The organism is Proteiniclasticum ruminis (genome assembly GCF_900115135.1).
Taxonomy (GTDB): Bacteria; Bacillota; Clostridia; order Clostridiales; family Clostridiaceae; genus Proteiniclasticum; species Proteiniclasticum ruminis_A.
The window spans coordinates 576716-692058 of record NZ_FOVK01000001.1; the positions used below are offsets into that span (position 1 = coordinate 576716).

The following is a 115343-nucleotide window of genomic DNA, read 5'->3' on the forward strand; positions in this document are numbered from 1 at the left end:
TTTTTCTTTAATCATCTCCGCAAGGATTTCCCGGTTCTTTTTTGATATTTTTTTTGAGTCGTCTATCCCTAAAATCATTTCTGTAAACCTATCATCCATAGGCAGAATTACAGCTGCAGCCACAATCGGCCCTGCCAGAGGTCCTCTTCCCACTTCATCCACGCCGCAGACAATTTTCCCGTATGAAAGATCATGCTGGTACAACGCTTTTACACGAAGGATCTCTTTCTCCTCAGCTTCCTTGGACTTTTTCAGACTTTGTCCTATCCCTTGAACCGCTTTCCTATGATCTTCTAGAAGAGCTGAGATCCATTCTTCTCTACTTTCTAATACCAAATCCGCATGATCTTTGATGTATTTTTTGATGGCCGCTGCGCTCTCTTTCAATATCTCCGGCTTACTCATGTTCTGGCCACTCCAAAGAGATCTTTCCAAGCTTGCCACTTCTGAACTCATCCAGAAGCATCACCGCAACGCGGGTATAATCAATTTCTCCGCCTTTGATGATGCAGCCTCTTTTTCTCGCAATCATCTCCAGATTCTCTAGGGACTCTTCACTAAGAGACTCCAGTCCATACCGGTCCATGAGCCTCTTCCCATAGTGATTGGAAAGTCTTTCCACCAGTCGCAAAGCAAGGGTTTCAATATCCATGATTTCATCCTTGATAGCTCCTGTGAAAGCCAGATTCAGTGATGTTTCTTCCTCAAACTTAGGCCATAGAATTCCAGGGGTATCCAAAAGCTCGATCCCATCCTTGGTCTTGATCCACTGCTTGTTCTTCGTCACACCTGGTCGGTCTCCGACCTTGGCAATGGAGTTCTTCGCCATGCGGTTGATGAAAGAGCTCTTTCCCACATTCGGAATCCCGACCACCATAACTCTGATGTGGTAATTCACAATCCCTCGTTCCCTGCTTCTCTCCAGCTTTTCTTTCAGAAGCTCATTCAGTGCAGGTTTGATATTGTTCAGCCCTTTTCCTGTGAGAGAATTGACTTCCAGTACCATGGTGGAGTTGCTTTCAAGCTCCTTTTTCCATTTCCTTGTCACTTGGTCTTCCGCCATATCCGATTTATTGAGCAGTATAATTCTAGGCTTTCCTTCCACGAGTTTTTCTATTTCCGGATTGGAGGATGAAGAAACAATTCGCGCATCACGAATCTCTATCACCGCATCCACCAGCTTCAGATTAGCAGAAATCTCCCGACGGGTTTTCACCATATGGCCGGGGAACCAGTTGATTTTTTTCATATCCATAAAGATCACTTCCTTTACTGGAGATGAAACCAGTATCTTTCAACCTGGTTCTCTCCGTCTTCCATTATATTTTCAAGGATTCCACCGCACTTTTCTATGGTTTTTTCAGAAGCGGTATTTCCTACAGCACACGTGACTAGAATCTTTCTAAGTCCTCTTTTCTTAGCACAGTACAGTATTTCTTTCAGCATATATGTGGCATAGCCCTTTTTTCTTTCCTCTGGATGAACACCATAGCCGATCTGCCCAGCAACGGCGAGCAGATAGGCATTCAAAGAATGTCTCAAAGTGCATGCACCAACAATGGTGTCGTCTCTAAAAAGAAACCATACTTCCTGAGTGACGAAAGGCTCTTCCGCAACTGTTTCAAGTTCTCTTGTATCTTTCAGCCAGTCCTCGAAAGACAAAGTCCCAAGCCTTGCTGCTTGAGGGACAAGTTTAAGGTTTCTCTTTCCCCAGGCATCGTTATATCTCAGAATCTCTTCCTTCATGGTCTCATCGGGTTTTACTAACCGCAGCATGGTCTACTCCTCCACATACATTTACTTCTATTATATGCGATTTTCTTGCAATAAAACAAAAAAGAGACTAAAAGCCTCTTTTTTATCATCTTATCTAGCGTTTTTAACCTTTGCAGCCTTACCAACTCTGTCTCTTAGGTAGAACAGCTTAGCTCTTCTTACTCTACCCTTTCTGACAACTTCAAGCTTGTCTACAGATGGTGAATTTACAGGGAAAGTTCTTTCTACACCAACACCATAAGCAAGTCTTCTCACTGTGAAAGTCTCACGTACTCCACCGTTCTGAACCTTGATTACTGCGCCTTCGAATACCTGGATTCTTTCCTTGTCGCCTTCCTTGATTTTAACGTGGACCTTAACGGTGTCTCCTACGTTAAACTTAGGTAGTGCAGTCTCTCTCAACTGCTCTGCTTCAATCGCTCTGATTAATTCGTTCATGTGCATTCCCTCCTAATGATAAATTGACGTTCATACAGAAGCATTTCTTCCCAGTGGAACGCCCGTACTAGCACAAACTATATATTACCACAAACAACAATACTGTTACAAGTAGAAATCATCACTTTTCCTGATCTTTGAAGAACTTTTTCAAGATTTTCAGGTCATCTTTAGATAGCTGATGTTTTGCATAAAGATCAGGTCTTTTTTCTTTTGTAGTCATCAGCATCTGGTATCTTCTCCACTGCCTGATATTCTCATGATGTCCCGAAAGTAGAATCTCCGGAACCTTTTCACCTTCATACACCTCGGGTCTTGTATACTGCGGATACTCCAGTAGGTTCTCAGAAAAACTTTCTTCCACAGAACTTTCGTCTCTGCCAAGAACACCTTCCCGAAGTCTCAGAATGCTGTCAATGATGGGAATGGCTGCCATCTCTCCTCCAGTGAGAATGAAATCCCCCAGGGAGATCTCCTCATCTATGTCCTCATACAGCCGCTCATCAATCCCTTCATAATGGCCACAGAGAAAAATCAGCTGATCCTCCTTGGCTAGCCGTCTTGCTGTATTCTGATCAAAAGTCTTGCCCTTGGGTCCAAGAAAAATCACCGGTCCGCCATTGGCCTTTTTGATTTCCTTCAGTGCATCCCGTATGGGCTGAACACTCATCACAAGACCACTTCCCCCTCCATAAGGGTAATCGTCCACTTTCCTGTGCTTGTCTTTTGAAAAATCTCTGATGTTCACAGGATTAATGTCAAAAAGACCCTTCTCTTTGGCACGTCCTATGATACTTTCATTGAAGAGAGAAAACATTTCAGGAAACAACGTCAGAATATCAATCTTCATCGGACCATACCCGGATCGGCTTGATGATGATCTTCTCAGCTTCCACATCCACAGACAGAACCACATCCCTTATGGCAGGAATGAGCAGCTCCTTAGGCTTCTTGATCCAATACACATCATTGGCTCCGGTCTGAATCACATCCGCTACTTTGCCAAGTTCCAGCCCCTCTTCGTCATATACTGTGCAGTCTTTAAGATCCTCAATGAAATACGAATCCTCTTCAAGTTTTACCGCTTCCTCACGGGGAACAACAAGAAGCTTCTTCCTCAGCTTCTCTGCCTCTTCCACGCTGTCTACACCTTCCAGCCTCAGAATTGCACGATCATGACCTACGGTCACATACGAAACTTTGACTTCCTGTCCGTCAATAAACACTCTCTTTAGTTTTTTAAAACGCTGAATGTCATCTGTTAGAGGAAATACTTTGACTTCACCCTTGATGCCATGCGGCTTTGTGATTTCTCCTATGGTTAGAAACTTCTTCATAGACACCTCATTATGATTACATGAATGATGCAGAAATAGTGCAAAAGCCCACTTATTTCTAAGCAGGCTAAAAAGCAATAGCTGTTATACTATTTCTACATGAACTTTTTTGTTTTCCTTCATAGAAGCCGCTTTCACGACAGTTCGGATGGCTTTGGCAATTTTACCCTGCTTGCCGATGACCTTCCCCATGTCCTCTGGATGGACACGGAGCTCCATGGTAAGCGTACCATCTTTCTCCACTTCAGTGACGGAAACTTCTTCGGGGTGATTCACTAATTCCTTAGCGATGAACAGAACTAATTCTTTCACGTCATTCCCTCCGATTACTTCTTGATTCCAGCCTTGTCAAATAGTTTAGCTACAACATCTGTAGGTTGTGCACCCTTGTTTAACCATTCTGTTGCCTTTTCAGCATCAATCTTGATTTCCTTTGGTTCACTTACTGGATTGTAGAAACCGATCTCCTCGATGAACTTACCATCTCTTGGGCTCTTGGAATCTGCAACTACCAGTCTGTAGAAAGGAGCTTTCTTGCTTCCCATTCTTCTTAATCTAATCTTTACTGCCATTATATATTCACCTCCAAATTTTATGGTTGTTAAAAGGGTAATTTGCCAAAAAGACCTTTTTTGCCGCCTTTTTGCATACCGCCCATTTGTTTCATCATTTTCTTCATATTATCGAAGCCTTTGATGACTTTGTTGACATCTTGTATGGTTACACCAGCACCTTTGGCAATTCGCTTCTTCCTGGATGCATGCTCCAGAAGCTTCGGGTTACGTCTTTCTTTCTGAGTCATGGAGTGAATGATGCTTTTAGTTTTCAGCATTTCTTTCTCTCCGTCCTCCAGATTGACCCCCTTCATTTCCTTGCTGTTCATTCCTGGAAGCATTTCCATGATCTTATTCAAAGGTCCAAGTTTTTGCATTTGCTCAAAGGCTTTGAGATAGTCTTCATAGTTGAATTCCTTGCTCATCATCTTCGAGCCTAGTTCCCTAGCCTCTTTTTCATCAATGGAGGACTGAGCCTGCTCAATAAGAGTCAGAACATCACCCATACCAAGGATACGGCTGGCCATACGTTCCGGATGGAACACTTCCAAATCGCTCATTTTTTCGCCGACACCGGAGAACTTAATCGGTTTTCCAGTCACTTCCCGGATGGAAAGTGCTGCACCGCCTCGCGTATCACCATCAAGCTTAGTCAGAATCACACCTGTGAGATTCAGCGCATCATCAAAACTCTGCGCTACATTCACAGCATCCTGTCCAGTCATGGCATCCACTACAAGGAGCGTCTCCATAGGTCTCACAGCGGTTTTTATGCCTTTCAGCTCATCCATGAGGGTCTCATCAATATGCAGTCGGCCTGCTGTATCTATGAGCACCACATCACAGCCTTCTTTACGGGCATATTCCATGGACGCTTTGGCAATGTCCACAGGGCTTACTTTATCGCCCATGGCAAATACCGGGATATCAATTTGTTTTCCTACAATCTGCAGCTGTTTGATGGCCGCAGGCCTGTAGATATCTGCTGCTACAAGAAGTGGCTTTCTGTTCCTCTTTCGAAGATGAAGTGCAAGTTTTCCTGCCATCGTGGTTTTACCTGCACCCTGGAGTCCAACCAGCATGAATGCTGTGATGGATGAGTCAAAACTAAGTTTTGCCTCACTGCCCCCCATGAGCGCGGTCAGTTCCTCGTTGACAATTTTGACAACCTGCTGTCCTGGTGTAAGGCTCTCAAGAACCTCTGAACCAGTAGCCTTTTCACTGACATTCTTCACAAAGGTTTTTACAACCTTGAAGTTAACGTCCGCTTCCAGAAGGGCTAGCCTTACTTCTCTCATGGCTTCTTTGATGTCATTTTCTGTCAGCTTGCCTTTTCCACGGAGCTTTTTGAACGCTTCCTGGAGCCTATCCGCTAAACTGTCGAAGGCCATGTAATTCCCTCCTTATAACTCCACAAGGAGTTTCTCAATTTCACTGCAATAACAATTCTTCTCTGTTAAAAGTGTCCTCAGCTGATCTTTGACTTCCTCATCTTTTATAGAATTGGCTAGAAGATTAAGCTTCTCTTCATAGTCTGTCAAAGTTCTGTAACACCTTTTGATCAGGTCATGTATCGCTTGTCTGCTGGTATTCTGATTTTCCGCAATCTCTGATAATGACAAATCCATATTATAGTACTGTTCTAAAATAAGTCTTTGTTTTTCTGTCAGAAGCTTCCCATAAAAATCCATCAACAAGGATATTTCAATACGATCGTCCATAACCTCACCTACCACATTGATTAGTTTACCGAAAAAGATTTTAGCTGTCAAGTACTTTTACTTAACAGCCGAAAATTTATTTATGGTTCGGTTCCCGATTCCCAGAACTGGTATGGTGACTAAATCAGTGCGTCTGCAAATGCTTTCGCGTCAAAGTCCTGCAGATCCTCAATAGCCTCGCCAACACCAATATAGACTACTGGTATTTTTAGACTTTCTTTGATGGACAGAACGACACCGCCCTTTGCTGTACCATCGAGCTTAGTCAGGATAATTCCGTCAAGTTGAGCCACCTTCTGAAACTCCTTCGCCTGAATCACCGCGTTCTGGCCGCTGGTTCCATCCAGTACCAGAAGGGAGTATATATTCGCATCTCCAAATTCTCTATCGATGACTCTTCTGATTTTTTCCAGTTCATTCATGAGATTTTTCTTGTTATGCAGACGGCCTGCAGTGTCACATAGAAGCACATCCGCATTTCTCGCTTTAAATGCTTCCAGCGCATCATAGACAACTGCCGCTGGATCTGAGCCTTCCTGATGTCTCACAATGTCAACCTCTGCCCGCTTCGCCCAAACTTCAAGCTGGTCGATGGCTGCTGCTCTGAATGTATCCGCTGCAGCCAGAATCACTTTTTTCCCCTCATTCTTGTACTTGAAAGCAAGCTTTCCAATGGATGTGGTCTTTCCTACCCCATTGACTCCAATGATCAGAAGAATTGTAGGTTTTTTCACCTCAAAGTTCTTCTCTTCATCCTCCATGAACTCTGAAATCACTTCTTTCAGCACATCTCTGACCTTATCTACTTCTGTGACTTTCTGAAGCCTTATTTTCTTCCGAAGCCTCTCAATGAGCTCCATGGAAGTTTCATATCCCACATCTGATGTGATCAGAACTTCCTCCAGCTCCTCAAAAAGATCCTCATCTATGGTCATGGCAAGACCTAGAACCTCATTCATTTTTCCTGTGATATTCTCACGTGTCTTCGTGAGTCCATTTTTTAGTTTTTCAAAAAAATTAGCCATTTTCCCTCCTTGCAGCTGACAGGTCCATCGAAACGATCTTCGATATCCCCTTCTCCTCCATGGTGACTCCGTACAGTGCATCGGCAGACTCCATGGTTCCTTTTCTATGTGTGATCAGTATGAACTGAGTTTCCCTGGCAAACTCACTTAAAAATTCAGCAAACCGGTATACATTCGCATCATCCAGCGCAGCTTCAATCTCATCCAGAATACAGAAAGGTGTGGGCTTCATTCTCAAAATTGCAAATGTCAGCGCAATGGCAGAGAGCACTTTTTCTCCACCGCTCATGAGTGTGATGTTCTGAAGCTTTTTCCCCGGTGGCTGCACACTGATCTCAATGGGTGCCTCCAGTATATCTCCATCCCCTAGAATAAGTTTCGCATTTCCTCCCTGGAAGAGTCTTCTGAAGGTATCATTGAAATTCTCATTCATCACTTTGAAGTTCTCAGTGAACAGAGTTCTCATCCTAAGTGTCATATCCATGATGATTTCTTTCAGCTCCAGTTTGGCTTTTTCCAGGTCTTCCTTCTGACTGGATAAGAAGGTGCTATGTTCACTGACTTCTCTGAACTCCTCAATGGCTGCCACATTCACATGCCCCAGCGAAGAAATTTCTTTGCGGAGCGTATTCATCCGCTTTCTGAACAGATCTTTGTCTTCCATGGGAATTCTCTCTTCCTTGGCTTCTGCCAGGGTAAGATTCAGCTCATCATTGATTTTATTAAGGAGATTCTGATTTTCTTTCTCCAGTTTCTCCAAAGCATCTTTCACTTTGAAAAGCTCCTTGTCAATGACATGATACTCTTCGTCCAAAGTCCTGACGGTGGCGCTGAGATCCTTCATTTCAGCTTTGTCCCGAATTTCCTCCATGGCCATTTCATCCAGGATTTTCTCCATACACTGAAGCTCACCCTTTAATGCCTCCACAGTTTTCTCCAGAAGGGTTACAGTGTTCAGTCCTTCTTCAATCTCTATGAGAAGTCCACCATTTTCTTTTTCCAGTTCAGATTTGGATGACTCCAACGTCTCAAGGCTGACTCTCAGCTTATCTATTGCCTCACGCTTTCCCTTATATGCTTCTATAAGTGTCGCTTCCTGAACAGAAGCTTCCATTACCTCCTGCTTGAGGAGATCATATTCGCTGTATTCTTTTGTACGCTTGTCTTTCAGCTCTTTCAGGTAATCTTTGCTTTTTAGTCTTTGGGTCAGATGTTCCTGGATTTTTCCTTCAATTCTTTCAAGCTCTCCATCCAGAAGCACAAGCTCGTCTTTTTGAGAAAGCAAGCTTCGCTCTGCTTCTTTCAGGATACCAGCAAGGCGGTTCAGATCCTTCACAAACCCTTCTCGTCTTTCCTGGAGCTTTGTCTTTTCCATCTGATGATCCTGAATCACATAAGAAGCTTCTCGTTCCGCCTTGAGCTTTTCCTGATATATTTTTTCAAGCCCCTGTTTTTCGGCAAGTTCTTCCAGACGCTTCTCCTTCAGCTCCGAGTTTGACGCCAGGAGATCCTCAAGATCTTTCTTTCTGGAGAAGATCCCTGAAGATTTTTTATAAATACTGCCTCCGGTCATGGAACCGCCGGCATTGATGATATCTCCTTCTAGGGTGACAATTCTGTGGGTATACCCCATCTCCTTGGCAGAGGCCAACGCTTCTTCCATATTGCGTGCAACAAAAATCCTTCCAAGAAGATTCGCTGCAATCCCCATGAATCCAGCATCAAATTCGACGAGATCCAAAAGATTGCCCAAGAGTTTTCCTTTTTTCAAGGCAGGCTCCTTGGCCTTCGTCCCTTTAATTACATTCAGCGGAAAAAACGTAGCCCGGCCAAAGGATTTTGCTCGAAGCAGATCAATAAGTACCTTGGCATCCTGGTCCGTTGGCGTGATGATGTTATTGACCTGAGATCCCAATGCCACTTCCAGGGCTTGTGCATATCCGTCCTTCGGTTTTATGACTTCACCGACAAGATGCACTTTTGAGACCAGTCTATGGGACGACCCTTTTAAAAAGGTCATAAGAGACTTCACAGATTTTGTATAGCCTTCATAATGCTCCTCTAAGTTCTTGAGAAGATTCATCTGAGACTCCTGTCCCTTCAGTTCGTACTCCATATTCTTGATGACAGATTCCAGCTTTGTCATCTCTTCTGCCACTTTCATCGTATCATCTTTTCGTGCAATCAGATCTTTCTCATAAAGTTCAATCTTCTGTTTCAGCTCAAATATCTCAGCTTCTGTCTCTGTCTTCGCCATTTCATTCATAACTTTTGAAGCCTCATAGCTCTCCATGACAGACTCTGTATGTTCAATTCTTCCCTGCAGCATATCTCTCTGCCGGTACTGTTCTTTGGATTCCTCCTGAAGAGTTCGGATTTTTTCCTCAGCATCCTCCTCCTCTTCTCGAAGTCCTCGCTGTGCATCCTCGCTAAGCTTCAGGCTCTCTTCCAATACCCGGATTTTTCTTTGCTGCTCATCCAGTCTTAAGCGCACTTCTTCTTTGAGGTTTTTACTGCCGTCTAGTGCTTGGAGCAGCTCTTCCATCTGGGCAGTTTCTAGGGCGATTCTCTCCTTAGCCAGTTCAATCGCTCTCTCATTTTTCATCAGAAGAGATTTCTTATCCTGAATACGCTGTGACAGCAGGGAGATTTCATTCTCTGCGGAATCCATTTCTTCTCTTTTTTGATAAAACACTTCTTTCTTTTCTGTTTCAAGAGCTTTTTTCTCATCCATGGATGATTCCAGCACATTTTGTTTCTCTACGGCTTCTTCACGCTTTCTGCTGATCTCAGTAAAATTCTTCTCAGCGAGGAGAGACCTCTCCTCAAGAACTTTCTTTTCGCTCTCAAATTCTTCCAGATCTGAAAGAATCAGAGAAATCTGTATGCTCCTCTGTTCTTTACTAAGGACCAGGAACTTTTCCGCTTTTACTTTTTCTCGTTCCAGGGGACCGATTCTCTCTTCATAGGTATTTAAAATATCCTGAACTCGAAGAAGGTTCTGCTCTGTATTCTCGAGCTTCTTCTCTGACTCTTCTTTTCTGCTCTTGTACTTCACTATACCTGCTGCTTCTTCAAGAAGAGCTCTTCGGTCATCCATTTTCCCACTTAGAATGGCTTCGATCTTTCCTTGCCCAATAAGAGAGTATCCCTCTTTACCAATTCCCGTATCCATGAAGAGTTCATGGATGTCTTTGAGCCTGCAGGTGGTATTATTGATCAAATACTCACTTTCACCGGATCGGAAGAGTTTTCTTGTGACACTGACTTCAGAGAAAGGAATGGGCAGCTTTCGCTCACTATTGTCAAGAAGCAGTGTGACTTCTGCAAATCCAAGTGGTTTTCTGAAGTCTGTGCCCGCAAAAATTACATCCTCCATTTTACCGCCGCGAAGCGACTTCACTTTCTGCTCACCAAGCACCCATCTGACAGCGTCAGAAATATTTGATTTTCCTGAACCATTCGGTCCCACTACGGCAGTAATCCCGTTATTGAAGTTGAGGAGTGTTCGGTCTGCAAAAGACTTGAATCCCCGGATTTCTATAGACTTTAAATACACGTGCTACACTCCTTTCCAAGCTGTCTGATTTGTATGATGTCTTCGACTTTATCAGGAACTATGGTCACTTTCACATTTTTCTTTTCCTGAACCACTCTGAAATACTTCTTTTTTCCAGCATATAACTTTGACAGATCCCGCTCGCCTATGGTGACTTCCAAGGACTCCTCCGGCACCTCTAGGATTCTTTTCATGAGAAGATACGATTCACAGAGTTCTCTAAAGGCAGGGTGGAAAGGTCCTGCAAGGATTTCGCCTCCCTCATTGATCTCCTCTGTAGTCTGAAGCCCTGCACGAATCACAAGGACATTCTCTTCTTTGCACCTCTTCATCATCAGTGCTGCAGTTTCCACTGCCTCTTCCAGCGTATAGGGTACATAGAGGCCTTGGTTGTAGAGTTCTGCCATCTCTGTATCCTTCAGAACCAGCGCAGGATAAATGCGCATCAGATCAGGCTTCAGCAAAAGAACCTCCTCCAATGATCTAATATCCTTTTCTTTTGAGTCAGAAGGCAAACCCAACATGAGCTGATGCCCCAGGATCATCCCAAACTTTTTCACAAGTTCTGATGCTAGTTTCACACTTTTTTTGGGGTAGGATCTATTAGAGGCAAGAAGCACCTCTTCATCCATGGACTGGATTCCAAGTTCCACAACATCCACCGTATAACTGGCGAGATGCTTCATTGTCGCAAGATCAATATAGTCCGGTCTGGTGGACAATCTGATTTTATCCACCTTGCCACACATCTTAGCATTTTTTGCCGCTTCAAGAAGCTCCTGCTGTTTTCGGAGATCAATGGCAGTAAATGTACCACCGAAAAAAGAAACCTCAACAGTCGTTTGATCCCTGTCTATGGTTTCCAGATAAGCATCTATCGTCTCTTCAACATATTTACCAGTAATTTTATTGTAGTCTTCTCTCAGCTGACCTGTAATTTTTGCCTGATTACAGAAAATGCAATCATGAGGACATCCCACATGAGGAATAAAAATCGGAATGATTCGATGTCTATTCATGGCTTTCCTCAGCACGTACATATTTCTTCAGTGCATCTTTAGCTGCCAACTGTTCGGATTCCTTCTTGGAATACCCTTCACCTTTTCCCATGGTGATGCTGTCAATGACAACTTTTGAATAGAACTTTCTGCGGTGTGGAGGTCCCTCATAGCGAATCAGCTCATATTTGATCTCAATTTCTCCATTCTCCTGCAATATTTCCTGAAGACTCGTTTTGTAATCCAGAACAATCTCATTCTTGTTGGCTAAATCAACAATCTCCATGAAGTGTCTAAGCACAAAACTTTTCGCCTCATCCATCCCCTGATCCAGATAGACCGCAGCTATCACTGCTTCTACTGCATCCGCAAGGAGCGCTGCCCGTTCTCTGCCTCCGGTGATCTCCTCACCTTTACTCATCCTGATATGCTCGCCTAAATGCCATTTTACAGCAACTAAATGAAGTGAGGCTTCACAAACGATCAGAGCCCGGAGCTTGGTCAGCTCTCCTTCGGTTTTGTCCGTAAAGTTTTTATAGATATACTCTGTGATGGCGAGCTGTAGCACTGCATCTCCTAGAAATTCCAATTTTTCATTATACTGCATATTTTTATGTTGATTGGCATAGGATGAATGCGTCAAAGCTGTTTCCAACAGATCCTTCTTGTGGAAAAACACACCAATTCTCTTCTCAAATTCCATCTCAAACTCCTTTTATAGAAGTTCATTCGTCAAGCTTCATAAAGCCTCACGAATAAACTTGTAATCCATATTATTATACAAAAAAATTAAAGTCCCGTATATAGGCGAAGCCTCTATACAGGACTCGGTAAACAGGATGATTAGTCTTCACCGACTACTGTAGTGAGATAGTTTACAACGTCTCCAACAGTCTTTGCCTGTTCCGCCTCATCATCAGAAATTTCAATGTCAAACTCTTCTTCAAGAGCCATCACGATCTCAACGATATCCAGGGAGTCTGCGCCAAGATCCTCAAATGTTGCTTCCATAGTTACTTCATTTTCATCAACACTTAGTTTATCCACAACGATTGCTTTAAGCTTTTCAAAAATCATATCAATTCACCTCCATCAATTTGTATAATAGTAGAAATGCACGCTCGATGCAACATAAAAAATGGATTATTTCAGATTTCCCTTGAACTTTTCCAAGTAATCTCTATCATAGAAGTTCTTCGCCTGCCTGATGGCATTCTTGAAAGCCCTTGCATCTGAAGTGCCATGAGCCTTGATCACAATCCCGTCAACACCTAAAAGACTTGCTCCGCCTTCTTCTTTGTAATCATTCTTCCGCATGAATTCTTTCAAGCTGGGTTTCACGAGAGCTCCTCCAATTTTTCCTCTGGTTGTGCTCATCATGGCGCCTTTAATCATGGACATGAGGTTTTTCACAACACCCTCATACATTTTCAGAACAACATTTCCTGTGAATCCGTCGCAGACAAGAATCTCAACATCACCATCTGTAATCTCTCTTGGTTCTACGTTGCCAACGAAATGAATCCCTTCTTCCGCCTTCAGGAGCTGATAAGCAGCTTTTGTCAGTTCATTTCCCTTCTCTTCCTCTCCACCGATGTTGATCAGACCCACCTTTGGATTCTTGATCCCTTTCAGAGATTCAAAGTACGCCGTTCCCATCTTTGCAAATTCCACCAGATTTGAAGGCTTCACTTCAGCATTGGCTCCCAGATCAATAACCATGAACGGACCATTTTTACCAGGCATCAGAGCAGCAAGTGCAGCACGATCCACTCCTTTGATTCTTCCAATGACCAGGAGGCCACCAGCCAGAATAGCCCCTGTAGAACCAGCTGAAACTACCGCATCTGCTTTTCCCTCTTTTACAAGATCCATGGCTCTTCGGAGAGAGGAATCTTTTTTTCGTCGGATACCAAGTACAGGCGATTCATTCAGTGTGATTACTTCTCTGGCATCCAGAATTTCAATCTTCTCTGGGTCATACTCGTATTTCTTAAGTTCTTCTTCAAGCACTTCCTTAGGACCTGTCAGAATTATGCTGACACCATACTCCTTTACTGCTTCCACCGCTCCCTTAACAGGCTCCTGTGGTGCAAAATCTCCACCCATTCCATCTAAAGCAATAATCAAACAAACCACTCCTTCGATTACTGGTATCACCCAGTATTACAGTATTATACTTTTATCTTACTATTCTAGTCAGTATACTGAATCATAACAGCATTCTCTTAAGAAAAATTTAAACTCTTTGAGAATCAAAATGCTAAAAAAGCAAGAATACCCGTCTTCTTCAAAAAGAAAACGGGTATAAAAAAAGGAAAGTCAAAGACTTTCCTATTCAACTTCAGTTGCCACAACTTCCTTACCGTTGTAGTATCCGCAATGCTTGCAGACTCTGTGTCCAAGTTTCATTTCATGACACTGTGGACATTCAACAATACCAGGTGCACCTACTTTGAATGTTGACGCTCTTCTACGGTCTCTTCTACCTTTAGAAAATTTTCTAGCTGGATTTGCCATTATTACACCTCCTTAAACATGTCCTTGAGGGCTGATAATCGAGGATCCACCTCTTCATGGGTACAGTTGCACTGACCCTCATTCAGGTTTTTTCCGCAATCCTGGCAGAGTCCTTTACAGTCTTCCTTACATAGAACTTTTAAAGGCAATGCCAAATAGATGTTATTCATGACAACATCTCTTATATCGAGAGCATCTCCTTCCTCTAAGGTGATGACGCTCTCGTCTTCTTGTTCATCTTTAGAAACTTTTTCATCCACCATAAGGTCCAAGTCCACCTCAAAAGGTTCGAGGCATCTGGAACAGACATGCCTAAGACGTGTTGATACAGACAGCTTAAGTTCTGCAACACCCTGTAGTACATTTACTTTCCCTTTGATCTGGATGGGTTTCAGAATTTCAATGGTCTCGTTGTTATAAACAAGATTCTCTTTGTGGTAGGCAAAATCGATATCCTTGCTTATGGATTTTACGCTTGAATCCTGCAGTATTATTTCCATTTTGAATTCTCCTGTCATCCGCGCTTTACAGATGTTCATTTGTTCGAGTTATACTTCTCAAGCAAACACATATTATTATATAAATTCAAATTTCAAAAGTCAAGGTTTTTCTCAACTCACCCCGACAGATGACCTTTGATTTCTCAAGTATACGATAATTATTTCAAGAAGTAAACAGCTCCATCTCGGGTTCTGTCCAAAAAACCATATTCTATGAGATATCTTCGTAGGAGAACATGGTCCTCATAGACTCTCGAAAGAATCCTGTTCACCTCTTTTTCAGAGTATGTCGCCCCTTCTTTGAAATACGTACTGATTCTTCGAAGGACAATAATCTTCTTTTTCTCTCTGGCTGGAAATGATAAGAGAGCACCTTCATCGGTAAAATAAGTTTTTAGTATTTTTTCCTGTTCCTTCACATTTGTCTGGTAGCGGTCATCTAGCATTGTGGCGCCTTTATGAGGCATAACTTCATCTCCGTGCTTCAGCTGGAGCTTTTCCATGACTGTAAGGAACATTCTTGCCTGCTTCTCTTTTTCTCTCAGACGGAACCGATGGTTTCTCACCGTGCTTTGAGAAATACTCATCCTGGATGCAATCTCTTCATCTTTCAGCCCTGCATAAAGCATCGGAATCAGAGCTTCCTGAACTTCTGTAAGACCTGTTGCAGTCCTTGGAAGTTTCAGAATCTCTTCTACGATATCATGCTCATCTTTGTGTAGTTTAAAAGCCCATTCTGCAGTATAGAATTTCTCTCCGATGGGAAAGACCTGACCTTTGTGATATGTCTTATTGCAAAAACCACAGACCCATTCCGTTTCAGTTTCGATATCTTCAAACATACTGATCATCTCCATAACTTAATTCAAACAAATTTTACTTTTGTTTGCTTTGAATTAGATATTACATATTTTGTTTGTAAATGTCAACAAAAATTAAAAGACGCAGGTAAATCCTGCGCCTTCTCATTCAGATCTTATTTCAACAGAGTCAGTGTATCTCTTGCAATCATCAGTTCCTCGTTGGTAGGAATTATAATAATCTTCACTTTAGAATCATCTGTAGAGACAATTCTCTCCTGGCCTCTTACTTTGTTCTTTTCTTTGTCCATCTTGATCCCGAACCATTCCATGTCCGCTATGATTTCTTCTCTGGTTTCTGCCGCATTTTCACCAAGTCCTGCAGTGAAAATAATTGCATCAACACCATTCATTGCTGCCATGAAATACCCGATATATTTCTTTACTCTGTAATGGAACACATCCAGAGCAAGCTTCGCTCTTTCATTGCCTTCAGCTGCTGCATCCTCAATATCTCTGAAATCGGAGGAAACGCCTGACAGACCTAAAACACCAGATTTTTTGTTCATGATGTTATTCACTTCTTCATAGCTGTATCCCTTCACATCCATCAGATATGGAATGATGGCAGGGTCAATGTCTCCACATCTTGTTCCCATTAGAAGTCCTTCCAGTGGGGTGAATCCCATGGAGGTATCCACAGAAATTCCGCCATTTACAGCAGCGACAGAAGATCCGTTTCCAAGATGGCATGTAACAAGTTTCAGACCCTTGATATCCTCACCTAGGATTTCAGCGGCTCTCTGTGACACATACTTATGGCTGGTGCCATGGAAACCATACTTTCTGATGTGGTTCTCTTTGTACAGTTCATAAGGAAGACCGTATAAGAATGCTTTTTCTGGCATGGTCTGATGGAATGCTGTATCAAATACTGCTACCATTGGTGTATTAGGCATCAGTTCCTTACAAGCATTGATACCAATGATGTTTGGTGGATTGTGAAGTGGTGCGAGCTGTGAGAACTCTTCCAGATCCTTCATCACTTCATCAGTGATGATTACAGATGCGGAATACTTTTCTCCACCATGAACTACTCTATGTCCAACTGCACTGATTTCATCAGAAGATTTGATTACCCCCTGAACATCATCCAGCAAAGTATTGATCACATGAGAAATCGCTTCCTTATGGTTCTTCATTGGAACAGTCAGCACATACTTTTCCCGTCCATCCACTTTCTGGGTCAGCTTTGATCCTTCAATGGCAATTCTCTCCACAAGGCCAGTAGCCAGAGAAGCTTCGTTCTCCATATTGATTAACTGGTACTTCAGTGATGAACTACCGCAATTGATTACTAATACTTTCATCTAATTAACTCCATCCTTATCATCTTTTATTTTTATTATTGATTTTGAGCCTGAACTGCAGTTATTGCAACGACATTCACAATGTCCTCTACACTGCACCCTCTGGAAAGGTCATTGATTGGCTTAGCAAATCCTTGGCAAATCGGTCCGATGGCATCGGCTCCCGCAATTCTCTCCACCAATTTGTATCCGATATTTCCTGCCTGAAGATCCGGGAAAACCAGTACGTTAGCTTTACCAGCCACCGGTGATGCAGCCGCTTTCTTTTTCCCAACAGACTCAACAATTGCCGCATCCAACTGAAGTTCTCCGTCAATGGAAAGGTCAGGTCTCAGTTCCTGGGCTTTCTTTGTTGCTTCCTGTACTTTGCTTACCAGTTCATGCTTTGCACTTCCGTAAGATGAAAAAGAAAGCATGGCAACTTTAGGCTCAAATTTCATAAGCTTTTTGGCTGATTCAGCAGTAGCTATTGCAATGGCTGCCAGTTCATCCGCGTTTGGATTAGGATTCACAGCACAGTCTGCAAAAAGCATCTGTCCATTTTCTCCATAGGTCTTATCTTTCAGAATCATGATAAAGAAAGAGGATACAACGCTGATTCCAGGTGCTGTCTTGATGATCTGAAGGCCTGGTCTCAAAAGGTCTCCTGTGGTGTGGACCGCTCCAGATACCATACCATGTGCATCATCATTTTTCACCATCATGGTTGCATAGTACATAGGATCAAGAATGATGTTCTCAGCCATGGTCTGTGTAACACCCTTCTTCTTTCTCAGTTCATAAAGCTCATTGGCATAGGCCTTAGTTCTCTCGGATGTCTGAGGATCTTCAATGGTGATGCCCTCAATATTCACGCCAAACTTCTTCGCATTTTCCTCAATTTCATTTCTGCTGCCCACAAGAATCACATCTGCAATCTTCTCATTGTGAAGGATTTCTGCAGCTTTCAGATTTCTCTCTTCATTCCCTTCTGGAAGTACAATCTTCTTCAAGTCACTTTTTGCAAGTTCCTTCATTTGGGATACAAAATCCATAATAATCTCCTTTCAATTTATACATTACTTTTTAAACAACATACCTTATAATATAATACATCTTTTAAGGTATCCTTTTCAAGGCAAACGACCTAAAATGAAGTAAAAATACAGTGAGGAGACAATCTATGAAAATTGCCGCCATCATCTCAGAGTATAATCCATTCCACAAAGGCCACGCCTATCAGATTGAAAAAACACGTGAAGCAGCTGGTGCTACCCATATCATCGCACTGATGTCAGGAAATTTTGTCCAAAGAGGACTCCCTGCCATCGTCGATAAGTACAGAAGAGCAGAAATGGCACTACTCGGAGGAGCAGATCTCGTTCTAGAACTCCCGGTGGTCTACGCCTTATCCTCTGCGGAATTTTTCGCAGAAGGTTCCGTTAGGATTCTCAACAGCCTTCATGGCGTAGATCTTCTGTCCTTTGGTTCAGAAGAAGGTGAACTTTCAAAACTGGAGAGAATCGCAAAAATCTTAGCAATGGAGCCCTATGAATACCAAAGCATTCTAAAAAAACATCTTTCTGAAGGCTATTCATTTCCGAAAGCCCGTAATGAAGCACTGATGGAGCTTCTGCCAGATATCTCCATTGACTTTATCCAGAGCCCCAATAATATTTTGGGTATAGAATATATCAAAGCGATTTACCGGACAGACTCTGCCCTCAAGCCCTTTACTATAAAGCGTATGGGAAAAGGGTACCATGATGAGGAACTGGAGGATCAGGTGTTTGCTTCCGCTACTGCGCTTCGGAAAACCATCTACCAGAATATCCCTCTACACGGTCATGTGCCTGAATCAGTGGACCAGTATATGACACAGCTTTCCCAAGAGAGATATCCTTTTGTCGCATTAGATGATTTTATAGATCTGGTTAAGTACAGACTGGTCACCAATGGCCATACCCTTTCCAATATCCCTGAAGCCAATGAAGGTCTGGATCAGAGAATACAAGAAGTCTTCAGAAGATGCACCTTTGATTCTATGGATCAGTATATAAATGAAATCAAAACAAAAAGATACACACGAACAAGAATTTCAAGAATTCTCCTTCAGTTTCTCCTAGGCATGGACTCATATGCACTACAGTCTCTGCGCAAAGAGACGCCACCATCTGTAAAAATACTTGCCAGCAATGATCTAGGTAAGGAAATCCTTGCAAGTCTTCGGAAGAAAAAAGAAATCGAGCTCCTGCACAATTTCGGACGCACACTGAATCCATACCAGGAACTTGACCTTAAAGCATCTGAAGTATATGGACTACGAAACACAAGCTATGCCCCTTCATGGGATTTTAAAGGTTATCCCTTTTAAAAGTTTATTTATATCATTAAATGTGGTATAATTTACCTTATATAGCAGTAAACCAAGGAGGGTACCAATGTCATACCAAAATACATACAGCCGATGGCTCCAGCTTACTGAGGAAAAGAAAGTACTGGAACAGAAATTGAAAGACACCACAGAAGAACAGCACGCAAAAAACAGTCAGTTGCATACATTTCTCTCCAAGATGAAAAAAGAAGAAAAGGATGTGGAGAATCTAGAAAAATCTTCCTTATCTTCTCTCTTATCGAAGGTCACAGGAAAGTTCGAGGAAAAACTGATGAAAGAACAGGAGGAGTATCTACAGTCAAAACTGACCTATGAAGACAAAAAAAACGAACTGGATCTATTGATTGAGAAGGAGTCACGTCTTCAGGACGAACTTCCAAAGCTTGATCAGGAGATATCAGCATTAAAAAACAGTCTCCTGAAAGATTATCCAGAAGGAGTTCATTTTTCAAAAGAACTTGAGAACAAAAAAGAGTATCTGTTTCATCTTCAAAGGGAACTCGAAGAAGCTCTGGATGCAGTTCATCATGTGATGGGCTATGCAGAACAGGCACTCAAAGAGTTTTCCAGCGCAAAAGGTTGGTCCACCTACGACACCTTTTTTGGTGGTGGTATCATCGCTGATCTTGCCAAATACAACAAACTTGATGATGCAAACAAAGTACTTTCAAAAATCTCCGCTGCATCCAAAGAGATGAAAAAAGAACTTCGGGATGTGGAGATGACACTGGAACATGAACTAGAAACCATCAGTGGAAGCGAACAATTCTTCGATATCGCTTTTGACAACATCTTCAGTGACTGGAGCATCCGAGGCAAAATCGAAAGTAATCTGGAAGCAATGAACAAGTATTACGCAGAACTGAAGAAGATTGAACTGCAGCTCAAATCCGCATTGAAGGAAATCCAAAAGAAACTAGAGATGCTCTAGTTGGAGTTCTCCAGTAGAGTAAAGCAAAAGGAACCACGATCGTGGTTCCTTTTGCTTTGTATTTTATTCTTTGAACCTACTTATCTTTCCAAGTAGGATTGCTCTGCTAACATTTTGATGACCTCATCCTCATCCATACCCAAGGAGACAGCCAGTTCCTCACACAGCAAATTCCAGGCATTCTTGAAGATCTGTTCATCTGACATTGAAACTTTTTTACCCTGTGTTTTCTTCTTTTCTTTCTCCTGCCAAATAACACTGCTCAGAAGCAGCCACTGATAAAATGAACCTGATTTCAATCTCTCCTGGAATATCTTTCCGCGTTCCTTCATATCAGACTCCCAGATATCGTCACTATCCCTCATATCTTCCATGAACTTCATCACTTCAGTTTTGCTGACAAGTGCTCTCATTCTGGCTTTCCCTCTTGAGACCGGTATCATTATTTTGGAATGCTCATCCTTCACTGGATGCAAAATAAAATACTCTTCTCCTCTTTGATTCCCCGCAGATTCTTTCCTAATATCCGCGACTTTGCAGACTCCAGTCAGTCCATACATGACATAATCATTTTTTAAAAACATATCCATCCTCCTCACATCAATTAACAAACTTCCACTCTCCACAGATCGCTCTGAACACTAAAACTGAGTAAACATATACTATGTATCAACGCAACACTAACTATCAATTCGTATATTAATACTTGTTATTTATTCAATATATTATTATATCATAAAATCGTAAAATTGTCCAACTCCAAGAACTGTACCATTTAAGTTCTGAGAATAAATGCGTGCTTCTTGGGCAAGAAGGAGCCATATTTCGGAGAATTTACCAAGTTTTAAGGCCAGCCTCTATCACATACCACCTTCTAGATCCCATAGCCTCATGTTTCCCCATACCCCATACTCCTAGACCCCCTACCCCTACCCAAAAACGCTCTTATCACCATTCATTCCAATTCAAAGTTTGTTATAATTACCATACTATTAAGTGAGTAAAGGACCCTTCCAAACATGAGGTGGAAGGGTCTCTTTCTATTTCTCCTTAAGGACTCTAAAGGACAATATATTTGTCTATTTACGGATAAACAACTTCGTCATAATCAAGTCATTTCACGAGTTCAAAACACCTCACTTAAGATATGGGTATGTAAAGATCTTGTGGATTGCCTAATTTACGCTTAAACATAAAAACCCCGGAACCACTGATTCCGGAGTTTTTATAGAACTATTTCATTTCTCTCAGTTCTTTGATGTTGTCCTTGATCGTTGTAGATGTGGTATGAAAACTCTTGTTGTACTCTTGGACAAATCCTTCAAAAAGATTCTTGAAGTTCACCATCATCTGCTGGTTTCTCTCTTTGATTTCCGCATCCAAGTCTGATAGCAGGGAATCAGCATAATCCCGCGCAGATAGTTTTACAAGTTTAGCTTCTGTCTGAGCCTTGTTCAGAATCTCTTGAGCCTTTATTGTGGCTTCCTTGACGATGTCATGGTTGTTCACTTTTTCCTGCATCATCCGGTCCACTTCAGCTTTTGTCCTCTCATATTCCGTCTTGGCTTCGGTCAGAATACGGTCTTTTTCAGCAAGAACCCATTGGGCTGTTCGCAGATCTTCAGGAATGACCTGTACAATCTCATCCAGAATATTGACAACTTCATCTCGATCCACAAGAACTTTCTTGGAAAATGGGACTTTAGAACCATCTTCAATGATTTCCTGGAGCACTTCCACAAGACCCGTGATCTCAATTCTTCTTGATGTCACCTCATAATTTTCTTTCATTACACATTCCCTCCAAAACAATTCCGACTTTTTGATATATATCCTCTATAATCTCTTCAGGCACAAACCCTCTGATATCACCTTTAAAATGAAGAATCTCTCTTACCGATGATGAACTGATGTAGGAGTATTCAGTGCTTGCCATCATCAAGACAGTTTCCACTCTTTCTTGAGAAAGTCTCCGGTTCATATGGGCCATCTGAAGCTCATAATCGAAATCAAGTCCAACTCTCAGCCCTTTTACGATTACATGGGCATCGATGGCCTTCATAAAGTCAACCAACAGACCTTGGAAACTCACTACTTCAATATTATCATACTTCTGAACGAGTTTCCGAATCATCGCAACTCTTTCTTCAATAGAAAATAATCCTTTCTTGTCAACATTTTTAAGCACAGCCACTACAACCTTATCAAAAACAGCGGCAGACCTCAGGATTACATCCATATGTCCTAAGGTAATAGGGTCAAAGCTCCCAGGGTATACAGCTACTTTCATTTATAACTCCTTACACTCTACACTGATAGAAGGCAATGATTGTATTGCCATACTTGCGTTCATCTACCAGCTCATATTTTTCTTCCGGTCGATAGATTGGCTCTTCTCTGTCATACTTGGTGACAATGACTCCATCTGTATTCAATAATTCAAACTCTGCAATCATCTTCACTGCCCTATCCACCATATGATTCAGATAAGGCGGGTCTACAAATATTATATCGAACTTTTCTCCTTGAGAAGCTAAACTTTTTATGAATTCATATGAATCTTTCATATAAACTTTAGAAACACTGTCAAATCCTAAAATGCGCACATTTTCTAAAAGTATATCATATGTTTCTTTAAATCTCTCAAGAAAAACCACTTTTTTTGCGCCTCTGCTTGCACATTCCAGTCCAAGACTCCCTGTTCCCGCAAACATATCAAGCACCACCGCACTATACACTCTATGTCCTAAAATATTGAACATGGATTCCTTCACCCTATCCAGTGTCGGTCTAGTGGCCTTAACCTCACCTTTTTCCGTGATTCTTCCTTCATTTTTAGGGGACAGTATTTTTCTGCCTTTGGCAGTTCCTGAAATAATTCTCATATCTTGCTCCTTAATTCAAACAAATATAATTTAGATTCTGAGACAGTTTATGAAGAAACTGATCTTTCATCCGCTGATCTTCTTCTGTATTGCCAAGATATACGGTCCTGGCATAGGCATTTGCTTTGAGAAAGAGTTCATAGTCACTCGCCAGATCAGAAAGCATCAAACCGGAATGACCACTTTGATGAACACCAAAAAGCTGACCTGTCCCTCTTTGTTTCAAATCCTCTTCAGCGATATAGAAACCATCATTGCTCTTTACCATGATTTCCAGCCTTTCTCTTGTGGACTGACTTTTCATCTGCGCAATCATTATACAGTAGGACTGATACTCTCCCCTTCCCACGCGACCACGGAGCTGATGAAGCTGTGCGAGGCCAAAACGCTCTGCATTTTCTATGACCATCATGCTGGCATTAGGCACATTGATTCCCACCTCTATTACCGTAGTGGAAATGAGCACCTTTATCTCTCCAGCCTTAAAAGACTCCATCACTTGCTCTTTTTCTTTTGATGTCATTTTACCATGGAGATAAGCCATTGGGATACCTTTTAGTGTCCCCTTCGATAATTCATCTAAGAGACCCATTACTGAATTTAGATCACTCTCCTCATCCAAATCAATCAAAGGTGTCACAATATAGGCTTGCCTTCCTTTCTGAACTTCGTCTAGAACTTTCTTATAACAGGCAGTTCTTTTGGCGTGATCCATAAGAACTGTTTTAATCTCTTTTCTTCCCCGGGGCAGCTCATCAATGACAGAAAGATCCAGATCAGAATAGATGGTCAGCGCCATGGTTCTTGGTATAGGTGTAGCACTCATCACAAGGACCTCTGACATCTGATTCTTATTGATTAGTTTTGCCCTCTGATTGACACCGAAGCGATGCTGCTCATCTGTAATGATCATGCCAAGTTTCTCAAACTGGACCTTCTCCTCAATAAGCGCATGGGTGCCAACCATGAGCAGAGGCTTCCCTTCTTTAAGCTGAACCATTATCTCATCCCGGGCTTTCTTTTTGGTGGATCCGGTCAAAAGGCGGACTGCTACACCAAAGGGAGCCAGCAGTTTTTCCGCTTCCAGAAAATGCTGTTTTGCAAGAATCTCTGTAGGAGCCATAAAGGCAGCCTGGTATCCATTCTCCAAGACATTGAATAGGGCAACAAGAGCAACGATGGTTTTACCCGAACCAACATCTCCTTGGAGCAGACGGTTCATCGGAGCTGATTTCTTCTGGTCTAGCAGAATCTCCCGAATTACTCTATTCTGTGCATTGGTCATATCAAATGGTATCGATTCTTTCAGAAGCTTCAGTCTTGGACTCATTGAAAAACGAATCCCACGCTCCTCTTCCTGTCTCCGGCTTCTGGATATCATGATTTTCAGAGAGTAGGCAAACATCTCCTGAAATTTCATGCGTTTCAGTGATTTTGACAAAAGCTCCTCATCTTGGGGAAAATGAAGATTTCGCACTGCTGAATCAAGATCGATCAGATCTTCATGCTTCAGAATGTCCTCTGGAAAGTTCTCATTGATATGCACTTTTTCAAGAATTTGACGGACAAGTTTCTTAATCAGAGTTCCTGTCACTTTTCCCTCTAATGAATAGACCGGAACAATCTCTTCTGTGTCTCGGTTCTGAATCGGATTTATGGACTCAATAAACTTGTTCTTTTTCTCAAACTTTCCCTTCAGCTGATACGTTTCACCAATCTTATACTGGCTTGTGATATAAGGCATGTTAAAATATGTCGCCTTCAATGCACCAAATTCAGTATTGAACCAAATGGTTGCCATGGTCTTTCCTGTTCTTGTGCGGAAAGGTTTGGAGATTTTTGTCACTTCAGCTTCTATTCTGATCTTATCCATTCCGTTCAGATACATCTCATCTGCATTTCTGTATGTATCATATCCTCTTGGAAAATAGAGGAGCAAATCAAGCAGTGTATGAATCCCCATATTTTCCAACTGTTCTCTGGTTTTTTCTCCAACCCCTTTCAAGGTAGATACAGAATCGTAGATCAAAATATTTCCTCCTTGTAAAAAAAGAAGGCCTTCGCCTTCTTTTCATTTCTATTCTACTGCAATGATGAAGTAGTAAAGAGGCTGTTTTCCAGCTACACTCATCACATCAAGATCTTCATACTTTTCTTCCAGTTCAGAAAGGAACTGAGTGAACTCTTCTTCATTTACATCCTCACCATAGAAAAGTGTGATAGAGGAACTGTCCTCATCCACCATGGTATCAATGAGCTCATCCACCAAAGGATAGAGGTCTCTTTTTACTACTTTTATTTTACTTTCGAGAAGTCCAAGGTAATCTCCCTGCTTTACAGCCATGCCTTCAATTTCAGTATCACGCACTGCATAGGTCACAGAGCCTGATTTAACCGTACTGATGCTGGCAAGAAGTGCATCGTAGTTTGTCTCTACCGCTGCTTCCGGATTAAATGCTGTCAATGCTGCAACTCCCTGAGGAATTGTCTTTGTCGGAATCACATAGACATCTTTACCGGAGATATCCTTGGCCTGATTTGCTGCCATGATGATGTTTTTGTTATTCGGCAGAATGAAAATATGCTCCGCATTTGCACTTTCCACTGCCTTCACGATATCCTGTGTGGAAGGGTTCATGGTCTGTCCTCCAGAAATGACATAACTCACTCCCAGATCTTCAAACACTTCGCGAATGCCTTCTCCCATGGACACAGAAATAAATGCATACTTTTCTTTCACTGCTTCCACAACGGGTTCTGATTTTGGCGCTTCCATATGCACATCAGGTGTATCCTGAAGATTTCTATGCTGTTCTCTCATATTCTCGATCTTGATCTTTGTAAGCTCACCCATTTTAGCAGCTTCCGCCAGAACAAGGCCAGGATTGTCTGTATGTACATGTATTTTAAGAATATCATCAAAGGCTACATAAACGATGGAGTCTCCCATGGATTCGAGATAGTCCCTAAAAGAATCATTTTCCGGTTTTGCAAGAACAATAAACTCTGTGCAGTATCCGAAGGTGATCTCCGTGTGGGTATCTCGTGCAGCAACATATTCCTCAAAGGATTTCTGCTCCACTTTCTCTGCCATCTTAAACCCGCTCTCCAGCGCCTCATACATCCCTTTCAGGATCACAAGAAGTCCCATACCGCCAGAATCTACTACATTGGCCGCTTTCAGCTGTGGCAGAAGTTCTGGTGTCTTCTCCAGGGTTTCATCTGCGAAGGTTACAACTTTTTCCATAAGATCTGTTACATCATCTGTATGGTATTCTGTGGTTTTTTCTCCTACTTCACGAATCACTGTTAGAATCGTTCCTTCTGTAGGTCTCATAACAGCACGGTACGCTGACTTTGACCCTTCAAGAAGGCTGAGGGCAAACTCATAAGCGTTAACCTCTTCTTTTCCTTCCAGCCCTTTTGCAATTCCTCTGAAAATCTGGGAAAGAATTACACCAGAGTTTCCTCTAGCCCCCATAAGAGCTCCCTTAGCAAGCACCTTCGAGACTTCACCTATGTTGGTGGATTTGGAATTTCTTACCTCATCTACTGCAGCGGTAAAGGTCATGGACATGTTTGTACCTGTATCTCCATCTGGAACAGGGAAAACATTTAATGAATCCACATATGCTTTTTCATTTTCCAAACGGATGGATGCATTTGTCACCATGCTCAGAAAATGCTGTCCATTAATCTTGTTATATTTCATATAATATTCCTCCTGCAAAATATGGACAATACACTTTATGTCCATGCCACTTCTCATTATCCTACTAAAATTATAAGAAAACCCTACTGCTAGGGTTTTATAATAAAATATACCATCTGCTATTATACTAAAGGTTGACTGTTGAAATCAAACTTTAAAGGTAATTTCTTAAAAAATCTTAAGATTTAATCTTAGAAACGCACACCTTCTATATTTACAACAATACTGTTCACCTTGAGTCCTAGATAGTTTTCCACATTGTATCGAACTTTTTGGATAATATTATTGGCAATGACAGATATCTTAGTTCCATATTCCACAACCACAAAAAGGTCAATGGACAGCTCATTGTTCTTCGCATTGATCTTAACGCCCTTATTCAGATGCTCTACGCGAATCAGTTCCCACAGTCCATCCTTGGTATTCTTTGCAGCCATACCGACAACTCCATAGCACTCCATGGTAGATAGTCCAACCACATTGGCGATGACATCCTCAGAGTATGAAATATGTCCGAGTTCATTTGTTAATCCAATCATGAAACTTCCTCCTCAATCCAGGCAGTACGTTCCGCACTCCCGGTAAACCTTCAGTGCGTGCGCTTATGGCAAAAGCCTTGATAAGCACACGTGTTATCCCTATAATGATATTATATTTTCATCAAGACTTCAATATAAAGAAATTTTGGTCTAAAATTATGTTGCATTCTCTTCGTATATTATGATAGAATGGTATCTGTTCAAAACAAATAATAATATAAGCTTTTGAGAAGAGTAGTATCTCTCAGGAGGAGGTGTATTTTAATGGCAAGAAAATGCGATATCTGTAATAAAGGTGTAGTTGCTGGTGTACAGTATTCTCATTCACACAGACAATCTAAGAGAACATGGGCACCAAACCTAAAAAGAGTACGTGCTGTTGTTAACGGAACTCCCCAGAGAGTTAACGTTTGTACTAGATGCCTACGTTCCGGTAAGGTTGAAAGAGCGGTATAACAGAGTAAGAAATTGTAGCTGATCCTTTACGGGATCGGCTATTTTACTTTTTATGCAGAATAAATCAAGGAAGTATGGAAAAGTGATGTTTCACATTCTATACTTCCTTTTTTATTAATCTTCCGTCATGAAAACCAAGAGTGCTCCTTCTGTAAATGTGACAGAGATCTTCTCTTGGATAAACTCATTGGATATGGTTCTAGGATCGCCGAATTTGAGCTCATAGTTCCATAATGGATACTTTACCCCTTTCACACCAAAGCCCCTCACAGGGCCTCTAAACCCCTGAAAAGAGATGTATCTGCCGAAATCCCTCTCGATGACTCCAGGAGATTTCATGAGAAAGATTTTATTATGATCATCATACATGTACGCTCTGATACCTTTTTCCAGGCTCTGGTCCAGCAGGGCTAAATTTCCGGCGAAATGATCCAATCGGTTGCCGGTGCATCCCAAGAAATCAATCTCATCCACCCCCAGGATAATTGCCTCATGAAGCGCCGCTTCCGTGTCTGTGAAGTCTTTCTCTTCATCATAGGATTTAACGATGGTCTTATCCAGAAAAAATGAAAGAGTTTCCTTCGAAATAGAGTCAAAGTCCCCCACGAGAAGATTCGGGACAATGTTCTCGTCACGGAAAAACTCAGCTCCTTTATCCACCGCAATCAGATATGTGTCTTCTCTGCACAGCTTATCAAAAAGTGACCGGCTTGGTTTTTTCCCGCCCGATACAATAATCGCCTTACTCATAACTGGCCCTTCGGAGTGCGCTGATATTGCTCTCAATCTCTCCATTCCTATACACTGCAGATCCTGCAACCACTACATCGCATCCGGCTTCCACCGCCATCTTGATTGTATGGACATCAATTCCACCATCGATTTCAATAAGAAGCTCCGGATTCATGATTTCCGCCATTTTCTTCAGTTCCCTTACTTTATCCAGTGTATACGGAATAAAGCTCTGACCACCAAACCCAGGATTCACAGACATGATGAGAACCAGATCCAGCTTATGAAGAATGGGTTTCAGCACATCCACGGGTGTGGCCGGGTTCAGCGTTATTCCCGCCTTCAGACCTTTCGATTTGATTTTCTCAATGGCACGGTCCACATGAACTTCGGCTTCATAATGAAAATTGATGAGGTCAGCTCCTGCATCTGCAAAAGCATCAATATAGCTGCTTGGATTGACAATCATCAGATGGACATCAAAGAGCTTATCTGTATAAGGTCTGATGGCTTTAATGACCGGGAGTCCAAAGCTGATGTTTGGAACATAAGATCCATCCATCACATCAATGTGGATCCAGTCTGCACCAGCCTCGTCGGTTCTTTTTATATCTCTGCCCAGATTCGCAAAATCAGCAGATAGGATTGATGGGGCAATTTTTACCATTTTCTTTTATTCTCCTCTAACAGTTCATTGTAATATTTGACATAATAATTATATCTCTCCACAGCGATTGTTTTGCCGACCTCATCCTTCACTCTGCAGCCCGGCTCTTTATCATGGTTGCAGCCTTGAAAGCGGCAATGACCTTCATGGGCATGAAACTCCGGAAAATAATCCTTCAGCTCCTTCGCTTCCATGGTCATCTCCATGGTGGAAAAACCCGGCGTATCCACGAGCAGAGCATCGTCAACAGCAATCAGCTCACTGTGCCTCGTCGTATGCTTTCCTCTTTTCACTTTCTCAGAAATAATACCCGTCTCCATTTTTTCAGATCCTGCCAGTTTATTGAGCAGTGTGGACTTCCCCGCACCCGATGGACCGCATAATACGGTAATCTGATTCTTCAGCCCCTTGAGGAGCTCCTCCAGACCAGTCCCATCCTTTGCAGTGATAAAATGAATTTGGTATCCTGTTCCTTTGAACAGCTCTTTCAACTGTATCTTCTCATTCTCCGTGGCAAGATCACTCTTATTAAAAACAAGCACCGGTTCAATACCATTCTTTTCCAAGGAAATGATGAACTTGTTCAGAAGCTCAAAATTGATGTCAGGATTTCTCAAAGCAAAAACTACATACGCCTGGCTGACATTCGCCACAAAGGGCCGAACAAGCTCCGAAGTTCTTTCATGGATCTCATCCACCACATTTCCTTCTGGCGTTGAGACCACAGAAACCCGGTCTCCAACCATCGGTGTAATATTGTTTTTTCTGAATACACCTCGGGCTTTGCATTCTAAAACTCCCTGTGCAGTTTTTACATAATAGAATCCTGCAATCCCTTTGACAATAATCCCTTCCATTGCATCAGTCCTTTCCACTCTTTTCTTTATATTCTATTATAATCTATTTCTTCCTGTTTGTTACTAAAGAATCAGCAAAAACAAACAGCCAGCTCACTAAATTGAGCTGGCTGTTCACTTTCAGTTCTACTTAACCCGCTGGTGTTTCTGCAGGTTCTTCTTCTACCGGTTCAGGTTCACCCAGAACTTCCACCGTGCTTCCATAGGCCACGGGTCCTCTTCCTGGACTCAGCTCTACCACAAGATCACTGTTCACTGTTCCATCAACAAGCACAGGATTCAGTCCCAACGCTTTCAGGGCAGTCACAGCTTCTCCCGCAGTCTTTCCGATGAGATTGCTTGGAATATTCACTTCTGTGTACTCATAAAGCGTGATATTGACCTTTGTTCCTTCCTTTACTTCTGTTGCAGCAGGAAGACTCTGTTCCACAATACGTCCGCTTTGCGCTTCATCCCCAGTAGGCACAGTTTTCACTTCGCCAATGGTAAGACCCACAGCTTCAAGAAGAGCTTGCGCCTCTCTTTGTGTACGTCCCTTCATGTCAGGAACGACAGAAAGAACAATCTCCGGACCTTTAGAAACCACTACATTTACAGCACTTCCCTTTGGCATGGAAGTGTTGACCAGTGGATCCTGCCCGATGATTTCTCCAGCTGGCACAGTCTCACTGAACTCTTCTGTGGTAGTTCCAAGAATAAATCCGTTATTGCCCAGAATAATTTCTGCAGACTCAACGGTACTTCCTGTGATATCAGGGACATAAAGCTTTTCCTCTCCTGCACTCAGTACAACAGAAACGGTGACTCCCTTCTTCACCGAGGTTCCTTCTTCAGGAATCACTTTAATCACAGTGTTCTCAGGCTGTTCCGATGTCTCGGTTCCAGTAACCTCAAGAACGAGTCCAACCATTTCCAGAGCATCCTCTGCTTCTTCCTTGGTAAGCCCCATGATTTCAGGGATATCCACTTCTTCTTCCAGAACTTCTCCTGGCTGGTTTCCATTGCCACGGCTGAATACCGCATCCCCAATGAGTGCACCGAGTACCACAACCAGGATCATAGCAAGGCCAATAATCAGTGTCTTTTTCTTATTGTTTGATGGCTTTTCATCATCATAAATGTCGTTTCTCATAGTTTTCCTTTCCGGTACTACCGCGTTCATGACTTGTGTGTGGTCTGTATTTACATTTTCATTTGTTTCTAGTCTTTCTCCATTCATCAGCGCACGGAGATCCATCATCATGTCTTCAATCCTCTGGTAGCGGTCTATAGGATTCTTCTCTGTTGCTTTCAGTATCACTTTCTCCAAGCCAGCGCTCACGGAAGGGTTCAGCGCCCTGGGTGATGGGAGCGGTTCTTGCATATGCTTCAGTGCAATGGTGATGGGACTTTCCGCATCAAAAGGCACCCGACCAGTGACCATCTCATACATCACGATGCCAAGGGAGTATATGTCAGATCTTCCATCTGTCATATTGCCTCTGGCCTGCTCCGGTGAGAAATAATGAGCTGAACCGATGATTTTACCTGAATTGGTTATGGTCACAGAATCTGAGTGTTTTGCAATACCAAAGTCCGTCACTTTGATCAGTCCATCTTTTGTGAGCATAATATTCTGAGGCTTTATATCACGGTGAATAATATTGCTGTTATGTGCGGACTCCAATGCACGGGCTATCTGATAGGAATAATTCAGTGTTTCTTCCACAGACAGTTTTCCCTGAGCTTTGATGACTTCTTTCAGAGTTTTTCCCTTCACATACTCCATGACAATATAATGGATCTGGTCTTCACTGCCAACATTATAAATGTTGACGATATTGGGATGAGATAAAAAAGCGACAGCATTAGCTTCCTGCTTAAATTTATCCAGAATATCCTTATTTGAAGAAAACTCTGGCTTCAGCACTTTGACTGCATCATAGCGGTTCAAGTTCAGATCCAGTGCTTTATATACAACGGACATGCCTCCCTGGGCAATTTTTTCAGTGATTTCATAACGGTTCCCTAATATTTTTCCTATCATTTCAACGCTTCTCCTCCAAAAATTACTAGCGTGATGTTATCTCTTCCACCTCTTTCTTTGGCCAGATCCACAAGTTCCATCATGGACTTATGCATATCCTGGCTCCCTGAAAGCTTTTCTAAGATCTCTTGTGCAGAGAGATAATCTGAAAGACCATCCGTGCAAAGTAAATATGTTTCCTCATGTTCCGTCTGCCGTGTATAAGCTTCAATCTCCACATGAAGATTCGTCCCTACGGCTCTTGTAATGATGTTTTTATTCGGATGATGCTTCGCATCCTCCTCGGTGATTTTTCCAAGATCTACAAGTTCTTGAACATAACTATGGTCTTTTGTGATTTTCTTAATCTCATTATTGTACACCACATAGAGCGAGCTGTCTCCTACATGCGCGACATCAAGTCTTCCATGATGGCTCAGCGCCGCTGTCATAGTTGTTCCCATACCGCTCATGGTTTTCTCTTTAGAAGATAACGCATAAATCTCATGGTTTGCTTTTGTGATTGCTTTCATCAGCGAGGGCAGAAGCAGTTCCTCCTGCTTTATCCCTTTCATGAAATCAAGTACCGTTTCTTTAGCAAGGGCACTTGCAACTTCACCGGCATTGTGTCCCCCCATACCATCGCATATCAGAAAAAGGTTGAACACTTCATCCTCCAGGATGCCATAGGTGTCTTCATTCAGTTGTCTGATATTGCCAATATCTGATATCCTTTCTATCATATGTTTCTCCTCACAGGTCAGCTCTATTTTCCAAGTAGCTTCTTCTCAGCTGCCCACAAGCAGCGTCAATATCTCCACCCATCTCTCTACGGATTGTGGCTTCAATCCCAGACTGAAGCAGAACATCCTTAAAGCCTTGGATAGACTCATTGGTTGATGGTAAATACAGCATTTCCTTTATTGCGTTCACAGGGATCAGGTTCACATGAACCTTCATGCCTTCAAGAAGCTTTGCAAGAGCATATGCATTCTCTCTGGTGTCATTGGAACCACGAACCAATGCATACTCAAATGAAACTCTTCTTCCAGTTTTGCTCATATAATATTCTACACTATTTAATATCTCCTGAATACTATATTTGTTGGCAATTGGCATGATCTTCTTTCTGGCTTCGTCTGTAGTCTCATGAAGCGAAATTGCAAGGGTGATCTGAAGCTTCTGATCTGCAAGCTCAATGATTCTATTCACTAGACCGCAGGTGGACACTGTAATGTTTCTATGGGACAGATGAAGACCTTCCTTCGCATTCACCAGACTTAAAAACTTCAGCACTGCATCAAAATTATCCAGGGGTTCTCCAGATCCCATAAGGACCACATGAGAGATTCTTTCGCCCACCACCAGAGAAGCTGCGATGATCTGAGACAGTATTTCTCCTGGCGTCAGATTTCTTACCATACCATCTTTTGTAGACGCACAGAAGGTACACCCCATTTTACAGCCGATTTGGGAAGATACACACACTGAATAGCCATAATGGTACTTCATGATTACGGTCTCGATGATATTTTTATCTTCCAGTACCATGAGCATTTTTATGGTTCCATCCTTGGATACCCGTTTCTCAAGAACTTGAGGCAGTGCCATGTGGAAATGCTCTTTCAGCTTATCTATAGTGCTCCTATTGAGGGTCTTCATCAGGTCTGGATCCGTAATCCCTTTATATAAATAATCATAAACTTGCTTTGCTCTAAAAGCACTTTCTCCCCGGCTCACCAGCCAGGCTTTCAGTTCTTCCAGAGAATAATCGTAAATATTTGTCATGCTAACATCCTTTTCCAGAATACTTCTGGATTTCATTCATAAACATGGACATTTTATCATAAATTATGTTAAATTTCTTTAAATTATTCTTAGAATTTCAGAAGAAAACCTCTGGAACGGTTTTCTCAGACCGTCTCAGAGGTTATGACATTCTTTTCAGTTTGCTGATAAAGAACCCATCCATGGTTTTACCCGGCAAAATGGTAAGAAATCCTTCCGGAGAGTATTGAAGATGATCTCCTTCCCCAACATTGATGGGAACAGCTTCAAAATCTTTGTGCCGCTCCAGAAACCATCTGACATTCTCTTCATTCTCCGCTTGATTCAGAGTACAGGTGGAATACACCAGTGTACCACCAGATGGAATATAGTTCATAGCCGTCTCCAGAAGATCTCTCTGGATTTTCACAAGATCCAGAAGCTCTTCTGGCGTTTTTGTATATTTGATCTCAGGCTTTTTCCTGATGATTCCAAGTCCTGAACAAGGAGCATCCAGAAGCACATGGGCTTTACCCACATACTCAGGCAAAATTTGAAGACCATTGTTTTTTCTTATGGTTACAGAGGTCAGCCCCAACCTGTCCCGGTTTTCTCGGATCAGGCGAAGCTTGCTTTCGTAGATATCGAAGGCATGTACCGGCACTTGATCATGAAGAAGCTCAGCTAGATGCATTGTTTTTCCACCAGGCGCAGAGCAAAGATCAAGATATTCCTCCCCTTCACTCACCACAAGAGGTGCAACCAGCATGGAGCTTTCATCCTGCACCGTAAGAACCCCTTCTCTGAACAGCGGGTTCTGCATCACACTCTTGCCACCTGTCACTTCAATCCCATAAGGCGAAATGGCTGTTTTTTCAGCACTATAACCAAGCTGCCTTAACTCATCAAGAGCAGCATCCCTTGACATTTTTAGCGTATTCACCCGATAAGTGATAACGGGTCTTTCATTCAGGCCGCTCAAGATTTCCAGATACTTGTCTCCATACTGATTTTTAAAGAGCTGAATCATCCAGGCAGGAAAAGAGTACTCATAGATCTCTTGATCCATCTTTTTATTGAATGTATACACTTCATCTTTTTTTCGAAGATATCCACGAAGAACACCATTGACAAACCCGGAGGCTTTCGGCGCTTTTTTCTTTGTTAGATTCACAGCTTCATTGATGACGGCATAGGGTGGTATGCGATCCAGGAAATGCATCTGGTAAACCGAAATGCGAAGAACATCCAAGACATAACGCTCTGTCTTCGATAAAGAAATATTTGTATTTCTATTTAAGATCTCATCAATTGTAAGCAGGTATTTCAGTGTGCCATATACAATTTCTGTGAGAAGTCCAACATCCTCTTCTTTTACCTGTCCGGACTGAATCGCACGGTCCAGAAGAAGATTGGAGAAAGCTCCCTGATGAAGGACTTTCCCTAAAATCTCCACGGCTGTTTCTCTGACATTCATCATCGTCTTTCCTTAATCCCTTCTTCGATCACGGATTACGAGAAGCCGGATCAGTGTCATTATAGAGGAGAACGCAGCTGCTACATAGGTGAGCGCTGCAGCATCCAGAACTTTCTTCGCTTTAGGCACCTCGTCCTCCGCCAGAATATGATAATCTCCAAGAACCGCAAGGGCTCTGCTGGAGGCATTAAACTCCACGGGCAACGTAAAAAGCTGAAAAAGGACCACCAAAGAAAAGAGAACGATGCCCAGATCCACAAGGCTGAACATTTCAAAAAGAAGTCCTGCCAAGATGATGATCATGGAGAATCTAGAACCGATGGAGGCAAAAGGCACCATAAAAGCACGAACTCTCAGTGGACCATAGTCCTCCTGATCCTGTATGGCGTGGCCCGCTTCATGGGCAGCTACCCCAGCTGAAGCGATGGATGGCCGGGAGTACACCTCTTCACTGAGTCTCAGCACCTTCGATCTTGGATCGTAGTGGTCGGTGAGATTTCCTCTTACCATCTCAATTGCAACATTCTGAAGACCTGAGCGGTCCAGAACGATTCTAGCTACCTGAGCCCCCGTCATTCCGCTTCTAAGGCCTTCCCGTCTGTAAATGTTGTAGGTGCTCTGTATCTTGCTTTGAGCAAATATGGTCAATATCATCGCTGGAATCAGCAGTAAAAATGTAGGGTCAAATCCAAAAGTAAATGGTAACATCACCCTTCACTCCTTTTAAAATATTTTTCGGAAATTGTATTTCCATTTAAAAAATCGCGAACCATCATGGGTTTCTTTCCAGGGTACTGAAGTCTTAAAATTCTGATCTGGCCTTCTCCCGCTGCTACGATGATCCCCTCTTTGGAAACATTGAGAATCTCTCCAGGTGCACCTTCTGCCACCTTTGGACCTTCCACCACTTCCGTTTCCAGTATTTTCACTTTCTGTCCATCCAGATAGGAGAAAGCGCCCGGAACTGGTGACAGTCCTCTTACGAGATTGTGAACCGCAAATGGGGAGCTGTCCCAGTGGATGAGCTGAAAATCCTTATCAATGAGCGGTGCGTAGGTGGATTCCTCATGCTTTTGAGGCTGTGGCTTCACAGAACCCCTCATGAACCCTTCCATGGTCTCCACAAGCAGTTCTCCCCCCATCTCAGAAATCCTGTCATGGAGTTCTTCCACATTCATCTGCTCAGTCAGCTCTATCTTACGGACGAGAAGCATATCTCCCGTATCCAGTCCTTTATCCATGAGCATGGTTGTGGCCCCGCTTTCTTTATGTCCTTCAATAAGAGCAAAATTTAGAGGAGCTGCTCCTCTTAGCTTAGGCAATAGACTCGCATGAAGATTGATGCAGCCATATTTTGGAATCGCCAGAATCTCTTCACTGAGGATTTGTCCATAAGCCACCACAATGATATAATCCGGTGCTATAGTTTTCATTTCCTCAATGAGCGCTCTGTCATTTCTTAGCCTTACAGGCTGCTTTACAGGAATATTCCTTTTCAATGCTTCTTCCTTCACAGGAGGAAACGTGACCTTTTTCCCTCTGCCTTTTTCCTTATCCGGCTGTGTCACCACCAGTGAGACTCCATATCTATCGTCGAGAACTTTCAACGATGGAACTGAAAAATCCGGTGTGCCCATAAATATAATCTTCATCATTTTACTCACCATCAGGATAGGTAAGGGAAATCAGAAGGTCTTCTACCTGCTCTTCAGGTTCAAAGTCTTCCTCCACCTCTTCCAATTTATCTGTAAAGAGCACACCATTCAGATGATCCAGTTCATGAAGAATACACCGTGCAAGAAGATACTTCGCTTCTATGATAAAATTCTTCCCCTCTTCATTCATGGCTTTTACCTTCACATAAGTGGGTCTCTTCACTACCCCATTTTCACCTGGTATGGAAAGGCATCCCTCCACATCCAGATACTCCCCTTCTGTCTCCAGCACTTCAGGATTCACAAAAGCCAACCGGATGTCACCTATTCCCACGGTGAAGATTCTCTTGAGGATCCCCACCTGTGGTGCTGCCAATCCGATTCCATCCTCATAATCCATCGTATTATACATATCTTTTATCAGCGTCTTCAGTCTTGGGGTCATTTCTGTAACTGGCTTTGCCACCTTTCTCAACACACTGTCTGGTACGTGTCTAACTTCTCGTAATGCCATCTTTTTTTCTCCTTTTCACATCATACTGTTGGGATTGATATCCAAACTGACTTTAATTGCTTTATAAACAGATTTCATCTCATTCTGAACGAAAAGCCTGATGCTTTCCTGACTGTCCAGTGAAAAATCACCTTTCAGAATCATTTGCCATCTGTAGCTGTTTTTGATCTTTGATATCATACAGGGACTGGGTCCCAGTAAAATGATAGTATCATACTTCTTCAAATAATTTCTTAAACGATCTCCGATCTCCATAACTTTTTCCCTGAGAAGTTTTTCATCTTCAGAGGTAAACACCATATGAAAGATCTTCGTGAATGGTGGATTTTTCAGAGCTTCCCTCATGAGGATCTCTCTCTCATAGAATCCTTCATAATCATGGGTTTTCGCACATTCCACAGCAAAATGCTCCGGACTGTACGTCTGAATCACCACTTCTCCCTTTTTATCTCCTCTTCCTGCTCGTCCCGCCACTTGTGTAATCAGTTGGAACGTTTTCTCCGAGGACCGGAAATCCGGAAGATTCAACGAAAGGTCTGCTGCCAGTATCCCCACAAGGGTGACATCCTTGAAATCCAGTCCTTTACTGATCATCTGGGTACCAATGAGGATATCACAATCGTTGTTTTTAAAATTCTGGTACATGTTTTCATAGGCTGCTTTGTGTTTTGTTGTATCCCGGTCCATTCTCATCACCTTGGCCTCTGGAAACATTTTTCGAATGGCTTCCTCGACTTTTTCAGTACCTGTGCCAAACTGCTTGATGTACTTGGACTGACAGCTGGGACATGTTTTTGGAAGATACTTTCTAGCACCGCACTGATGGCAGATGAGCGAATTGTCTTTGTGATAGGTCATGCTGATATCGCAGCTGCTGCACTTGAACACATAACCACAGGATCTGCAGGACACAAAGGTGGAGAATCCCCTGCGGTTGAGGAAAAGAATCATCTGCTCCTTTCTCTCCAGAACCTCTTCCATTTTTTTCATCAGCGCTCGGGAGAAAATCGTGCGGTTGCCACTGAGAAGCTCCTCCCGCATATCCACAACTTCCATCTTTGGAAGCTCTCCTGCGGTGGCACGTCTGGTCAAGGAGACCAGGGTCAGTTTCTTTGCTTTTGCCTGATAATAGGATTCGACTGAGGGTGTGGCCGATGCCAGCACAACCCGCCCTCCATTCTTCTCCATCATGAGTCTCGCTACTTCTTTCGCATTGTACTTAGGACTCATCTCAGATTTATAAGTGGTTTCATGTTCCTCATCCACAATGACCATTTTGAGGTTCTTGAAGGGAAGAAACAGCGCAGATCTTGCTCCTATGGCAATTTTCACCTTTCCAGCCCTCACCCGGTGCCATTCATCATACCGTTCCCCATCACTGAGTCTGGAATGGAAGATGGTGATCTCCTTTCCAAATCTTCCCTTGAATCTTTCAATCATTTGAGGTGTCAGGCTGATTTCCGGCAACAAGACAATGGCATCCTCTCCTCTTTGAAGACCTCTTCGGATAAGTTCCATAAATACTTCCGTCTTCCCAGAGCCGGTGATGCCATGAAGAAGATAGGTTCCCTCTTTCTTGTCTATGGTTTCCACTGCAGCCCTCTGCTCTTCATTGAGGGTTCTTTCTTCATAATTCTCATATTCCTCTACATTGTAGCGATAGTCTTTTTCACTGAGAACTGCCATATACCCATGACGAATAAGTGTATTCACGGAGCTCAAGGAGAACCCTTTCCGAACCAGGTCTGACTTGATAAACTTTCCTGGATGCTGATCCACTTCGTTGTAAATCTCTATATAGGGGCTTTTCAGATGCTTTTGAGCCAAAGTAGAGATGGTATAAAGATTCTCACTCATTTTATGCTTCATCCCCTGAAGAATTCCTCTGGGGATCATTAGTTTGATTACATCCAGATAAGTAGCCATATAACTCTTCCTGATTTCATCCATGATTGAAAGATCTTTTTCCTCAAAGTACACCTCAGGGTCTGCGGAAAAAATCTCTTTCATTTTCATTGTGTCATAGGCCAAATCCACATCATCATTGAGTGCTACAACGAATCCCTCCAGCTTCCTATTGCCTAATCCAAAGGGAACACGCACTTTCTGACCGATTTTCAAGTTCATCTTTTCAGGTATCCCGTAAGTATAAATCCGATCTGTGGCCAACGCCTCATGATTGATGATAATTCCTGCTGCTCTCAACTTCTCACCCCCATATTCAACCCATCTATTATAACACCTTTCACTTCACCCTTCCAAGACCGCTGGAGTGCTTCCTCTTCTTTTCTCTCTGTAAGGAATCTGTTACTCCATCTCTACTTTTTTATGATTATAATGAAGTACCATCTGAAAGGAGAATTTTATGAAAAATAACACAAAAAAATATATGATACTTTCTCTTCTTCTCCTCCTCGGTACACTCTATGCTGTTTCCAGAGCTCTGGGACCTGATGATTCCATTCTGTACAATGGCATTATCATCCATACCCATAATGACGGATTCATGACACTTCTGGTGGATGGAGTGTTTGAAACCTCACAAGCATCATCCTCTACTGTGACAGAATTCTCCCTTGGGGATGACATCAGCGTACTTCAGAATAACCATGGGATCGACCCCACGGAACTCAAACGTGGCATGTATGTGGAAATAAAAAGCAGCCCCGAAATCAGAACCAGTTATCCTGCCCAAGCCACTGCACTGGAAGTGACGATTCTAGAAAACCAGGATTCTCCCTTGTACATGGAAGCAGAAGTGGTGGATGTCCTAGATCAAGAGCAAGGCATCATCAGCACTTTGCATCTCAAAGGCGATCTGCAAGGATACGGTCCGGATACGGAAATCTATGTTGCAGTTCCAGAGGGCTCCTACTATCCCTTTGGCTTGGAAAGCAGCAAGCATCTTCTGAAAAGCGGTGACCGTGTATTTGTCGTCTTCACGGGTCCCATCCGGGAAAGCTATCCCTTGCAAGGCACTTCGAGCTCTATCATCATCGTGACTCCTGCTTCATACTGATAAAGTCCTGGGGAACCAGGACTTTTATTTCTGCCTTATTTTCAGAAACTTTATGAAATACTTCTCTTTTTCTGATTCGAAGAAACGCAGCATTGCCTCCAGGTATGCCTGATTATCTGCATTCTTCCTCTTCTTCCTTAGCACCATACTGATTTCTTCCAAATCGTGTAGTTTTCCGGTGACATCATGAAGTTTTTTCAATCTTTCCGCTTCCTTCATTCCCTCAGGGTGAAGAAGGCTTTTACACAAGATCAGGTTATAATAGATGATTTTCCCCTCTAATCTTAACTCATGGATTTTTTCATCTTCTCCACTATGCGCTTGTTTTTCAAGCTTTTTGTGTTTTTTCAGAAGATGATCAAAACGCTTCACGATAAAATCATTCCTGGGGTCCTCTATGGATCCTTTTTTCTCTTTCACCATGGACTGTGAATCAAAATAATACCATGAGACCGTTCTGTACAACAGCATTCTGAACTGAAACATATCCTCATAAAGTTCTTTTTTCCTGCGGGTGTTCTTTAAAACAGAATGAAGTATCTTATCATTCTCTCCTTCCTTTCCTATGGTCTTGCCGCTTTCTTTCCAGTACACCTCAAACTCGTGAAAGAGCTTAGTAAATACATCTGCTTTTCTTCTGGGACCCAGAGACCTCAGTAAAAGCTGGTAGTTATTCTTAATTTTTTTATTGGTTTTCAACCGAAGTAACGGTTCGTAAAACTCATGAATGGACAGAAGCTGCCGGAAGATTACCCGCAGATCATGTATCTTTTCGTCATCTTCAGTCCAATGATCCCCTTCCAGGCACAACAGGATTTGCTCATGGGCATCATTGGATAATTTTCTTGCTTGATAGAAGAACATTTCAACTGACTGATTTTGCATCAGCAACCTCACACCTCCTTATGGTGTTCCAATGCGCTGGACCAGCTCGTCACCAAATTAACAGACAATCACCTTCATTGTTGCGAAGCTGAACAGTGGTTTCAGCGAAATATGTGATATTATTAATATTTCATTCATAATTCTTAATTGTTTTTAATTTGAAGAAAAATGAAAAGGTTTGTACTCCCGGTTTTGAAATGCAAACCGATTACACCTACTATCATTATATCGTTAAAAATCATCCAGTTCTTTAAAATATTTGAAATTATATTTGACTTGTTGTTATCAGAATGTTAATATCCTTACAAGTTCACAAAAAAATCAATAATTTAAAAATATTGAGGAAGACTGCACTATAGAAACTGTCACAGAGAGTCGGGGATGCTGAAAACCGATACAACCCTCTATAGCTGCTTATCACTTCTGAATTTCATTACCGAACGGCAAGCTCACTAAGTAATGACGCATACCAGCGTTAAAGGGTTAGGGTTTACTAGAACCTGATGAGGCAGATTCTGTGAGGAATCCGCAAAAGTAAAGTGGTACCGTGCTAAAGCACCTTTATTATGTCAAAGGACATGATAGAGGTTTTTTTATACAATTTATTATGATTTCGGAGGGAAACAAATGAAAAAAGAACTGAAGCTATTCACCGCATCGCTCTTATCCGTATTATTCTTATCCGGCTGTGCCGCCAGTGGATCATCCAGTGATGGGGACACTGTAAAACTAGGTCTTAACTATGAACTCTCTGGTAATGTATCCACCTATGGAACAAGCCTTGTGGAGGGGATTGAATTTGCCGTGAAGGAAATCAATGCCAACGGCGGAGTCCTTGGAAAGCAAATTGAACTTGTAAAAGCAGACAATAAGTCTTCAGGGGAAGAAGCTGCCAATGTCTCTTCAAGACTTGCCACCCGTGATAAGGTTGTAGCCATTCTAGGACCCGCCACTTCAGGTAATGTGAAGTCTGCGCTGCCTGCCGCAGAAGAAAACAAAGTGCCTCTCATCTCTGCATCTTCTACCGCAGATGATGTGACACTGAATGCAGAAGGTGGTGTGCGCCAATATGTGTTTAAAACATGTTTCAGCGACTCCTTCCAGGGAGTTACCATGGCAAACTTTGCTGCAAAGGAACTGGGTCTTTTAAAGGCCGCAGTATTAAGAGACAATACCTCTGATTACAGCCAGGGTCTGACCGATGCTTTCACTGAAACTTATACTGCCTTAGGCGGAGAGATTCTGAAAGAAGAAGCCTATCAGGCAAAAGAAACTGATTTTAAATCTCTGCTCACCAACATCAAAGCAGCAGACCCAGATGTGCTTTTTGTTCCTGGATATTATGAAGAAGTTGGTCTTATCATCAAGCAGGCTCGAGAATTAGGCCTTGATGTTCCTGTCCTTGGTGCAGATGGTTTTGACTCACCAAAACTTGTAGAGATTGCCGGTGCAGAAAACTTAAATGGAACCTACTATTCAAACCACTACTCTTCCGGTGACACATCTCCAGAAGTCGTAACATTCAAGAATGCCTTCAACAAAGAGTTCAGCAAAGATCCAGATGCATTCAATGCCCTTGGATATGACATGGCTTATATGGTGGCAGATGCACTAGAAAGAGCTGGTGAGGCAGACCGTGAGAAACTTACAGCTGCTTTGGCATCCACAAAGGACTTCAAAGGCATTACTGGCACACTCAGCATGGATGAGTTCCATAACCCAATCAAAGCAGTTACAATTCTTGAAGTCAAAGATGGCGTCCCAACCTATTTGATGAAACAGGAACCATAAAAAAAGATTCAGATGCTGAAGCTGCCTTTTTTAGGCAGCTTGCGTCTTTTCACTAAGGGGGAAATATTTTGGAACAATTACTACAACAGGCAGTCAATGGCATTTCTCTTGGAAGCATCTATGCTTTGATTGCGTTAGGATACACCATGGTATATGGAATCATCAACCTGATCAACTTTGCTCACGGTGAAGTGCTTATGGTCGGTGCATATATTGGACTTTATCTCACCAGTGTTCTGGGTTTGCCTTTTCTGCCAGCGCTTCTTTTGTCCATGGTTTTGAGCGGTGTGCTGGGTATGGTCATTGAAAAGGTAGCCTACAAACCACTGAGAAACGGCACTAGAATTTCAGCACTCATTACAGCCATTGCTGTATCCCTATTCATGCAGTATGGCATGATGTATTTTGTGGGTCCTGAAAGCAGAACCTACAAAGATCTCCTGCCATCCAAGCAAATCGATGTTTTCTCCACTGGAGCACTGATTGATATTAAAAGTTTTTACATCATCTTCATTACCCTCATCATGATGCTTTTGCTGATGTACCTGACAAAGTTCACAAAGATGGGTAAATCCATGCGTGCTCTTTCTCAAGACCGGGACGCAGCAGAACTGATGGGCATCAATGTGAACCAGACCATATCCTATACTTTTTTCATCGGATCGTCTCTGGCAGGAGCTGCTGGTGTGCTTATCGGCGTATACTATAGTACAATCAATCCCCTCATGGGTGCCACTCCTGGGCTGAAAGCCTTTGTTTCTGCAGTAATCGGCGGAATCGGCATTATACCCGGAGCAGTATTTGGAGGATTTTTCCTCGGTATCGTTGAAACAGCCGTGAGCGCCTTCGGGGGTTCCTTATATAAGGATGCGGTGGCATTCTTCATTCTTATTGTCTTCTTGCTGGTAAAGCCTTCAGGACTTCTTGGCAAAAACACACAAGAGAAAGTATAGGTGATAATATGAAAAAAATCATGACGAAAAAAAACATGATCACTGCAGCTCTTATAGCAGCGGGGTATCTTCTGGTGGATCTGTTGATGAAAGCGGGAATCATTGACTCCTATATCTTTCTGAACCTTGTCAGTATCGGTCTCAACATCATCCTGGCAGTGAGCTTGAACCTCATCACGGGGTTCACCGGTCAGTTCTCACTGGGACATGCGGCATTCATGTCCATAGGCGCATATGCATCAGGAATCCTTACGGTGAAGTTTGATCTTCCATTTTCTCTGGGCATCCTTGGAGCAGCTCTTTCAGCGGCAGCAGCGGGACTTTTCATCGGCATACCAACCTTAAGACTGAAAGGTGATTATCTCGCCATTGCAACTCTCGGATTTGGAGAAATTGTACGTATTGTGGGACTGAACTCAGATTATATCGGAGGTGCCATGGGTCTTAATGACATCCCAAGATACACCAACTGGCCCTGGCTCTACAGTATGGTTCTTTTCACCATCATTGTGATTCATAACTTCATTCATTCCTATCACGGACGTGCTGTGCTCTCCATCAAAGAGGATGAACTTGCATCCACCGCCATGGGTGTTCCGGTGAGCCGTTATAAGATCCTGGTGTTTTCTATGGGAGCTTTCTTCGCAGGTATTGCTGGTGCTCTTTACGCAAACTATTTTTACTTCATCAGACCCGATTCTTTCGGCTTCATGAAGTCCATTGATATACTGGTCATCGTTGTATTGGGAGGGCTTGGCAGCATCAAGGGCTCAGTGATCAGCGCTGTGGTCTTATCTCTTCTCTCCTTGTCTTTACAAGGAATTCCTGAACTGAGAATGGTGATTTATGCTGTGATTCTGTTTATTATGATGGTCTATAAACCTCAGAATATTCTAAAAAAACTGATCCGAAAAGTATGGAAGGAGGCATAATATGGAAATTTTGGAAGTAAAGGGTCTTACGAAAGAATTTGGCGGCATCAAGGCCGTGAAGGATGTGAATCTGTCTGTCCGGAAAGACAGCATTACTGGAATCATCGGGCCGAATGGAGCAGGTAAAACAACTTTTTTCAATCTGCTCACAGGCATCTATATCCCCTCCTCCGGAGAGATTGTGTATCATCTGAAGGATACGGTTGCCGGGAAATCCATCCAACCCCAGAAGATGCCTTCTCACGGGATAGCAAGGACTTTCCAGAATATCAGACTTTTTAAGGAGATGACTGTTCTGGAGAATGTTCTTCTTGGCAATCATCCCAACTTAAAATACAGCGTTTTTTCTGCCCTTTTCAGACTTACTCCATTTTTTACCGGGGAAGAAAAAGCCGTTGGAGAAGCAATGGCTCTTCTTAAAATTTTCAACTTGGCAGACAAATGTGATGAAAAAGCTAAAAATCTGCCCTATGGAGATCAGAGAAGACTGGAAATCGCCCGTGCCATGGCTTCGAAACCAAGTCTTTTGCTTCTTGACGAACCTGCTGCAGGCATGAACCCTCAAGAGACAAAAGAACTTACCCAGCTCATCAAATGGGTGAAAGAAACCTTCCAGCTGTCTGTTATCCTCATTGAACATGACATGTCACTTGTGATGAATCTTTGTGATGATTTGTTTGTTTTTGACTATGGGAATCTCATTGCTCAAGGAACCCCTGCAGAAATACAGGTCCATCCTGAAGTGATCAAAGCCTATCTTGGAGGTGAGAATATTGCTTAAGCTGGAAAATCTCTCAGTGCATTATGGCGCCATAGAAGCACTGAAAAATCTGTCTCTTGAAGTCCACAAAGGCGAGATTGTATCTCTCATTGGTGCCAATGGTGCAGGAAAAACCACAACACTTCGGACCATATCCGGACTAGAAAGAAAGACTTCCGGAAGCATACTGTTCCAGGGAGAAGATCTTTCCAAAGTATCTTCCTCAGCCATTGTCAAAAAAGGCATCTCTCACATTCCTGAAGGAAGACGCATCTTTCCCAAAATGAGCGTAGAAGAAAACCTGGAACTGGGAGCCATCACCCGAAAAGATAAGGCTCAAGTTCAGAAAGACTTTGAGAAAGCTTACCTCCTGTTTCCAAGACTTCTCGAAAGAAAGCATCAAATTGCAGGAACCCTGTCAGGAGGAGAACAGCAGATGCTTGCCATCGCAAGAGGTCTCCTGTCAAAACCTCAGCTTCTTATTCTGGATGAACCATCCATGGGCCTTGCTCCGATCATTGTTCATGAGATCTTTGAGATCATAAAAAACATCAATGAGGAAGGCACTACGATCCTGTTAGTGGAGCAAAACGCAAATCTTGCGCTGAAAATTTCCAAACGAAGCTACATCATAAAAACTGGCACCGTAGAGACAGAAGGATTCTCGAAAGATCTTCTAGCTATGGATGAAATCCGGAAAGCATACTTGGGTGGATAAAAAGCACCCTCTGATTGAATCAATCAGAGGGTGCTTTTTCAATAAATCATATACTTTTAACGGTACGATGCCATGAAACTTTAAAGCTCCATGGATGTTTAGTGAAACAGCTTCTGAACCTCATCTAGAATCAGGTCCGCAGTCTCTTTTTTGGAAAGCTCTCCCAGTGGGATAATATCGCCAGATTTATGGTAAAGGGTCACATCATTCTGGTTTTCTCCAAATACTTTTCCATGAGAAATGTCATTGGCACAGATAAGATCCAGATTCTTCTTCTTCAGTTTCTCCAGAGCATTCTTTTCAATATCTTCAGATTCAGCGGCAAACCCCACAAGAACCTGCTGGTCCTTCTGGTCCCCTAGACTCTTCAGAATATCAAGATCCTTGATGAGTTCAAGATGAAGCGTTTCTCCTGTTTTCTTGATCTTTTCTGTAGCGTATTCCTTAACTTTATAATCAGACACCGCTGCCGCCATAATCACAGCATCCGCTTCTGAAAACCGCTCTTGAAGAGCCTTGGCCATGGCTTCATTTGTCAGTGCTTTTACAGCCTGAGCTCCTTTGGGCAGATCCTCGGTCACATGCCCATGAATGAGCGTAACTTCCGCTCCTCTTTCAAGAAGAGCCTCTGCTAATGCAATCCCCATTTTTCCAGAGGATCTGTTTGTAAGAACTCTCACTGGGTCCAGCGGAGCTTCTGTGCCCCCCGCTGTAACCAGCACACGTTTTCCAGCAAAGTCTTTCTTTGGGTAAAGAAGCGCCATGATTTCCATGAAAATATCCTGAACCAAAGCAAGTTTTCCTTCCCCCACATCACCACATGCAAGCCTTCCCTGTCCAGGGCTTACAAAAGTGTAGCCTAGAGATTTCAGTTTGTTCATATTCTCGACAACCATAGGATTGCTGTACATATTGGTATTCATCGCTGGTGCAATCAGAACCTTTGCACGGGTAGCCATGACAGATGTGGAAATAAAATCATCAGAAATGCCATGGGCCAGTTTACCGATGATATTCGCTGTAGCTGGTACCACAGCAAATACATCTGCTTTTTTCGCTAATGATATATGAGCAATTTCATACGCCTTTGGCTCATCAAACATATCTGTGATGACAGGATTCTGACTGAGACTCTGGAAAGACAGCGGTGTGACAAACTCTTGTGCAGATTTTGTCATCGCCACATCCACATTGATATTCTGCTTCCGAAGTAAAGAGACCAGCTCCAGTGCTTTATAAGCAGCGATACCACCAGTTACTCCTACCACTACATTTTTCATGACTATTTCACACCATCTTTTAGGGTTTCATATTCTATCAGTCCTGCATTGACTTCATTGACCGCCACGGTAAGAGGGTTCACACTGGTTACAGGAATCAGTGGTTCCTGTCCATCGATGATCTGTCTTGCTCTTTTGGATGTGAGTGTGACAAGTCTATATCTGTTCTCCACCTTTTCCAGCAGTTCTGTTACGGATGGTTCTATTAATGAGCTCATTATAATTCTTCCTCCTTTAAGGTTAAAATTTCATTGGTTACTCGGGTAACACGGCACCGTTCTGCACGAACAATGCACATGAGGTCACTGTATGCCTGTTCCACCGTGTGATTGGTGATGGCATAATTGTACTTGGATACATAGTTGATTTCATTGTAGGCAGATTTGAATCTTGTAAGCAAAGATTCGGGGGTTTCGCTGCCTCTGCCGATGATTCTCTTTTTCAGTTCGTTCATGGATGGGGGCAGGATAAAGATAAAAATACCTTCTGATGTGTTATCCTGAACATTCAGTGCTCCCTGAATATCAATCTCAAGAATAACATCAAATCCTTCTGCCAGCTTCTCCTCCACTTCTCTTCTTGGTGTTCCGTAATAATTGCCATATACTTCAGCATATTCGAGAAAAGCGTCCTCTTCAATCCTCTTCAGAAATTCTTCTTTCGAGACAAAGAAATAACTTTCCCCATGCACTTCCCCAGCTCGGGGTTCTCGTGTCGTCATGGACACAGAGTTCCACACATGATTCTGGCAGTGCTTTTTATATGCTTCACAAACGGTGCCTTTCCCTGCACCGGAGGGTCCTGATATCACCAGGAGAAGTCCTCTACTCATCAATACCTACCTCATCAATCACATCTTCTTTGGTCTCAAGTCTATGGGCAACAGTTTCTGGTTGAACGGCGGACAGAATAATATGGTCTGAATCCGTTACAATCACTGCCCTGGTTCTTCGGCCATAGGTTGCATCGATCAGCATCCCACGCTCTCTGGCTTCCTGGATGATTCTTTTGATTGGTGCAGATTCTGGTGATACAATGGCAACGATTTTATTGGCAGAAACGATATTTCCAAACCCAATATTCACTAAGCGGATGTTCATTTTCTCACCTCTATTCAATATTTTGCATTTGTTCTCTTATTTTCTCAATCTCATTTTTAATGGATAGCACCAGATTGGTGATCTCAATATCAACGGATTTGGACGCCATGGTATTTGCTTCCCGATTCATCTCCTGGGCAAGGAAATCCAGTTTTCTGCCCACGGGTTCCTCTTCCGCAAGAAAATTCTCCAGCTGCTCCATATGGGAGGAAAGCCTTGTCAGCTCTTCATCAATACTTGCCTTGTCTGTAAACATGGCAACTTCCAGTGCCAGTCTGGACTCATCCACAGGAACTTTCTCCAAAAGCTCTTCAATTCTCTTTTCCAGTCTTTCTTTGTAAAGCGGAATCACGAGCTTGTCGCGTTCTCTGATTCTGTCCACAAGAGCGATGATGCCCTCTTTCTTCTGCAGCATATCATTCTTCAAGGATGTACCCTCAACTTTTTTCATCTCCAGCATCTTTAGAGAAGCCTCTCTCACAGCCTCTTCAAGAAGGGACCAGATTTCTTCAATGTTCTCTTCTTTTTCCTCCGTAAAGATCACATCGGGAAATCTTGATACCAGAGAAACAGAGATATCATCTTTTAGAGAGAAGGAATCTTTAATGGAGTTCAACGCATCCACATACCCCTTCGCCAGATGAAGATTGGTCTGAACCGCCAAATCTTCTTTAGCATAATTTCTGTAGGTGATAAACACATCCAGCTTCCCTCTGGAAATCACCTTTGAGATCTCTTTTCGGACTCTATCCTCAAGAGACATCAGACTCTTCGGCATTCGAATGGAGAAATCAAGGTATCTGTGATTCACACCTCTCATTTCCACCAGAAAACTTCTTTTTTCATCCTCTGCCATTCCTCTGCCAAACCCTGTCATACTCTTTATCATAGCACACCTCCAAACATCATAGGACTAATTGCTCCACTCACTGTCTTCCATATAAAGGTCTTTTTCAAACCAGTCCCTCACATCTTCTGCTCTATGATACAGGGACAACGCTACCATAAGTTTGATCCTTGCTTTCTGTCCGGGGAGTGAATCCCCAAAGATGACGCCCATGGTTCTCAGGTGTTTACCGCCACCCTCGTAGCCATAACTTCCATATACTCTCCCTTCATAGCATCTGGACACAATGACCACATGAATCCCTTTAGAGAGCGCATACCGAATCCCTTCCACCATCTGGGGAGGTACATTGCCACGTCCGAAGGCTTCAATGACAATCCCCTTCGCCCCCTGGTCCGTGAGAAACTTCAGGTAGGATGAATCCATCCCGGCTACGGTTTTCACGAGAGCTACCGCCGTTTCCAGCACATCGATGTCTTCTACCTGTCTTACGTCATTGCTCCTGTAGTAAATCACTCTATTGTTGTCCACGATCCCAAGAGGACCGAAGGATGGAGTACGGAAGGCATTCAAAGACAGTGAGTTGGTTTTGGTCACTTCTTGTGCGGCGTTGAGTTCACCATTGAGGCACACAAGCACACCGCGCCCTCTGGACTCTTTGGAAGATGCGGTGACGATAGATTGTGCGAGGTTTGATGGACCATCATACCCTAGTTCAGATCCGGAACGCATCGCTCCAGTAAATACGATGGGTATTTCAGTATCAATGGTCAGATCAAAGAGAAAAGCTGTTTCTTCTAAAGTATCTGTACCATGGGTGATCACGACCCCATCTGGGTTTTCCTCTTCCATGATCTTCAAGGTGAAAGATCTCAGCTCCATCATCTTTTCCATGGTCATATGAGGACTGGGAAATGAACTGAAATTATAGGACTTGACTTCCGCATGCTTCTCAATCCCGGTGACCATGTGCATGATCTCCTCCCCCGTAAGGGAAGGAACCGCAGCTTTGATTTTCGGATCTACTTTCATGGAGATTGTCCCACCGTTGAATATCACAACAATTTTCTTCATACATCCGCCTCTTTCTTCTTCTCTGCAAAATACTGATAGAGATATGTTTGAATTCTTCCATTATACAGTTTCCTGTTCTTGTGGGCCTTCTTGCCAAATGTCTTTTCAAATCCTTCTAAAGCTGTGAGGATAAACATTTCATAGTCTTCATGGACCGCTTTGTCTCTTCCCATTTTCTCCATGAGCATTCTTACATGCTCATCCTCCAGAAGACGCTCCCCATAAGGAGGATTGGTGATGATGGTCACATCTTTTTCTGTGAATCTGTGCTTCATATAGTCAGAAGGCAGGAAATAAATATGTTTGAACACACCTGCTTTTTTTGCATTCATCTTCGCTGTAGAGAGTACATAAGTATCAATATCATACCCGGTAATCGGAAATTTGATATCCTTGATCTGACTTCTGGCCCCTTCACGTACTTGCGGAAAAATATCCTTTGGGAAGTTTGGCCAGGTCTCACAAACAAAATTACGCTCCATATTGGGTGCCATGTTTTTGGCAATCATAGCAGCTTCAATGAGTATCGTTCCTGATCCACAAAAAGGATCTATAAGGGGCCGATTCCCATCATAGCCAGAGATCAGCACAAGGGCTGCCGCCAGCGTCTCTTTTAGAGGTGCTTTTCCTGAATGTTCTCTGTAGCCACGTCTGTGAAGCCCTTCACCAGAGGTATCCAGTGTAAGGGTGGCTAAATCTTTTAAAAGACCGATTTCAATCTTAAAGACAGCCCCGGTCTCAGCGAACTGTTCCCGGTCGTAGGTTCTTTTCATGGACTCCACTACGGCTTTCTTAACGATGCTCTGACAGTCTGGCACACTATAGAGCTTGCTTCTCACAGATTTACCCGTCACATGCATTTTACCGCTCACGGGGATGATTTTGCCAAAATCCACTGCTTTTGTTCCCTGAAAAAGTTCTTCAAAGGACTCCGCTTTAAATTCAGCCAGTTTGATCAATACCCGTTCTGCTGTTCTCAAATGAATGTTGCATATGGCAATATCCATCTCGTCTCCATAGAACTCTACTTTTCCGTTTTCCACATGTAAGTCGTCGTATCCCAAAGCTTTCAGTTCATTGGACAATATCTTTTCAATGCCGAAGGCACAAGTGGCGATGAGTGTATACTCCATTACTGCTCTCCTTTAAGTGTCAGAGATAAAGGACAATGGTCTGACCCCATGATATGGTTGTAGATTTCCACCTCTATAATCTCAGGCAGCACGTTTTCTGATACAACAAAATAATCTATTCTCCAACCGGCATTTCTGTCTCTTGCTCTAAACCGCTGATCCCACCAGGTATAGATCACCTTATCCGGATTTTCCCTCCTGTACACATCCACATAGCCATGGCTCAAAAGCTTTGTAAACCACTCTCTTTCAATATCGAGAAATCCTGAGGTTTTTCTGTTGGACTCGGGATTTGCAAGATCTATCTCCTCATGAGCAACATTAAAATCTCCTGTTACGATGACTTTCTTGCCATTCTTTTTCAGAGAATCAAACTTCACGAGAAGATCCTCATAAAACTTCATCTTATAGGCCAGTCTTTCTTCTCCACGTCCACCATTGGGGAAATAAATACCGAAGATCGCATAGTCTCCCACATTCACCTGTAGAACCCTTCCCTCAACATCATATTCAGGTATCCCTGAACCTTTGATGATCTCATCCACAGGGATCCTTGTATAGACCGCCACGGAAGAATACCCTTTTCTTTCTCCTGAGTGCATGGTCAAGGTGTAACCCAGATCTTTGAGAAGGATTTCCTCTTCCAGCTGATGCTCTTGCATCTTTGTTTCCTGAAGAAACAGAACATCCGGATTCAGCTCCTCGACACTCTCTCTGAAGCCTTTTTTCATAATTGCCCTAAGGCCGTTGACATTCCATGATACTATTTTCATGCTACCCTTCCTTTGTGTAAATTTCCACAGCGTTTTTCCCATCAATCTCTTCGAGCATTACTTTGATCATTTCATTTCTTGACGTAGGCACATTTTTGCCCACATAATCTGCACGAATAGGCAGTTCCCGATGCCCCCGGTCAATGAGGACCGCAAGCTGAATGCTTCTTGGTCTTCCATTTGCGGTGATGGCATCCAGCGCAGCCCGCACAGTTCTTCCTGTGAACAGCACATCATCCACCAGAACCACTTTTTTATCCTTGATGGAGACTTCAATCACATCATTTTTAATTTGGGGACTCTCGTAGTCTTCCTCCAAATCATCCCGATAGAGAGTTATGTCCACACTGGCAACAGGTAGAGATACCTCTTCAAAGTTTAGAATGTTCTCTCGAATTCTTTCTGCTAGAGGCACACCTCTTCTTTTAATGCCCACAAGGACCAGGTCCTGGACGCCTTTGTTCTTTTCAACAATTTCATGGGCAATTCTCACAAGTGCCCTTTCAATGGCTTTTTCATCTAATAATGCTGCTTTAAACTCCATAGTTCTTCCGCAAAGCAAAGCTTCCGGAAATGACACCACCTTTTTATTTTGTCCGGCCATCTGCCGGTTCGCTATCCTTTTATTATACTGAAAAATCCCAGCCTAGGGCTAGGATTTGTTCATTATTTGTTAACAATATTCATATTTTATTTATATTTCTCAATCCATTCGATGAAGCTTCGCTAGAAAATCTCTGAACTCCTTATGAACGGGAGCATGAAACATCAGAAATCCTTTATTGGGGGTCTGAAAACCTAATGCAGCTGCATGGAGAAGCTGGCCCTTTACTGAGTCTTTTTTATGGCCATAGGTAAAATCTCCTACAAGCGGATGATGAATGGAAGCCATGTGAACCCTGATCTGATGGGTCCTTCCAGTCTCAAGTGAAGCCTCAATGAGGGTATAGCCTTTGTAGCGTCTGATGACTTTATAATGGGTCACTGCCCGTTTCCCGTCATGAACAATCCCCATCTTTAGCCGGTCATTCTTGGACCTTCCAAGTGGCGCATCCACAGTACCTTCTTCCTGTTTCACATTGCCATGCACCAAAGCATAATACCGTCTGATCATGCTGTGATCCTTCAGCTGATGAGACAGATAGCCATGGGCTTGATCATTTTTGGCAACAACCAGTATGCCTGTAGTATCCTTGTCGATCCTGTGTACAATTCCCGGTCTCAGCACTCCATTGATCCCCGAAAGGTCTTTCACATGGTAGAGCAGGGCATTCACCAGGGTGTCATGATAGTTCCCCACAGCAGGGTGAACCACCATACCTTTTTCCTTATCCACCACTAATAGATCTTCATCCTCGTAAAGAATCCGGATGGGAATGTCTTTCGCGGTAATTTCCAGCTCACTTAGTTCCGGCAGTTCCACAAGGATGCCTTCCTGGGACTTGATCTTGTAGGATGACTTTCTGATTTTGCCCTCCACCGTGATGCATCCATCCTCAATAAGCTTCTGAAGATAGGATCTGGAAAGATCCGGCAGTTTTTCACGAAGGTACACATCCAAGCGGAATCCTTCTTTTTCAGCCTCCACAAGATACTGTATTTCTTCCACTTAATCCACTTCCTTTATGATATAAAGAATCAGAAGCCCTGTCCCAACGGTGATACAGATATCTGCCACATTAAATGTGGGAAAGTAATAGGTATTTTTCCAGTGCCAGGAGATGAAATCCACAACAAATCCATATCGGAGCCTGTCAATGAGGTTTCCGATGGCCCCAGTTAAGATCAGTGCTGTACTGATGGTCAGGAGTTTCGTTTTCTTCTTGGTTTTCTGATACATCACAAAAAGCACCGCCATGATAATCATGGTGACAAAAGCCAGAAGATAGACTCTTCCCTGAAAAATACCAAAGGCAGCTCCTCTGTTCTCCAGGTAAGAGAAATCGAAGAACCCTTCGATGACTGTAATATCCGGCTGTCCTTTCAACCGATCAATGGCCCAGATTTTGGTGACATAATCCAGCAGCATACCCAAAATAAAAATCAAATAAATCATCTGTACCTCCATAACTCTTTTGATGTCTTCATTATTTCTTCCAGCACTTCCATTGAGATGGTCTGCTGCGCATCCGATATGGACTCGTCGGGAGCACTATGGCTTTCAATCATCAGCCCATCTGCCCCTGCCATAATCCCAGCTAAGGCCATTGGCTTCACCAGAGAACGAACTCCAGTACCATGGCTCGGATCCACAAGGACAGGCAGCCTGCAGCTCTCCTTGAGGTAAGCGACTGAATTCAGATCCAGTGTGTTTCTTGTGGTCGTTTCAAATGTCCTTATCCCACGCTCACAAAGGATCACTTTTTCATTGCCCGTGTTCAGTATATATTCTGCAGCACTGACCCACTCAGCCACAGTGGCGCTGAACCCCCTCTTGAGTACCACAGGTCTGCCAAGCTTTCCCGCTTCCTCTAGAAGTACATAGTTATACATGTTCCTGGAGCCAATCTGAATGAGATCCACAAAATCATCCACTTTATCCAGGTCACGCACATCCAGGATCTCTGTTGAAATCACAAATCCAAACTCTTTTTTGATGGTTTTCAGAATCTCAAGCCCCTCATCTTTCAAGCCTTGAAAATCATAAGGCGATGTTCTGGGCTTAAACGCGCCTCCTCTAAGGACATCTACCCCCAATGCTTTCAGCTTTGTGGCAATGTCTCTCATTGTATCCAGATTCTCCACGGAGCAAGGTCCTGAAAAAATCAAAAGATCTTCTCCCAGCACCTTCTGTCCAATATTGATTTTAACTTTTCCCTTTGATAAATCCATACTCTTTTGTATCATCTCTTACTCCATAATCTCTACTACAGCAGAACGAATCCATTCTTCTGCCACACTTTGTTTGATTTCCGGACAACCTGCTCCACGTAACAGCGTGAACCGCAGGCTGTCATCATTCTTTTTATCTTTCTTAATATAGTCCAGCAGCTTCTCCACAGGCAAATCCTCCACCACAGTCATCATGCCGAATCTTTCCATGATAGATCGGGTTTGTCTTCGGATATCACTGCGAAGCCCAAAGAGCTCCTCACTGAGTCTCAGCTCTGCCAAAAGCCCCAATGCCACGGCTTCTCCGTGGGTAAGAGTATTCGGATAAACTGCTTCAAGACCATGGGCAATGTTATGTCCAAAATTCAAAACATTCCGCTGACCCCGATCGTAAAAATCTTGTGAGACCACATCAATCTTGATTTTCAGTCCCATCTCAACATAGGGTCTTGCTTGAAGATTCTGTAGTGAAATCTCCTTCTCCAGCAGAGGAAGGATCGGCTCCTTTCCAATTAAACCATACTTCAGAATTTCTCCCATGCCGCTTTTCAGGTGTCTCTCTGGTAAGGAAGTCAAAAACTCTGTACAGATAAAAATCTCATCGGGTTTCTTGAATGTGCCGATATAGTTCTTCACACCCTTATAGTTCACTCCGCATTTTCCTCCCACTGTACTGTCACACATGGCGAGCAGTGTCGTCGGAAGAAGAATCAGGGGAATACCTCTTTTAAATGTTGCAGATGCATATCCAGCCAAATCCCCTGTAATACCTCCGCCAATGGCAATAAGAGGCTCCACAGTCTGATATTTAAACAAAAATTCATAGAGGCTTTCTATCTCCTCCAGTGTCTTTCTGGACTCTGAAGCGTCAAGCAGATAGACTTCTTTATCCTGTGTGTACTCTCTGAGTACTGGCCAGTTTTCATATACATTCCGGTCCACAACAAATAGAGCCCTTGATGGAAGTCTTTCCAAAGTGCTCTTTACAGATAAACAGAACTCTATATGTTCATTTCGAAATATATCTTCTATGCTCCTCAGTCCTTTCAAAAGTTATCTTATCACAGGAAATCTTCCTTCACAAGAAAAGAGACTTTATTTCAAAGTCTCTTTCATCTTTCTCATCCTTGAACTTCCTCAAACAACTCACCAGCATCTCCCTCTTCAAAGAGGTCTTTAGGTGTAAGTCCTGAAACCTGCATCGAGCTGGATCCTAAGGTTCCTTTTTCAATCTCCTCAGAATTTGTTTTGAAGGAGCTCATCTGACCTTCCAGGAAACTGAGGACACGCATCTTAAAATTCCCGAAGTCCATACGGTATTTTTCATATTCTCTTTTCAGCATCTCGTTTTCCCGATTTGCATTTTCTATGATTGCCTGTGCTTTTTCCTTGGCATTCTCAAGAATATGCTGTGCTTCCTTCTCAGCTTGAATCTTTGTTGCATCTGCAGTATTCTGTGCGAGTACCAGTGTACTTTGAAGCGTCTTTTCCAGGCTCGCATAATGTTCAATTTTTTCATTATATGCTTCAAGTTTATCTTTCAGACTGGCATTTTCCCTATATAGAGCTTCAAAATCCTCCACGACTTCATCCAAAAATTCATCTACTTCATCCGTGCTGTATCCTCTCATGGTTCTTTTAAACTCTTTGTTGGTAATTTCCACTGGTGTTATCTTCATGTCCACGCCCTCCTCTTACTGCTATAAAAACTTATAAAATTCCATTCTTAAGTTGCCTTTTTGCGTTTCCTTCAACACTTCTCCAACCTTAAACTTCCCTTTCCGTCTTATGGTCAAAGTGTCCTCTGGTTTCAGCTCTTTTGATTTCTCTTTACATTCCTGATAATTGAGCAGCACAAGTCCCCGATCAATGAGCTCCACTGCTTTCCCCCTGGATGTCTGTGCAAGCTCTGCAACAATCACATCCAGTCTCTTAGAAGCAACAACTGCTTCAAATTTCTGGAGTGAAGGCGTAAGCTCTTTCACTTTGTCCTCATAGGTATAGAGCTTTGTTTCTACTGAACACTTTCCTGCGGCATAAAGATGCTCCGTCACATAAGAACCCATTTCCTCAAAAACGATAACATAGGCCACATCCTGCTGCACAAATAAGTCCCCAAACTTCTCTCTCTGTATACCCAGCCCCAGCAACGCTCCCAGGTAATCCTTGTGTTCAAGCTTTACTGCAGGCTGAAGGTTCTTGATCTCCAAAATCTTCAATGGGGATAAGCCTTCCCAGTTCACAGAAAAGACTCTGCGCTCTAAAAACTCTTCTCCCAAAACGGTGATGAATCTAAACTCCTTCATCTTTTTCACAGTACTCCACACAAGGGGTGTATAGAATTCCTCTATTACAAAGGGGAACTCATAATTTCCTGCTCTTTCCAAGGCTTCGAAAAGCTTTGCCATTCTATAGGTGTCTTCATTATTGAAAGCCCTTACAAAGCTTTGTTTATCCATTACTTCCAGTTGAGAAGTCCTTTAAGTGAACTCTCTTCCTTTGCTTCTCTGGAAACTTCCACTGTGGAAGGTGACAGCACATATACCCCATTCTCCACTTCCTGAAGATCACCACCAAGAGCATAGGTTGATCCGGCGATGAAATCCAGAAGTCTCTGTGCCGTACGGGGCTCCAGTCCTGATGTGTTTACGACAACAATCTTATTGGCTTTAAGGCTGTCTGAGATCTGCGGTGCCTCATCAAAGGTATTCGGTTTGATGATATGAACCTTTGTCTGTCCGCCATGGAGATTCACCACTTTGTTTACTTCTTTTTGCTCTCTTCTTCTGCCTAAAACAGAATAGCTTTCCTTTGGAGCTTCCATCTCTTCTTCCTCATACTCTTCCTGATCGTAGTCATCATAAAGTTCTTCGTCTTCAAATCCCATCATGTTTTTAATTGAGCTTAGCATCTTTCCCATTTTACTTTCCTCCTAAAATTAAACCGTATAGTTTCTAGCGCCAAAAATTCCAGTTCCAACTCGAATCATATTTGATCCTTCCTCCATCGCTGTCACATAATCCATCGACATCCCCATACTTAGCACCTCCATGGTGAAACGTTCCTGCCTGACCTGGGACAAATCCTGAAACAGCTTGTACATCTTACGGAAGTATTGCCTGTTTTCCTCTTCACTTCCTTGAGGGATAATGGCCATAAGTCCTCTGACTCTAATATGTTTTAGATCATTTAGAAGTGTTATGAACCCTTCTAGATCATCTGTTAGGATACCAGCTTTCTGAGCCTCTTCCCCAATATTCACTTCTATCAGTGTATCCACAAGAATGCCCATTTTCTCTGCTCTTTTATTGATCTCAAGCGCTAAAGACTCCCGATCCAATGATTGAATCAAATATGTCTTGCCTAATACCTTCCGAACTTTATTGGTTTGCAGACCGCCAATCAGATGCCATCGGATGTCCTTTGGTAAAAGCTCATACTTCTCTTCCAGCTCCTGAACTTTGTTCTCACCAAAATCACGGATCCCTTCTTTATAAGCTTCCATAATCTCTTCAACGGATTTTGTCTTCGAAACGGCAACCAACGTCACGTTGTCCTTCAATGTGCTTCTAATTTCTTCTAAGTTCTTACTGATCATTGACAATAAGCACGCCTCCTATTCGTTTAATTCTTCTAGATATAATGGATATATTTCTTCAATGGAATCATCCAATGTCATGATCGGACGCTTCTCTACCGAAATCTCAATGCCTCTATGTTCCAGATTGGCAATCTGATTATACTCATTGGTAATATATGGATCGAGTCGTTCTCGGTCTCCTACCACCTTCAGAACAAACGGTGCAGGAAGCTTCTCTCCGTTGATGGAGATAAAGGCACCGCTGCAGAAGATTTCTGAAGTCTCCGTAACCCTCTGACCATTAATTTCAATGGTTTCAGCGCCATGGAGGTTCAGCTCGTTAAGAAGTTTCAGCATGTCCTCATTATGAATGATCCTAAGCCAGCTTTCCATGGATCCTGGAACTTCAGAATCCTTTGCTTCTCCATCACTCATGGTAAGAATAATACCTTCTCCCTGGACGATTTCATAACCGAGGAGTCTACTGTTTCTACTGTACTCCAGTGCCAGCTCCTCATAGATATCTTCGAAATCCTCCACATTCTCCCTATAACCTTCAAGTTTTCCTTCATACTCAAGATTTTCTTCTTTCAATCTCTCTATCTCACTCCGAAGGCTATTTCTGAGCTCTACTTTGTCTCCACGGTCCAGTTCCACTTTATAAAGGTTCATCTTGCCCGCCACCAGCGATACCATGACTGAAAGTCCTATGCCGATGACAACAGATCCTAAGAATACACTCACTCTACGCATCTTCATGAAGATACCGTTCAATCAGCATTCGTCTGATTACCGCAAAATTATTGAAGATTCTGCTGCCAAACACAATCACCGCTGCAAGGTACATGGGAATACTGAGTTGATCCCCAAAATATGTAAGGACCACGGCAATGACCCCATTGCCGAAAAAACCAGAAAGGAAAATCATCTGATCAAAATTATGCCCAAGATAAGCCTTCCATGCTCCAATGACGGAATCGAAACAGGCAAGAATCGCTACCGCCACATAAATACTGTAAACATCAGGGATTTTAACATTCAATGAGAGTCCCAGGAAAATTCCCAGCAGAAGTCCTAGAATTACAATCATGGACGCACCTCCTGCATACTGTCTGTTCTATAAGCCTTGTTATACTTAGGGATAAGAATCTGGTCTTCAGCATAAAACCTGATATCATAAAATTCCAAAGCGTAGTAGGAGAGTACTCCCTGAAAAGCCATGGCCCCTTTGAGTTTTTCAGGATCCCCAATGGCTCTTATGACTACCTCATCTCGTGGGGAGACCTTCTCATCATTTACAAGAATATAGCTGTTGTTGGCACTGGATTGGATCCCTGTCTGGATGGTTACCCTTTTGTCATTGATGCTGATGGCTTCCGCTCCTGCAAACTTCAGTTCATTGACCAGATACATCAGCTCCAAATCCGTCAGATAGTTGAAAGTCTGAGGATTAAGGCTGGCATCTGTCGGTCTTAGGGTCATCACAATTCCTGGTCCTTTGGCATCCACCATTCCCAGTAGAAGCCTTGAACGGTCGAGTTCCTGTTTAAGCAGAGCATGGGCTTCACTGGAAGAAGCAGCCGCAGTCTCGAAATTTTTCACATCCTGAAGAAGATTCCGATTCTTTTGAAGAAGTTCCTCTTTTTCCCCTTCCAAGGTGGCAATCTCCTGAAGAAGCAGCTCAGTTTCTTCTATGGTCAACGTTCGAACAGGCTCCTGTCTCTGCTGATACTGATAGGTAAGCAGAAATCCCAGTATCAGGAAAACAACTGCAACCAGCCACTGATTATTTTTCTTGTTCATGTTCATCTGTCACCTTACTCTTCATTCCCTTCTTCCTCCTGATCTTCTTCCCCTTCTCCAGAAGAGCCATCTTCTGTTGGAGTTGTGATTCTTCCTTCATCAAAAATCACAGGATCATCCGCGTATGCTAAATCCAGATATCCTTTCACTTCATCCAGATGACCTGAAAGGATGATATTGATGGCCGCATTCAGCTTCTCCTTTAATGAATCACCATATCCCAGACGAATCTCCGTATCATGGTAATACGTTTTGATGTTGGAAGACTCCGTGAGATCCAGTACTGATAATTCCACAACACTTGTATTCCTTTCATGAAGTATGACGAAGGTTTCAAGTATGCTCATTTTTTCCGGTGCATCCTCATAGATATTTGCCCCAAGTTCCGGAAGTGGTCTTGTATCAATCAATGTCACTCCCTCTATAGGATTTGCTCCCACATCCAGAAGCTGCCCAGCTTCTGTAAGAAGACTGTACACTCCATTGCTGTAATAGTTGACTTTGGCCGTATGTTCTTTTACTTTGATGGAAATGCCATTGGGGAGCACTCTTTTGATTTCTGCTGATGAAAAATAGGGATGCTTTTTCAGATGCTCAGTGATGGTCTGTGTATTCATAAGAAATATATTTTCACCGAATAACGGTCTTGCACTTTCTTCCACAAAACCTTTAGGAATCTCTATCTGACCGGATACGGTTACTTTTCCAACTGTAAAGTACGGTGCTTTCAATAGAAACACAACCCCAGCGCTTATAGCAAACATAAGAAGGACAGTAAGGATCCTTTTTCTTCTACGGCGCTTTTTGCGTTCCATCCGTTCCTGAATTTCTTTTAGGCTCACTTTCTGCCACCCCTCTTCTTGTCATAATCACACGGATTTTGACTGTCTTGAAATATTAAGCAGCACACCTACTGCAACTAAATTGACCACCAGAGATGTTCCTCCGGCACTGATAAACGGGAGGGTCACCCCCGTCACCGGGAAGGCTCCGATAACTACAGCAATATTGATGAAGGACTGCAAAGCAAAAATGGCTGTGATACCTACTGCTAGAAGTCTTCCGAACTGATCCTTTGCTTCAATGGATATGCGGATGCCTCTGTAAATAAGGATGAGAAGCAGAAGCATCAGGAAAAGTCCCCCGATAAGCCCCAGTTCTTCAACTATCACTGCAAAGATAAAATCATTCTGCGCCTCAGGCAGCCAGAAAGCTTTCAGCCTGGACATGCCAATTCCTTGTCCGAACACCCCTCCGCTGGTAAGTGCGTAGAGTGACTGAACCAGCTGATGTCCTGCCCCCTGAGCTTCTTTAAATGGATCCCCAAAATTGAGAAGTCTTGCCATACGATAAGGCTCAATCCATAGAAGAATCCCAAGACCACTGATGCCGATGGAAACGTAGGTGAAAAGCTGCAGGAACGTCCCTCCGGCTAGGAAAATCAGTATCAGTGATGTAATCACAATGATTGCTCCAATGGAAAGGTTACTCTGCAGAACAACCACAATACCTGCAAACACAATCATCATGAGAAAAACTCTGATGGTTGGTTTCCATTTTTTCCTACCCTTTAATATGTCCAGTCTTTTCAGTGTATTTGCAGCGTAGAGCACCATGGTGAATTTCGCAAGTTCTGAAGGCTGGAGAGAAAGACCTCCAAACCGGAGCCAACGGCTTGCACCTTTGACTGGTTCAAAAAGTATAACCGCCACATTCAGAACTAAAACCGCAAACACCAACAGTTTCGTTCGAGACATTGTCATAAAATGATAATCGAAATTCGATACCACAAAAATCATGACAAAAAGGCCAACAGCAGCAAAAAAACCTTGTCTTATCACATCTGAGTAGGATTCACGCCCCCGTACGATGTTCTCATAACTGGAGGCACTGTATACCATCAGAAGGCCGAACAACACCAGCGCTACAGTAACTGCAAGCAGGGTGAAATCCACTTCTCTATACTTTTTAATTTTCTTTTTGCTTTTTTTCTGTGCTTTGACTTTCGATGAAGGCAAGCCACTTCTTCCAGAAAAATCTTTTGTTCTTTCCATGACGCCTCCCTCAGCCTCTCACGTGCTATAAAACCAGGTAGGCTGCAGCCACTGCTAGTAATGTGACTGAAGCAAAAACCACAACAATTTTATTTTCTTTCCACCCCAGTGCTTCAAAGTGGTGGTGAATTGGTGCCATTTTAAAAACTCGCTTTCCTGTCTTCTTAAAAACAGCCACCTGAATTATGACAGATAAAGTTTCCACCACATAGACAATCCCCACAAGAATGAGGAGAAGCTCTGTTTTAGTCATCAGTGCAGCAATACCTACTGCACCGCCTAACGCCAGTGAACCAGTATCTCCCATAAAAACTTTGGCTGGATAACGGTTATAAAACAGGAAGGACAGAAGACCGCCTATAAGAACTGATGAAAAAAGAACAACAGGCTCCTGGCCCTGTTTCACACCAACAAGGACATAGAATATCAGAACACAAATGGTCACTGTGGAGGACAGTCCATCTATCCCATCAGTCAGATTAACCGCATTGGTCACAGCTGCAAAAAATACCACTACAAAGAGCACATAGAAGATCCCCAGTGAAACCTCAGTATTCACAAAGGGAATCCTTACTGCATCATAGTCAAATCCAAAATGAAGCACGCCTCCTGCAAGGATACCAAAAAGCAGAAGATAGGACATTTTACTTTTGGCGCTCAGTCCATCCGATGATTTTTTCTTTACTTTCAGAAAATCATCCAGAAAACCAATAAGACCAAAGGAAAGTGTCACAAATATCATGAATACTACTGTTGGATTTAGTCCAGAGAATAGAAGACCCGCAATAAGAAGAACTGAAAGAAACAGGACTCCTCCCATACTTGGTATTCCTTGTTTCACCAAGTGGGATTCAGGACCTTCCTGCCTGATGTTCTGACCAAGCTTAAAAGCTCTCAGTTTACTGATCACGTAGGGTCCCATGGCTACACCGGCAGCCATGCTGACAAAAAGTGCGATGACACTTATTTCCATTCTTCATTTCCTCCGAGTTCCTCAAGTATTGGCAGAAATCTCTCAAAGTACATTCCTCGAGATGCTTTCAGGAGCACCACGTCATCTTTCTTCAAACAGTGTTTTAGTGTATGCTGCGCTTCTTCAAAGGTATCCACTCCTACAGCTCCTTCTCCAAAAGCTTCCACCATATTTTTTTGGTATTCTCCTACGAAGAGAACCTGATCAACGCTACGCTCTTTTGCTGCAAGAGCGACAGCTTTATGCGCCTCCAATGACTCCTCCCCCAGCTCACGCATCGTCCCAAGCACTGCTACTTTCCGGCCACTGAACTGGGCAAGATAATGAAGTGCCGCTTTCATGGAATCTGGGCTTGCATTATAACAATCGTTGATTACAGTTACATGTTCGTATTTCAAGACGTCCATTCTCATGGCACTCTTCGCAACTTCCACCTCTCGAAGGTCCTGGTCCGTTATCCCCAGCTCCTTCGATATAATGTAACAGAGAATTCCATTCAGCACATTATGTCTTCCTGGTATATTTAAACGGATGACTTCTTTTGACCTATTCACTGTGAATTCTACAGAGTCTTCATGCAGCTTGATATTTTTTGCAATATAGTCTCCTTCTTTCAGACCCCCTGTAAGTATGCGGTACTTTTTGCCTGAAACAGTATTCAGATAGGGATCATCTCCATTCAGCACGAGAAGAGACTGTTCTGAGAAGAAATCCGTGATTTCCATTTTCGCTTTCAGTATGTTCTCCTGTGACCCCAAGTTCTCGATATGAGATAACCCGATATTGGTTATGATAGCATAGTCCGGCAGGGCTACCCGTGCCAGATTATGAATCTCTAAAGGAGCGCTCATGCCCATTTCCAGAACCGCATAATCATAACTGTCATCCAGTGAAAAGATCATCAGCGGGAGTCCCAGTTCATTATTATAGTTTCCAGATGTTTTAAACACCCGATATTTTTTTGAGAGCATCCCATGAAGAATATCCTTTGTGGAGGTCTTTCCAGTGGATCCTGTAATACCGATGATTTTTACAGATAAAAGAGATCTGTAGTAATGAGCAAGATCCAGAATTGCACGATAGGTGCTTTGAACCTTCAGCACAGTCTTTCCCGCTGGAATCTCTGTCAGTTCTACACCTTCAACAATGGCTACTGATGCCCCTTTTTCAAATGCATCCAGGTAGTGCTCATTTCCGTTGAAATGTTCCCCTTTAATGCCGATAAACAAAGAATCTTCCGACACAATTCTTGAATCAATAAAAACGCCCTGGAAACTGGCTTCCATATTACCATAGACTTCTGCACCCAGTTTCTCTGCAATATCTTTTATAAAAATGGTTTTCATCTTTACCTCACTACTCCATCAGTCAAAATCACTAAACTACTATAACATATTTCTTTTCCCGTTACTTTGATTAAAGAAAATAGCATGTGAAATCACATGCTATTATTGATTAACGTAAGGACAAATATTGATCCACTTCCAAGAAAATTTCACGAGCCCAAGGCGAAGCGACGATGGAACCAAAAATCTCATCCTTTGGATTATTCACAATAACAAGCACTGTAATCTTAGGGTCTTCATAAGGTGCGCCCCCGATGAAAGAAGAAATGTACTCCTCATCGGAATATTTCTGCTTTCCATTCTCGTCCGTAATGATTTTCTGTGCTGTACCTGTTTTCCCGAACACATTTATTCCTTCAATATAGGCACGGTTTGTTGGATTCTTTCCTGTTGCACCATAGAGATACTCCAGCATACTTTCCGCAGTACTTTCAGAAAGTATTGGAATCCCCTCTTCTTCATTGAGATCTTCTACAGTAATCTCTCCATTCACATCTGTAAGTTCCGCCTTTTCTGCCACATGCAGCTGGATCATCTCTCCACCATTTGCCACAGTATTCATCGCATTCAGCATTTGAACTGGCGTTACAGTCTGTGCCTGACCAAATGAAGAAGTCGCTAGATTGATTGGTGTAAGGTCTTCCAGATTAAAAATAATTCCACTTGCCTCACCAGGAAGGTCAATTCCGCTTTTCGCTCCAAACTGATACTTTTTAAGATACTCATTAAACTTTTCAGCACCAAGCCTTTGTGCAATCTGAACGGTTGCCACATTACAGGAGTTCTTTAAAACATCTGCTGCTGTTTGATCCCCATGGGCTTTGTTGTTGACGCATTTTATCCGCACTCCATTGACATAAATAAATCCGTCACAGTGGAAGTGCTCATGTTCTCCAATGACACCCTCTTCCAGTGCCGCTGAGATCGTTACAATCTTAAACGTGGAACCAGGCTCATATGAATCATTTACCGCGAAGTTACGTGATATTTCATTGAACTCATCACTGGTTTTCCCTTCAAAGGGTTTGTTCGGATCAAAGTCCGGAAGATTCACAAGCCCTAAAATGCCTCCAGTTTTAGGATCTGACACAAGTATCGTCACACTGTCGGCTTCATGCTTTTCCATGGCAGCTTCCGCTGTTTTTTCCACAATATACTGTATTTTCTCATCAATGGTGAGATACAAGTCGCTTCCATTGATGGCAGGAGTTTCAATCACATCACTATAGGGCAGTTCTCTTCTTTGTTTGTCTGTTTCCGCAATCTTGATTCCGTCTACACCCTTCAGCAGATCATCGTAATAATACTCCAGTCCCATAATACCTTCACCGTCTATATTGACAGCCCCCAGAACCTGAGCAAGATAATTGCTGTTTGGAAAATATCGGATATCATCATATCCGATGACAAGAAAATCAACATTCGCTTCATCGATATAAGCACGAAGCGCATCAATCGTATCTTTTTCAATTTTTCTCTTCAGAATGACAGAGGTACTTTCAGAAGTGAGTTTACTAAGAACCTCATCCACTTCCATCCCTAACACCTCTGCAAGAGGCGCTGCGTAATAAGAAGCCTCACGGTCTGTCTTTTCAAGCTTTCTTCTGAATGTAGCAAGATCCACATCTACACGGTAAGCATCCGTTGAAGAAGCCAGTAGAGCACCATTACGGTCTACGATGCTTCCCCTCTTGGCAGGCAGAGCCAATTTCTGCAAGATCTGACTTTGCGCCTTCGAAAGAATCTCATCACGGGCAATGACCGTGACATAAATGAGACGGGCACTCAGCCCCATAAATACCCCAAACGTTATGATAATAACCGCCCAGTATCTTGATTTCTTCATACAATCCTCATGTTCTTAATGAGCAAATTCAAAGGGAATCAGGGATAGAATTTGTTCAGAAAGACTTTTCTCTTCAGTTACAGTTACACCATCTGAAAAATGATTCACCGATAAGTCCACTTCAATATAATCTTCACGATTCACAGTCTGAAGTTCCATTTCTTTCGATTTTTCAGCAATCTCCTTAATGGAGGATGCTTTAATGATCTTGGATCTTAGATCCTCATTCAGCTTTTCAGTCTCTCTGATCTGATTCTGCATTCCCACATACTGATTCTGCAGATCATACACCATAGAACTTCTGAACAGCACAAATGCAAGCAGAACAGCCATAAAGAAAATGGAACGTCCAACACTTTTTTTCATAGCATTGTTCTGCACCGCTGTCTTTTTCTGATACTGTTCTCTTGATCTTTGAAGTTTACGTTTTTCTTCCACCTCACGTCTCTTCTGTTCTCTCTCGACGCTTGGATTCGGAACCGCATGAATATACGGAACACGTTCTGGTAGTGCCATCATCATCACACCTTTCTATCAGTCCCTAACCTATAGCTTCTCCAACACCCTGAGCTTAGCACTGCGTGATCTCGGGTTCTCTTCTATTTCTAACTCCGAGGGCAGTATAGGCTTTCTGGTAAGAATCTTTACCGTGGCTGTCTTCCCACAGACACATGGCATATTCTTTGGACAGGTACAAGGATCCATTAAATCACGATATGTATTTTTTACAATTCTGTCTTCTAAGGAGTGGAAGGTGATGATCGCCAGTCTTCCCCCTGGCTTCAACCCGTCTACCGCATCCTCTATGGTATCTTTTAAGATACTGAGTTCTCTGTTGACTTCAATTCTAATTGCCTGAAAAGTTCTTTTTGCTGGATGAGGACCTTCTCTTCTTGCTCTGGCCGGAATGGCGTTTTTTATTATTTCCACAAGTTCCAAGGTCGTATTGATTGGTTTCTCCTGCCTGGCTTTTGCTATGAACCCTGCGATTCTTTTAGCAAATTTTTCTTCTCCATAGTCCCGGATGATTCTATATATCTTTTCTTCATCATACTCATTGACTACTTCATAGGCCGAGAAAGGATCATCCTGATTCATTCTCATATCCAGAGGCGCATCCTTCATATAGGAAAAACCTCTCTCTCCCTCATCCAGCTGATAGGAAGAGACTCCAAGATCCATGAGAATTCCATCAACACCTTCAGGTGCATGGTCTTCAATGATGGACTTGATCATTTCAAAATTCGAATGAACTAATATCACATTGCTGTACTGAGATAAAATTGTCCTCGCATTATGAAGCGCATCCTGGTCCTGATCAATCCCGATCAGTTTCCCTGTCTCAACTCTTTTGAGAATCTCTTTTGAATGACCTGCTCCACCTAACGTACAGTCTACATAGGTTCCATCTTTTCTAATATTGAGAGCTTCCAGACATTCCTCCAGCAGCACAGATACATGTTTAAATTCCATACAATCACCTAAATCCCTAACTCATTCATTTTTGCCGCAATTGCATCCATATCCATGTCACTCTCGTTATACGCAGTCCACTTTTCTTTTGACCACACTTCAACACGATCCATCATACCTACACTTACTACTTCACCTTCAATACCTGCATATGAAAGCAGCGACTGCGGAATTAAAACTCTCCCCATTTTATCCGGTTCCATCTCGTTTGCTCCCGAAAAGAAGAAACGGACAAAGGCACGAACATTTTTATCGGTCATGGGCAAAGCCTTCAGTTTTTTCTCAAAAACTTCCCACTCAGATTTTGGATAAATATATAAGCAGGAATCAAGCCCTTTGGTCATGATAAATGTGTCCCCAAGACCTTCTCTGAGCTTAGCAGGAATAATTATTCTATTTTTCTTATCCATTCCATGACTAAACTCACCAATCAGCATCTTTAATCACCACTTTTTACCACTTTTCACCACTTATATGTTCATTCTACACAAAAAAATATAACCCTTCAATAGTTTGAAGGGTTATAAATAAAATAAGTTTAAAATTCACAAAAAATCTTTAATTTGATTTCTCATGAGCACCATAGGATTTCGCCATTTTCAGAAAATACCAACAAAAATAATGTAAATTAATTCACAATTGATTCCTTTAGTCTATTTCAACTTTATGTAGATTTTAGGAAATAATGATCTGAACGGCGTGATCTTTCTGAAAAACCCGCTGAAAAGCAGCCTTCACATCCGCTGAATCAACCTCTTTCAATGTATCCACATAGGAGAATACATCCTCCCCATGAAGCAGCATCCCTGTGGTTGTTACTCCGATTCTGTCCACAGAGTTAAACACATTCACGAAGCTTCCTGTCATTGATTTTTTGATTCTTTCCACAGCTTCCTGCTGACCGTCAAAAAAGGCTTCATCTGCCAACACTTTTTCTATATAAGCTTCTATGGTATCCAGTACTTTTTGAGGTTCTTTGGATTCACCGCCCATAAAGATTTCACCATGATCACTCCCCAGATTGAATTCACTGGAAAAACTGTCGTTGATGATTCCTTCTTTCAGCATATCTTCATAGAACACCGATGTGGATCCGAATACAAGCTTCATCATCAGGGTTCCTGTGAGCGACTCCTTCATAAGATTAGGACTTTCAGGCAACACCTTGACACCATAAATATAGTTGGGTACCTGCAGCCCCATGCTTAGAATCGAGGCTGTTTTATTCACATTCTGCGGCTCCATATAGGTTTTCTTGACCAGGTGAAGTTTTTCTCCTCTATGCACCTTTTTCTCAAGCAGCAAAACAGCTTCCTCCATAGGAATGTCTCCAACGAGAACAAGAATCATATTTTCCGGATGATAGAATGCTTCATAGCACTCTATAAGATCTTGCGCTGTGAGTTTGTAGATGGATTCCACTGTTCCCGCAATATCCTCTCGTACAGGATGCGTGAAGTACATGGATTTTAACGCTTCGATATAACCTCTGAATCCAGGATGGTCGTCATACATCTTTATTTCTTCTGCGATAATTCCCTTTTCCTTCTCTACATTCTCATCTGTGAGATGCGGTGTGAAAACCATCTCCAGAAGAAGTGAAAGATTCTCCATAAAGTGGTTTGTGGTGCTGAAATAATAGGATGTCTGATGGTTATTGGTAAATGCGTTCACAGAAGCCCCTTGTTCTGTAAACCGGTTGAACACATTAAGGCCTCCAGGCATCTCAAACATCTTGTGCTCTAAAAAGTGTGCGATACCCTCTGGATATTTCTTGAAGGTTTCGCCTCCATCAACAGAAAACTCGACATCCTTGCTGCCAAAATCAGAGGTCAGAATTGCATAGGATTTTGTGAATCCTTTTTTCGGTATATAAAAAACTCTAAGTCCGTTGATTTCAGTCTCATATATTTTTTCGTCAATAAATTTCAGTTCTTTGTAGTTCATTATGAAAGCTCCTCTCCACCTAGATAGTGGGCACATACAAACTCCACTTTCTTGGCCGCTTCAATCACCTGTTCTTTGGTTACTTTTTTGATTCCTTCAATCACATCACCCACCGTATAGTGAATACCGAATACTCTGAGAGCGATGAGATAATTTGAGGTGTTGTACATGGAATCCTCCATGGAATGAAGTGTGCTGATCATCTTTGTCCGTGCAATCTCCATTTCCTCATTGCTGAATTCTCCATCAATCATTTTCTGAAGCTCTTCGTCGATGAGCTCCTTCGCTCTGTCAAACTTCGTGAAATCCACACCAGCTCCAATGGTCATGACACCAGCGAACTTATCAAAGGAAGAGTATATGGAATAGGCCATAGAGTGCTTTTCACGCACTTCGTTGAATAATTTCGAATGAGCTCCTCCACCGAAGATAGAATTGAAAACAGCAAGCGCAAAATAATCGCCACTGAAAATTGTTGTATTGGTCTTGTACAGCAATGACATCTTCCCCTGATTGATCTTCATAGGTTCATACACAATGTCCGCTCTCTCTATGAAACTTCTTTCTCCATAAGACACTTCAGTCTGCTCTTCAGGCTCATCCTTGAGAATCTTCAACTGGGAAAGCTTGTCTGATATCATAGCCTCATCCTCAATATTCCCGGACGCATAACAGAAGGCTGGCTTTTTCAACAGCTCTTCCCAAAGCTTCTCCAATACTTGGGGAGTCACTCCATCCAGTTCCTCCAAAGTGCCGTACTCTGGAATTCTATATTCATCCAAGACACCAATTTCCACTACCCGATTCATAGAATAGTGACCTTTGTCATCATAAACTGATTCAATATACAGTCTGTGATTATCCAGTTCCTGACTGATAATATCCGCCGAAAAATCCTCTCGGACAAACAGTGGCTGATACAGCACCTCTTCCAGAAGAAAAATTGCTTTATCCCATAAATCCTCTTTGTATAAAGTGAATCTGTTATCAAGGAAACTGACATAAAAGATCACAAAAAGCTTTTCTCCCACTTTATGTAATCCGATGTCGAACACCGCCCCGTATAGTTCCTGAAGATATCTTGCGATGGCAGAGGACGAACTGAATGCCTTGGTTCCTCTTTTCATCAGTTGAGCCATCACATTATACCCTGTGACGTTCTCTTCCAGCCCAACGGGAATCACAAGGCTGATGGCATTATTCTTAAATTTATCTGTTTTAATAATTCCAATATTTTTCATACTTCCTCCACATCCAGCTTGAATCCGGATTTCATTAAATAGTTGCATACAATATAGTATCACATTAAAGCCTGAAAATCTTCTTAAAGAAAAACACACCCGAAAACTGCTTCAACAGCAGTCCTTCGGGTATGTCACTTCCCTTTATAATTTGGTATCGTCTACTGAATCCAAATATGCTTTGATTTCAGGCATAATGGATGGAATGGTCTCGGGCAGGAATGGATTTTTCAGTCCAGCCAGTTCCACAAGTTCCAGGAACGGTTTGCTTCCACCCTCTTTGCAGAGTGCAACATAATCATCCCAAGCTTTCTTTCCTTCTTTACGGCTTCTCATAAAATACTGCAGCGCACATACCTGAGCCAAAGTGTAGTCGATGTAATAAAATGGTGAAGTAAAAATATGAAGCTGTTTAAAGAAGAATCCACCTCTGTTGTACAGGTCATTCTCCTCATAATCCTTCAATGGCAAGTATTTCTTCTCAATCTCTCTCCACTTTGCCTTTCTTTCAGCAGGTGTGGCTTCAGGATGCTCATAAACGAAGTGCTGGAACTCATCCACCGTAACTCCATAGGGAAGGAAGAGGAGTGTTCCCTGAAGATGGGAAAACTTGTACTTTTCCGTATCTTCCTCAAAGAACAGATTCATCCAAGGCCATGTGAAGAACTCCATGGACATGGAATGGATTTCGCATGCTTCGTAGGTTGGGAAGCTATATTCTGGAACCTCATAGTGTCTTGATGAATATACCTGGAATGCATGACCTGCTTCATGAGTCAGCACATCAATGTCTCCTGAAGTACCATTGAAATTGGAGAAAATAAACGGAGCCTTATGGTCTGCGATATAAGTGCAGTACCCTCCTGCCTGCTTTCCTTTTTTGGTAACCAGATCCAGAAGTTCGTGCTCAGTCATGAAGTCAAAGAACTCTTTTGTTTCAGGTGAGAGTTCCTCATACATTTTTTTACCATTCTCGATGATCCATTCTGGACTTCCTTTGGGTGTAGCGTTTCCAGTGGTAAACTCTATGGCTTCATCATAATACTTGAGACCATCCAGTCCGAGCCTCTTGGCCTGACGCACTCGAAGTTCCTTCACCACAGGTACGATATGGTTCAAGATCGCTTCACGATATCCTGCTACTTCCTTTGGACCGTATTCGGTTCTTAGAAGACTGTCATAGGCCATCTGCACATAGTTCTCATAGCCTAATTTCTTCGCCATTCTTGTTCTAACTTTAACCAGTTCATCATAGATTCTGTCAAACTCAGCCTCATGCTCCTTGAAGAAACCTGAATAGGCTTCATAAGCAGATTTTCGAACCGCTCTTTCCTTATGCTCCATAAATGGAATCAGTCCGGAAAGATTACGTTCTTCTCCTTCAAAAGGAATGCTCGCTGAAGCAACCAGTTTGGAGTATTCTGATGAAAGCTTATTCTCCTCCTGAAGATCTTCAATGATTTCAGGTTTGAACGCTTTCACTGAAAGCTCAGCAAGGTTAAGAAGATGCTTGCCGTATTTGTTTTCAATCTCAGTGCGGTATGGTGTCTGAAGAATAATATGATAAAAACCTGTCACAAGATTCTGCAGTTCAGGCATTGCCATATCCACATAGTCGGACTCTTTATCATAGAACTCATCTCTGGTATCAATGCTGTGACGGATAGATACCAGCTGGAACATGGTCTCCACATGGAGCCTCAGCTGTATGAATGCATCCAGGTGCTGTAAAAACTCTTCTTTTGTTGTTGCATTTTCCATGGCAGAAAAGAGCACATCTGCTTCTTTTTTGATTTCCTCTACCACAGGACGTTCATACTTGTAGTCTTGAAATTTCATCGTTTGCCTCCTAATAATTTTCTCTGTAGTATTCTTCCCCCATCAGCTCCACATCGAACTGCTGGAGTAAAAACTCTGTGATATTTTGTAACGTGGACTCTACCATATCTTTGGATGTGGATATCACCGACAGTGCTAAAACAATACTCTGGTGCACATCCTGATGATCTGCTTCTATCACCGAAACATTATACTTTGATCTTACCTTCGATTTCATACTGGAAACAATGCTTCTTTTTTCCTTCAACGAATGGACATACGCGACTCTAAACGTAAGCACAGCCACCCCTTCATGAATCATCTGAAAAGCACCGCCCTGCATGGAGAGGCTTCCGCTCCCTCAATCTTCAGAGGTAAAACCACCATTCTGTACATCCCAGGCTCCACATGACCCAGTTCCAGATTCTCCAAAATTATTATATCACTTTCCAGAAGTAATTTATGCAATGGATATGGATAATCTTGTTCGATGGATTCATGAACTGTACCTATCAGATGAACCCCGTTTTTTATAAACAACTGCGCTCTGTCTTCTGTGAGATATCCTTCTTTTGAAAGTATATTTTTCACACCATAAGGGATTGGATCGTGAAAACTTGACACCACAGCCGTCTCTCCAAAAAACCTTTCCAGTTCAAAATCATCTGCAGTTTTACCATTTTCGATGAAGTGTGCAGGAAAATCCATATGAGTACCCGAATGGGTGCTTAGAGACAACTTCCTGAGAGAGAACCCGTCCTGGGAAATGCTGTTTTTTTCTTCCACTACCACTTCCGGGTCTCCAGGGTAAACAGCCATTCCATGAACGATGTGTTTTGTGATATCAATAATTCCCTTCTCTTTCTCTTCCTCTCTATGGTCAATCTCACCTTCAAAATCTGGAGATAACCTAAAAAACGGGGTTCTCAATCTGATGCTGTCCCAGTTCTTTATAAGATACCGAACAAAAAGAATGGTAATAACACCATTGGCCAAAAGAAGCAGGACTCCCAATACACTCACCAGTATACTTGCTTCAGAGGCCCCCGCCAGTAGTAAAGGCATCACAAAGGCGATGAAATTGTTGAATGCATGGGCTCCCATGGCGAGATACAAGTTTCCAGTCTTGTGATAAATAAAGCAAAGAACGAATCCAATCACCGCAGTAGGTACCATGGTTTCCGCATGAAGGAACCCAAAGATAAGTGACGACAGAACCATCGCAAACAATGTACTTTTTCTTTTGGCAAGGAGATTGAACAAAATCCCTCTAAATATAATTTCTTCCACAATAGGCGCAAGCACCACAATGGCCAAAAAGATCATAAACATCTGCAGATATCCTGCCTGTTCTATCATCAGCTCTATCGATTCCGATGCTCCCAGATAAGATTCAAAGAGTCTTGGGAATAAAAACTGAATCACCAGTCCATACAGTACACTGACCAGACTTCCGATAAAAAAGGGTGCCACCATAAGTGGCAGTGAAAATGTCTTTTTATCATTCGTGAGCACCTTTTTTTGCTCCTGACTTGTCAGCCCCCGTCTAAAAAAGGCAAAGAACAGCACTACATAAAACAGAATCTGCAAGATATAAATCAAATTTTGAGGTGCTCCAGATTCACCCACGATCACCACCAGCAGAATATACGAAAAAAATATTCCAAATAGAAGCAGGAGAAATTTAGTTACGCTCATATTTCTAAAATCCGTCATGATTGTTCCTCCACATATCTTTTTATCTTATAGTTTCAGTATATCAAATAGAGTTCTATCTGAATATAAGAAAAAAACCTGAGTATTGCTACACAGGTTTTCCATACGCTATATTAGACGTTGAATCTGAAATTCACCACATCGCCTTCACGCATCACATATTCTTTTCCTTCTATTCTATATAAGCCCTTTTCCTTTGCGTGGGCTTCAGAACCGGATTCCATAAGAGCATCATACGAGATGACTTCAGCTCTGATAAAGCCTCTCTGGATATCAGAGTGGATCTTTCCTGCCGCCACAGGAGCCTTTGTACCAACTTTAATGGTCCAGGCACGGATTTCCTGAGGTCCTGCCGTAAGAAAGCTCATAAGCCCCAGAAGTCTGTAGCTTTCCTTAATCAGCCTGTCCAGTCCAGTCTCATTGATTCCGTACTCTGCAAGCATCTCGAGCTTTTCATCGTCCTCAAGGCCTGAAAGTTCTTCTTCCAGTCTCGCACAAATGGTCACAAGACCTGCATTCTCGTCTTTGATATACTCCCGGACTCTTTTGACCAGATCATTCTCTTCCCCGGACATCAGATCCTCTTCAGAAATATTCGCTGCATACAGAACTTTTTTTGAAGTAAGAAGAAACAGTCCTCTGATCACTTCCTCTTCTTCCTCAGTGGCATCGAAAGTTCTTACTGGGAAACCCGCTTCCAGATGCGCTTTGATTCTTTCCATGAGATCATACTCCGCCTGTGCAGTTTTGTCTCCAGAACGTTTCAGTTTCATGGCCTTGTCCATTCTCTTCTCCAATGTTTCCAAATCGGAAAAAATCAGTTCAAGATTTATGGTTTCGATATCTCTTATTGGATCCACATTACCTTCCACGTGGACAATATTATCATTTTCAAAGCAGCGCACCACATGAATGATGGACTCCACTTCTCGGATATGGGAGAGAAACTTGTTGCCCAAACCTTCTCCCTGGGATGCTCCTTTTACAAGCCCTGCAATGTCATAAAATTCAACATGTGCATACACTTTTTTCTTTGAATTATAAAGCTTCTCCAGCGCATCAAGCCTTTCGTCCGGTACAGTTACAACCCCTACGTTAGGCTCAATTGTTGCAAATGGATAATTTGCTGCTTCTACACCAGCCTTGGTGATCGCATTGAAGAGAGTACTCTTTCCCACATTGGGCAATCCTACAATTCCTAATTTCATAAACTTATTTCCTCACTTTTCTCTATTACATCTAGTCAATTATACAGATGATTAGGTGATTAATCAAGAATACAAAGGAAAAACCCCGGCGGGTCAGTAAAAACTGATGCGCCAGGGTAACAACTCTTCCTATGCCAATGTGGAATTCAGCATCCAGAGCTCTTTCTGATAATATGCTGTAAACTCATTCATAATATCAACAGTAGGATCATCTCCCGCCTTCTCTGCTTCTTCCTTAACTTCCAGAGTCAGGTTCAGAAGGTATTCAAAATCCTTCTTGACAACTTCTACAAATTCAATGTCTTTGCCAAACTCTTCGGAACGTTCTTCAATCTTTGCAATCTCCAGAACACCCTTCAAAGATGCAACAGGCTTATATCCAAGCTGAAGCATTCTTTCTGCCACTTCATCCATATCTTCAGTCACTTTGTTGTAGTAGCCCTCAAAAAGCTCGTGCATTCTATGGAACTGCTTTCCTGTCACATACCAGTGTACATTATGAAGCTTTGTGTACATCACTGTAAGATCTGCAACATACTGATTCAGTTTTGTTTCCAAATTTGTTTTTGCCATTATTTATTCCTCCATTACTCTACAGTTACGATAATCTGTTCGAAGTGCTCATGTGCAATTACTTCATATTTTACATATGTTGTAATTAGAAAGCCCCCGCTCAGGGGGCTGGTCATATTAAGCTAATGTAGCCTTAATCATCCAAAGCTGTTTCTGATAATAAGCAGTAAACTCATTCATGATGTCCACAGTTGGATCATCTCCAGCCTTGTCTGCCTCTTCCTTAACTTCGAGTGTAAGACCAAGAAGGTATTCAAAGTCTTTTCTTACGATCTCAACAAAATCAAGATCCTTTCCAAACTCTTCTCCTCTTTCTTCAATCTTTGCGATTTCCAGTGCACCTTTCAGTGTAGCTACGGGTTTGAAGTCAAGCTGAAGCATTCTCTCTGCAACCACATCCATGTCTTCGGTTACCTTGTCATAATACATTTCAAACAGTTCATGCATTGCGTGAAATTGTCTTCCTTCTACATACCAATGTACATTGTGCAGCTTTGTGTACATTACTGTAAGATCTGCAACATACTGATTCAGTTTGGTTTCTAATTTTGCTTTTGCCATAATTTACCTCCAATAATTAGAACAGTTTCTAATTTATAACGATTATTAATTTGTTATCTTTATAATACACGAACCTTTATCAATTTGCAAGAGCTTTCCATAGATTTTTCGTAAACAAAGTATAACAATTATTGACGACCATATATTTTATCAATGACCACGGCAACGATATCCTCTTTAAGGTTCTTTGATTTTTCAACAATATCGTCTGTTTCTTCTTTCATTCTGATATTTTCATCATTGACCTCAGATCCGGCCAAGTTGATGAACACATTGAGTGCCGCCCCCTCAATGGCACTGTGAATAAGAATCGCTGCGACACCTGCATCGGAAATCGCATTTTTGTTTCCAAACTCTGTGGCAATCTTCAATGCATCATACATCGCAAAGGATTCCTGGACCAGCTCTTTTGGAATCTCCAGCACTTTCACTTTAGAGTGGTCGATTGCTTCTTTACGAAGCGATTTCTCCTCATCAGTTGTTTTAGCCATGGAAAATGCATCCATAAGCTCATCAAATGCACTGGCATCTTCCTGCATAAGTTTCAGATACTTTTCTCTAAACGCATCTGTTCTTTCGCGGGCTTCTTTCATCGCATGAACGACCGATTCCGGATAATCCTTCGACACTTTCTTGTCAATGGTCAGATTAAAAACCATAGAAGTAAGTGCCGCTGCAAGAGATGCGCTCAATGCCGCTGCCGCACCACCGCCAGGTGTTGGTTTTCCTTCTCCGAGCACTTTTGTAAAATCATTGATGGATAATTCTCTTAACACAAAATCACCTCTTATCTATTATTGTAGTACTTCCTCCTGTTAAAATCATCTGCATTTCCTGATATTAATGGAACATTATCATAATATTAACATAAAGTAGTATTTTTATCTATTTTTGTTACAGTACTGTATTCAAAACCTCATAGACTTTATTCATTTCCTCATGCATAATCACATCTTTTTCCAGGAAAGGTACAGCGCCTCTGATTTTCTTGTAGATCACTGCTGTGCCTTCCCCAAGTGTATAACCATGCCTGAAATCAATGGCCTGACAGGCGGCAAATGCTTCAATGGCAAGAACTCTTCTAGTATTCTCAACGATTTCCCGCAGTTTTCTTGCCGCAGTATTTCCCATGGACACATGATCCTCCTGATTTGCTGAGGAAGGAATCGAGTCTACAGAAGCTGGATGTGAGAGCACTTTATTTTCAGATACCAAAGCGGCTGCTGTATATTGCGGAATCATAAAACCAGAGTGCAGGCCTCCAGAAGGAGCTAAAAATGCGGGCAGATCATTGAGCTGATAATTCACAAGTCTTTCCAGCCTTCTTTCAGAAATATTCGCCAGCTCACTGACAGCGATGGCAAGGTAATCAAAAATAAGGGCCATGGGTTCGCCATGAAAGTTCCCTCCAGAATAGATTTCATCTTCACTGAGCACAATGGGATTATCTGTTACCGCATTCAGCTCTACTTCTATCTTTTCCCTTGCAAACTCCAAGGTATCTAAAATTGCACCATGAACTTGAGGAATGCACCGGATGGAATATGCATCCTGGACACGAATATCATTCTGCTTTGTTACAAGAGTTGAACCTTTCAGTATTCTCAGAATTTCCTTTGATATCTCAACTTGACCTTTGTGGCCTCGAACTACATGCAGTCTCTCATCAAAGGCTGTGGTAATTCCCCGCAGTGCCTCCATGGTCAGGGCAGCTGTATGATTAGCTGTCTTCAATGCTCTTTCAGCATCATAGAAAGCATGTGCTCCGATGGAAGTCAGAGCTTGGGTTCCGTTAATAAGCGCAAGACCTTCCTTCGCTTCCAGCACTACAGGATGGATTCCTGCAAGATCCATCGCCTCTCTTGATGGCATGATTTTCCCATTGTACTCAGCCATCCCTTCTCCAATCAGTGTGAGCACCATGTGTGCCAGGGGTGCCAGATCTCCGGATGCTCCTAAAGATCCCTTCTCCGGAATCACAGGGTGTACCCTCTTGTTCAGCATTTCAAGAAGAGTTTCAACGGTTTCCAGCCTGATTCCTGAAAACCCGCGCGCCAGTGCATTAACCCGAAGGAGCATCACACCTCGCACCTCTTCTGTTTTCATCGGATGACCGACACCACATGCATGAGATACGATGAGGTTACGCTGAAGGTCCTTCAGTTCGTTCACACTGATTTTAACTTCAGAAAACTTACCAAACCCTGTATTAACACCATAAACTGCCTGAGTGCCTTCAGCGGCTTTCTCCAGCACTTCTCTTGAATGTAGGATACGGTTTCTAGTATCCGCACTCAGCGAAACCTCTTCTCTCTCTCTTGTGACATGGATAAAATCCTCCAGTGTCAATGTTCCATTTTCTATAATAATCATCTTCCACCTCCCATACTCCCATCATAATATGAAACCGTTTATATTTCCATAGAGCTTTAACAATCTGATGGAAATAGTGCAATAATTCATCTATCAATTCTCAAACCCATAAAATATTATCCGAATATTCAAAATCTGATATCTCACAGTAAAAAAGAGCAGAGGAAGCGGTGTGGCTCCTCTACTCTTTGCAATTTATTCCTGTGCTGATATTTTTGAGATTTCAATCCCCAGTTCCTGGAGCTGAACCTCGTCCACTACGTTAGGGGCTTCGGACATCGGATCAAATGCATTCTGATTCTTAGGGAACGCAATTACATCCTTGATATTTTCGGTTCCTGCAAGGAACATCACCAGTCTATCCATGCCAAAGGCCAATCCACCGTGTGGTGGTGGACCATATTTGAATGCTTCCAGTAAGAACCCAAAACGAGCCCAAGCCTGTTCCTGGGTAAATCCTAATAAGGAGAACATTTTTTCTTGAAGCTTGCTGTCATGAATTCTGATGGAACCGCCACCCAGCTCTTCTCCATTGAGGACCATATCATAGGCTTTCGCACGGGCTTTTCCTGGATCTGTATCCAATAAATGCAGATCCTCTTCCATAGGGCTTGTGAATGGGTGGTGCAGGGCTACAAATCTTCCAGCCTCTTCATCTCTTTCGAGAAGCGGGAACTCTGTGACCCAGGCAAACTTAAACTCCTCTGTCCCCTCAAGCAGGCCATATTTCTTTGCAAGATCCAGTCTCAATGCCCCCAGGGATTGGAAAACAACTTCGTCTTTGTCTGCAACGATAAGGATAAGATCTCCTGTCTTAGCTTCCGCTCTGTCAATGATTGAGGTGATTTCATCTTCTGAAAGGAATTTTGAAAGTGCTGTTTTAACCCCTTCTTCCTTCAGCTGGATATAAGCCAGCCCCTTCGCTCTATAGGTCTTTACAAACTCACCCAGTCTGTCAATGTCTTTTCTTCCCATGGAAGCTCCACCGCTTAGTGTGATGGCTCTGACACTTCCATTGGCATCCAGTGCATTTCTAAATACAACAAACTCAGTGTCCCGTACAATATCAGACAGATCTTTCAGTTCCATGCCGAATCTGAGATCTGGCTTGTCAGATCCAAACCGCTCCATGGCATCTTTGTACGTGAGCCTCTCAAATGGGATCACCACTTCTTTATCCAGTACTTCTTTAAAGACTCTTTGCACCAGTCTTTCATTCAGTGCAATCACATCTTCAACTCCAACAAAACTCATTTCGATGTCAATCTGAGTAAACTCAGGCTGTCTGTTGGCTCTCAAATCTTCATCTCTAAAACACTTGGCAATCTGAAAGTACTTATCAAAACCAGACACCATGAGAAGCTGCTTGAATATCTGAGGACTCTGTGGTAAAGCATAGAAGGTTCCAGGATAATTTCTAGAAGGAACCAGGTAGTCTCTTGCGCCTTCTGGTGTACTCTTGTTGAGTATCGGCGTTTCCACTTCCAGGAAACCTTCCTGGTCCATGAAGTTACGGATAGAGATATACGCTTTACTTCTGATCTTGAATATTTTCTGCATGTCTGGTCTTCTCAAATCAAGATATCTGTACTTCAGACGGATATGCTCCGAAGCATCGAGATTTTCCTTGATGTAGATGGGCGGGGTCTCAGATTCAGAAAGTATCTTCAGCTCTTTGGCGATCAGTTCCACTTGTCCAGTGGGAATGCTGTCATTGACAGACTCTCTTCTCTCCACTACACCTCTGACCAGAATGCAATACTCTGTTCTCAGTAGATCCGCTTTTTCATAGGCTTCCTTGGCTGCTTCTTCACGGAAGACCACCTGAAGGATTCCTTCGCGGTCACGTACATCACAGAAAATAAGAGCTCCTAAATTTCTTCTTTTAGATACCCAGCCTGTTACGATGATTTCCTGCCCGATCAGGCTCTCATTCACATGACCTGCCATATGGGTTCTTCTTAATTGACCTAACATTTCTCCCATTATGATCCACTCCTCATGATTATCTCTTCAATTGCCTCAGGTGTCAGCGGCACTTCTACCTGTTCACCATTTTCCATGTTTTTAAGTGATGCTTTGTTGTTAGAAAGCTCTTCTTCACCAAGTATCATCGTGAAACGAGCTCCGATCTTATTGGCATATTTCATCTGCGCTTTCAGTTTTTTGCCCATATGATCAATATCAGCCTTTAATCCTCTGCTTCTGAGATCATGAGCCACTGAAGCTGCTTTTAGGCTTTCTTCTGGACCCATGGAGGCAATAAACACATCCAGTCTAAGAGGTTCTGGAATTACGATACCTTCATCCTCCAAGGTCATCAGAAGCCTCTCCAGCCCAAGCCCAAAGCCAACGGCCGGCATAGAAGGTCCACCAATCTCTTCAATGAGATAGTCGTATCTTCCTCCGCCACATACAGTAATGTCTTTATTCACTATCTCAAAAACTGTCTTGGAGTAATAATCCAGCCCCCGGACAATCCCCTTATCCACTTCATAGGCAATACCCATGGATTCAAGATAGCTTTTCAGCTGTTCAAAGTGATTGCCGCACTCCTCACATACGTGATCCAGGATCAGCGGAGCTTCTTTCACAAGAAGCTGACAGCTTTTTTCTTTACAGTCCAGAATTCTCATGGGATTTTTATGAAATCTATCCTGACATACTGTGCATAAATCTTCATAGTGAGGGGTCAGATAGTCCTTCAGCAGTGTGTTGTACTCTTTTCTGCACTCAGGATGACCAATGGAGTTGATCTTTAGGGTCAATCCTTTGATGCCCAGCTCTTCAAAGGCTCTCATGGCAATGGAAATAACCTCGGCATCAGCAGATGGTTCCTTACTTCCGAAAAGTTCGACTCCAAACTGGTGGTGCTGACGGAGTCTGCCCTTTTGAACATTCTCATACCTGAACACAGGTGTGAAATAATACAATTTTGTCGGTTGAGCATCCGCATACATAGACGATTCAACAAAAGCACGAACCGCAGGAGCAGTCCCTTCCGCCTTCAGCGTAATGCTTCTGTCTCCTTTGTCCTGGAATGTATACATCTCTTTTTGCACTACATCTGTAGTTTCACCTACTCCTCTTGTAAAGAGCTCCGTGCTTTCAAACATCGGTGTACGGATTTCACGGAACCCGTAGGTATGTGCAATCCCTTTCAGGTGCTCTTCGATATAATGCCATTTATATGCATCCATTGGAAGCATATCTTTTGTACCCTTTGGCGCTTGCAGATCCATAAATATCACTCCTTTTGGAGGAACTGAAGTTTTTTCTCCATCATTTCCTCAAATCTTTCTGTATAATCATTCAGGCCTTTGAAGTTTGCAAAACGTTCGATTTTCCCATCCTTCACCTTCTTGGTTACGCCGTCCGCGCCCATGGCGATGATGGTCTTCACCTCTTCAATCATGACCATATTGTAATAATTTTCAAAGCCTTCCCTTGCATAGCCAACATTTTCATGATTTCCCACCATATTTTTCTGGCGGTACATGTAGTAGGGTTTCAAACCCATTTTTCTTGCACAACGATCCGTTGCAGCATACATTCGGTTCATTTCTTCCTGCTGAGGAAGCTGATACTTCTTCTCAAGAATGAAATCTTCATATAGAGCCGAAGCCCTCTTAATTGCCAGTCCATGCACAGTAATACTTTCTGGTCTCAGCATTTCAAGATCAGCCAGTGTGTTTTCCACATCCATGAAAGTTTCTCCCGGGAGACCAAGAATTAGATCCATATTAATATGATCAAACCCCATATCCCTGGCCATCCCAAAAACTGAAAGCACTTTCTCACGATTGTGGTTTCTTCCTATGATTCTAAGCGTTTCATCCTTCATACTCTGAGGATTGATGGATATTCTTGTGGTATGGTGGTTTTTCATGCTCTGAAGCTTTTTCTCTGTGATACTGTCTACTCTTCCAGCTTCCACAGTAAACTCCCGGACCGGATGTATGCTTAAGAACAGCGCATCGATAGACTCCATAACCTCTTCAAATTCCTCATCTGATACCGCAGTGGGCGTACCACCCCCAAAGTATATATGCTGTACCGTAATTTTCTGTTCTTTGAGATATGCTGAGATCTGCTGCATTTCCTTCTTTAGAAGCTCAAGATACAGATCCTTATACCGATTTCCATGATACACATTGGAAGCGAAAGAGCAGTACACACATCTGGAGGGACAGAAAGGCATACCGATATAGATATCGCAGGAATCCTTCATATCCACACTAGGAAGAACTTCTGATTCCTTAAGAGCAACTTCATAGGCAAGGAGAATCTTATCCTCATCTGCCAAGTACTCTTTTGTCATTTCTTCCACAATGCGTTCTTTAGAGTATCCTTTCTCTATGAGCTCTCTAATTATTTTTGAGGGTCTTATGCCGATGAGAATTCCCCAAGGCAAGTGCTTTCCAGTTTTACTCCGGAGCCTTTTGAATAGAGCTCTTCTCATGATGTTTAATGTTTCATCCGGATAGGCGAAGGACTCTTCTTCCTCAAAAAACTTAATTCTTAAGGTTTCTCCCGAGACAAATACTTCAATATCCCCATCTTTTGTGTCATCCTCATCCAGATACTGAATCTGAGAGGCAGGGTAAAACAGTGTAACCATGTGATAAACATGATACCTGAGACTGTTGTTGCTTTTCACATGAATCATCATCGTCACCTATCTGAGATATCCATTGAACGCTTTTTCCATAGCAAGGGTGGTTTCAGGTCCATGTCCAGGGAAGACTCTCGTTTCCCCAGGAAGCTTCATCAGCTTTTCCTTTATGGAATAAAGGAGCTCCTCCATATTTCCTCCTGGTAGATCCGTTCTGCCAACGGAGTTCTGAAAAAGCACATCGCCAGAAAATAGAAGCCCATCCACATAATAGCTTAAGCTTCCCCTGCTGTGGCCGGGTGTTTCAATGATCTCCACTTTTTTTCCCGCAAAGATGAACTCATCTCCTTCTCTTAAGAAGGAGTCGGCTCTTTTCATTTTTCCGAAAGCCATTTTTCTTTGCTCAATGAATTTCATATCTATTTCACTGATATAGACCGGTACTGAGAACGCCTCTCTTACAGCATCTACAGCACCTACATGGTCCACATGGCCGTGAGTGAGAAGAATCGCCTTCAAGTTTATTTTCAGGCTTTCCAGATATCTCACAAGGGACTCCCCCTCATCACCTGGATCGATGATCAGGGCATCCCTCGTGGTGTCATCTACAATAATATATGCATTTTCCTGGTAAACGCCTAAAACGGTTTTTTTAACTAACATGTGATCTCCTTCCTAAAAGGTCTTTCTGCTGTCAAGAAGAATGGTTACTGGTCCGTCATTTTCAATAAGAACCTTCATTTCTGCGCCAAAGACTCCAGTTTCAACTGTATAGCCGCTTTCTCTAAGGTGATGGATCATTTTATGATAGATCCCTTCGGCATCCTCACCTTTAGCTGCTTGAATAAAACTTGGTCTTCTTCCCTTCCTCGCATCCCCATACAAAGTAAACTGAGAAATAAGGAGTATTTGTCCACCAACTTCCTGAAGCGATAGATTCATCTTCCCTTCAGCATCCTCAAAGACACGAAGGCCCTTGATCTTCTCAAGAATATACTTCATATCCTCTTCCGTATCATCATCTTTGATACCCACCAGGACATTGAACCCTTTTCCAATTTTTCCAACACGATGTTCTTCCACCAGAACTTCTGATGCAAGAACTCTTTGGATTACTGCACGCATTTCATCACCTACACATTTCCTATTCTAAAAGCATCCACAACGCTTGAGAGCTTTCTTAGTCTCTTCAGGCATTCTTCCAGCAGATTGATGTCTCGAATCAAAAGAGACAGATGAATCATAACGGATGCATCTTTTCTGGTTTCCACATTCATGGCATTCAATGGAATCTTCAGCTCATTAATCAGAGCGATGATGTCCGAAACCAGGTTCGGTCTATCCAGAGCATGGATCTGAACACGCGCGCTGTAGAGCTCCTGACTTTCTTTTTCCCATGATACTTCCACGATTCTATGGGTTTTGTCATTCTTGATGGCATCGATATTCGCACAGTCACTTCGGTGTATACTGATTCCCCTGAAGTTTGTGATAAATCCAATGATCTGATCACCCGGAACCGGATTACAGCACTTTGCAAAGCGAACCTGTACATTGCTCATACCGGCAACAACTACACCAAAATAGGACTTCTTCTTCGCTTTCTCTTTTTTCTTCTGTGCATCGATCATTTTTTCTGCTTCAAGAAGCGAGAGTCTGTTGTCTTCGTTGATTTTCGCCTTTTTTTCCTCTTCCAGGAAATCCTTGAGCGCTGTAACGATGGTGGATGGAAGCACCTGACTGGCACCTACGACAACGTAAAGATCGTCCATATTGTTGCCATGATATCTTCGAATCAGCTTATCCAGCATCTCTCCTTTAGCGATATCCGCAAAATTACGATCCTGTTTCTTCGCCTCTTTTTCAAGAAGTTCTTTTCCACGCTGAATGTTCTCTTCTCTTTTTTCTTTCTTGAACCACGCTTTGATTTTTGTTTTCGCCTGATTGGAAGTGGCAATATTCAACCAGTCTATATTGGGCCCTTTCGGCTTGGATGAAGTGATGATTTCCACAATTTCGCCCGTAGCCAGTTTGTAGTCCAATGTCACCATATTTCCATTGACTTTTGCGCCGATGGTACGGTTTCCGACATCCGTATGGATCCGGTATGCAAAGTCTATGGGTGTAGCTCTGAAGGGCAGATTGATCACTTCTCCTTTTGGTGTGAAAACAAATATCTCATCACCAAACAAATCAATCTTGAATGCTTCCATGAATTCTTCCGCATCGGATGTCTCTTTTTGCCATTCCAGCATGTCGCGCACCCAGATCAGTTTCTGGTCCATGGTGTCTTTGGGTGCTTCTTTCGAGGAACCCGTTTCTTTATACTTCCAATGAGCTGCGATACCATATTCTGCAACCCTATGCATTTCATAGGTTCTGATCTGGATCTCAAAAGGCTTTCCTTGAGGCCCGATTACAGTCGTATGGAGACTCTGATACATGTTGGGCTTAGGCATGGCTATGTAATCTTTAAAACGGCCTGGAATTGGTTTATAAATTGTATGCACTATGCCCAGTGCCGCGTAACAGTCTTTGATAGAATCCACAAGAACGCGAATCGCCGTAAGATCAAAAATCTGATCGATGTTCTTATTCTGAGCCATCATCTTTTTATAAATGGAATAGAAATGTTTTGGTCTTCCATCAATGTCACATTCAATGCTGGCGCTCTTGAGTTTACCCACAATATCGTCCATGATCATATTGATGTATGCTTCACGCTCTTTTCGTTTTTCAGCGATCTGATTCACCAGGTCATAATACTCTGTAGGATACATGTAGCGGAAAGCCAGATCTTCAAGTTCCCACTTGATTCTGAACATACCCAAACGATGGGCAAGGGGCGCGTAAATATCGAACGTTTCTTTTGATTTCTCCCGCTGTTTGTCTGGCTGCATATATCGGAGCGTTCTCATATTATGCAAGCGGTCTGCAAGCTTAATCAGAATGACTCTAATGTCCTTTGCCATGGCAAGGAGCATCTTTCTGACATTATCTGCCTGTTCCTCTTCCTTGGATTTATACTTGATCTTACCGAGTTTCGTCACACCATCCACGAGCTCAGCAATCTCAACACTGAACAGTTCGGCAATCTCGTCAAAGGTGTACTTGGTATCCTCGATGACATCATGAAGAAGCCCGGCCACCACGGTGTTGGTATCCATTCCCATATCCACAAGAATGGAAGCCACCTCAACGGGATGAGTCACATAAGGCTCTCCAGAGATTCTTCTCTGGTCACCATGTGCTTCAGAAGCCAGATTATATGCTTTTATGACCAGTTCCTTATTGATATTGCCCGCTTTATCAATTTTCTTCATTAAATCGTAGAGCATATTTCTTCCTCATTTCTACAGAATTCTTATACTTTGAAATATGGCATAGGCTGGTACGAAACCAGCCTATTAGAGTATGTATTTACTTCTTGTACTAAATGTCGTACTGTACCATGGATTCAACATGGTATCCTTCCAGTTTGTCTCTGCCTCTCAGTTCTGTAAGTTCTATCATGAAATCAATGGAGGCAACTTCCCCTCCAGCCAGTTCAATAAGCTTTGCGCATGCAGAAATTGTTCCTCCTGTAGCAAGCAGATCGTCTACAAGTGCTACTCGGTCCCCTTTCTTAAAGGCATTTTTATGAATCTCCAAAGTGTCTGTGCCATATTCCAGATCATACGTGATGGAAACAGTTTCTTGAGGCAGCTTTCCTGGTTTTCTGATGGGAATGAATCCAACACCCAGCGCATAGGCAAGGGGCACTCCAAAAATAAATCCTCTGGCCTCAGGACCTGCGATATAATCCACCTTCAGCTCCTTAAGTTTCTTTGCCATGGTATCTATCAGTTCCTGAAAGGCTTTTCCGTCGCCAATGAGCGGTGTGATATCTTTAAAACTGATCCCTTCCTTAGGAAAATTCGGGATGATTGCAATCTTTTCTTTAAAATCCATAATAACCCTCCATAGGTTTTCTCAACTGTTGATTAAGTATTTGGCTATCTGCTCTGCACGATGAATATCTTCTGTAGTCAGCAGTTCGATGATGATTCTTGCATTGTCTACCATGGACCAGGGATTATCCTTCGGTGTCAGAAGATCCTTAATAACCGTATCTCCTCCATCTGCCATGTTTTTAATAGAACGGATTCCATAATTCGTAGATACACGAAGTCTGTTTAGTCCCATTTTCAGAAGTTCATCATCCTCATTATTGTCATCAGAACCTAAATAAACTAGATCTGTATATCTGTATATATTTCTTGTGTCATAGTTCATGGACAGATCCTTTGCAAAAGCAAAGACATTTTTCATCAATGTGGCTTCAAAAATTTCGAAGCTGTACTCCACAATACCATCTCCATGACCCAATGTGACAAAATCTTTCCCCGAATCCTTGAGTGTTGTATGCACTTTTTCTGTGAACGATCGGTCCAGTGAAAGCATAACACCAGGATTGTAAAAATTGAGATGAGTTTTGACATCACTAATGAGACTCTCACGATTTCCTCCTTGCGGAATCAGGAAATAGTCAAAGTCTGCATTAAAGTACCGGAGCACCAGAATCAGCATTGCTATGCTGCAGATTCCCTCACGGTTTCCTTTGCCGTATATGATGATTTTTTCACGGCTGTTCACAGCCTCCATGATTCTTAAAATTGCCTTATGGGTATATCTCACAGAACTTACATTTTCAGGACCGCGAAATATTGCCCTAAGATACGTACTCACCATATGCATCCCTCACCTAATGAAACAACTATTATTATAATACAAAAACCAGCTCTTCACAATGAAGAACAGAAACCTTTGGGATTGAAGAAAGGTCACTTGGAGAAGTGACCTTTCTCATATCTGCCTAAAATTTTCTCGCTTTTATCTCTATTTTTTGATCTTATGTGCTCTATCTTCCAAGCTGATCCAGAATGGGGATGCAACAAAGAAGGTAGACAATCCGCCGACCATGACGCCAATAGATATTGGCAGGGCAAAATCTCTGATCTGAGGCACAAATATCGCAACAGACAGAATTGTAAAGAGCGTTGTCAGAAGTGTACCTACGGATCTGGAGAAGGATTCACTCAAGGAGAGATTGATGATCTCCTTATTGGATAACCCTGGGTGAAGCTTCTTGTTTTCTCTGACTCTGTCAAAAACAACTATTGTATCATTGATGGAGTATCCCAAAATAGTGAGAACCGCCGCAATAAACGGTGTATTCACAGAAATCCTAGCTACAGCATAGATTGCAATCAGGAAGAAGATATCATGAACCAACGCAAGGATTGCTGCAAATCCATAATTTTTCTTGAATCTGAAAGAAATATACAAAAGCATCAACGCTGCGGCAATAACGACCGCCTTCACTCCACCTTCTGTCAGTTCTCGCCCAACGGAAGCGCCAATCTCATCCAGTGTAATAATGCTGTCTTCTTTTAAAGAGTACTTTTCCTGAATCTCTTCAATCAGCTCATCAATGGTCTCTGTAGAAAGAGCCTGGCTTCTCACTTCAATCTGAGTATTGTCCACAACCTGTGTCTGAGCTTTGTCATCGTAAGTTTTGACAATTTCATCAATTTCCGTCTTGTCAAACTCTTGTCCAATTTCCATCACCAGTCTTGTTCCACCTGCAAAATCCAGGCCTAAGTTCAACCCTTGGGTTGCAGTGAAGAAGATACCAATGGCCATTACAGCAGCAGATATGACTCTCCAGTATTTTGCCAAAGCAATGAAGTCTCTTTTCTTTTTTTGCGCTGGGTTGGATGAAACACCAAAGTGTTCAGGCTTTGTGAGGAATCCCATGGAAACTCCCATCCAAAGCAGTCTTCTTGTAATCACAAGTGCTGAGAACATGGATATCACGATACCAATCATTAAGGTCAATGCAAATCCCTTCACTGCACCAGATCCAATATAGTAAAGAACCAGACCTGCAATGATTGTGGTGATATTAGAGTCAATGATGGAGCTCATGGCATTGCTGAATCCAGATTTTATCGCTTTTGGAATGTCATTTGTAACGACCAGTTCTTCTCTGATTCGCTCAAAGATCAGAACATTGGCATCCACAGCCATACCGATGGTAAGGAGGAACCCCGCGATACCAGATAATGAAAGTGTAGCATCGATGCCATAGAACACGAATAACAGAAGCCATACATAGAAACCTAGTGCTACAGAAGCAAGGAAACCTGGTCTTCTGTACCTTATCAGCATGAACAGCACAATCAGTGAAATACCAATGATTGATGCAGTAAGAACATCCCCCATAACACCTGCTCCAAGGCTTGCACCAACAGTCTTCACCTCAATGGCTTTAACTGGGTATGGAAGAGCTCCAGAGTTGATGATTCCTGCTAGATTCTGAGCTTCCGCTACGGAGCTCATTCCTGTGATAACCGCCTGACCACCACTGATCACGTCGTTTACCATTGGATTAGATAGCTGTTCACCATCCATATTAATGGAAATCTGCTTTCCTCTAAATTCTGTAGTTGCTTTTTCAAACTTTTCTGCACCAACTTCATTCAATATGAGAGATACCACGGGCTGGCTGTTGGAGTCCAGCATACCGGATGCAGACTGCACATCACTACCTGTGAGTATTACATTGCCCTCAGGATCTTTAAATGTCAGTTCTCCTGTTGTCTGAAGATTTGTAACGATATCGCTGGAATTGTAAACCCCAGGAATATCAATTCTGACACGTTTTTCTCCTTCGGTTGTAGAAACTGTTTCACTCACACCAATTTTATTCACTCTAAGGTCCAGAAGTGTCTTAATGGAAGAAAGCTCCTCTTGTGTGAGTTTCTCTGCCTGAACTTCCATCACCACTGAGACTCCACCTTGAAGATCCAGCCCTCGATTGATGACCTCACCAAAGGATTTAAAACGGTAGCCTCCCACCGTAAGCCCCTCTACAGCAGTAAAGGAAAGGAATGATAATAAGACTAAAATAATGACAAATAAAGATATACTGCCTTTTCTTTTCATCGTGAATTTACCTCCGATTTCTAATAGAACCATATTTTAGCTGTGTTTAATCAAAATCAAAGGGCAGGCGAAACGCTGCCCTTTTCTGACTTTATGTTTTCACCTTGTCCCAGGTATTATTCAGCAACCTCTGTACGAACTGACGCAACAGCATTCTTGGAGAATTTGATCTTTGTTCTGTCTGAACCTGTCTCCAAAGTAATGGCCTCTTCATCCAGTTTCACAATTTTTCCGATGATGCCGCCTCGTGTTGTTACCTCATCATTGATCTTCAGTTCACTGATCATCTTGGTGAACGCTGCCTTTCTTTTCTTTTCTGGAAGAAAGAGCATGAAATACATCAAACCAAGCATGAGAATGATGGGGAGTAATTGTCTTACGATATCCATAATTAAGCCTCCAATGTTTAATACTACTATTATAGTGAATTTTGTATGAATAAGAAAGATATTCAGGTAAAGTTCTTCAATAAACTCTGATTATTTCTATTTTTCGACAGGTTCTTGTCCTCTGGACCACTCCGAAAGTTTATTCTCTTTAAATTCATGAAATCTGTCCTCATCCAGTGCTTTCCGGATATCTTCCATGAGCTTATTGTAGAAATAAAGATTATGAAGCACACAAAGCCTCAAAGCCAGCATTTCTTTCGCTTTAAAAAGATGTCTGATGTAGCTTCTTGTATAATGCTTGCATGCTGGACACTCACACCCTTCATCAATTGGCTTCTCATCCATCTCGAAGCGCTTGTTGTTCAGATTGATTTTACCCCTGGATGTGAATACATGTCCGTGCCTTCCGTTTCGTGCAGGAAGAACACAGTCAAAGAAATCCACGCCTCTTTCCACGGACTCCAGTATGTTTTCAGGTGTACCAACCCCCATAAGATAAATGGGTTTGTCTTGAGGCAGATGAGGAACTACCACATCCAGAATCCGATACATTTCCTCGTGAGTTTCCCCTACTGCAAGACCACCGATGGCATAGCCATCCAGATCCATTTTCGAAATTTCCTTGGCATGAGCAATTCGGATATCTTCATAAGTACCACCTTGATTTATGCCAAATAACATCTGCTTCTTATTGATTGTATCCTCTTTTGCATTCAGACGGTCCAGTTCATTTTTTGAACGGACAAGCCATCTTGTGGTTCTTTCCACTGATTTTTCCACATACTGCCGTTCTGCAGGCAGTTCAATGCATTCATCAAATGCCATGGCTATAGTAGAAGCCAAATTCGACTGGATTCTCATAGACTCTTCTGGCCCCATGAAGATGGAACTTCCATCAATATGGGAGTTGAAGGTAACACCGTCCTCTTTGATCTTTCGGATCTTTGCCAGTGAAAAGACCTGGAATCCCCCTGAATCAGTCAGAATGGGTCTATCCCAGTTCATAAACTTATGGATACCCCCCATCTTTCTCACCAGCTTATCCCCTGGTCTGAGGTGAAGGTGGTAGGTATTGCTCAGCTCTACCTGACACCCTATTTCTTTAAGATCCATGGAAGAAACAGCACCTTTGATTACCGCTAGAGTTCCTACATTCATAAATACAGGTGTTTCTATCGTTCCGTGAGGCGTTTCGAACCGCCCTCTTCGCGCTCTTTTCTCAGTTTTTAACAATGTGTACATTTATCCGTTCACCTTATTCCTTTATCAACATCGAATCTCCAAAACTAAAGAACCGATATTTCTCTTTTACAGCAGTCCTATAAGCTCTCATTACATTTTCCTGACCCGCTAAAGCAGAGACCAGCATAATCAGTGTGGACTCAGGCAGATGGAAGTTCGTAATGAGGCAGTCCACACATTTGAAACGATAACCCGGATAGATAAAGATCTTTGTATATCCGGAGGCTTCACGTACAAATCCTTTTTCATCTGCGATGGTTTCCAGGGTTCTTGTGGATGTGGTACCTACAGAAATAATTCTTCTGCCTTCATTTTTGGCATTGTTGATGATTTCCGCATTCTTTGCATCGAGACTATAGAACTCTTCATGCATATCATGGTTTTCCACAGACTCAACCTTCACTGGCCGGAATGTGCCCAGCCCCACGTGAAGTGTTAAGAAAGCTGTCTGCACTCCCATGCTTTGAAGCTTATCCAAAAGCTCTTTCGTAAAATGCAATCCAGCTGTAGGCGCTGCCGCAGACCCCTCTTCTCTGGAATAAACCGTCTGATATCTTTCTCTGTCTTCCAGTTTCTCTTTAATGTAGGGTGGAAGAGGCATCTCCCCTAAACGGTCCAGAATTTCTTCGAATACACCGTCATAGGAGAATTTTACGATTCTGTTGCCATTCTCAAGAACGTCCACAACTTCAGCCGTAAGAAGCCCCTCTCCAAAAATGAACTTGGCACCTTTGCGTGCTCTCTTTCCTGGTTTGGCTAAGCACTCATAGGTATCCAGCATCTTTCTGTTCAGAAGCAAGAACTCTATTTTCCCTTCTGTATCTTCCTTGACTCCAAGAAGCCTTGCCGGAATTACCCTGGTGTCGTTGAGAACGAGAACATCACCTTTTTTCAAAAAGTCAGGCAGATCCCCAAAATGCTGATGGTTGATCTCACCCGTTTTCTTGTCCAGAACCAGCAGTCTGGATGAGTCTCTCTTCTCCAAAGGATGTTGCGCTATAAGCTCTTCAGGCAAATCAAAATAAAAATCTTCAACTTTCAACTTTTTTCCTCATTTCTACAGTAAACTTTGTTGGCCGCTTTGATCTTTTTTTACCCCAAGGTGTTCATAGGTCTTATCGGTCACCACACGGCCTCGTGGTGTTCTCATGATAAATCCCTTCTGGAGAAGATAAGGTTCGTATACATCCACGATGGTGTCTACTTCTTCTCCGATAAAAAATGACAGAGTTTCCGCTCCAACCGGACCACCGTTGAAATGGTGCACCATGGCTTCCAGGATTTTACGGTCTATACGGTCAAATCCTTCATCATCCACATCTAATAGCTTCAGTGCCATTTCAGCAGTTTCGTCTGTAATGATGTTCTCACCTTTCACCTGAGAAAAATCCCGTACCCGCTTCAAGAGCCTGTTTGCAATTCTTGGTGTTCCTCTGGAACGTCTCGCGATGGAGAGCGCTCCTTCATCACTGATCTCAAAATCCAGTATCCTGGCACTTCTTACTATAATCTCCTTGAGTTCTTCGTTGCTGTAATACTCCATGGAAAGCTGAACGCCAAAACGGTCCCGAAGCGGTGAGGTCAGAAGACCAATCCGTGTGGTTGCTCCAATCAGCGTAAATCTTGCTAAATCCAGTCGGATGGACTTCGCCTGAGCACCTTTTCCAATGACAATATCCAAGGAGTAATCTTCCATGGCCGGGTAAAGAATCTCTTCCACAGTTCTGGACAGACGGTGTATTTCATCGATAAAGAGCACATCTTTGTCTGTAAGTGTTGTCAGGATCGATGCGAGATCCCCAGCTTTTTCGATGGCAGGACCAGATGTGATTTTTAAGGTCCCTCCCATTTCCCTGGCAATGATATTCGCTAACGTTGTTTTTCCAAGTCCGGGCGGTCCATGAAGAATTACATGATCCAGAGATTCCTCTCTTAATTGCGCCGCTTTAATAAAAACCTTCAGATTATCTTTGACCTTATCCTGTCCGATATATTCCGAGAGTTTTAACGGTCTTAAGGAATATTCGTTTACTATATCCTCCTCCATGAACTCAGAGGTTATCACGCGTTCATTCATTTTCTCTCTCCTAATTCATCAGATATTTCAGGGCATCCTTTAATACATTTTCAATGCTCTGCTCCCCATTGATTTCTTCCAGCGCTTTATTTGCTTCACGTTCAGAATATCCCAACGTCATTAGCGCCGCCAGTGCTTCATTTGCAATATTATCTGATATTGCTTGTTTCTTCTGATCTTCATCCAAGGAAGACAGATCTTCAATATGGATTTTTCCTTTTAATTCGAGTATGAGACGTTGAGCAATCTTCTTGCCAATCCCAGGTGCTTTCATCAGAAGAGACTCATTTTCATGCACTATGGCATACTTCAGATTCTCCGGAGCACTGGCAGAAAGAAGTGATAATGCAGCTTTCGCTCCCACTCCGTTTATTGTGATAAGGATTAAGAACAGTTCCAGCTCCTCTCTTGTGGAAAATCCATATAAGCCAATAAAATCTTCCCGGACAATCTGTGTAAGAAATAAGGTCACTTCCTCATTGGTTTGAGGCATCATCGCCATGGTATACCCTGAAGTGAAAATCTTGTATCCTATTCCACTGTTTTCCACGGTCACATAGTCTTTAAAAATACCGACAAATCTGCCTCTAACATAATCGTACATTCTCATTCCTCCACATAATTTCTTTACTATCTTATCATGATTCTATTGAAATATAAATCAGATGATCTACCAATTCCAATCTTCGAGACATGAAATAAATCGTTGCCAAGTGGATGGATCACTCGGCAACGACTCCTCCAAGCCTATTATTCAAAAACAAGTGTATGTTATTTACCATTGAAAGCTGAATAAAGCTCCTCATTGAAAACCACGTCAAGCTCACCAATGAACTCTTTATGACCATTAACACCACAAAAATTATATTTAAACATAAATAGTCCATTTGATGGTTCGAAGTCAAAAATTCCGCCCATATCGTATTGCTTGGATCCGTTCCTTATTGCATAAAGGATAGCTTCATAATTCATCTGAATGCTTGCATTCAAGTTGCGTTTGTTATTGGAGCTTGCAGCATAAATATAAAAAGACTTTTTATTGTATGAAACTACTATACAAGTTGAAAGAACCTCATTTTCATCATCAAATGTTTCAAAAATACACGCATCACTATAACCGTTCATCAATCTTACAAAGTACTCTTTAGGCCGATAAAGAATCCCCTGCCTTTTGGACATGTCTACGGTTAAACTGTAAAATCGGTCCAAAGCTTCTTCAAATATTAAATCAGAGACTCTAATGATCCGGGTACTCAACCCATTCTTATAGGTTTTTCTGATTTTTGTACGTTGATTGCTTGAAAAAAGCTTCATGACCTCCTCTTCACTTATGTCCTCCAAATCTAAAATCATGTTATGCTTTGGATTTGTAAACACTTTAATATTCTCCTGTTCATTGGAACGGAAAGCATATCCTAAACCGCGGTACTTCTCCACTAACTCATTATCTTGTAACACTTCAGGGTCCATTCTCAGAAAAAAACCATTGCGTTTTTTTACAACAGGTATCGCTTCCTTTATGAGCTCCTGAACAGTTTCTATATCATAAAAATCACATACGGGACCTCTTGGTGCATACATAAATGCATTTTCCCCATCATTTTTCACTGATAATATGGATAAAGCCGCCCGGATTTCTCCGTTATCATCTTCAAGAAAAACATAATCTGCATCCCAATTGTTTTTCACTTCTTTCCACCCCATTGACTGGAGCATATGCCCATAGGGACTTTCTTTCACATAGTTCTCATATTTTTTCACCATAATATCATTGTTCAAATCTAATACCGGCATCTCTGTCCTCACTTTCATCCTAACATTCATTACATCAAAATCTAGCTCAGTTTTCTTTCCAAATTCTTTATTAGCGATTTTTTATACAAAGAAAAATATCTGAATATCACCCATCTTCTTTGTAATGATAAATCTTTTTCGTAAAACAATGTTGTTCCTCTATTTTCGATTTTTTTAGCTTTATGAAACAGTTCTAAATCGGTTCTTTCAAGCATCTTATATACATTACTAGAAAAGCAATTCATCCATAAAAAATTCTTGTCTCCATAGATGATGCTTTCAACAGGTTTCTTCATCACAAGATCTTCCACAATTGGCACAGCAATATTGGCTCCTGCAAGAGTTGAAAAAAAACTGCTTCTGCCTTGACGCATGTTAATCTCAAACACTTTGAATTTGCCATCTGACGCGTCAAGTTTAAAATCAAAATTCGATAATCCAGTATAGTTGATACTTTCAAGGAAGTGCTTTATTTTACGATAAAGCATCTGGACATCCTCATTCATTTCAGGACTGATGATTGCCACATAATTCCCTCTCATTACAGGATCCGGATCCTCAATGGCGATTCTTCCAAGTGACATAAGTCTCACTTTCCCTTGACTGTCTGAGTAGACATTCATGACATACTCATTTGTCACATCCCCATACACATATTCCTGCAGTATCATGTTGTGTTTATAACCCGCTCCATATACTGAACTGAGTGCTTTATTCAGAGAATCTGCATCTTCGAGAATATACGCTTTTTCTTTGCCTTCAAATTTGAGATCAAAATAATCGCTGCTCTCCGCTGGTTTCAAGACGACAGGGAAAGAAAGCTCTGATTTGTGTTCTGAATAGTCCCTAGAATCAATCATTTCTGCCTTGGGATAATCCAGGCCATACTTCTCGCATAATTCATAAAAATTCATCTTATTTGACAGAAAAATCCCTTGGTCTGCATCCGTGTAAGGAATTACGTAGTATTTGCTCAACTCATTGTAATTGCTTAAAATCCTAAAAACATACTGTTCACTTGCAGCGAACAAAATAAGCTTCTTTTTGGAGTTTTCGACTGCATAATCCACCAGTGTTTTAACCATGATGTTATCATTCGAAAAGTTCGGCACTTCTGTCACATCGCAAATTTTTGAATGATCAACCATAAGCAGCTTTCTAGTTCCAAAAACTTTGCTGATGCTTCCATAAGCCATATGAAAAGCTCTTGCGACTCCATACGTATTCAAATCTGTACCGATGATAACAGGTTGGAAAAATACACTCTCTATCATAGTAGAATCCTCACTTTCAGTTCTCTTTGATGATATCAATAATTATTGTATTCAATTTACATATTATACCATTGGGTTGGTCTTTCGCAAACATTAGGAAAGCATCATTCATTATAGACCTTATGATCTTTTGAGTGAAGTGAAAAATCTTGAAGCTTTTCTAATTTAAAGTCAATCCATCTCAGAATACTCCTAGGGAAGTACCTCTCACCGGGTCATAGTACCGACAAATCTGAGAGTCTTCCTACGGAAAATGGGTTCCCGCTGGCAAGCAGGAACCCATTAATATTCAGACAGTATTGTCATCTACAATTAATCCTAAAGGAAATCAACCAAATTATTGGTGAAGTGCTCTAAAATGAACCTATTTTGTTTCTTCATCATAATCAACATCAACCACTTTGTGGTCTTGTTTAAAAAATGTATCATCATGGACACTTTTGACCTGAGTCACTGGAGGTTCTTCCTCCTTTACCGTTGCTTCTGAATAACTCCGATAATAATTCTCTTCTTTTCGTTTATAGCTCTCTCCAGTGGTTCCAGAGAAAAGCGGACGTATAAGCCGCCTATAGATATACCAAATACCAAACCCCAACAGTATGTAAGGCAACAAGGTAATGGCAAAAGATATTACAAAGAAAATTATCACAATGCTTATCAGAAACCCTACTAAACTCTGTCCTCTCATTTTCATCTTCTCCCTCAGTTTTCTTGAACTATGTCCTCATTCTAACGGAAGAAGATTAAATGAGCATTAAAGGTCCTTACAGTTTAGAATACGCTACAGCAACTTTTGCAGCAACTTCTGCATTGTTGAATACCAACTGGATATTTGATTCAAGAGAATCTCCTCCAGTTATTTCCTTTATTTTTGCAAGAAGGAATGGGGTTGTCTCTTTACCTTTAATCCCTTTCTCATTCGCTTCAACGACTGCATCTTCAATGACCTTTGTGATGAAAGCCTCGTCCATGGAGTAGTTTTCCGGAATCGGATTTGCAATGAGTGCTCCTCCATGAAGCCCAAGTGACCATTTGGTTTTCAGAACTGATGCCATCTCTTCTGGTGTGTCAATTCGATAGTCCACTGGGAAACCGCTCTTTCTGGTATAAAAAGCTGGAAGCTCTTTTGTGCCATAACCAAATACAGGCACACCTTTGGTTTCAAGATATTCAAGTGTTAATCCGATATCGAGGATGGATTTTGCACCAGCACATACTACAGCAACGTCAGTAGCCGCCAGCTCTTCTAAATCCGCGGAAATGTCCATGGTTGTTTCAGCGCCTCTATGTACACCACCGATACCACCTGTAGCGAAAATCTTGATCCCCGCCATATCGGCAATGATCATTGTGGAAGCAACTGTGGTCGCACCATCTTTCTTCATAGAAACAATGTAAGGGATATCCCTTCTGGAGACCTTTGCAACATCAGGAGCTTTCCCCATATAATCGATCTCTTCTTTTGTAAGCCCTGCTTTCAGAACGCCACCAATAATACCGATGGTTGCAGGTATTGCTCCGTTTTCTCTGATGATTTCTTCCACTCGAAGGGCAGTTTCAACATTTTTGGGATATGGCATACCATGAGATATAATCGTGGACTCCAATGCCACCACTGGCTTTCCGTTTTCTAACGCTTCCTTTACTTCCTGGCTTGTAACTACATACTGATTCATTTCATTTCCTCCACTTTTTTCATTATTTTTCTGATTTCACTTTCGGACAGGTCCGGATTAATGGTTTCATAAGCATTCATTGCCATGACGGATGCTCCAATGGCGAATCTCACCTTATCCTTGATTGGAAAACCATGGAGCTCTGAGTACACTAAAGCTGCCTGAAATGCATCTCCAGCTCCCGTGGCATTCTTCGGTGTCATCTTTGGTGCTTTCATCATCCCGTTCTTTAGACCATCGCTATAAAAAACCCCTTCTGGTCCCAGTGTGATAAAAACATTCTTAACCCCTTCAGAATGGAAAAACCCGCAGGCCTTCTCCAAGTCATGGTAATCTTGGATAGCGATGCCTGATAGAGCTTCTGCTTCCAGCCTGTTTGGTTTTATGGTATGGAATGCCCCAATGACACTCTTTGCTCGCAATGCTTTTGTATGGGATACGGTATCCAAAAACAGATCGTTCTCCTTGAATAAATCTACCCCATATCGGAAGATCTCCTCTTCCAAGTTCGTATCAAATACGATCACCTGACTTTTAAGAATCACTTGTTTAGAATCCTCCAGATATTTTCTGTCCAGCTTCTTGAAAATATTCATCGAAGCAATGGCCAGATCCATATCATTTTCATGGTCAAGAATGGCCAGATACGTACCAGTACCTTCCTCCTGCACTCTCTTCACATGGCTCATATCGATCCCTATTTTTTCTGATTCTTTGATGATCTGATCTCCATAGATGTCTTCACCAACGACAGTGAACATTTTGGTATGTGTACCTAGTCTTGCAAGATTCTCTGCTATATTTCTGCCTACGCCGCCCAGGGAGACTTTTACGCCACCCGGATTAGAATCCTGACGTTTCAGTTCATGAAATGGATAACCAACAATATCCATGTTGGCACCACCTATGACTGACACGTGATCTCTCTCATCAACCACATAGCCTCGACCTCTTATGATACCTTTTCTCGTGAGATTGGTGATATGGACAGCTACGGAGGACCTTGTGATTTGCAGTGCTTCCGCAATTTCTTGCTGTGATACAAACGGATTCTTCTTGATGATTTCAATAATCTCGAATTCTCTCTGTGTAATTTTGATCACCCCTAAATAAGCTAATGCTTAATTAATAAGCTTATGCTTGTATTATAATGTAAGATCATACCAGAATCAAGAGTTTCCATAAAAAATAACCGCAGAAAACTGCGGTTTATCGTTTAATATCTACAAGGAGCCTCTTATACTCCTCGTGTAACTCTATCAGGTTGTCTTTCGTTTCAGATGTGATATCTCCCGAAATCATTTGAGCAATTGAATTCTCAACATTCTTCAGCACTCCTAATGTCTCATACTTTGCCAAATAGGTTTCAGGAGGCAATGCAAGCTCTTCCACCAGGACATTTAGTGTGGCGCTTCGTTCTTTAAGGTCATATACATCAGACACATCCAGGACTTTATTCACTATCCCATTGAAAACATCTCCTAGTCCCAGACCTTTCATGAATCTGTTGACACGAAGCGTCGTCAGGTGCGCGATATTCTCTTCTATGAGCTTGCTCTGATTTTCATAGCTTTCCACAACTGTATTAAACTTCTCCCGATAGTTCTCCAACTGTTTCAGCTCTTCAGCCAAGGCTTGCTGCTGCTTTTCTATCTCCGCTTGAGCGATACGTTCTTGTTGGGTATCCACAGCAATTTTTACTGCATTATACGCTACAAACACAAACAAAGCCAGCAGAATAACCAATGTCATGCGCATTATGATGGACTTTTTAGGCTTATTGAGTTCATGATCTGGATCATAGATCCCATCCTCGTCCGGTCTTTTTCTTAGTTCATTAAACGGACGGCTTTCATCTTTTACAAACTGCGGATTGTGATCTTGTGTCCGAGAACTTATGAACTTTTGATGATCCGAGCTATATCCGCCCAGAGTAACTTTTTTACCAGTTAAAGGAGAACCACACTGGTTACAGTACTTGCTTCCTTCAACATTGCCATGTCCACAAATCGAACACTTCAAAATCCATCACCTACTTTATTATTACTTCCACTATACACCAGTGACATTATACGATTCTTTGTAAAGCATAAACTTTTCCTTAAAAGTGAATCTGTCTGAAGCAAAACATCTTGCAATGAAAAAGACCAGATATCACAATATCTGATCCATTCTTTCTTGTATTATCCAAGTGCAACATCCAGGATCATCATGATGGTAAAACCTACCATGACCCCCATGGTTGCATAGTCCGAGTTATTGTTTGACTGCGCCTCAGGTATCAATTCTTCCACAACCACATAAATCATTGCACCAGCCGCAAAGCACAGGGCAAACGGTAGAATACTTCTCATGCTTAGAACAAGCAGAGCACCCAAAACACCTGCAATGGGCTCAACGATTCCAGAAGCCTGACCATAAAGAAATGCTTTTGATCTGCTCATCCCTTCACGCCTGAGTGGAATGGAAACGGCTGCCCCTTCAGGAAAATTCTGAAGCCCGATACCAATGGCAAGGGCAATGGCTCCCATGAGGCTCGAGGATTCAATTCCGGCTGCTACAGCCCCAAAAGCCACCCCCACTGCCAGCCCTTCTGGAATATTGTGGAGAGTTATGGCTAGAACCAGCAAAACACTTCTCTGCCAGGATGTTTTAGGACCTTCCTTCACTTTGGGACCTAATCCAAGATGCATATGAGGAAGAGTCTTATCTACTATAAATAGAAACAGCCCGCCTGACATGAATCCCATGGCCGCCATAAGCCATGGATTGAATCCCATTTCTTCAGCCAGGTCAATGCCCGGACTAATCAGAGACCAGAAACTTGCAGCAATCATTACACCTGCGGCAAACCCCAACATCGTATCAAACACTTTTTTATGAATGGTTTTAAAGAAGAAAACCAGCGCTGATCCCAAGGCTGTAACTCCCCATGTAAACAACGTGGCATATAAGGCCTGAATGGTGGGATCGAAACGTTCAAAGAATGCAACCATAGGCTCACCTCAACTTCCAGATAGTATGTGTTTATCCTTCGAAATCTTCATGGAACTCTGCATTATGATAAACATTATCCACATCTTCATCTTCCAGCAGCTTATCCACTAATTTTTGGAACAGGATGGATGTTTCTATATCCAATGACGTAGTCACGTTGGGAATCATAGTCACTTCACCTTCGAGGATTTCAATTCCTGCTTCTGAAATCGCTGCTTTTACAGCATCAAATGCTTCAGGCTCCGTAATGATTTCTAGAACCTCCTCTTCGGAAGTCATATCCTCAGCCCCACTTTCCAGCGCAAGCATCATGATTTCTTCTTCATCCAATTCTTCCGTCTTCTCGATGACAATCTGGCCCTTCTTATTGAACATAAACATAACTGAACCGGAAGTCCCTAGATTCCCACCGAACTTATCAAAGATATGTCTTACATTTCCTGCTGTTCTGTTCTTATTGTCCGTATAAGCTTCCACAATCACTGCTACGCCATTGGGGCCATATCCTTCATAAACCATGTCTTCGTAATTCGCGCTGTTTACATCGCCCGCAGCTTTCTTCAGCAATCTTGTGATGTTATCATTTGGCATGTTGGCTGCTTTCGCCTTCAGTATCACATCCCGCAGCTTTGCGTTGGTTTCTGGATTTGTTCCATCCTTCGCTGCCATCATCAGCTCCTTGCCGATTTTAGTAAAAATCTTTCCTCTTTTGGCATCTACCTTGCTTTTTTTCGCTTGAATATTATGCCACTTAGAATGTCCTGACATATCAATCACCCTCCATTTTCTTACAATCCACTATTATAGCACTCCTGCTAGCCTTCTTCAAACTCTTTATAGAGCCGCTGCTCCATCTTGTAGTATAAAGACGCATCTGAAACGGAGATTCTTGCATGGCTGGATGTAAGGTTGACTATATCGCTTTTTAGTATAGGCAGCACAGTTTCTTCAATGTAGATCTTCAGTGTAACCTCTGATGTGTACACAATCTCTTCTGTCTCAATCTGCTGCTCCCTCAAATAGTATTGAACCTTCCCTAAAAGATCATATTCAATGTGCAGGTCCACTTCAAAACCTATAACCCTCTCCACAATACCAGAAGCTTTTACAGCATCCGATGCTCCTTTCACATAAGCTCTAGTTAAGCCGCCAGCTCCAAGGAGAATCCCGCCAAAGTATCTTGTGACAACAACGCACACATTTCTTAAGTCATTTTTCTTAAGAACCTCGAGTATGGGAATCCCCCCCGTACCTTGCGGTTCACCATCATCGCTGTATCTTTGAACATTCATGTTCTCGCCAATGGTGTAGGCATACACATGGTGCCTCGCATCTTTATACTTCGCTTTGATCTCATCAATAAAAGCTCTTGCCTCCTCTTCTGAGAAAACCCGTTTACAAGCTCCTATAAAAGTAGATTTCTTTTCTACAAATTCTGACTCTGATTTTCGTAAAACCGTTTTATATCCCATTACAGCCAGTACACGTTCTCCTTTATAAGTTCTTTTCCAGAAGGTGTCTTCACTTCTCTGAAGTCTCTTTTTAAAAGATTCTTGTGATGAAGAAGGTTCAGAATGCCTTCCATCTGAATATCGAAGTTCTGGAACAGATGGTCTGCAATGATCTCCCTCGCGCTCATTGGTTGCGATTTTTCTCTGAAGTACTGAAGAATCACTTCGGAAGCTTCTGTAATTTCCTGATCTATGGTCTGTTTCAGGTACTTGTTCACCTGTCTTATTTTTATCTCCAGATTTTCGCCGGAAACCAGGTACTGGTACTTTTCCTGATAGCCTGGATCAAGGCCTGCAGCCATCCCTATGGTGTCTTTGGAGATCATATATCCTCTGGAGTTGACATAAACAGAAGCGTAGAGCTCCATGGACTCCAGGACGGAATTGTATGCGCCATAATAGTTTCTGTTATGAAGAAACTTATCTGTCGCATCTATGCTTTTAATGAGTTTTCCCAAGTAAGACAGTGTCCATTTTCTTCTGTCCATTTCAGGATAAAATCTGCATTGGTTATAATGCTCTGTAATATCACTGTCTTTCGAGAAAACAAGCTTGGAAGAGGAAAAAATTCTATGAATATAACTTCCCTTCACCTCAAGCCCTTTTAAAGTCATGAACTCTTTCTTGCTCATCACCTTAAAATGCACCGGTACCCCATGTTCCATTGAATAGACATTTTCGACGCCCTCTTCTTCACCATCATAAATCACAAAGAAATCAATATCTGAGTTTTCCCAAAGATCTCCATTGACAATACTGCCAAAAACAAAAGCTGCCAGAATATCTCGTGTATCGCTCATACTCTTGGTTACTTCATGATAAACTCTCTGATATTCAATGATTAGATTCTTCATGGTCTCCTCCTTCAATGATAAAGGGTTCAAATTTCACAAAGTCCTTTTTCAGAATCTTGGCTTTGATCTTCGTTCCCAGTTCCTCATAGGATTCCTGAAGCAGCACACCACTCTCGTGTACAGATGAAATGAGTTTCTGCTGGTCATATGGTATGAGCGCTTCTATTTCCAGCAAATGATCTGGAAGAACTTCATTAAACAGCTCCATCAGTTCTTTCAGATTCGTTCCATTTTTTGCAGATATCTCAATGATAGGATACTTCCCATGGTATAGTTCTTCCACCTGCTCCGTGACATAACTCTTCCCTTTATCAATTTTATTGATGGCAATGATCTTTCTAGTTTCACCAGCACCAATTTCATTGAGCACTTCATCCACTGCAACTGCTTGTTTCAGACAGTCATCCACTGACCCGTCAATCACATGAACCAAGAGATCGGAATAGATTACTTCTTCCAGTGTGGATTTAAATGCTTCCACAAGATCATGGGGAAGCTTTCTGACAAATCCTACCGTATCCGTTAACGTCACCACTCTATTATTTTCAAGACTTAATGCTCTTGTAGTTGTATCCAGTGTCGCAAAGAGCATATCCTTTTCCAAAACCTTTTCTTTCACCACCGCATCTTTTGACGCAATATCAGCCAAAGCATTTCTGAGCGTGGATTTACCTGAATTGGTATACCCCACTAGAGAGATTCTTGGAATCTCATTCTGATTTCGGTTTTCTCTCTGGACGCCTCTAATGGCCACAACTTTTTTCAGTTCGTTTCTTAGATCATTCACTCTCTCTCGGATCTTCCGACGGTCAATCTCCAGTTTCTGTTCACCAGGTCCTCTCGTTCCAATGCCTCCACCTGTTCTGGACATAACCGTACCAAGACCAATAAGTCTCGACATTCTATATTTCAACTGAGCTAGTTCCACCTGAAGCTTCGCTTCTTTACTTCTGGCTCTTTTCGCAAATATCTCAAGAATCAACGTCGTTCGGTCAATGACTTTCACCCCAAGCTCATCCTCAAGGTTTCTGATCTGACTGCCTGACAGTTCATCATCAGCGATGACCATATTGCTTCTTGAAAGCTGCAGTGCATCTCTGATTTCAGACACTTTACCCTTGCCGACATAATAAGCATTATCCTGGGTTGCTCTCTTCTGATACAGGAGTTCTCCTACAGAAACCTCTGCAGCTTTTGCCAGTTCCCGAAGCTCATATAGACTTTCTTCCGAATCTAGCCCGATAAGGACTGCCCGCTCTTCTTCCTCTTCCAAATCTTCCGCATCCAGAAGAAGACCCTCATTAAAGAGGATCCGATCAATGATATTGAATCTTTGGGCTTCCTCTACACTGAGGGGTTTTGTGGCTTCCACATGAATTCTCTGATTCTCTACTGTAAGAAAGCCCATGACCACTTCTGGTGCTTCCTTGACGCCTATGGCAACTATTGCATCCAGTTTCATTTTTACCAGTGCTGAAATATCCAGTGCTGAAAGATTCGGATTGCCGTTGGGATGTGTATGAACGACCCTTACTCTTGAGAGTTTGTTGTCCCTTAAGTCCACCAAAGGCATAGAAACAGTGCTGCTGTCACCTATGGTGACTTCCAGCACCTTTCCCTTACGGTCAATAAGCACACTGACTTCACGGTTGAGCTCTTCAGTGGCTTTCGTCATGATATGGATAATATCATCATTCAAAAATGAGTATTTTTCTGTTTTTATATCAAAAATTGCTTCCAGTTCTTCTAGGATACGCTTCCGTACACCTTCAATATTTCCAGTAATCACAAGATTTCCTCCTTTTTTTCAAGGTTCTTGACATATTCACATCAATTATATATTATTTACTTTAATATGTACACTTTGAAAGGAAACGGTGAATGAAGCTCATGGAAAACAAAGAGAGAAATATTCTCATATCAGCTGAGGAGATTCAGGATAAGGTTAAGATTGTAGGAGCACAAATTACTGAGGACTATAAAGGTAAAAAACTGTATGTTCTGTCTCTGCTTAGAGGTAGTTTCATTTTCACAGCGGATCTTGTGCGTGCCATCGATTTAGACACAACCATCGGCTTTATGACAACTTCATCTTATGGACACAGCGAAACATCCAATGGCAGCTGTAAGGTTGTAAATGATGTGCCTGACAACATTGAAGGCTATGATGTGCTCATTGTGGATGATATCATCGATACCGGAATCACCATGGAGTTTGTCGTAGAGTATGTCAAAGCCAAAGGCGCGAATTCAGTAAAGACCTGTACCCTGTTAGATAAGCCATCCAGAAGAAAAGTCGACATTACTGCAGATTACTGCTGCTTCGAAATCGAAGATGTCTTCGTTGTTGGCTATGGCCTGAACTATGGGGATTTCTATCGAAACATCCCTTATGTTTTCAACTGGAAATAGTTCTAGAAGAGAATTGTCAAGGAATCTTAAGAGTTTAATAAAGATGCTCTACTTCAAGGTAGAGCATCTTTTATGCTATAATACTTAGGTAAATATTCTACGGAGGTAAGATGATGGTAAGTAAGCCAAATACGCGAAAGAACGCCAAAAGCAACTCCTTCACCTATTTCGCGAAATTCGTAAAGTTCTTTTTTATTTTGTTTATGATTATAACAATGGCAGGTTCACTCTATGTGGCCAAAATTGTCCTTGATATTGCAGAAGAAGCTCCTGAAGTATCCATCAACCGCTTTCTCTCTTTAAATGAGCCCAGTATTGTGCTGGATGATGAAGGCAATCAGATGGACCTGATCCATACCGATGAGGTTCGTTTCCCCATCGCTTTGGAAGACATGGGGCAGAATATCATTGACGCATTCATTTCCATTGAGGATGAACGTTTTGAAAAACATAAAGGTGTGGATTACAGAAGAACGATAGGTGTTACTCTTCGAGACATAATAGGTCAGGTCACCGGCAATAGAGACATGCAGGGTGGTTCCACACTGACGCAGCAGATTATCAAGAATACTTTCCTCACAAGAGAGCAGAAGTATGAAAGAAAAATCAAGGAAATCTTCATGGCCCTTCGCGCAGAGAAAATGCTGACAAAAGATCAGATTCTGGAAACATATCTCAACAGCATCTTCCTGGGCGGTCGAGCCAACGGTGTGGAAGCGGCAGCCAGACAGTACTTTAATAAGTCCTCAAAAGACCTGACTGTAATCGAAGCTGCCTATATCGCGGGCACAACCCAAAGCCCAACAAACTTTTATGCATTCTCACAAAGCTCCACGGCAAATCCGCAAAAGTACATCAACCGTACTCAGCTTGTCCTGAACGCTATGAGAGACAACAAGAAGATCACTGAAGAAGAGCATGCGCAGTATACAGAACAGCTGAACTCTGCACTGATAGATCCTGATGAAAAAATCGCAAAAGGCGAAGAATTGCGCCTGAAATTTGAATCAGGAGAAATCACTGAAGAAGAATACAACTACCAGACGGATGTGTTAGAAACGGGAATTGTGTTCAACCAGACCAGTATCGTGTCTGACAAATACAATTATGAATACTTCACCCGTCCAGTCCTTGACCAGGTCAAAGCTGATCTTAAGGAAGTCAAAGGATATACCGACGAAGAAATTGAGCAAATGATTGCCTATGGGGGATTGGTCATTCACTCCACCATGGACAGAGATGCACAGGAATATGCTCAATCCGTTCTCTCTGACTTTGAAAATGTAAAAGCAGAATATGTTCTCGTATTGGAAGAAGAAGATAAAGCAACGGGAACCATTGTGGAGAAAGAAGACAGAAGAGAGGCCGAAGCCGCTTTCTCTGCAGTAGATTATAAGAGCGGTCAGGTTAAAGTCCTCGTGGGAGGACGTGATGCCTCAACCCCTGGAACAAAAAACAGAAGCTATTATTCTGATACCTTTGGTGTTTTGGGTGTTCTTAGAGGATTAGGTTCTGCCACAAAACCCCTTACCGTTTATGGCCCTGCACTGGAGTCTGGTACTATCACTTTAGGGTATGCAGCTCTTGATGAGCAGTTTAAGAGGCCTCAGGACAACGCCATCTTGAACTCCATCAATGTACCTGGTAACCGTACAAGTTATCCAAACAACGTGAATTTCCGATACACCGGTCCCACCACCATCCGAAAATCATTGGTGAACTCCTACAATACTGTAGCTATGAGAACTTTGTTAGGTTTAGGTGAGTATCAGTCAGTGGCCATGTCCTATGGAGAAAAATTCGGACTAGTATTTCCTAAGAATGAAGACGGCAGCAACAACCTCGGGCCAGTGGGTCCTGCCTATCTGTCCTTAGGACGTAATCAGCAAATGGACAAAGATGGCGCGAACCCCTTAATTGTTTCAGGTGCCTATGGTGCCTTCGGCAATAACGGTGTTGTCACTGAAAACATTCTTTATACGAAAGTCACAGATGCAGACGGAAGAATCATTTTAGAAAAAATTCCAGAGTCCACTCAGGTTCTCTCCGCGCAAAATGCTTATTTACTCTATGATGTGATGAAAGATGTAGTGAAAAACAATGTACCAAGTACAAGACTGACCTCCATGCCATTGGCCGGTAAGACAGGTACCAACACGAAAGGAGATCAAAGCGATCAGATTGACCTTTGGTTTGCAGGTGTCTCTCCTTATTACTCAGCAACCATATGGTTTGGAAATGACTATAACTCCCGTCTCCTGATTCCAGGAACTGATCGGGGTATTTCCTCCTATTCCACTCAGTATGCCTATGGAAAGATTATGGCATACCTTCATGAAGGACTTGAGGTAAAAGATATCGCAAGACCATCCGGACTAACAAGTGCGTCCTTCTGCTTTGTGTCAGGTGGAATCCCCAATGAGCAGTGCTACATTGAAAACACTGTGGCATCTGACCTTTTTGTCAGTGGCACACAGCCAAAACAAGTATGTACTGTTCATACCTATGAACCACCTGTAATTGACCCGATTCCGGAAGAGCCAGAAACTCCAGCTCAGACTCCTGGAAATCCGGGTAACGGCAATGGAAACGGCAACGGCAACTAATTCCTAAACCGATGAAAACAGGACCTCTGAGAAGAAAACTTTTCAGAGGTCCTATTTGTTTATACAGCTTCTGCTGTATACTGGAGTAGATGGCATCAGGATGAAAGAAGGTGGATTATGAAAACAAAAGAACAGATCCTATTGGAAACCATAGAAAATGCAACACTTGAAGAAATCATTGAGTTATCAGAAGAACTGCATCCTGTAGATCTGCTTGAAGCCCTGCAGGACTATGAAGGAAACTCAAAAGATCTTCTGGATAAATTCCCCGATGAGTATATTGCCATGGTCATTGATGAAGCAGAGCTGGACGAAAAATATGAAATCCTTTCTTTGTTTCCTCAAAAACAGAAACAGGAGATCATCTCAGAAATGTCCTCCGATGAACTGGCCGATATGCTTGGAACCATCGATGAGGAAAGTCAGCGTAATTTGCTGGATGGGATGGAAGAGGACTATCGGGAGGAGATGGAAGAACTACTCTCCTATAGCCCAGAGACCGCTGGTGGTCTTATGGCTACAGAATACATCGCTGTGAAAGAGTCCATGTCCATTGACGAGACATTGAAGTTTCTGAGAGATATTTCACCAAATGCAGAAACACCGTATTACATCTATGTTACGGATGACCATAAAGTGCTAAAAGGTATTGTCCCCATCCGAAGCATTTTGATTTCTGAACCAAAAGCCCTGGTTAAAGACGTCATGGTACAAAATGTCACGACCATTCCCATTGACATGGACCAGGAGGAAGTTTCCAACTTATTCCAGAAATACGGCTATATGGCAATGCCTGTTGTGGATTCAGATCAGATTCTTATGGGGGTCATTACTCTGGATGATATCATTGAAGTCATGTCTGATGAGCACACAGAAGATTTGTATCGTCTTGCTGGACTGGATGAAGAAGAAGAAGTGGACGGGACCATACTGGACTCTATCAAGAGCAGACTTCCCTGGCTTATTGTAAACCTTGGAACTGCAATGCTCGCTTCTACAGTAGTGAGGCTTTTTGATGACACCATCGGTAAAGTAGTCGCACTGGCTGTGTTTATGCCTATTGTCGCAGGTATGGGTGGAAATGCGGGAACGCAAACCCTTACACTTATTGTAAGGGGAATCGCATTGGGCGAGATAGACTTTGAAAACAAGAAAGAGATCTTGAAAAAGGAAAGTCTGGTAGGTTTGATTCACGGAGTAATTTTGGGACTCATCGTTGCCCTAATCGCAGGACTCTGGGAGCAAAATCTTGTCTTTGGTTTTGTCATTGGTGCAGCAATGCTTCTGAATATGGTAATTGCAGCATTGGCTGGATTTTTCATCCCTCTTCTATTAAAGAAACTGAACATCGATCCCGCCCTGGCTTCGTCTGTTTTTGTCACAACCATGACTGATGTACTTGGGTTTTCAATATTCCTTGGACTTGCTACGGTTTTAATCCGTTATCTGATATAACAAAAGCTCCTTCTTCAATGAAGGAGCTTTTGTTATATCAATATCCGAGTTCTGTCGGCAGTATCAGAACTTCAATTCGATCTTTGACACTTTGACGCTTGATCAAGGTATATTCACTGCAGATGCGATCTTTAGCATTGCATTCTGTGCAGCTGCCCAGTTTTGTGCAGGGAGTATCCCGGTTGAGTTTTACATTATTTGCAGGAGCTGCGATGGATCTGATTCTGCCTACAGCTTCCTCTTCTGTATCCACAATTTTGTTTAAGCCAATGATCACAAACACTTTATCTGGACCAAAAAGCATTGCTGCAACTCGATTCCCAACATGGTCAATATTATAAAGGTGTCCATCAAGGGTAATTGCATTGGTCGAAGTAAAATAAAAGTCTGCAAAAAAGCTGTTTCTGAATACTTCCTTTCTTCCTTCCATGGACAAACCTTCCTCATAACGGTCAAAAAACGTTACATTTCTGGTTCTTAAATATTCAATAACACCAACCTCAAAAAGTGTCTGAGAACCTCCTACAGCCACCTTTACCCCATCTGGAATCTGCTGATTCATATACTCTTGAAGGGCCTCACGGTCTTTTAGAAAAGTTCCCTTCATCTGGTTTTTTTCCAGGTTCTTCATAAGTCTCTCAACTTTCATTTGCCATACTGCACTAAGATGCTGATCCATTTAAACTCCCCCTTTTTATATACAACTATTATACCGTATCTTTTTCGCTTTGGGAGTAGTATTGATTTTCTTCTTACCAAACTTCTTCAATACAGCAATTAAGTATGATACAATTTAATCGGAATGATATTAGGAGGGAACGAATGATTGCTATTGTATCACCTTCAAAAACAATGAAGGAAGAAAACAGAAAAATACGAACCACAAGTCCAAAATTTATTTCTGAAACTGATATCCTCGCAGAGGAGCTGAAAAACTACAGTATCTCAGATCTTGAAAGGCTCATGGGCATCAGTGAAGATCTGGCTATACTGAACTATGAGCGCTTTCAGAATTATTCTCATGCTGCTGAATATCCTGCATTATTTCTATTCAGAGGGGACGTGTTCAGAGGGATCGATGCAGATACACTTACTCAAGAAGAGATCCAATATCTCAATAAGCACCTTCGTATTCTTTCAGGATTATACGGTGTGCTGAAGCCCCTGGATCGAATGAAACCTTACCGACTGGAAATGGGCACAAAGCTTAAGAACATCCGTGGAAAGGATCTGTACTCATTTTGGGGAGATCAAATCAAATTATTGTTGGAAAAAGAATCGAAAGATCAGATCTTGATCAATCTAGCCTCAAAAGAATATGCAAAAGCAGCCAGACTACATGAGAGTAAGCTCATCGTTTATGATGTTGAGTTTAGAGAGAAAAAGAATGGAGCATATCCGATCATCGCTTTCTATGCTAAAATTGCGCGGGGCGAGATGGCTCGCTTCATGGCGAAGAACAAAGTCCAGCGAATTGATCAGCTGAAAGAGTTCAACTACAGTGGATATGAATATAATGCAACCCTGTCAAGCGAGAAAACACTCATTTTTACAAGAGGTTAATAAGAACCCAAAGGCTCGGCCTTTGGGTTCTTAAACGCTCAACAGAAAATCGCTTAATACATGGTTTGAAAATTCTATACCCTTTTTTGTAAAACGAAGCACTTCAGGTGTATCTATAAGAAGTCCCGATTTCACATGTTTTTGAATACTTTTTTCATAATAAGACTCAATCGTCCGTTGAAATCGCACTTCAAATTTCTTCTTATCAAGACCACGCATCATACGCATCCCCATAAAAACGTACTCTTCCACTTCTTCTTCTTTCGTATTTTCATGTTTTCTGACTGAAGCGCTTCCTGTATTTTGGATCAACCGAATATAACCTTCTACGGTCTTTATGTTCTCCTGGCGCTCTCCATTGTAATACTCATGGGAGGAAGTTCCTGTCCCTATATAATCCTCACCTGACCAGTATCTGATATTATGCCTGCAGTACTTTCCATCTTTAGCATAGTTCGAAATCTCATACCGCTCATAACCATATTCGCCGAGTGTCCTCAAAATCATCTCGTTCATCTTTCGTTCCGTTTCCTCATCAGGAAGGAATAACTCATTTCTTTCTGCCCGATAGTAGAAAGGGGTGAACTCCTCTATAATCAGAGAATAGCAGGAAATGTGCTCTGGATTTAATTCAGCTACATCCGATAGAGTTTTTTGTAATATATTCAAGTTCTCATGTGGCAGTCCATAAATCAAATCAATATTGATGTTCATGAATCCCAAGTCTCGAAGCATTCTGTAGTTTTCTTCAAATTCCTTAAAGGTATGAATTCTGCCGATATCAAGCAGAATATTATCATTGCTTGATTGAAGTCCAATGGATAACCTATTGACCCCCATTTTTTTGATAACTTCAGCCTTTTCTCTTGTGATATTACCGGGGTTACATTCCATAGTAAACTCTACATCATCAGTCTTTTGAACTTCACTCAGAGTCTTTGCAAGTCTTTCCAGCTCTTCTTTTGATAGATATGAAGGAGTTCCACCTCCAATAAAGATGGTGTCAAAAAGCAATCCCTGGGTCTTATTTTGTATCTCGAGCTCCAATGCATCAAGATAATCATGAATCAGGTGGCTTTTCCCCTGGTAAGAGGCAAAATCGCAATAAAAACACTTCTGCTCACAAAAGGGGATATGAATATAAAGTCCTATTGGTTGCACTTCATCACCTACTCAACTTTCAGCACACTCATAAAAGCTTCTTGTGGTACTTCTACAGATCCCACCTGTCTCATTCGTTTCTTTCCTTCTTTCTGTTTCTCCAGAAGTTTCTTCTTTCTTGAAATATCTCCACCATAACACTTCGCTAAGACGTCTTTTCTCATAGCTTTTACAGTTTCTCTCGCGATGACTTTAGACCCCACCGCTGCTTGAATTGGAATTTCAAACATATGTCTTGGAATGACTTCTTTGAGCTTCTCAGCGATATTTCTCCCCTTCACATAAGCCCTCTCGTCAGGCACAATCATAGACAAGGCATCCACAACCTCACCATTCAGCAGTATATCCAGCTTCACAAGTTTGGTTCTCTGATATCCTGTCAGTTCGTAGTCAAGGGATGCGTACCCTCTGGTACGGGATTTTAGCGTGTCAAAAAAATCATAGATAATCTCATTTAACGGAATGATATATGTGACGACTGCTCGAGTCTGCTCCACATATTCCATGCTTACGTAGGATCCTCTTCTGGATTGGCACAGCTCCATCACCGCACCGACATAATCAGATGGAGTAATGATAGAAGCCTTGACAATCGGCTCTTCCATAAAATCAATCTCGGTGGCTGATGGCATATTCGTAGGATTTGTAATCTGAATCACTTCACCATCAGTTCTGTGTACATTATAGATAACAGAAGGAGCTGTAGTGATGATTGGAATACTGAACTCTCTTTCTATTCTCTCCTGAATGATTTCCATATGAAGAAGACCCAGGAAACCACAACGGAATCCAAATCCGAGTGCAACGGATGATTCATATTCAAAATCCAATGCAGCATCGTTTATCTGAAGCTTTTCCAGCGCTTCCTTCAGTTCTTCATAATCTGCACCATCCACAGGATAAATACCTGAAAAGACCATCGGTACAGCTTTCTTATAACCAGGTAGAG

119 protein-coding genes (2 of these 119 running past the window's edge) are annotated in these 115343 nt (G+C 42.3%); 13 read left to right on the plus strand and 106 right to left on the minus strand.

The features are described from left to right. From BM243_RS02660 to pta, 21 genes are all read right to left on the minus strand, one after another. Window positions 1–405 carry the 5' portion of a ribonuclease HII gene (locus tag BM243_RS02660; protein WP_074909984.1) on the minus strand. Its footprint begins 390 nt before the window's first position, so the window shows 405 of its 795 coding nt (coding positions 1–405); its start codon is at window positions 403–405; the stop codon falls past the left edge of the window. Then, on the minus strand, window positions 398–1249 hold the full coding sequence (gene ylqF, locus BM243_RS02665; protein ID WP_074910908.1) for a ribosome biogenesis GTPase YlqF: 852 nt from the start codon (window positions 1247–1249) through the stop codon (window positions 398–400). The genes BM243_RS02660 and ylqF overlap by 8 nt, the downstream gene beginning before the upstream one ends. A 20-nt stretch (window positions 1250–1269) precedes the next feature. Next, window positions 1270–1776 (minus strand): GNAT family N-acetyltransferase, encoded by a 507-nt coding sequence (locus tag BM243_RS02670; protein ID WP_083422564.1) that lies wholly within the window; start codon window positions 1774–1776, stop codon window positions 1270–1272. 90 nt (window positions 1777–1866) lie between these two features. Then, window positions 1867–2214, minus strand: a complete 348-nt coding sequence (gene rplS / locus BM243_RS02675; RefSeq protein WP_074909987.1) for a 50S ribosomal protein L19 — start codon at window positions 2212–2214, stop codon at window positions 1867–1869. A gap of 121 nt (window positions 2215–2335) precedes the next feature. Next, a complete protein-coding gene (trmD, locus tag BM243_RS02680) occupies window positions 2336–3064 on the minus strand; it encodes a tRNA (guanosine(37)-N1)-methyltransferase TrmD (protein ID WP_074909990.1) in 729 nt (242 codons plus the stop codon). Further along, window positions 3054–3551 carry a ribosome maturation factor RimM gene (gene rimM, locus BM243_RS02685; RefSeq protein WP_074909993.1) on the minus strand — a complete coding sequence of 166 codons (498 nt, stop codon included), beginning with the start codon at window positions 3549–3551 and terminating at the stop codon, window positions 3054–3056. Before rimM ends, trmD begins: the two co-directional genes overlap by 11 nt. An 84-nt stretch (window positions 3552–3635) precedes the next feature. After that, the gene (locus BM243_RS02690) at window positions 3636–3863 is read right to left on the minus strand and encodes a KH domain-containing protein (protein ID WP_074909996.1); all 228 of its coding nucleotides are present in this window, start codon (window positions 3861–3863) and stop codon (window positions 3636–3638) included. Between the two features lie 14 nt (window positions 3864–3877). Beyond that, window positions 3878–4123 (minus strand): 30S ribosomal protein S16, encoded by a 246-nt coding sequence (gene rpsP, locus BM243_RS02695; RefSeq protein WP_074909998.1) that lies wholly within the window; start codon window positions 4121–4123, stop codon window positions 3878–3880. Window positions 4124–4152: 29 nt separating this feature from the next. Further along, window positions 4153–5496, minus strand: coding sequence for a signal recognition particle protein (gene ffh, locus BM243_RS02700; RefSeq protein WP_074910001.1), 1344 nt, complete (start codon window positions 5494–5496; stop codon window positions 4153–4155). A 12-nt stretch (window positions 5497–5508) separates the two neighbouring features. Next, the gene (locus tag BM243_RS02705) at window positions 5509–5826 is read right to left on the minus strand and encodes a putative DNA-binding protein (RefSeq protein ID WP_074910004.1); all 318 of its coding nucleotides are present in this window, start codon (window positions 5824–5826) and stop codon (window positions 5509–5511) included. 119 nt (window positions 5827–5945) lie between these two features. Beyond that, complete coding sequence (gene ftsY, locus BM243_RS02710; protein WP_074910006.1) at window positions 5946–6851, minus strand: signal recognition particle-docking protein FtsY; 906 nt, start codon at window positions 6849–6851, stop codon at window positions 5946–5948. Further along, window positions 6844–10410 (minus strand): chromosome segregation protein SMC, encoded by a 3567-nt coding sequence (gene smc, locus BM243_RS02715; RefSeq protein ID WP_074910009.1) that lies wholly within the window; start codon window positions 10408–10410, stop codon window positions 6844–6846. The genes ftsY and smc overlap by 8 nt, the downstream gene beginning before the upstream one ends. After that, window positions 10401–11429, minus strand: coding sequence for an elongator complex protein 3 (locus BM243_RS02720; RefSeq protein ID WP_074910012.1), 1029 nt, complete (start codon window positions 11427–11429; stop codon window positions 10401–10403). The genes smc and BM243_RS02720 overlap by 10 nt, the downstream gene beginning before the upstream one ends. After that, on the minus strand, window positions 11422–12111 hold the full coding sequence (gene rnc, locus BM243_RS02725; RefSeq protein ID WP_074910016.1) for a ribonuclease III: 690 nt from the start codon (window positions 12109–12111) through the stop codon (window positions 11422–11424). Before rnc ends, BM243_RS02720 begins: the two co-directional genes overlap by 8 nt. Before the next feature lie 140 nt (window positions 12112–12251). After that, window positions 12252–12482 carry an acyl carrier protein gene (gene acpP, locus BM243_RS02730; protein ID WP_431602434.1) on the minus strand — a complete coding sequence of 77 codons (231 nt, stop codon included), beginning with the start codon at window positions 12480–12482 and terminating at the stop codon, window positions 12252–12254. Between the two features lie 69 nt (window positions 12483–12551). Further along, entirely contained in the window at window positions 12552–13538 is a 987-nt protein-coding gene (gene plsX, locus BM243_RS02735; RefSeq protein ID WP_074910021.1) for a phosphate acyltransferase PlsX, read from the minus strand. A 204-nt stretch (window positions 13539–13742) separates the two neighbouring features. Next, window positions 13743–13928 (minus strand): 50S ribosomal protein L32, encoded by a 186-nt coding sequence (gene rpmF / locus BM243_RS02740; protein WP_074910023.1) that lies wholly within the window; start codon window positions 13926–13928, stop codon window positions 13743–13745. 2 nt (window positions 13929–13930) lie between these two features. Further along, the gene (locus BM243_RS02745) at window positions 13931–14428 is read right to left on the minus strand and encodes a YceD family protein (RefSeq protein WP_177213442.1); all 498 of its coding nucleotides are present in this window, start codon (window positions 14426–14428) and stop codon (window positions 13931–13933) included. A gap of 158 nt (window positions 14429–14586) precedes the next feature. Next, the gene (locus BM243_RS02750; protein WP_177213443.1) at window positions 14587–15270 is read right to left on the minus strand and encodes a DUF2087 domain-containing protein; all 684 of its coding nucleotides are present in this window, start codon (window positions 15268–15270) and stop codon (window positions 14587–14589) included. A gap of 134 nt (window positions 15271–15404) precedes the next feature. Beyond that, entirely contained in the window at window positions 15405–16598 is a 1194-nt protein-coding gene (locus BM243_RS02755) for an acetate/propionate family kinase (protein WP_074910029.1), read from the minus strand. 35 nt (window positions 16599–16633) lie between these two features. Next, window positions 16634–17632, minus strand: coding sequence for a phosphate acetyltransferase (gene pta, locus BM243_RS02760; protein WP_074910031.1), 999 nt, complete (start codon window positions 17630–17632; stop codon window positions 16634–16636). Between the two features lie 128 nt (window positions 17633–17760). Here pta and BM243_RS02765 point away from each other — a divergent pair, with 128 nt between their 5' ends. Beyond that, the gene (locus tag BM243_RS02765) at window positions 17761–18951 is read left to right on the plus strand and encodes a nucleotidyltransferase (RefSeq protein ID WP_074910034.1); all 1191 of its coding nucleotides are present in this window, start codon (window positions 17761–17763) and stop codon (window positions 18949–18951) included. Window positions 18952–19018: 67 nt separating this feature from the next. After that, window positions 19019–19903 (plus strand): hypothetical protein, encoded by an 885-nt coding sequence (locus BM243_RS02770; RefSeq protein WP_074910037.1) that lies wholly within the window; start codon window positions 19019–19021, stop codon window positions 19901–19903. 80 nt (window positions 19904–19983) lie between these two features. On the opposite strand, the gene BM243_RS02775 is transcribed toward BM243_RS02770, so the two are convergent. The 7 genes from BM243_RS02775 to BM243_RS02805 all read right to left on the minus strand — a co-directional run bounded on the left by BM243_RS02775 (window position 19984) and on the right by BM243_RS02805 (window position 27039). Further along, window positions 19984–20487, minus strand: coding sequence for a CarD family transcriptional regulator (locus BM243_RS02775; protein WP_074910039.1), 504 nt, complete (start codon window positions 20485–20487; stop codon window positions 19984–19986). Window positions 20488–21136: 649 nt separating this feature from the next. Then, entirely contained in the window at window positions 21137–21694 is a 558-nt protein-coding gene (locus tag BM243_RS02780; RefSeq protein ID WP_074910042.1) for a hypothetical protein, read from the minus strand. Then, window positions 21678–22193, minus strand: a complete 516-nt coding sequence (coaD, locus tag BM243_RS02785) for a pantetheine-phosphate adenylyltransferase (RefSeq protein WP_074910044.1) — start codon at window positions 22191–22193, stop codon at window positions 21678–21680. The genes BM243_RS02780 and coaD overlap by 17 nt, the downstream gene beginning before the upstream one ends. Before the next feature lie 10 nt (window positions 22194–22203). Beyond that, window positions 22204–22788, minus strand: a complete 585-nt coding sequence (rsmD, locus tag BM243_RS02790; RefSeq protein WP_074910047.1) for a 16S rRNA (guanine(966)-N(2))-methyltransferase RsmD — start codon at window positions 22786–22788, stop codon at window positions 22204–22206. Window positions 22789–22798: 10 nt separating this feature from the next. Beyond that, window positions 22799–24820 (minus strand): ATP-dependent DNA helicase RecG, encoded by a 2022-nt coding sequence (gene recG, locus BM243_RS02795; protein WP_074910050.1) that lies wholly within the window; start codon window positions 24818–24820, stop codon window positions 22799–22801. Window positions 24821–24865: 45 nt separating this feature from the next. Next, window positions 24866–26500, minus strand: coding sequence for a DAK2 domain-containing protein (locus tag BM243_RS02800; RefSeq protein ID WP_074910052.1), 1635 nt, complete (start codon window positions 26498–26500; stop codon window positions 24866–24868). Between the two features lie 191 nt (window positions 26501–26691). Then, the gene (locus BM243_RS02805; protein WP_031572809.1) at window positions 26692–27039 is read right to left on the minus strand and encodes an Asp23/Gls24 family envelope stress response protein; all 348 of its coding nucleotides are present in this window, start codon (window positions 27037–27039) and stop codon (window positions 26692–26694) included. 264 nt (window positions 27040–27303) lie between these two features. On the opposite strand from BM243_RS02805, the gene rpmB reads away from it, so the two are divergent. Continuing rightward, window positions 27304–27495 (plus strand): 50S ribosomal protein L28, encoded by a 192-nt coding sequence (gene rpmB / locus BM243_RS02810; protein WP_031572812.1) that lies wholly within the window; start codon window positions 27304–27306, stop codon window positions 27493–27495. Between the two features lie 114 nt (window positions 27496–27609). Here the strand turns inward: rpmB and BM243_RS02815 are convergent, their stop codons facing one another. From BM243_RS02815 to priA, 11 genes are all read right to left on the minus strand, one after another. Then, on the minus strand, window positions 27610–28245 hold the full coding sequence (locus BM243_RS02815) for a thiamine diphosphokinase (protein ID WP_074910055.1): 636 nt from the start codon (window positions 28243–28245) through the stop codon (window positions 27610–27612). Continuing rightward, window positions 28238–28894, minus strand: coding sequence for a ribulose-phosphate 3-epimerase (rpe, locus tag BM243_RS02820; RefSeq protein WP_074910057.1), 657 nt, complete (start codon window positions 28892–28894; stop codon window positions 28238–28240). Before rpe ends, BM243_RS02815 begins: the two co-directional genes overlap by 8 nt. Continuing rightward, the gene (rsgA, locus tag BM243_RS02825; RefSeq protein ID WP_074910912.1) at window positions 28888–29751 is read right to left on the minus strand and encodes a ribosome small subunit-dependent GTPase A; all 864 of its coding nucleotides are present in this window, start codon (window positions 29749–29751) and stop codon (window positions 28888–28890) included. The genes rpe and rsgA overlap by 7 nt, the downstream gene beginning before the upstream one ends. Window positions 29752–29881: 130 nt before the next feature. Then, window positions 29882–31777 carry a Stk1 family PASTA domain-containing Ser/Thr kinase gene (gene pknB, locus BM243_RS02830; RefSeq protein WP_074910059.1) on the minus strand — a complete coding sequence of 632 codons (1896 nt, stop codon included), beginning with the start codon at window positions 31775–31777 and terminating at the stop codon, window positions 29882–29884. Next, window positions 31774–32499, minus strand: a complete 726-nt coding sequence (locus BM243_RS02835; RefSeq protein WP_074910062.1) for a Stp1/IreP family PP2C-type Ser/Thr phosphatase — start codon at window positions 32497–32499, stop codon at window positions 31774–31776. The genes pknB and BM243_RS02835 overlap by 4 nt, the downstream gene beginning before the upstream one ends. A gap of 10 nt (window positions 32500–32509) precedes the next feature. Further along, window positions 32510–33544 carry a dual-specificity RNA methyltransferase RlmN gene (gene rlmN / locus BM243_RS02840; protein WP_074910064.1) on the minus strand — a complete coding sequence of 345 codons (1035 nt, stop codon included), beginning with the start codon at window positions 33542–33544 and terminating at the stop codon, window positions 32510–32512. Window positions 33545–33686: 142 nt separating this feature from the next. Continuing rightward, window positions 33687–35003, minus strand: a complete 1317-nt coding sequence (gene rsmB, locus BM243_RS02845; RefSeq protein WP_074910069.1) for a 16S rRNA (cytosine(967)-C(5))-methyltransferase RsmB — start codon at window positions 35001–35003, stop codon at window positions 33687–33689. Between the two features lie 9 nt (window positions 35004–35012). Beyond that, complete coding sequence (locus tag BM243_RS02850; protein ID WP_074910072.1) at window positions 35013–35708, minus strand: zinc metallopeptidase; 696 nt, start codon at window positions 35706–35708, stop codon at window positions 35013–35015. Then, window positions 35708–36652 (minus strand): methionyl-tRNA formyltransferase, encoded by a 945-nt coding sequence (fmt, locus tag BM243_RS02855; protein ID WP_074910914.1) that lies wholly within the window; start codon window positions 36650–36652, stop codon window positions 35708–35710. The genes BM243_RS02850 and fmt overlap by 1 nt, the downstream gene beginning before the upstream one ends. 4 nt (window positions 36653–36656) lie before the next feature. Further along, window positions 36657–37169 carry a peptide deformylase gene (gene def, locus BM243_RS02860; RefSeq protein ID WP_074910075.1) on the minus strand — a complete coding sequence of 171 codons (513 nt, stop codon included), beginning with the start codon at window positions 37167–37169 and terminating at the stop codon, window positions 36657–36659. A gap of 15 nt (window positions 37170–37184) precedes the next feature. Further along, window positions 37185–39374 carry a primosomal protein N' gene (gene priA, locus BM243_RS02865; RefSeq protein WP_074910077.1) on the minus strand — a complete coding sequence of 730 codons (2190 nt, stop codon included), beginning with the start codon at window positions 39372–39374 and terminating at the stop codon, window positions 37185–37187. Between the two features lie 160 nt (window positions 39375–39534). Here priA and BM243_RS02870 point away from each other — a divergent pair, with 160 nt between their 5' ends. After that, the gene (locus BM243_RS02870; RefSeq protein ID WP_074910080.1) at window positions 39535–40188 is read left to right on the plus strand and encodes a hypothetical protein; all 654 of its coding nucleotides are present in this window, start codon (window positions 39535–39537) and stop codon (window positions 40186–40188) included. A 24-nt stretch (window positions 40189–40212) separates the two neighbouring features. Here the strand turns inward: BM243_RS02870 and BM243_RS02875 are convergent, their stop codons facing one another. Beyond that, complete coding sequence (locus BM243_RS02875) at window positions 40213–41073, minus strand: CHAD domain-containing protein (protein WP_242943507.1); 861 nt, start codon at window positions 41071–41073, stop codon at window positions 40213–40215. A 627-nt stretch (window positions 41074–41700) separates the two neighbouring features. On the opposite strand from BM243_RS02875, the gene BM243_RS02880 reads away from it, so the two are divergent. The 5 genes from BM243_RS02880 to BM243_RS02900 all read left to right on the plus strand — a co-directional run bounded on the left by BM243_RS02880 (window position 41701) and on the right by BM243_RS02900 (window position 46227). Beyond that, on the plus strand, window positions 41701–42864 hold the full coding sequence (locus BM243_RS02880; protein ID WP_074910085.1) for an ABC transporter substrate-binding protein: 1164 nt from the start codon (window positions 41701–41703) through the stop codon (window positions 42862–42864). Window positions 42865–42932: 68 nt separating this feature from the next. Continuing rightward, window positions 42933–43817 carry a branched-chain amino acid ABC transporter permease gene (locus BM243_RS02885; RefSeq protein WP_074910086.1) on the plus strand — a complete coding sequence of 295 codons (885 nt, stop codon included), beginning with the start codon at window positions 42933–42935 and terminating at the stop codon, window positions 43815–43817. A gap of 8 nt (window positions 43818–43825) precedes the next feature. Next, complete coding sequence (locus BM243_RS02890) at window positions 43826–44749, plus strand: branched-chain amino acid ABC transporter permease (RefSeq protein WP_074910089.1); 924 nt, start codon at window positions 43826–43828, stop codon at window positions 44747–44749. 1 nt (window position 44750) lies between these two features. Next, entirely contained in the window at window positions 44751–45530 is a 780-nt protein-coding gene (locus tag BM243_RS02895) for an ABC transporter ATP-binding protein (protein WP_074910092.1), read from the plus strand. Continuing rightward, a complete protein-coding gene (locus tag BM243_RS02900) occupies window positions 45523–46227 on the plus strand; it encodes an ABC transporter ATP-binding protein (RefSeq protein WP_074910094.1) in 705 nt (234 codons plus the stop codon). Before BM243_RS02895 ends, BM243_RS02900 begins: the two co-directional genes overlap by 8 nt. 98 nt (window positions 46228–46325) lie before the next feature. Here BM243_RS02900 and coaBC read toward each other — a convergent pair whose 3' ends face one another. The 63 genes from coaBC to hflX form a co-directional block, all read right to left on the minus strand. Next, the gene (coaBC, locus tag BM243_RS02905; RefSeq protein ID WP_074910097.1) at window positions 46326–47507 is read right to left on the minus strand and encodes a bifunctional phosphopantothenoylcysteine decarboxylase/phosphopantothenate--cysteine ligase CoaBC; all 1182 of its coding nucleotides are present in this window, start codon (window positions 47505–47507) and stop codon (window positions 46326–46328) included. Window positions 47508–47509: 2 nt separating this feature from the next. Further along, the gene (gene rpoZ / locus BM243_RS02910) at window positions 47510–47725 is read right to left on the minus strand and encodes a DNA-directed RNA polymerase subunit omega (RefSeq protein WP_376751687.1); all 216 of its coding nucleotides are present in this window, start codon (window positions 47723–47725) and stop codon (window positions 47510–47512) included. After that, window positions 47725–48342 carry a guanylate kinase gene (gene gmk / locus BM243_RS02915; RefSeq protein WP_177213444.1) on the minus strand — a complete coding sequence of 206 codons (618 nt, stop codon included), beginning with the start codon at window positions 48340–48342 and terminating at the stop codon, window positions 47725–47727. The genes rpoZ and gmk overlap by 1 nt, the downstream gene beginning before the upstream one ends. Further along, window positions 48332–48607: an extracellular matrix/biofilm regulator RemA gene (remA, locus tag BM243_RS02920; RefSeq protein WP_031572863.1), complete on the minus strand. Its 276-nt coding sequence runs from the start codon at window positions 48605–48607 to the stop codon at window positions 48332–48334. Before remA ends, gmk begins: the two co-directional genes overlap by 11 nt. A 10-nt stretch (window positions 48608–48617) precedes the next feature. After that, entirely contained in the window at window positions 48618–49496 is an 879-nt protein-coding gene (locus BM243_RS02925) for a YicC/YloC family endoribonuclease (RefSeq protein ID WP_074910101.1), read from the minus strand. Window positions 49497–49520: 24 nt separating this feature from the next. After that, window positions 49521–50528, minus strand: coding sequence for an asparaginase (locus tag BM243_RS02930; RefSeq protein WP_074910104.1), 1008 nt, complete (start codon window positions 50526–50528; stop codon window positions 49521–49523). Beyond that, window positions 50525–51661: a THUMP domain-containing class I SAM-dependent RNA methyltransferase gene (locus BM243_RS02935; protein ID WP_074910105.1), complete on the minus strand. Its 1137-nt coding sequence runs from the start codon at window positions 51659–51661 to the stop codon at window positions 50525–50527. Before BM243_RS02935 ends, BM243_RS02930 begins: the two co-directional genes overlap by 4 nt. Then, window positions 51661–52434, minus strand: coding sequence for an exodeoxyribonuclease III (locus tag BM243_RS02940; protein ID WP_074910108.1), 774 nt, complete (start codon window positions 52432–52434; stop codon window positions 51661–51663). The genes BM243_RS02935 and BM243_RS02940 overlap by 1 nt, the downstream gene beginning before the upstream one ends. A 1-nt stretch (window position 52435) precedes the next feature. Beyond that, window positions 52436–52978, minus strand: coding sequence for a bifunctional pyr operon transcriptional regulator/uracil phosphoribosyltransferase PyrR (gene pyrR, locus BM243_RS02945; protein ID WP_031572873.1), 543 nt, complete (start codon window positions 52976–52978; stop codon window positions 52436–52438). Between the two features lie 159 nt (window positions 52979–53137). Beyond that, on the minus strand, window positions 53138–54043 hold the full coding sequence (locus tag BM243_RS02950; RefSeq protein ID WP_074910110.1) for an RluA family pseudouridine synthase: 906 nt from the start codon (window positions 54041–54043) through the stop codon (window positions 53138–53140). Further along, on the minus strand, window positions 54044–54490 hold the full coding sequence (lspA, locus tag BM243_RS02955) for a signal peptidase II (protein ID WP_074910113.1): 447 nt from the start codon (window positions 54488–54490) through the stop codon (window positions 54044–54046). It abuts the gene before it with no gap. Further along, window positions 54487–55281, minus strand: a complete 795-nt coding sequence (gene aroF, locus BM243_RS02960) for a 3-deoxy-7-phosphoheptulonate synthase (protein WP_074910115.1) — start codon at window positions 55279–55281, stop codon at window positions 54487–54489. Before aroF ends, lspA begins: the two co-directional genes overlap by 4 nt. A gap of 3 nt (window positions 55282–55284) precedes the next feature. After that, window positions 55285–56241 carry a 3-dehydroquinate synthase gene (locus BM243_RS02965; protein ID WP_177213445.1) on the minus strand — a complete coding sequence of 319 codons (957 nt, stop codon included), beginning with the start codon at window positions 56239–56241 and terminating at the stop codon, window positions 55285–55287. Window positions 56242–56387: 146 nt separating this feature from the next. Then, a complete protein-coding gene (locus tag BM243_RS02970) occupies window positions 56388–56945 on the minus strand; it encodes a DivIVA domain-containing protein (protein WP_074910121.1) in 558 nt (185 codons plus the stop codon). Between the two features lie 21 nt (window positions 56946–56966). Continuing rightward, the gene (locus BM243_RS02975) at window positions 56967–57725 is read right to left on the minus strand and encodes a YlmH/Sll1252 family protein (RefSeq protein ID WP_074910123.1); all 759 of its coding nucleotides are present in this window, start codon (window positions 57723–57725) and stop codon (window positions 56967–56969) included. Beyond that, window positions 57725–58186, minus strand: a complete 462-nt coding sequence (locus BM243_RS02980) for a cell division protein SepF (RefSeq protein ID WP_074910126.1) — start codon at window positions 58184–58186, stop codon at window positions 57725–57727. Before BM243_RS02980 ends, BM243_RS02975 begins: the two co-directional genes overlap by 1 nt. An 18-nt stretch (window positions 58187–58204) precedes the next feature. Continuing rightward, window positions 58205–58864, minus strand: a complete 660-nt coding sequence (locus tag BM243_RS02985; RefSeq protein ID WP_074910916.1) for a YggS family pyridoxal phosphate-dependent enzyme — start codon at window positions 58862–58864, stop codon at window positions 58205–58207. Window positions 58865–58882: 18 nt separating this feature from the next. Continuing rightward, the gene (locus tag BM243_RS02990; protein ID WP_083422569.1) at window positions 58883–59605 is read right to left on the minus strand and encodes a DUF881 domain-containing protein; all 723 of its coding nucleotides are present in this window, start codon (window positions 59603–59605) and stop codon (window positions 58883–58885) included. After that, entirely contained in the window at window positions 59592–59936 is a 345-nt protein-coding gene (locus BM243_RS02995; RefSeq protein ID WP_074910132.1) for a small basic family protein, read from the minus strand. Before BM243_RS02995 ends, BM243_RS02990 begins: the two co-directional genes overlap by 14 nt. After that, on the minus strand, window positions 59933–60649 hold the full coding sequence (locus BM243_RS03000; protein ID WP_074910917.1) for a DUF881 domain-containing protein: 717 nt from the start codon (window positions 60647–60649) through the stop codon (window positions 59933–59935). Before BM243_RS03000 ends, BM243_RS02995 begins: the two co-directional genes overlap by 4 nt. 14 nt (window positions 60650–60663) lie before the next feature. After that, window positions 60664–61491 carry a cell division protein FtsQ/DivIB gene (locus BM243_RS03005; RefSeq protein WP_074910135.1) on the minus strand — a complete coding sequence of 276 codons (828 nt, stop codon included), beginning with the start codon at window positions 61489–61491 and terminating at the stop codon, window positions 60664–60666. A gap of 27 nt (window positions 61492–61518) precedes the next feature. Then, complete coding sequence (ftsW, locus tag BM243_RS03010) at window positions 61519–62703, minus strand: putative lipid II flippase FtsW (protein WP_083422571.1); 1185 nt, start codon at window positions 62701–62703, stop codon at window positions 61519–61521. Window positions 62704–62728: 25 nt separating this feature from the next. Further along, complete coding sequence (gene mraY / locus BM243_RS03015) at window positions 62729–63676, minus strand: phospho-N-acetylmuramoyl-pentapeptide-transferase (protein WP_074910137.1); 948 nt, start codon at window positions 63674–63676, stop codon at window positions 62729–62731. Continuing rightward, on the minus strand, window positions 63667–65022 hold the full coding sequence (locus BM243_RS03020; protein WP_074910140.1) for a UDP-N-acetylmuramoyl-tripeptide--D-alanyl-D-alanine ligase: 1356 nt from the start codon (window positions 65020–65022) through the stop codon (window positions 63667–63669). Before BM243_RS03020 ends, mraY begins: the two co-directional genes overlap by 10 nt. 109 nt (window positions 65023–65131) lie before the next feature. After that, complete coding sequence (locus tag BM243_RS03025; protein ID WP_074910142.1) at window positions 65132–66868, minus strand: peptidoglycan D,D-transpeptidase FtsI family protein; 1737 nt, start codon at window positions 66866–66868, stop codon at window positions 65132–65134. Window positions 66869–66883: 15 nt separating this feature from the next. Continuing rightward, window positions 66884–67384 carry a hypothetical protein gene (locus BM243_RS03030; RefSeq protein WP_074910146.1) on the minus strand — a complete coding sequence of 167 codons (501 nt, stop codon included), beginning with the start codon at window positions 67382–67384 and terminating at the stop codon, window positions 66884–66886. Window positions 67385–67414: 30 nt separating this feature from the next. Next, complete coding sequence (rsmH, locus tag BM243_RS03035; protein WP_074910149.1) at window positions 67415–68341, minus strand: 16S rRNA (cytosine(1402)-N(4))-methyltransferase RsmH; 927 nt, start codon at window positions 68339–68341, stop codon at window positions 67415–67417. Window positions 68342–68349: 8 nt separating this feature from the next. Further along, window positions 68350–68778 (minus strand): division/cell wall cluster transcriptional repressor MraZ, encoded by a 429-nt coding sequence (mraZ, locus tag BM243_RS03040; protein WP_074910152.1) that lies wholly within the window; start codon window positions 68776–68778, stop codon window positions 68350–68352. Between the two features lie 238 nt (window positions 68779–69016). Continuing rightward, on the minus strand, window positions 69017–70288 hold the full coding sequence (gene yfmH, locus BM243_RS03045) for an EF-P 5-aminopentanol modification-associated protein YfmH (RefSeq protein WP_074910154.1): 1272 nt from the start codon (window positions 70286–70288) through the stop codon (window positions 69017–69019). Next, the gene (yfmF, locus tag BM243_RS03050; protein WP_074910157.1) at window positions 70288–71529 is read right to left on the minus strand and encodes an EF-P 5-aminopentanol modification-associated protein YfmF; all 1242 of its coding nucleotides are present in this window, start codon (window positions 71527–71529) and stop codon (window positions 70288–70290) included. Before yfmF ends, yfmH begins: the two co-directional genes overlap by 1 nt. Window positions 71530–71673: 144 nt before the next feature. Beyond that, window positions 71674–73368 carry a M3 family oligoendopeptidase gene (locus BM243_RS03055; protein ID WP_074910160.1) on the minus strand — a complete coding sequence of 565 codons (1695 nt, stop codon included), beginning with the start codon at window positions 73366–73368 and terminating at the stop codon, window positions 71674–71676. 10 nt (window positions 73369–73378) lie between these two features. Then, window positions 73379–73669, minus strand: a complete 291-nt coding sequence (locus tag BM243_RS03060) for a DUF503 domain-containing protein (RefSeq protein ID WP_074910921.1) — start codon at window positions 73667–73669, stop codon at window positions 73379–73381. Next, complete coding sequence (locus BM243_RS03065; protein ID WP_074910163.1) at window positions 73666–75063, minus strand: CPBP family glutamic-type intramembrane protease; 1398 nt, start codon at window positions 75061–75063, stop codon at window positions 73666–73668. The genes BM243_RS03060 and BM243_RS03065 overlap by 4 nt, the downstream gene beginning before the upstream one ends. Window positions 75064–75176: 113 nt before the next feature. Further along, on the minus strand, window positions 75177–76271 hold the full coding sequence (ychF, locus tag BM243_RS03070; RefSeq protein WP_074910165.1) for a redox-regulated ATPase YchF: 1095 nt from the start codon (window positions 76269–76271) through the stop codon (window positions 75177–75179). A gap of 129 nt (window positions 76272–76400) precedes the next feature. Next, on the minus strand, window positions 76401–76844 hold the full coding sequence (locus BM243_RS03075) for a Dps family protein (protein WP_074910168.1): 444 nt from the start codon (window positions 76842–76844) through the stop codon (window positions 76401–76403). A 117-nt stretch (window positions 76845–76961) separates the two neighbouring features. Further along, window positions 76962–77405, minus strand: a complete 444-nt coding sequence (locus BM243_RS03080) for a Dps family protein (RefSeq protein ID WP_074910170.1) — start codon at window positions 77403–77405, stop codon at window positions 76962–76964. 128 nt (window positions 77406–77533) lie between these two features. Next, entirely contained in the window at window positions 77534–78181 is a 648-nt protein-coding gene (locus BM243_RS03085; RefSeq protein WP_074910173.1) for a cyclodeaminase/cyclohydrolase family protein, read from the minus strand. A 118-nt stretch (window positions 78182–78299) separates the two neighbouring features. Continuing rightward, window positions 78300–79778, minus strand: coding sequence for a histidine ammonia-lyase (hutH, locus tag BM243_RS03090; protein WP_074910175.1), 1479 nt, complete (start codon window positions 79776–79778; stop codon window positions 78300–78302). Between the two features lie 195 nt (window positions 79779–79973). Continuing rightward, entirely contained in the window at window positions 79974–81764 is a 1791-nt protein-coding gene (gene aspS, locus BM243_RS03095; RefSeq protein WP_074910178.1) for an aspartate--tRNA ligase, read from the minus strand. Beyond that, window positions 81764–83020 carry a histidine--tRNA ligase gene (hisS, locus tag BM243_RS03100; RefSeq protein WP_074910181.1) on the minus strand — a complete coding sequence of 419 codons (1257 nt, stop codon included), beginning with the start codon at window positions 83018–83020 and terminating at the stop codon, window positions 81764–81766. The genes aspS and hisS overlap by 1 nt, the downstream gene beginning before the upstream one ends. A 5-nt stretch (window positions 83021–83025) precedes the next feature. Beyond that, the gene (gene hemZ / locus BM243_RS03105; protein WP_177213446.1) at window positions 83026–84447 is read right to left on the minus strand and encodes a coproporphyrinogen dehydrogenase HemZ; all 1422 of its coding nucleotides are present in this window, start codon (window positions 84445–84447) and stop codon (window positions 83026–83028) included. A gap of 9 nt (window positions 84448–84456) precedes the next feature. After that, window positions 84457–85056 (minus strand): MBL fold metallo-hydrolase, encoded by a 600-nt coding sequence (locus BM243_RS03110; RefSeq protein ID WP_074910185.1) that lies wholly within the window; start codon window positions 85054–85056, stop codon window positions 84457–84459. A 12-nt stretch (window positions 85057–85068) separates the two neighbouring features. Further along, complete coding sequence (gene dtd / locus BM243_RS03115) at window positions 85069–85518, minus strand: D-aminoacyl-tRNA deacylase (protein ID WP_074910187.1); 450 nt, start codon at window positions 85516–85518, stop codon at window positions 85069–85071. A gap of 8 nt (window positions 85519–85526) precedes the next feature. Continuing rightward, window positions 85527–87731 carry a RelA/SpoT family protein gene (locus BM243_RS03120; protein WP_074910190.1) on the minus strand — a complete coding sequence of 735 codons (2205 nt, stop codon included), beginning with the start codon at window positions 87729–87731 and terminating at the stop codon, window positions 85527–85529. 94 nt (window positions 87732–87825) lie between these two features. Beyond that, the gene (locus BM243_RS03125; RefSeq protein WP_074910193.1) at window positions 87826–88344 is read right to left on the minus strand and encodes an adenine phosphoribosyltransferase; all 519 of its coding nucleotides are present in this window, start codon (window positions 88342–88344) and stop codon (window positions 87826–87828) included. Between the two features lie 21 nt (window positions 88345–88365). Then, window positions 88366–89124: a single-stranded-DNA-specific exonuclease RecJ family protein gene (locus BM243_RS03130; RefSeq protein ID WP_074910197.1), complete on the minus strand. Its 759-nt coding sequence runs from the start codon at window positions 89122–89124 to the stop codon at window positions 88366–88368. Window positions 89125–89271: 147 nt separating this feature from the next. Then, window positions 89272–91383, minus strand: coding sequence for a protein translocase subunit SecDF (locus BM243_RS03135; protein WP_074910200.1), 2112 nt, complete (start codon window positions 91381–91383; stop codon window positions 89272–89274). Between the two features lie 116 nt (window positions 91384–91499). Then, window positions 91500–91772, minus strand: a complete 273-nt coding sequence (gene yajC, locus BM243_RS03140) for a preprotein translocase subunit YajC (RefSeq protein ID WP_074910203.1) — start codon at window positions 91770–91772, stop codon at window positions 91500–91502. A 96-nt stretch (window positions 91773–91868) separates the two neighbouring features. After that, on the minus strand, window positions 91869–93014 hold the full coding sequence (tgt, locus tag BM243_RS03145; protein ID WP_074910207.1) for a tRNA guanosine(34) transglycosylase Tgt: 1146 nt from the start codon (window positions 93012–93014) through the stop codon (window positions 91869–91871). A 13-nt stretch (window positions 93015–93027) separates the two neighbouring features. Then, window positions 93028–94056 (minus strand): tRNA preQ1(34) S-adenosylmethionine ribosyltransferase-isomerase QueA, encoded by a 1029-nt coding sequence (queA, locus tag BM243_RS03150; protein ID WP_074910209.1) that lies wholly within the window; start codon window positions 94054–94056, stop codon window positions 93028–93030. Window positions 94057–94071: 15 nt separating this feature from the next. Next, a complete protein-coding gene (gene ruvB, locus BM243_RS03155; RefSeq protein ID WP_074910212.1) occupies window positions 94072–95091 on the minus strand; it encodes a Holliday junction branch migration DNA helicase RuvB in 1020 nt (339 codons plus the stop codon). Window positions 95092–95101: 10 nt separating this feature from the next. Beyond that, on the minus strand, window positions 95102–95695 hold the full coding sequence (gene ruvA, locus BM243_RS03160; protein WP_074910215.1) for a Holliday junction branch migration protein RuvA: 594 nt from the start codon (window positions 95693–95695) through the stop codon (window positions 95102–95104). A 167-nt stretch (window positions 95696–95862) separates the two neighbouring features. Continuing rightward, on the minus strand, window positions 95863–96885 hold the full coding sequence (locus BM243_RS03165; RefSeq protein WP_074910218.1) for a lipid II:glycine glycyltransferase FemX: 1023 nt from the start codon (window positions 96883–96885) through the stop codon (window positions 95863–95865). 41 nt (window positions 96886–96926) lie between these two features. Continuing rightward, the gene (locus BM243_RS03170; RefSeq protein ID WP_143093529.1) at window positions 96927–98198 is read right to left on the minus strand and encodes a carboxylate--amine ligase; all 1272 of its coding nucleotides are present in this window, start codon (window positions 98196–98198) and stop codon (window positions 96927–96929) included. A gap of 325 nt (window positions 98199–98523) precedes the next feature. Next, complete coding sequence (locus tag BM243_RS03175) at window positions 98524–98847, minus strand: hypothetical protein (protein ID WP_074910224.1); 324 nt, start codon at window positions 98845–98847, stop codon at window positions 98524–98526. A gap of 76 nt (window positions 98848–98923) precedes the next feature. Then, the gene (locus BM243_RS03180) at window positions 98924–99835 is read right to left on the minus strand and encodes a pseudouridine-5'-phosphate glycosidase (protein WP_074910226.1); all 912 of its coding nucleotides are present in this window, start codon (window positions 99833–99835) and stop codon (window positions 98924–98926) included. Continuing rightward, complete coding sequence (locus BM243_RS03185) at window positions 99832–100938, minus strand: PfkB family carbohydrate kinase (protein WP_242943497.1); 1107 nt, start codon at window positions 100936–100938, stop codon at window positions 99832–99834. The genes BM243_RS03180 and BM243_RS03185 overlap by 4 nt, the downstream gene beginning before the upstream one ends. A 106-nt stretch (window positions 100939–101044) precedes the next feature. Further along, a complete protein-coding gene (locus BM243_RS03190; protein WP_074910229.1) occupies window positions 101045–101857 on the minus strand; it encodes a zinc ribbon domain-containing protein in 813 nt (270 codons plus the stop codon). A gap of 161 nt (window positions 101858–102018) precedes the next feature. Then, entirely contained in the window at window positions 102019–102831 is an 813-nt protein-coding gene (locus tag BM243_RS03195) for a ZIP family metal transporter (RefSeq protein WP_074910231.1), read from the minus strand. A gap of 31 nt (window positions 102832–102862) precedes the next feature. Further along, window positions 102863–103600, minus strand: coding sequence for a YebC/PmpR family DNA-binding transcriptional regulator (locus BM243_RS03200; RefSeq protein WP_074910234.1), 738 nt, complete (start codon window positions 103598–103600; stop codon window positions 102863–102865). Window positions 103601–103647: 47 nt separating this feature from the next. After that, a complete protein-coding gene (locus BM243_RS03205; RefSeq protein ID WP_074910235.1) occupies window positions 103648–104304 on the minus strand; it encodes a YigZ family protein in 657 nt (218 codons plus the stop codon). Then, on the minus strand, window positions 104304–105197 hold the full coding sequence (locus tag BM243_RS03210) for a nucleotidyltransferase domain-containing protein (RefSeq protein WP_074910237.1): 894 nt from the start codon (window positions 105195–105197) through the stop codon (window positions 104304–104306). Before BM243_RS03210 ends, BM243_RS03205 begins: the two co-directional genes overlap by 1 nt. After that, window positions 105178–106986 (minus strand): GTPase HflX, encoded by a 1809-nt coding sequence (gene hflX / locus BM243_RS03215; protein ID WP_074910240.1) that lies wholly within the window; start codon window positions 106984–106986, stop codon window positions 105178–105180. The genes BM243_RS03210 and hflX overlap by 20 nt, the downstream gene beginning before the upstream one ends. Window positions 106987–107087: 101 nt before the next feature. Here hflX and hpt point away from each other — a divergent pair, with 101 nt between their 5' ends. The 3 genes from hpt (at window position 107088) to mgtE (ending at window position 111670) form a co-directional block, all read left to right on the plus strand. Next, window positions 107088–107609, plus strand: coding sequence for a hypoxanthine phosphoribosyltransferase (hpt, locus tag BM243_RS03220; RefSeq protein ID WP_074910923.1), 522 nt, complete (start codon window positions 107088–107090; stop codon window positions 107607–107609). Window positions 107610–107719: 110 nt separating this feature from the next. Further along, window positions 107720–110215: a transglycosylase domain-containing protein gene (locus BM243_RS03225; RefSeq protein WP_083422576.1), complete on the plus strand. Its 2496-nt coding sequence runs from the start codon at window positions 107720–107722 to the stop codon at window positions 110213–110215. Between the two features lie 117 nt (window positions 110216–110332). Next, window positions 110333–111670: a magnesium transporter gene (gene mgtE, locus BM243_RS03230; RefSeq protein ID WP_074910245.1), complete on the plus strand. Its 1338-nt coding sequence runs from the start codon at window positions 110333–110335 to the stop codon at window positions 111668–111670. 37 nt (window positions 111671–111707) lie between these two features. On the opposite strand, the gene BM243_RS03235 is transcribed toward mgtE, so the two are convergent. Next, complete coding sequence (locus tag BM243_RS03235) at window positions 111708–112349, minus strand: lactate utilization protein (RefSeq protein WP_074910248.1); 642 nt, start codon at window positions 112347–112349, stop codon at window positions 111708–111710. A gap of 143 nt (window positions 112350–112492) precedes the next feature. Here BM243_RS03235 and yaaA point away from each other — a divergent pair, with 143 nt between their 5' ends. Continuing rightward, window positions 112493–113233, plus strand: coding sequence for a peroxide stress protein YaaA (gene yaaA, locus BM243_RS03240; RefSeq protein WP_074910249.1), 741 nt, complete (start codon window positions 112493–112495; stop codon window positions 113231–113233). A gap of 30 nt (window positions 113234–113263) precedes the next feature. On the opposite strand, the gene hemW is transcribed toward yaaA, so the two are convergent. Together hemW and lepA are read right to left on the minus strand one after the other, a co-directional pair. Further along, window positions 113264–114394 carry a radical SAM family heme chaperone HemW gene (gene hemW, locus BM243_RS03245; RefSeq protein WP_074910252.1) on the minus strand — a complete coding sequence of 377 codons (1131 nt, stop codon included), beginning with the start codon at window positions 114392–114394 and terminating at the stop codon, window positions 113264–113266. A gap of 8 nt (window positions 114395–114402) precedes the next feature. Further along, window positions 114403–115343, minus strand: partial view of a translation elongation factor 4 gene (gene lepA / locus BM243_RS03250; RefSeq protein WP_074910253.1) — the 3' portion only. Its footprint extends 862 nt past the window's final position; the window shows 941 of its 1803 coding nt (coding positions 863–1803); its start codon lies off the right edge, out of view; it ends in the stop codon at window positions 114403–114405.

Excerpts from the sequence above, each read along its gene's own strand:
- ffh (WP_074910001.1), bottom strand. The coding sequence starts at position 5,496 with ATGGCCTTCGACAGTTTAGCGGATAGGCTCCAGGAAGCGTTCAAAAAG.
- BM243_RS03120 (WP_074910190.1), bottom strand. The coding sequence starts at position 87,731 with ATGCTCTACGATTTAATGAAGAAAATTGATAAAGCGGGCAATATCAAT.
- rsmH (WP_074910149.1), bottom strand. The coding sequence starts at position 68,341 with ATGGAATTTAAACATGTATCTGTGCTGCTGGAGGAATGTCTGGAAGCT.
- BM243_RS02745 (WP_177213442.1), bottom strand. The coding sequence starts at position 14,428 with ATGGAAATAATACTGCAGGATTCAAGCGTAAAATCCATAAGCAAGGAT.
- ftsY (WP_074910006.1), bottom strand. The coding sequence starts at position 6,851 with ATGGCTAATTTTTTTGAAAAACTAAAAAATGGACTCACGAAGACACGT.
- BM243_RS03055 (WP_074910160.1), bottom strand. The coding sequence starts at position 73,368 with ATGAAATTTCAAGACTACAAGTATGAACGTCCTGTGGTAGAGGAAATC.
- BM243_RS02995 (WP_074910132.1), bottom strand. The coding sequence starts at position 59,936 with ATGATTGTAATTCTAGGACTTCTGCTGGGAATTTTCCTGGGACTCTCA.
- hpt (WP_074910923.1), top strand. The coding sequence starts at position 107,088 with ATGGAAAACAAAGAGAGAAATATTCTCATATCAGCTGAGGAGATTCAG.
- BM243_RS02975 (WP_074910123.1), bottom strand. The coding sequence starts at position 57,725 with ATGGATAAACAAAGCTTTGTAAGGGCTTTCAATAATGAAGACACCTAT.
- BM243_RS02720 (WP_074910012.1), bottom strand. The coding sequence starts at position 11,429 with ATGAATAGACATCGAATCATTCCGATTTTTATTCCTCATGTGGGATGT.
- BM243_RS02670 (WP_083422564.1), bottom strand. The coding sequence starts at position 1,776 with ATGCTGCGGTTAGTAAAACCCGATGAGACCATGAAGGAAGAGATTCTG.
- BM243_RS03180 (WP_074910226.1), bottom strand. The coding sequence starts at position 99,835 with ATGAATCAGTATGTAGTTACAAGCCAGGAAGTAAAGGAAGCGTTAGAA.
- hemZ (WP_177213446.1), bottom strand. The coding sequence starts at position 84,447 with ATGATTCATGTGAAAAGCAACAACAGTCTCAGGTATCATGTTTATCAC.
- BM243_RS02890 (WP_074910089.1), top strand. The coding sequence starts at position 43,826 with ATGAAAAAAATCATGACGAAAAAAAACATGATCACTGCAGCTCTTATA.
- BM243_RS03225 (WP_083422576.1), top strand. The coding sequence starts at position 107,720 with ATGATGGTAAGTAAGCCAAATACGCGAAAGAACGCCAAAAGCAACTCC.
- rpe (WP_074910057.1), bottom strand. The coding sequence starts at position 28,894 with ATGGTAAAAATTGCCCCATCAATCCTATCTGCTGATTTTGCGAATCTG.
- ychF (WP_074910165.1), bottom strand. The coding sequence starts at position 76,271 with ATGAAATTAGGAATTGTAGGATTGCCCAATGTGGGAAAGAGTACTCTC.
- ruvB (WP_074910212.1), bottom strand. The coding sequence starts at position 95,091 with ATGAATGAACGCGTGATAACCTCTGAGTTCATGGAGGAGGATATAGTA.
- BM243_RS02875 (WP_242943507.1), bottom strand. The coding sequence starts at position 41,073 with ATGCAAAATCAGTCAGTTGAAATGTTCTTCTATCAAGCAAGAAAATTA.
- pta (WP_074910031.1), bottom strand. The coding sequence starts at position 17,632 with ATGGATTTTGTATCCCAAATGAAGGAACTTGCAAAAAGTGACTTGAAG.
- rnc (WP_074910016.1), bottom strand. The coding sequence starts at position 12,111 with ATGGAATTTGAGAAGAGAATTGGTGTGTTTTTCCACAAGAAGGATCTG.
- BM243_RS03000 (WP_074910917.1), bottom strand. The coding sequence starts at position 60,649 with ATGAACAAGAAAAATAATCAGTGGCTGGTTGCAGTTGTTTTCCTGATA.
- BM243_RS03175 (WP_074910224.1), bottom strand. The coding sequence starts at position 98,847 with ATGAGAGGACAGAGTTTAGTAGGGTTTCTGATAAGCATTGTGATAATT.
- mraZ (WP_074910152.1), bottom strand. The coding sequence starts at position 68,778 with ATGCTGATTGGTGAGTTTAGTCATGGAATGGATAAGAAAAATAGAATA.
- BM243_RS02765 (WP_074910034.1), top strand. The coding sequence starts at position 17,761 with ATGAAAATTGCCGCCATCATCTCAGAGTATAATCCATTCCACAAAGGC.
- hisS (WP_074910181.1), bottom strand. The coding sequence starts at position 83,020 with ATGGATCTGCAAGCGCCAAAGGGTACAAAAGATATGCTTCCAATGGAT.
- BM243_RS03205 (WP_074910235.1), bottom strand. The coding sequence starts at position 104,304 with ATGGGATATAAAACGGTTTTACGAAAATCAGAGTCAGAATTTGTAGAA.
- BM243_RS02850 (WP_074910072.1), bottom strand. The coding sequence starts at position 35,708 with ATGTTACCATTTACTTTTGGATTTGACCCTACATTTTTACTGCTGATT.
- BM243_RS02925 (WP_074910101.1), bottom strand. The coding sequence starts at position 49,496 with ATGATAAAGAGTATGACAGGGTTTGGCAGAGGAATGGCAGAGGATGAA.
- BM243_RS02930 (WP_074910104.1), bottom strand. The coding sequence starts at position 50,528 with ATGAAGAAAATTGTTGTGATATTCAACGGTGGGACAATCTCCATGAAA.
- rpoZ (WP_376751687.1), bottom strand. The coding sequence starts at position 47,725 with ATGAGCTCATTAATAGAACCATCCGTAACAGAACTGCTGGAAAAGGTG.
- rpmB (WP_031572812.1), top strand. The coding sequence starts at position 27,304 with ATGGCAAGAAAATGCGATATCTGTAATAAAGGTGTAGTTGCTGGTGTA.
- aroF (WP_074910115.1), bottom strand. The coding sequence starts at position 55,281 with ATGATACAAAAGAGTATGGATTTATCAAAGGGAAAAGTTAAAATCAAT.
- yfmH (WP_074910154.1), bottom strand. The coding sequence starts at position 70,288 with ATGAACTACAAAGAACTGAAATTTATTGACGAAAAAATATATGAGACT.
- yfmF (WP_074910157.1), bottom strand. The coding sequence starts at position 71,529 with ATGAAAAATATTGGAATTATTAAAACAGATAAATTTAAGAATAATGCC.
- BM243_RS02750 (WP_177213443.1), bottom strand. The coding sequence starts at position 15,270 with ATGTTTGAAGATATCGAAACTGAAACGGAATGGGTCTGTGGTTTTTGC.
- BM243_RS03030 (WP_074910146.1), bottom strand. The coding sequence starts at position 67,384 with ATGGCACTACCAGAACGTGTTCCGTATATTCATGCGGTTCCGAATCCA.
- ftsW (WP_083422571.1), bottom strand. The coding sequence starts at position 62,703 with ATGGAAAGAACAAAAGATTTTTCTGGAAGAAGTGGCTTGCCTTCATCG.
- ruvA (WP_074910215.1), bottom strand. The coding sequence starts at position 95,695 with ATGTACGATTATGTTAGAGGCAGATTTGTCGGTATTTTTAAAGACTAT.
- rpsP (WP_074909998.1), bottom strand. The coding sequence starts at position 4,123 with ATGGCAGTAAAGATTAGATTAAGAAGAATGGGAAGCAAGAAAGCTCCT.
- BM243_RS03020 (WP_074910140.1), bottom strand. The coding sequence starts at position 65,022 with ATGAAAACCATTTTTATAAAAGATATTGCAGAGAAACTGGGTGCAGAA.
- BM243_RS02940 (WP_074910108.1), bottom strand. The coding sequence starts at position 52,434 with ATGAAAATAGTATCATGGAATGTCAACGGCCTTAGGGCAATTATGAAA.
- BM243_RS02895 (WP_074910092.1), top strand. The coding sequence starts at position 44,751 with ATGGAAATTTTGGAAGTAAAGGGTCTTACGAAAGAATTTGGCGGCATC.
- rsmD (WP_074910047.1), bottom strand. The coding sequence starts at position 22,788 with ATGAGAATTATTTCAGGAACTGCCAAAGGCAGAAAAATACTGTCCCCT.
- BM243_RS02870 (WP_074910080.1), top strand. The coding sequence starts at position 39,535 with ATGAAAAATAACACAAAAAAATATATGATACTTTCTCTTCTTCTCCTC.
- ylqF (WP_074910908.1), bottom strand. The coding sequence starts at position 1,249 with ATGAAAAAAATCAACTGGTTCCCCGGCCATATGGTGAAAACCCGTCGG.
- rpmF (WP_074910023.1), bottom strand. The coding sequence starts at position 13,928 with ATGGCAAATCCAGCTAGAAAATTTTCTAAAGGTAGAAGAGACCGTAGA.
- BM243_RS02835 (WP_074910062.1), bottom strand. The coding sequence starts at position 32,499 with ATGATAGAAAGGATATCAGATATTGGCAATATCAGACAACTGAATGAA.
- coaBC (WP_074910097.1), bottom strand. The coding sequence starts at position 47,507 with ATGAAAAATGTAGTGGTAGGAGTAACTGGTGGTATCGCTGCTTATAAA.
- BM243_RS02770 (WP_074910037.1), top strand. The coding sequence starts at position 19,019 with ATGTCATACCAAAATACATACAGCCGATGGCTCCAGCTTACTGAGGAA.
- dtd (WP_074910187.1), bottom strand. The coding sequence starts at position 85,518 with ATGCGTGCAGTAATCCAAAGAGTTCTTGCATCAGAAGTTCTGGTGGAA.
- BM243_RS03025 (WP_074910142.1), bottom strand. The coding sequence starts at position 66,868 with ATGAAGAAATCAAGATACTGGGCGGTTATTATCATAACGTTTGGGGTA.
- rlmN (WP_074910064.1), bottom strand. The coding sequence starts at position 33,544 with ATGACAAATATTTACGATTATTCTCTGGAAGAACTGAAAGCCTGGCTG.
- BM243_RS02780 (WP_074910042.1), bottom strand. The coding sequence starts at position 21,694 with ATGAAAGAAAATTATGAGGTGACATCAAGAAGAATTGAGATCACGGGT.
- BM243_RS03195 (WP_074910231.1), bottom strand. The coding sequence starts at position 102,831 with ATGGTTGCATTCTTTGAACGTTTCGATCCCACCATTCAGGCCTTATAT.
- BM243_RS02800 (WP_074910052.1), bottom strand. The coding sequence starts at position 26,500 with ATGAAATATAACAAGATTAATGGACAGCATTTTCTGAGCATGGTGACA.
- BM243_RS02805 (WP_031572809.1), bottom strand. The coding sequence starts at position 27,039 with ATGATTGGATTAACAAATGAACTCGGACATATTTCATACTCTGAGGAT.
- BM243_RS03075 (WP_074910168.1), bottom strand. The coding sequence starts at position 76,844 with ATGGCAAAAACAAATTTGGAAACAAAACTGAATCAGTATGTTGCAGAT.
- remA (WP_031572863.1), bottom strand. The coding sequence starts at position 48,607 with ATGAACATCCGCTTAGTGAATATTGGGTTTGGAAATATCGTTTCTGCC.
- BM243_RS02970 (WP_074910121.1), bottom strand. The coding sequence starts at position 56,945 with ATGAAGATAACACCAGTGGAAATTACCAACAAAGAGTTTAAAAGAACC.
- BM243_RS02775 (WP_074910039.1), bottom strand. The coding sequence starts at position 20,487 with ATGTTTTTAAAAAATGATTATGTCATGTATGGACTGACTGGAGTCTGC.
- BM243_RS02705 (WP_074910004.1), bottom strand. The coding sequence starts at position 5,826 with ATGGACGATCGTATTGAAATATCCTTGTTGATGGATTTTTATGGGAAG.
- BM243_RS02935 (WP_074910105.1), bottom strand. The coding sequence starts at position 51,661 with ATGGAGTATACACTCATCGCCACTTGTGCCTTCGGCATTGAAAAGATA.
- lspA (WP_074910113.1), bottom strand. The coding sequence starts at position 54,490 with ATGATTTATTTGATTTTTATTTTGGGTATGCTGCTGGATTATGTCACC.
- pknB (WP_074910059.1), bottom strand. The coding sequence starts at position 31,777 with ATGATAGGAAAAATATTAGGGAACCGTTATGAAATCACTGAAAAAATT.
- BM243_RS03060 (WP_074910921.1), bottom strand. The coding sequence starts at position 73,669 with ATGATTCATGAAGGGGTGGCTGTGCTTACGTTTAGAGTCGCGTATGTC.
- rimM (WP_074909993.1), bottom strand. The coding sequence starts at position 3,551 with ATGAAGAAGTTTCTAACCATAGGAGAAATCACAAAGCCGCATGGCATC.
- yaaA (WP_074910249.1), top strand. The coding sequence starts at position 112,493 with ATGATTGCTATTGTATCACCTTCAAAAACAATGAAGGAAGAAAACAGA.
- pyrR (WP_031572873.1), bottom strand. The coding sequence starts at position 52,978 with ATGGAGTTTAAAGCAGCATTATTAGATGAAAAAGCCATTGAAAGGGCA.
- def (WP_074910075.1), bottom strand. The coding sequence starts at position 37,169 with ATGGCATTACGAGAAGTTAGACACGTACCAGACAGTGTGTTGAGAAAG.
- BM243_RS03135 (WP_074910200.1), bottom strand. The coding sequence starts at position 91,383 with ATGAAAAGAAAAGGCAGTATATCTTTATTTGTCATTATTTTAGTCTTA.
- aspS (WP_074910178.1), bottom strand. The coding sequence starts at position 81,764 with ATGGGAGAAATGTTAGGTCAATTAAGAAGAACCCATATGGCAGGTCAT.
- BM243_RS03210 (WP_074910237.1), bottom strand. The coding sequence starts at position 105,197 with ATGAAGAATCTAATCATTGAATATCAGAGAGTTTATCATGAAGTAACC.
- BM243_RS02755 (WP_074910029.1), bottom strand. The coding sequence starts at position 16,598 with ATGAAAGTATTAGTAATCAATTGCGGTAGTTCATCACTGAAGTACCAG.
- BM243_RS03125 (WP_074910193.1), bottom strand. The coding sequence starts at position 88,344 with ATGGATTTTAAAGAAAAGATTGCAATCATCCCGAATTTTCCTAAGGAA.
- BM243_RS03080 (WP_074910170.1), bottom strand. The coding sequence starts at position 77,405 with ATGGCAAAAGCAAAATTAGAAACCAAACTGAATCAGTATGTTGCAGAT.
- BM243_RS03165 (WP_074910218.1), bottom strand. The coding sequence starts at position 96,885 with ATGCCGGTATTAGATTTGAACAATGATATTATGGTGAAAAAATATGAG.
- yajC (WP_074910203.1), bottom strand. The coding sequence starts at position 91,772 with ATGGATATCGTAAGACAATTACTCCCCATCATTCTCATGCTTGGTTTG.
- rplS (WP_074909987.1), bottom strand. The coding sequence starts at position 2,214 with ATGAACGAATTAATCAGAGCGATTGAAGCAGAGCAGTTGAGAGAGACT.
- BM243_RS03130 (WP_074910197.1), bottom strand. The coding sequence starts at position 89,124 with ATGGTGAGTACGTATCTTAGGGCAATATTTCGCGGTCCTGAAAATGTA.
- fmt (WP_074910914.1), bottom strand. The coding sequence starts at position 36,652 with ATGAAGATTATATTTATGGGCACACCGGATTTTTCAGTTCCATCGTTG.
- BM243_RS02985 (WP_074910916.1), bottom strand. The coding sequence starts at position 58,864 with ATGATCAGTAAGAACTTAGAAGAAATTAGAAGCACATTGAAGGACAAC.
- BM243_RS02980 (WP_074910126.1), bottom strand. The coding sequence starts at position 58,186 with ATGGGAAAGATGCTAAGCTCAATTAAAAACATGATGGGATTTGAAGAC.
- tgt (WP_074910207.1), bottom strand. The coding sequence starts at position 93,014 with ATGTACACATTGTTAAAAACTGAGAAAAGAGCGCGAAGAGGGCGGTTC.
- mraY (WP_074910137.1), bottom strand. The coding sequence starts at position 63,676 with ATGGAAATAAGTGTCATCGCACTTTTTGTCAGCATGGCTGCCGGTGTA.
- mgtE (WP_074910245.1), top strand. The coding sequence starts at position 110,333 with ATGAAAACAAAAGAACAGATCCTATTGGAAACCATAGAAAATGCAACA.
- trmD (WP_074909990.1), bottom strand. The coding sequence starts at position 3,064 with ATGAAGATTGATATTCTGACGTTGTTTCCTGAAATGTTTTCTCTCTTC.
- rsmB (WP_074910069.1), bottom strand. The coding sequence starts at position 35,003 with ATGATGAATGTCAGAGAAACAGCCGTGGAGATTTTAGGGAAAGTCCTT.
- BM243_RS02815 (WP_074910055.1), bottom strand. The coding sequence starts at position 28,245 with ATGAGTAAGGCGATTATTGTATCGGGCGGGAAAAAACCAAGCCGGTCA.
- BM243_RS03065 (WP_074910163.1), bottom strand. The coding sequence starts at position 75,063 with ATGACGGATTTTAGAAATATGAGCGTAACTAAATTTCTCCTGCTTCTA.
- BM243_RS02990 (WP_083422569.1), bottom strand. The coding sequence starts at position 59,605 with ATGAAGATGCGTAGAGTGAGTGTATTCTTAGGATCTGTTGTCATCGGC.
- coaD (WP_074910044.1), bottom strand. The coding sequence starts at position 22,193 with ATGAAAGTAGCTGTATACCCTGGGAGCTTTGACCCTATTACCTTAGGA.
- BM243_RS03235 (WP_074910248.1), bottom strand. The coding sequence starts at position 112,349 with ATGGATCAGCATCTTAGTGCAGTATGGCAAATGAAAGTTGAGAGACTT.
- hutH (WP_074910175.1), bottom strand. The coding sequence starts at position 79,778 with ATGATTATTATAGAAAATGGAACATTGACACTGGAGGATTTTATCCAT.
- BM243_RS02880 (WP_074910085.1), top strand. The coding sequence starts at position 41,701 with ATGAAAAAAGAACTGAAGCTATTCACCGCATCGCTCTTATCCGTATTA.
- BM243_RS03110 (WP_074910185.1), bottom strand. The coding sequence starts at position 85,056 with ATGTTAGTTAAAAAAACCGTTTTAGGCGTTTACCAGGAAAATGCATAT.
- rsgA (WP_074910912.1), bottom strand. The coding sequence starts at position 29,751 with ATGGAAGGGATTATTGTCAAAGGGATTGCAGGATTCTATTATGTAAAA.
- BM243_RS03200 (WP_074910234.1), bottom strand. The coding sequence starts at position 103,600 with ATGTCAGGACATTCTAAGTGGCATAATATTCAAGCGAAAAAAAGCAAG.